112 protein-coding genes and 11 pseudogenes (2 of these 123 only partly in view) are annotated in these 109858 nt (G+C 69.4%); 56 read left to right on the forward strand and 67 right to left on the reverse strand.

Annotated features, from left to right (window positions below; translation table 11 throughout):
- Together AB5J54_RS40400 and AB5J54_RS40405 are read right to left on the reverse strand one after the other, a co-directional pair.
- Nucleotides 1-79, reverse strand: partial view of a DUF5713 family protein gene (locus AB5J54_RS40400; RefSeq protein ID WP_369148995.1) — the 5' end (the start) only. Its footprint begins 263 nt before the window's first position; the window shows 79 of its 342 coding nt (coding positions 1-79); its start codon is at nt 77-79; the stop codon falls past the left edge of the window.
- A 116-nt stretch (nt 80-195) separates the two neighbouring features.
- Nucleotides 196-369 (reverse strand): annotated as a pseudogene (locus AB5J54_RS40405) (IS5/IS1182 family transposase); the annotation flags it as partial.
- 207 nt (nt 370-576) lie between these two features.
- Here AB5J54_RS40405 and AB5J54_RS40410 point away from each other — a divergent pair.
- Complete coding sequence (locus AB5J54_RS40410) at nt 577-3108, forward strand: DUF6185 family protein (RefSeq protein ID WP_369148996.1); 2532 nt, start codon at nt 577-579, stop codon at nt 3106-3108.
- Nucleotides 3109-3232: 124 nt separating this feature from the next.
- Here AB5J54_RS40410 and AB5J54_RS40415 read toward each other — a convergent pair whose 3' ends face one another.
- Nucleotides 3233-3469 (reverse strand): hypothetical protein, encoded by a 237-nt coding sequence (locus AB5J54_RS40415; protein ID WP_369148997.1) that lies wholly within the window; start codon nt 3467-3469, stop codon nt 3233-3235.
- A 439-nt stretch (nt 3470-3908) separates the two neighbouring features.
- Between AB5J54_RS40415 and AB5J54_RS40420 the strand changes: the two genes are divergently transcribed.
- The 4 genes from AB5J54_RS40420 to AB5J54_RS40435 all read left to right on the forward strand — a co-directional run bounded on the left by AB5J54_RS40420 (nt 3909) and on the right by AB5J54_RS40435 (nt 7441).
- Complete coding sequence (locus AB5J54_RS40420; RefSeq protein ID WP_369148998.1) at nt 3909-4190, forward strand: hypothetical protein; 282 nt, start codon at nt 3909-3911, stop codon at nt 4188-4190.
- Nucleotides 4191-4333: 143 nt separating this feature from the next.
- Nucleotides 4334-4801 carry a hypothetical protein gene (locus tag AB5J54_RS40425; protein WP_369148999.1) on the forward strand — a complete coding sequence of 156 codons (468 nt, stop codon included), beginning with the start codon at nt 4334-4336 and terminating at the stop codon, nt 4799-4801.
- Nucleotides 4802-5012: 211 nt separating this feature from the next.
- Complete coding sequence (locus tag AB5J54_RS40430; RefSeq protein WP_369149000.1) at nt 5013-5513, forward strand: NUDIX domain-containing protein; 501 nt, start codon at nt 5013-5015, stop codon at nt 5511-5513.
- A 476-nt stretch (nt 5514-5989) separates the two neighbouring features.
- Complete coding sequence (locus AB5J54_RS40435; RefSeq protein WP_369149001.1) at nt 5990-7441, forward strand: RNB domain-containing ribonuclease; 1452 nt, start codon at nt 5990-5992, stop codon at nt 7439-7441.
- A gap of 166 nt (nt 7442-7607) precedes the next feature.
- Here AB5J54_RS40435 and AB5J54_RS40440 read toward each other — a convergent pair whose 3' ends face one another.
- On the reverse strand, nt 7608-7964 hold the full coding sequence (locus AB5J54_RS40440; protein ID WP_369149002.1) for a DUF805 domain-containing protein: 357 nt from the start codon (nt 7962-7964) through the stop codon (nt 7608-7610).
- A gap of 162 nt (nt 7965-8126) precedes the next feature.
- Here AB5J54_RS40440 and AB5J54_RS40445 point away from each other — a divergent pair.
- From AB5J54_RS40445 to AB5J54_RS40460, 4 genes and pseudogenes are all read left to right on the forward strand, one after another.
- Nucleotides 8127-8924: pseudogene (locus AB5J54_RS40445) on the forward strand (class I SAM-dependent methyltransferase); the annotation flags it as partial.
- Between the two features lie 181 nt (nt 8925-9105).
- Nucleotides 9106-9759 (forward strand): LysE family translocator, encoded by a 654-nt coding sequence (locus AB5J54_RS40450; RefSeq protein ID WP_369149003.1) that lies wholly within the window; start codon nt 9106-9108, stop codon nt 9757-9759.
- Nucleotides 9760-9877: 118 nt separating this feature from the next.
- Nucleotides 9878-10450: a YrhB domain-containing protein gene (locus AB5J54_RS40455; RefSeq protein WP_369149004.1), complete on the forward strand. Its 573-nt coding sequence runs from the start codon at nt 9878-9880 to the stop codon at nt 10448-10450.
- Nucleotides 10451-10879: 429 nt separating this feature from the next.
- The gene (locus tag AB5J54_RS40460; protein WP_369149006.1) at nt 10880-12211 is read left to right on the forward strand and encodes a hypothetical protein; all 1332 of its coding nucleotides are present in this window, start codon (nt 10880-10882) and stop codon (nt 12209-12211) included.
- A 282-nt stretch (nt 12212-12493) separates the two neighbouring features.
- Here the strand turns inward: AB5J54_RS40460 and AB5J54_RS40465 are convergent, their stop codons facing one another.
- Both AB5J54_RS40465 and AB5J54_RS40470 read right to left on the reverse strand, forming a co-directional pair.
- Nucleotides 12494-12940, reverse strand: coding sequence for a VOC family protein (locus AB5J54_RS40465; protein ID WP_369149007.1), 447 nt, complete (start codon nt 12938-12940; stop codon nt 12494-12496).
- 427 nt (nt 12941-13367) lie between these two features.
- Nucleotides 13368-13985, reverse strand: coding sequence for a LysE family translocator (locus AB5J54_RS40470; protein ID WP_369149008.1), 618 nt, complete (start codon nt 13983-13985; stop codon nt 13368-13370).
- A gap of 111 nt (nt 13986-14096) precedes the next feature.
- Between AB5J54_RS40470 and AB5J54_RS40475 the strand changes: the two genes are divergently transcribed.
- The 3 genes from AB5J54_RS40475 (at nt 14097) to AB5J54_RS40485 (ending at nt 16132) form a co-directional block, all read left to right on the forward strand.
- Nucleotides 14097-14549: an Lrp/AsnC family transcriptional regulator gene (locus AB5J54_RS40475; protein ID WP_369149009.1), complete on the forward strand. Its 453-nt coding sequence runs from the start codon at nt 14097-14099 to the stop codon at nt 14547-14549.
- Nucleotides 14550-14837: 288 nt separating this feature from the next.
- Entirely contained in the window at nt 14838-15587 is a 750-nt protein-coding gene (locus AB5J54_RS40480) for a hypothetical protein (protein WP_369149011.1), read from the forward strand.
- Between the two features lie 206 nt (nt 15588-15793).
- Nucleotides 15794-16132 carry a hypothetical protein gene (locus AB5J54_RS40485; protein WP_369149013.1) on the forward strand — a complete coding sequence of 113 codons (339 nt, stop codon included), beginning with the start codon at nt 15794-15796 and terminating at the stop codon, nt 16130-16132.
- 176 nt (nt 16133-16308) lie between these two features.
- On the opposite strand, the gene AB5J54_RS40490 is transcribed toward AB5J54_RS40485, so the two are convergent.
- Nucleotides 16309-17499: an FG-GAP-like repeat-containing protein gene (locus AB5J54_RS40490; RefSeq protein ID WP_369149015.1), complete on the reverse strand. Its 1191-nt coding sequence runs from the start codon at nt 17497-17499 to the stop codon at nt 16309-16311.
- A 487-nt stretch (nt 17500-17986) separates the two neighbouring features.
- Between AB5J54_RS40490 and AB5J54_RS40495 the strand changes: the two genes are divergently transcribed.
- Together AB5J54_RS40495 and AB5J54_RS40500 are read left to right on the forward strand one after the other, a co-directional pair.
- The gene (locus AB5J54_RS40495; protein ID WP_369149016.1) at nt 17987-18538 is read left to right on the forward strand and encodes a hypothetical protein; all 552 of its coding nucleotides are present in this window, start codon (nt 17987-17989) and stop codon (nt 18536-18538) included.
- Nucleotides 18539-18984: 446 nt separating this feature from the next.
- Nucleotides 18985-19860: a hypothetical protein gene (locus AB5J54_RS40500; RefSeq protein WP_369149018.1), complete on the forward strand. Its 876-nt coding sequence runs from the start codon at nt 18985-18987 to the stop codon at nt 19858-19860.
- 56 nt (nt 19861-19916) lie between these two features.
- Here AB5J54_RS40500 and AB5J54_RS40505 read toward each other — a convergent pair whose 3' ends face one another.
- Nucleotides 19917-20378, reverse strand: coding sequence for an NUDIX domain-containing protein (locus AB5J54_RS40505; RefSeq protein WP_369149020.1), 462 nt, complete (start codon nt 20376-20378; stop codon nt 19917-19919).
- A 192-nt stretch (nt 20379-20570) separates the two neighbouring features.
- Nucleotides 20571-21617 carry a phosphotransferase gene (locus AB5J54_RS40510; protein ID WP_369149022.1) on the reverse strand — a complete coding sequence of 349 codons (1047 nt, stop codon included), beginning with the start codon at nt 21615-21617 and terminating at the stop codon, nt 20571-20573.
- Nucleotides 21618-22192: 575 nt separating this feature from the next.
- On the opposite strand from AB5J54_RS40510, the gene AB5J54_RS40515 reads away from it, so the two are divergent.
- The 6 genes from AB5J54_RS40515 (at nt 22193) to AB5J54_RS40540 (ending at nt 28339) form a co-directional block, all read left to right on the forward strand.
- Nucleotides 22193-22690, forward strand: a complete 498-nt coding sequence (locus tag AB5J54_RS40515; protein WP_369149024.1) for an ATP-binding cassette domain-containing protein — start codon at nt 22193-22195, stop codon at nt 22688-22690.
- On the forward strand, nt 22675-22908 hold the full coding sequence (locus AB5J54_RS40520; RefSeq protein WP_369149026.1) for a hypothetical protein: 234 nt from the start codon (nt 22675-22677) through the stop codon (nt 22906-22908). Before AB5J54_RS40515 ends, AB5J54_RS40520 begins: the two co-directional genes overlap by 16 nt.
- Nucleotides 22905-25166 carry an ABC transporter permease gene (locus AB5J54_RS40525; RefSeq protein WP_369149028.1) on the forward strand — a complete coding sequence of 754 codons (2262 nt, stop codon included), beginning with the start codon at nt 22905-22907 and terminating at the stop codon, nt 25164-25166. The genes AB5J54_RS40520 and AB5J54_RS40525 overlap by 4 nt, the downstream gene beginning before the upstream one ends.
- A gap of 185 nt (nt 25167-25351) precedes the next feature.
- Entirely contained in the window at nt 25352-25891 is a 540-nt protein-coding gene (locus AB5J54_RS40530; protein WP_369149030.1) for an ArsR/SmtB family transcription factor, read from the forward strand.
- Nucleotides 25892-25908: 17 nt separating this feature from the next.
- Nucleotides 25909-27171 carry an MFS transporter gene (locus AB5J54_RS40535; protein WP_369149616.1) on the forward strand — a complete coding sequence of 421 codons (1263 nt, stop codon included), beginning with the start codon at nt 25909-25911 and terminating at the stop codon, nt 27169-27171.
- 235 nt (nt 27172-27406) lie between these two features.
- On the forward strand, nt 27407-28339 hold the full coding sequence (locus AB5J54_RS40540; protein ID WP_369149032.1) for a MurR/RpiR family transcriptional regulator: 933 nt from the start codon (nt 27407-27409) through the stop codon (nt 28337-28339).
- Nucleotides 28340-28652: 313 nt separating this feature from the next.
- Here AB5J54_RS40540 and AB5J54_RS40545 read toward each other — a convergent pair whose 3' ends face one another.
- Both AB5J54_RS40545 and AB5J54_RS40550 read right to left on the reverse strand, forming a co-directional pair.
- The gene (locus AB5J54_RS40545) at nt 28653-29024 is read right to left on the reverse strand and encodes a hypothetical protein (RefSeq protein ID WP_369149034.1); all 372 of its coding nucleotides are present in this window, start codon (nt 29022-29024) and stop codon (nt 28653-28655) included.
- A gap of 62 nt (nt 29025-29086) precedes the next feature.
- Entirely contained in the window at nt 29087-29935 is an 849-nt protein-coding gene (locus AB5J54_RS40550) for an SDR family NAD(P)-dependent oxidoreductase (protein WP_369149036.1), read from the reverse strand.
- Nucleotides 29936-30038: 103 nt separating this feature from the next.
- Between AB5J54_RS40550 and AB5J54_RS40555 the strand changes: the two genes are divergently transcribed.
- Nucleotides 30039-30650 (forward strand): CGNR zinc finger domain-containing protein, encoded by a 612-nt coding sequence (locus tag AB5J54_RS40555; protein ID WP_369149038.1) that lies wholly within the window; start codon nt 30039-30041, stop codon nt 30648-30650.
- Nucleotides 30651-30780: 130 nt separating this feature from the next.
- On the opposite strand, the gene AB5J54_RS40560 is transcribed toward AB5J54_RS40555, so the two are convergent.
- Nucleotides 30781-31320 (reverse strand): 2'-5' RNA ligase family protein, encoded by a 540-nt coding sequence (locus AB5J54_RS40560; RefSeq protein ID WP_369149040.1) that lies wholly within the window; start codon nt 31318-31320, stop codon nt 30781-30783.
- Between the two features lie 190 nt (nt 31321-31510).
- On the opposite strand from AB5J54_RS40560, the gene AB5J54_RS40565 reads away from it, so the two are divergent.
- The 4 genes from AB5J54_RS40565 (at nt 31511) to AB5J54_RS40580 (ending at nt 34143) form a co-directional block, all read left to right on the forward strand.
- Nucleotides 31511-32146, forward strand: coding sequence for a hypothetical protein (locus AB5J54_RS40565; protein ID WP_369149042.1), 636 nt, complete (start codon nt 31511-31513; stop codon nt 32144-32146).
- A gap of 302 nt (nt 32147-32448) precedes the next feature.
- Entirely contained in the window at nt 32449-33108 is a 660-nt protein-coding gene (locus AB5J54_RS40570) for a glyoxalase (RefSeq protein ID WP_369149043.1), read from the forward strand.
- A gap of 112 nt (nt 33109-33220) precedes the next feature.
- Nucleotides 33221-33655 (forward strand): YdeI/OmpD-associated family protein, encoded by a 435-nt coding sequence (locus AB5J54_RS40575; protein WP_369149044.1) that lies wholly within the window; start codon nt 33221-33223, stop codon nt 33653-33655.
- Between the two features lie 83 nt (nt 33656-33738).
- Nucleotides 33739-34143, forward strand: coding sequence for a DoxX family protein (locus AB5J54_RS40580; protein WP_369149045.1), 405 nt, complete (start codon nt 33739-33741; stop codon nt 34141-34143).
- 24 nt (nt 34144-34167) lie between these two features.
- On the opposite strand, the gene AB5J54_RS40585 is transcribed toward AB5J54_RS40580, so the two are convergent.
- Nucleotides 34168-35157: an NADP-dependent oxidoreductase gene (locus AB5J54_RS40585; protein WP_369149046.1), complete on the reverse strand. Its 990-nt coding sequence runs from the start codon at nt 35155-35157 to the stop codon at nt 34168-34170.
- A 119-nt stretch (nt 35158-35276) separates the two neighbouring features.
- Here AB5J54_RS40585 and AB5J54_RS40590 point away from each other — a divergent pair, with 119 nt between their 5' ends.
- The 3 genes from AB5J54_RS40590 (at nt 35277) to AB5J54_RS40600 (ending at nt 38706) form a co-directional block, all read left to right on the forward strand.
- Complete coding sequence (locus AB5J54_RS40590; RefSeq protein WP_369149047.1) at nt 35277-35921, forward strand: TetR/AcrR family transcriptional regulator; 645 nt, start codon at nt 35277-35279, stop codon at nt 35919-35921.
- A 200-nt stretch (nt 35922-36121) separates the two neighbouring features.
- A complete protein-coding gene (locus AB5J54_RS40595) occupies nt 36122-37906 on the forward strand; it encodes an aminotransferase class I/II-fold pyridoxal phosphate-dependent enzyme (protein WP_369149048.1) in 1785 nt (594 codons plus the stop codon).
- Nucleotides 37903-38706, forward strand: coding sequence for a phosphatidate cytidylyltransferase (locus AB5J54_RS40600; RefSeq protein ID WP_369149049.1), 804 nt, complete (start codon nt 37903-37905; stop codon nt 38704-38706). The genes AB5J54_RS40595 and AB5J54_RS40600 overlap by 4 nt, the downstream gene beginning before the upstream one ends.
- A gap of 178 nt (nt 38707-38884) precedes the next feature.
- On the opposite strand, the gene AB5J54_RS40605 is transcribed toward AB5J54_RS40600, so the two are convergent.
- The 3 genes from AB5J54_RS40605 to AB5J54_RS40615 form a co-directional block, all read right to left on the reverse strand.
- The gene (locus AB5J54_RS40605; RefSeq protein WP_369149050.1) at nt 38885-40723 is read right to left on the reverse strand and encodes an alpha/beta fold hydrolase; all 1839 of its coding nucleotides are present in this window, start codon (nt 40721-40723) and stop codon (nt 38885-38887) included.
- Nucleotides 40720-41313 (reverse strand): TetR/AcrR family transcriptional regulator, encoded by a 594-nt coding sequence (locus AB5J54_RS40610; protein ID WP_369149051.1) that lies wholly within the window; start codon nt 41311-41313, stop codon nt 40720-40722. Before AB5J54_RS40610 ends, AB5J54_RS40605 begins: the two co-directional genes overlap by 4 nt.
- 339 nt (nt 41314-41652) lie before the next feature.
- The gene (locus AB5J54_RS40615) at nt 41653-42231 is read right to left on the reverse strand and encodes a TetR/AcrR family transcriptional regulator (RefSeq protein ID WP_369149052.1); all 579 of its coding nucleotides are present in this window, start codon (nt 42229-42231) and stop codon (nt 41653-41655) included.
- Between the two features lie 92 nt (nt 42232-42323).
- Between AB5J54_RS40615 and AB5J54_RS40620 the strand changes: the two genes are divergently transcribed.
- On the forward strand, nt 42324-42770 hold the full coding sequence (locus AB5J54_RS40620) for an anthrone oxygenase family protein (RefSeq protein WP_369149053.1): 447 nt from the start codon (nt 42324-42326) through the stop codon (nt 42768-42770).
- Between the two features lie 56 nt (nt 42771-42826).
- Entirely contained in the window at nt 42827-43249 is a 423-nt protein-coding gene (locus AB5J54_RS40625; protein WP_369149054.1) for a DUF4267 domain-containing protein, read from the forward strand.
- 240 nt (nt 43250-43489) lie between these two features.
- Here the strand turns inward: AB5J54_RS40625 and AB5J54_RS40630 are convergent, their stop codons facing one another.
- From AB5J54_RS40630 to AB5J54_RS40655, 6 genes and pseudogenes are all read right to left on the reverse strand, one after another.
- On the reverse strand, nt 43490-44254 hold the full coding sequence (locus tag AB5J54_RS40630; RefSeq protein ID WP_369149617.1) for a GNAT family N-acetyltransferase: 765 nt from the start codon (nt 44252-44254) through the stop codon (nt 43490-43492).
- 448 nt (nt 44255-44702) lie between these two features.
- Nucleotides 44703-45311 (reverse strand): hypothetical protein, encoded by a 609-nt coding sequence (locus AB5J54_RS40635; protein WP_369149055.1) that lies wholly within the window; start codon nt 45309-45311, stop codon nt 44703-44705.
- 268 nt (nt 45312-45579) lie between these two features.
- Nucleotides 45580-45702, reverse strand: a complete 123-nt coding sequence (locus AB5J54_RS40640) for a hypothetical protein (protein WP_369149056.1) — start codon at nt 45700-45702, stop codon at nt 45580-45582.
- Nucleotides 45703-45830: 128 nt separating this feature from the next.
- Nucleotides 45831-46112: pseudogene (locus tag AB5J54_RS40645) on the reverse strand (GNAT family N-acetyltransferase); the annotation flags it as partial.
- A gap of 37 nt (nt 46113-46149) precedes the next feature.
- Nucleotides 46150-46986 (reverse strand): annotated as a pseudogene (locus tag AB5J54_RS40650) (RNA-guided endonuclease InsQ/TnpB family protein); the annotation flags it as partial.
- Nucleotides 46987-47054: 68 nt separating this feature from the next.
- The gene (locus AB5J54_RS40655) at nt 47055-47987 is read right to left on the reverse strand and encodes an NADP-dependent oxidoreductase (RefSeq protein ID WP_369149058.1); all 933 of its coding nucleotides are present in this window, start codon (nt 47985-47987) and stop codon (nt 47055-47057) included.
- Nucleotides 47988-48078: 91 nt separating this feature from the next.
- Here AB5J54_RS40655 and AB5J54_RS40660 point away from each other — a divergent pair, with 91 nt between their 5' ends.
- Nucleotides 48079-49017 (forward strand): AraC family transcriptional regulator, encoded by a 939-nt coding sequence (locus AB5J54_RS40660; protein ID WP_369149059.1) that lies wholly within the window; start codon nt 48079-48081, stop codon nt 49015-49017.
- Nucleotides 49018-49150: 133 nt separating this feature from the next.
- Here AB5J54_RS40660 and AB5J54_RS40665 read toward each other — a convergent pair.
- The 5 genes and pseudogenes from AB5J54_RS40665 to AB5J54_RS40685 form a co-directional block, all read right to left on the reverse strand.
- A pseudogene (locus tag AB5J54_RS40665) lies at nt 49151-49957 on the reverse strand (RNA repair domain-containing protein); the annotation flags it as partial.
- Nucleotides 49958-50352: 395 nt separating this feature from the next.
- Nucleotides 50353-50880: a hypothetical protein gene (locus tag AB5J54_RS40670; RefSeq protein ID WP_369149060.1), complete on the reverse strand. Its 528-nt coding sequence runs from the start codon at nt 50878-50880 to the stop codon at nt 50353-50355.
- A gap of 303 nt (nt 50881-51183) precedes the next feature.
- A complete protein-coding gene (locus AB5J54_RS40675) occupies nt 51184-51339 on the reverse strand; it encodes a hypothetical protein (RefSeq protein WP_369149061.1) in 156 nt (51 codons plus the stop codon).
- A gap of 144 nt (nt 51340-51483) precedes the next feature.
- Nucleotides 51484-51705 carry a hypothetical protein gene (locus tag AB5J54_RS40680; RefSeq protein ID WP_369149062.1) on the reverse strand — a complete coding sequence of 74 codons (222 nt, stop codon included), beginning with the start codon at nt 51703-51705 and terminating at the stop codon, nt 51484-51486.
- Nucleotides 51702-52016 carry a hypothetical protein gene (locus AB5J54_RS40685; protein WP_369149063.1) on the reverse strand — a complete coding sequence of 105 codons (315 nt, stop codon included), beginning with the start codon at nt 52014-52016 and terminating at the stop codon, nt 51702-51704. Before AB5J54_RS40685 ends, AB5J54_RS40680 begins: the two co-directional genes overlap by 4 nt.
- Before the next feature lie 88 nt (nt 52017-52104).
- On the opposite strand from AB5J54_RS40685, the gene AB5J54_RS40690 reads away from it, so the two are divergent.
- From AB5J54_RS40690 to AB5J54_RS40700, 3 genes are all read left to right on the forward strand, one after another.
- Complete coding sequence (locus AB5J54_RS40690) at nt 52105-52332, forward strand: hypothetical protein (protein ID WP_369149065.1); 228 nt, start codon at nt 52105-52107, stop codon at nt 52330-52332.
- A gap of 184 nt (nt 52333-52516) precedes the next feature.
- Nucleotides 52517-52861: a hypothetical protein gene (locus AB5J54_RS40695; protein WP_369149066.1), complete on the forward strand. Its 345-nt coding sequence runs from the start codon at nt 52517-52519 to the stop codon at nt 52859-52861.
- 73 nt (nt 52862-52934) lie between these two features.
- Complete coding sequence (locus AB5J54_RS40700) at nt 52935-53660, forward strand: hypothetical protein (RefSeq protein ID WP_369149067.1); 726 nt, start codon at nt 52935-52937, stop codon at nt 53658-53660.
- 235 nt (nt 53661-53895) lie between these two features.
- Here the strand turns inward: AB5J54_RS40700 and AB5J54_RS40705 are convergent, their stop codons facing one another.
- The 3 genes from AB5J54_RS40705 to AB5J54_RS40715 are packed head-to-tail and all read right to left on the reverse strand — an operon-like array spanning nt 53896 to nt 55056.
- Entirely contained in the window at nt 53896-54171 is a 276-nt protein-coding gene (locus tag AB5J54_RS40705; protein ID WP_369149069.1) for a hypothetical protein, read from the reverse strand.
- Between the two features lie 13 nt (nt 54172-54184).
- Nucleotides 54185-54613, reverse strand: coding sequence for a hypothetical protein (locus AB5J54_RS40710; protein ID WP_369149070.1), 429 nt, complete (start codon nt 54611-54613; stop codon nt 54185-54187).
- Nucleotides 54610-55056, reverse strand: coding sequence for a hypothetical protein (locus AB5J54_RS40715; protein WP_369149071.1), 447 nt, complete (start codon nt 55054-55056; stop codon nt 54610-54612). Before AB5J54_RS40715 ends, AB5J54_RS40710 begins: the two co-directional genes overlap by 4 nt.
- Before the next feature lie 416 nt (nt 55057-55472).
- Here AB5J54_RS40715 and AB5J54_RS40720 point away from each other — a divergent pair, with 416 nt between their 5' ends.
- Nucleotides 55473-55634, forward strand: coding sequence for a hypothetical protein (locus tag AB5J54_RS40720; RefSeq protein ID WP_369149072.1), 162 nt, complete (start codon nt 55473-55475; stop codon nt 55632-55634).
- A gap of 26 nt (nt 55635-55660) precedes the next feature.
- Here AB5J54_RS40720 and AB5J54_RS40725 read toward each other — a convergent pair whose 3' ends face one another.
- Both AB5J54_RS40725 and AB5J54_RS40730 read right to left on the reverse strand, forming a co-directional pair.
- Complete coding sequence (locus tag AB5J54_RS40725) at nt 55661-56185, reverse strand: hypothetical protein (protein WP_369149073.1); 525 nt, start codon at nt 56183-56185, stop codon at nt 55661-55663.
- A 162-nt stretch (nt 56186-56347) separates the two neighbouring features.
- A complete protein-coding gene (locus AB5J54_RS40730) occupies nt 56348-56539 on the reverse strand; it encodes a hypothetical protein (protein ID WP_369149075.1) in 192 nt (63 codons plus the stop codon).
- Nucleotides 56540-56746: 207 nt separating this feature from the next.
- On the opposite strand from AB5J54_RS40730, the gene AB5J54_RS40735 reads away from it, so the two are divergent.
- Nucleotides 56747-57307: an RICIN domain-containing protein gene (locus AB5J54_RS40735; RefSeq protein WP_369149076.1), complete on the forward strand. Its 561-nt coding sequence runs from the start codon at nt 56747-56749 to the stop codon at nt 57305-57307.
- On the opposite strand, the gene AB5J54_RS40740 is transcribed toward AB5J54_RS40735, so the two are convergent.
- Nucleotides 57294-57512 (reverse strand): hypothetical protein, encoded by a 219-nt coding sequence (locus tag AB5J54_RS40740; RefSeq protein ID WP_369149077.1) that lies wholly within the window; start codon nt 57510-57512, stop codon nt 57294-57296. The genes AB5J54_RS40735 and AB5J54_RS40740 overlap by 14 nt on opposite strands.
- Nucleotides 57513-57635: 123 nt before the next feature.
- Nucleotides 57636-57806, reverse strand: coding sequence for a hypothetical protein (locus AB5J54_RS40745; protein ID WP_369149078.1), 171 nt, complete (start codon nt 57804-57806; stop codon nt 57636-57638).
- 289 nt (nt 57807-58095) lie between these two features.
- Between AB5J54_RS40745 and AB5J54_RS40750 the strand changes: the two genes are divergently transcribed.
- The gene (locus AB5J54_RS40750) at nt 58096-58536 is read left to right on the forward strand and encodes a hypothetical protein (RefSeq protein WP_369149079.1); all 441 of its coding nucleotides are present in this window, start codon (nt 58096-58098) and stop codon (nt 58534-58536) included.
- Nucleotides 58537-58738: 202 nt separating this feature from the next.
- On the opposite strand, the gene AB5J54_RS40755 is transcribed toward AB5J54_RS40750, so the two are convergent.
- The 3 genes and pseudogenes from AB5J54_RS40755 to AB5J54_RS40765 all read right to left on the reverse strand — a co-directional run bounded on the left by AB5J54_RS40755 (nt 58739) and on the right by AB5J54_RS40765 (nt 60394).
- Entirely contained in the window at nt 58739-59152 is a 414-nt protein-coding gene (locus AB5J54_RS40755) for a cytidine deaminase (protein ID WP_369149080.1), read from the reverse strand.
- Between the two features lie 470 nt (nt 59153-59622).
- The gene (locus AB5J54_RS40760; protein WP_369149081.1) at nt 59623-60096 is read right to left on the reverse strand and encodes a hypothetical protein; all 474 of its coding nucleotides are present in this window, start codon (nt 60094-60096) and stop codon (nt 59623-59625) included.
- Between the two features lie 29 nt (nt 60097-60125).
- Nucleotides 60126-60394 (reverse strand): annotated as a pseudogene (locus tag AB5J54_RS40765) (hypothetical protein).
- Nucleotides 60395-60876: 482 nt separating this feature from the next.
- Here AB5J54_RS40765 and AB5J54_RS40770 point away from each other — a divergent pair.
- Both AB5J54_RS40770 and AB5J54_RS40775 read left to right on the forward strand, forming a co-directional pair.
- Nucleotides 60877-62544, forward strand: coding sequence for a hypothetical protein (locus tag AB5J54_RS40770; protein WP_369149082.1), 1668 nt, complete (start codon nt 60877-60879; stop codon nt 62542-62544).
- 124 nt (nt 62545-62668) lie between these two features.
- Nucleotides 62669-62986: a hypothetical protein gene (locus AB5J54_RS40775; RefSeq protein WP_369149083.1), complete on the forward strand. Its 318-nt coding sequence runs from the start codon at nt 62669-62671 to the stop codon at nt 62984-62986.
- Between the two features lie 547 nt (nt 62987-63533).
- On the opposite strand, the pseudogene AB5J54_RS40780 reads toward AB5J54_RS40775, so the two are convergent.
- The 3 genes and pseudogenes from AB5J54_RS40780 to AB5J54_RS40790 form a co-directional block, all read right to left on the reverse strand.
- Nucleotides 63534-63818 (reverse strand): annotated as a pseudogene (locus AB5J54_RS40780) (transposase); the annotation flags it as partial.
- Nucleotides 63819-63959: 141 nt separating this feature from the next.
- On the reverse strand, nt 63960-64373 hold the full coding sequence (locus tag AB5J54_RS40785; RefSeq protein ID WP_369149084.1) for a hypothetical protein: 414 nt from the start codon (nt 64371-64373) through the stop codon (nt 63960-63962).
- 298 nt (nt 64374-64671) lie between these two features.
- Nucleotides 64672-64830, reverse strand: coding sequence for a hypothetical protein (locus tag AB5J54_RS40790; RefSeq protein ID WP_369149085.1), 159 nt, complete (start codon nt 64828-64830; stop codon nt 64672-64674).
- 1025 nt (nt 64831-65855) lie between these two features.
- Between AB5J54_RS40790 and AB5J54_RS40795 the strand changes: the two genes are divergently transcribed.
- From AB5J54_RS40795 to AB5J54_RS40805, 3 genes are read left to right on the forward strand one after another with little or no spacing between them, the layout of a single operon-like run.
- Nucleotides 65856-66950: a chemotaxis protein gene (locus AB5J54_RS40795; protein ID WP_369149087.1), complete on the forward strand. Its 1095-nt coding sequence runs from the start codon at nt 65856-65858 to the stop codon at nt 66948-66950.
- Between the two features lie 46 nt (nt 66951-66996).
- A complete protein-coding gene (locus AB5J54_RS40800) occupies nt 66997-67653 on the forward strand; it encodes an FxLYD domain-containing protein (RefSeq protein ID WP_369149088.1) in 657 nt (218 codons plus the stop codon).
- A 14-nt stretch (nt 67654-67667) separates the two neighbouring features.
- Nucleotides 67668-68174, forward strand: coding sequence for a DUF1269 domain-containing protein (locus AB5J54_RS40805; protein WP_369149090.1), 507 nt, complete (start codon nt 67668-67670; stop codon nt 68172-68174).
- A 175-nt stretch (nt 68175-68349) separates the two neighbouring features.
- Here the strand turns inward: AB5J54_RS40805 and AB5J54_RS40810 are convergent, their stop codons facing one another.
- The 6 genes from AB5J54_RS40810 to AB5J54_RS40835 all read right to left on the reverse strand — a co-directional run bounded on the left by AB5J54_RS40810 (nt 68350) and on the right by AB5J54_RS40835 (nt 76045).
- Nucleotides 68350-69615 (reverse strand): arginine deiminase, encoded by a 1266-nt coding sequence (locus AB5J54_RS40810; RefSeq protein ID WP_369149091.1) that lies wholly within the window; start codon nt 69613-69615, stop codon nt 68350-68352.
- 91 nt (nt 69616-69706) lie between these two features.
- Nucleotides 69707-71167, reverse strand: coding sequence for a basic amino acid/polyamine antiporter (locus AB5J54_RS40815; protein ID WP_369149092.1), 1461 nt, complete (start codon nt 71165-71167; stop codon nt 69707-69709).
- Between the two features lie 613 nt (nt 71168-71780).
- Nucleotides 71781-71990: a hypothetical protein gene (locus tag AB5J54_RS40820; RefSeq protein WP_369149093.1), complete on the reverse strand. Its 210-nt coding sequence runs from the start codon at nt 71988-71990 to the stop codon at nt 71781-71783.
- 579 nt (nt 71991-72569) lie between these two features.
- Nucleotides 72570-73100: a hypothetical protein gene (locus AB5J54_RS40825; RefSeq protein ID WP_369149094.1), complete on the reverse strand. Its 531-nt coding sequence runs from the start codon at nt 73098-73100 to the stop codon at nt 72570-72572.
- 267 nt (nt 73101-73367) lie between these two features.
- Nucleotides 73368-74846, reverse strand: a complete 1479-nt coding sequence (locus AB5J54_RS40830) for an MFS transporter (RefSeq protein ID WP_369149095.1) — start codon at nt 74844-74846, stop codon at nt 73368-73370.
- On the reverse strand, nt 74843-76045 hold the full coding sequence (locus AB5J54_RS40835) for a M20 family metallopeptidase (protein WP_369149097.1): 1203 nt from the start codon (nt 76043-76045) through the stop codon (nt 74843-74845). The genes AB5J54_RS40830 and AB5J54_RS40835 overlap by 4 nt, the downstream gene beginning before the upstream one ends.
- A 104-nt stretch (nt 76046-76149) precedes the next feature.
- On the opposite strand from AB5J54_RS40835, the gene AB5J54_RS40840 reads away from it, so the two are divergent.
- The 4 genes from AB5J54_RS40840 (at nt 76150) to AB5J54_RS40855 (ending at nt 80050) form a co-directional block, all read left to right on the forward strand.
- Nucleotides 76150-77211: an Lrp/AsnC family transcriptional regulator gene (locus AB5J54_RS40840; protein ID WP_369149098.1), complete on the forward strand. Its 1062-nt coding sequence runs from the start codon at nt 76150-76152 to the stop codon at nt 77209-77211.
- 359 nt (nt 77212-77570) lie between these two features.
- Entirely contained in the window at nt 77571-78200 is a 630-nt protein-coding gene (locus AB5J54_RS40845) for a YoaK family protein (protein ID WP_369149099.1), read from the forward strand.
- A 719-nt stretch (nt 78201-78919) separates the two neighbouring features.
- Nucleotides 78920-79303 (forward strand): nuclear transport factor 2 family protein, encoded by a 384-nt coding sequence (locus tag AB5J54_RS40850; protein ID WP_369149100.1) that lies wholly within the window; start codon nt 78920-78922, stop codon nt 79301-79303.
- 357 nt (nt 79304-79660) lie between these two features.
- A complete protein-coding gene (locus tag AB5J54_RS40855) occupies nt 79661-80050 on the forward strand; it encodes a hypothetical protein (RefSeq protein ID WP_369149101.1) in 390 nt (129 codons plus the stop codon).
- Between the two features lie 305 nt (nt 80051-80355).
- Here AB5J54_RS40855 and AB5J54_RS40860 read toward each other — a convergent pair whose 3' ends face one another.
- The gene (locus AB5J54_RS40860; RefSeq protein ID WP_369149618.1) at nt 80356-81066 is read right to left on the reverse strand and encodes an ETEC_3214 domain-containing protein; all 711 of its coding nucleotides are present in this window, start codon (nt 81064-81066) and stop codon (nt 80356-80358) included.
- A gap of 833 nt (nt 81067-81899) precedes the next feature.
- Between AB5J54_RS40860 and AB5J54_RS40865 the strand changes: the two genes are divergently transcribed.
- Nucleotides 81900-82259, forward strand: a complete 360-nt coding sequence (locus AB5J54_RS40865; RefSeq protein WP_369149102.1) for a hypothetical protein — start codon at nt 81900-81902, stop codon at nt 82257-82259.
- Between the two features lie 504 nt (nt 82260-82763).
- Here AB5J54_RS40865 and AB5J54_RS40870 read toward each other — a convergent pair.
- Nucleotides 82764-84269 carry a multicopper oxidase family protein gene (locus AB5J54_RS40870; RefSeq protein ID WP_369149103.1) on the reverse strand — a complete coding sequence of 502 codons (1506 nt, stop codon included), beginning with the start codon at nt 84267-84269 and terminating at the stop codon, nt 82764-82766.
- Between the two features lie 319 nt (nt 84270-84588).
- Between AB5J54_RS40870 and AB5J54_RS40875 the strand changes: the two are divergent.
- Nucleotides 84589-84817: pseudogene (locus AB5J54_RS40875) on the forward strand (transporter); the annotation flags it as partial.
- 181 nt (nt 84818-84998) lie between these two features.
- Here the strand turns inward: AB5J54_RS40875 and AB5J54_RS40880 are convergent.
- Genes AB5J54_RS40880 through AB5J54_RS40890 form a run of 3 tightly spaced genes read right to left on the reverse strand, consistent with a single transcriptional unit; the run spans nt 84999 to nt 87995 of the window.
- On the reverse strand, nt 84999-86573 hold the full coding sequence (locus tag AB5J54_RS40880; RefSeq protein WP_369149619.1) for a phytoene desaturase family protein: 1575 nt from the start codon (nt 86571-86573) through the stop codon (nt 84999-85001).
- Entirely contained in the window at nt 86566-87018 is a 453-nt protein-coding gene (locus AB5J54_RS40885; RefSeq protein ID WP_369149104.1) for an SRPBCC family protein, read from the reverse strand. Before AB5J54_RS40885 ends, AB5J54_RS40880 begins: the two co-directional genes overlap by 8 nt.
- 11 nt (nt 87019-87029) lie before the next feature.
- A complete protein-coding gene (locus AB5J54_RS40890; RefSeq protein ID WP_369149105.1) occupies nt 87030-87995 on the reverse strand; it encodes an SDR family NAD(P)-dependent oxidoreductase in 966 nt (321 codons plus the stop codon).
- A 227-nt stretch (nt 87996-88222) separates the two neighbouring features.
- Between AB5J54_RS40890 and AB5J54_RS40895 the strand changes: the two genes are divergently transcribed.
- From AB5J54_RS40895 to AB5J54_RS40905, 3 genes are read left to right on the forward strand one after another with little or no spacing between them, the layout of a single operon-like run.
- Nucleotides 88223-88636 carry a CBS domain-containing protein gene (locus tag AB5J54_RS40895; RefSeq protein ID WP_369149106.1) on the forward strand — a complete coding sequence of 138 codons (414 nt, stop codon included), beginning with the start codon at nt 88223-88225 and terminating at the stop codon, nt 88634-88636.
- Between the two features lie 44 nt (nt 88637-88680).
- On the forward strand, nt 88681-89886 hold the full coding sequence (locus AB5J54_RS40900; RefSeq protein WP_369149107.1) for an alcohol dehydrogenase catalytic domain-containing protein: 1206 nt from the start codon (nt 88681-88683) through the stop codon (nt 89884-89886).
- A gap of 41 nt (nt 89887-89927) precedes the next feature.
- Nucleotides 89928-91397, forward strand: coding sequence for an aminotransferase class I/II-fold pyridoxal phosphate-dependent enzyme (locus AB5J54_RS40905; RefSeq protein WP_369149108.1), 1470 nt, complete (start codon nt 89928-89930; stop codon nt 91395-91397).
- 38 nt (nt 91398-91435) lie between these two features.
- Here the strand turns inward: AB5J54_RS40905 and AB5J54_RS40910 are convergent, their stop codons facing one another.
- The 4 genes from AB5J54_RS40910 to AB5J54_RS40925 form a co-directional block, all read right to left on the reverse strand.
- Entirely contained in the window at nt 91436-92431 is a 996-nt protein-coding gene (locus tag AB5J54_RS40910) for a PHP domain-containing protein (RefSeq protein WP_369149109.1), read from the reverse strand.
- Nucleotides 92428-93321, reverse strand: a complete 894-nt coding sequence (locus tag AB5J54_RS40915) for an SDR family oxidoreductase (RefSeq protein WP_369149110.1) — start codon at nt 93319-93321, stop codon at nt 92428-92430. The genes AB5J54_RS40910 and AB5J54_RS40915 overlap by 4 nt, the downstream gene beginning before the upstream one ends.
- Before the next feature lie 37 nt (nt 93322-93358).
- Complete coding sequence (locus AB5J54_RS40920) at nt 93359-93988, reverse strand: flavodoxin family protein (RefSeq protein ID WP_369149111.1); 630 nt, start codon at nt 93986-93988, stop codon at nt 93359-93361.
- Nucleotides 93989-94577: 589 nt separating this feature from the next.
- The gene (locus AB5J54_RS40925) at nt 94578-94871 is read right to left on the reverse strand and encodes a DUF2188 domain-containing protein (RefSeq protein ID WP_369149112.1); all 294 of its coding nucleotides are present in this window, start codon (nt 94869-94871) and stop codon (nt 94578-94580) included.
- A gap of 132 nt (nt 94872-95003) precedes the next feature.
- Between AB5J54_RS40925 and AB5J54_RS40930 the strand changes: the two are divergent.
- Nucleotides 95004-95186: pseudogene (locus tag AB5J54_RS40930) on the forward strand (IS110 family transposase); the annotation flags it as partial.
- A gap of 20 nt (nt 95187-95206) precedes the next feature.
- Here AB5J54_RS40930 and AB5J54_RS40935 read toward each other — a convergent pair.
- Complete coding sequence (locus tag AB5J54_RS40935; protein ID WP_369149113.1) at nt 95207-95407, reverse strand: DUF3027 domain-containing protein; 201 nt, start codon at nt 95405-95407, stop codon at nt 95207-95209.
- Nucleotides 95408-95568: 161 nt separating this feature from the next.
- On the opposite strand from AB5J54_RS40935, the gene AB5J54_RS40940 reads away from it, so the two are divergent.
- The gene (locus tag AB5J54_RS40940) at nt 95569-95937 is read left to right on the forward strand and encodes a hypothetical protein (protein WP_369149115.1); all 369 of its coding nucleotides are present in this window, start codon (nt 95569-95571) and stop codon (nt 95935-95937) included.
- An 857-nt stretch (nt 95938-96794) separates the two neighbouring features.
- Here AB5J54_RS40940 and AB5J54_RS40945 read toward each other — a convergent pair.
- The 3 genes and pseudogenes from AB5J54_RS40945 to AB5J54_RS40955 form a co-directional block, all read right to left on the reverse strand.
- Nucleotides 96795-98009 carry a PP2C family protein-serine/threonine phosphatase gene (locus AB5J54_RS40945; RefSeq protein ID WP_369149620.1) on the reverse strand — a complete coding sequence of 405 codons (1215 nt, stop codon included), beginning with the start codon at nt 98007-98009 and terminating at the stop codon, nt 96795-96797.
- Nucleotides 98010-98075: 66 nt separating this feature from the next.
- A pseudogene (locus AB5J54_RS40950) lies at nt 98076-98435 on the reverse strand (STAS domain-containing protein); the annotation flags it as partial.
- Nucleotides 98436-98525: 90 nt separating this feature from the next.
- Nucleotides 98526-98888: a helix-turn-helix transcriptional regulator gene (locus AB5J54_RS40955; protein ID WP_369149116.1), complete on the reverse strand. Its 363-nt coding sequence runs from the start codon at nt 98886-98888 to the stop codon at nt 98526-98528.
- Nucleotides 98889-99097: 209 nt separating this feature from the next.
- Here AB5J54_RS40955 and AB5J54_RS40960 point away from each other — a divergent pair, with 209 nt between their 5' ends.
- Nucleotides 99098-99409 (forward strand): hypothetical protein, encoded by a 312-nt coding sequence (locus AB5J54_RS40960; RefSeq protein WP_369149117.1) that lies wholly within the window; start codon nt 99098-99100, stop codon nt 99407-99409.
- Here the strand turns inward: AB5J54_RS40960 and AB5J54_RS40965 are convergent.
- The 7 genes and pseudogenes from AB5J54_RS40965 to AB5J54_RS40995 all read right to left on the reverse strand — a co-directional run.
- Nucleotides 99403-99534 (reverse strand): annotated as a pseudogene (locus AB5J54_RS40965) (IS5/IS1182 family transposase); the annotation flags it as partial. The gene AB5J54_RS40960 and the pseudogene AB5J54_RS40965 overlap by 7 nt on opposite strands.
- A gap of 291 nt (nt 99535-99825) precedes the next feature.
- Entirely contained in the window at nt 99826-101625 is a 1800-nt protein-coding gene (locus tag AB5J54_RS40970; RefSeq protein WP_369149118.1) for a protein kinase, read from the reverse strand.
- A gap of 706 nt (nt 101626-102331) precedes the next feature.
- Complete coding sequence (locus AB5J54_RS40975) at nt 102332-103375, reverse strand: phosphotransferase enzyme family protein (RefSeq protein WP_369149119.1); 1044 nt, start codon at nt 103373-103375, stop codon at nt 102332-102334.
- 20 nt (nt 103376-103395) lie between these two features.
- Complete coding sequence (locus AB5J54_RS40980) at nt 103396-104157, reverse strand: ABC transporter ATP-binding protein (protein WP_369149120.1); 762 nt, start codon at nt 104155-104157, stop codon at nt 103396-103398.
- A complete protein-coding gene (locus AB5J54_RS40985; RefSeq protein WP_369149121.1) occupies nt 104154-104924 on the reverse strand; it encodes an ABC transporter permease in 771 nt (256 codons plus the stop codon). Before AB5J54_RS40985 ends, AB5J54_RS40980 begins: the two co-directional genes overlap by 4 nt.
- Entirely contained in the window at nt 104921-105964 is a 1044-nt protein-coding gene (locus AB5J54_RS40990) for an ABC transporter substrate-binding protein (protein WP_369149122.1), read from the reverse strand. The genes AB5J54_RS40985 and AB5J54_RS40990 overlap by 4 nt, the downstream gene beginning before the upstream one ends.
- 135 nt (nt 105965-106099) lie before the next feature.
- Nucleotides 106100-107020: an ABC transporter substrate-binding protein gene (locus AB5J54_RS40995; protein ID WP_369149124.1), complete on the reverse strand. Its 921-nt coding sequence runs from the start codon at nt 107018-107020 to the stop codon at nt 106100-106102.
- 398 nt (nt 107021-107418) lie between these two features.
- On the opposite strand from AB5J54_RS40995, the gene AB5J54_RS41000 reads away from it, so the two are divergent.
- Both AB5J54_RS41000 and AB5J54_RS41005 read left to right on the forward strand, forming a co-directional pair.
- Nucleotides 107419-108309 carry a sulfurtransferase gene (locus tag AB5J54_RS41000; RefSeq protein ID WP_369149126.1) on the forward strand — a complete coding sequence of 297 codons (891 nt, stop codon included), beginning with the start codon at nt 107419-107421 and terminating at the stop codon, nt 108307-108309.
- A gap of 183 nt (nt 108310-108492) precedes the next feature.
- Nucleotides 108493-109248 (forward strand): sulfite exporter TauE/SafE family protein, encoded by a 756-nt coding sequence (locus AB5J54_RS41005; RefSeq protein WP_369149621.1) that lies wholly within the window; start codon nt 108493-108495, stop codon nt 109246-109248.
- A gap of 287 nt (nt 109249-109535) precedes the next feature.
- Here the strand turns inward: AB5J54_RS41005 and AB5J54_RS41010 are convergent, their stop codons facing one another.
- A protein-coding gene (locus tag AB5J54_RS41010; RefSeq protein ID WP_369149128.1) for a restriction endonuclease crosses the window boundary here: on the reverse strand, nt 109536-109858 show its 3' portion. The gene runs 355 nt beyond the window's last position; only the last 323 of its 678 coding nucleotides appear in the window; the start codon falls outside the window, past its right edge; the stop codon is at nt 109536-109538.

Consider the following 109858-nt stretch of genomic DNA (forward strand, 5'->3'; position numbering starts at 1 on the left):
CGTGATCAGGAAAGTACGAGTCGTCGTACATCTGCCGCAGAACCGCGTGTCCCGCGACCTGCTGGTTTGTGATCGGCATGGCACTTCCCTACCTCCGCGAAAAGCTGACGCGCCGATCATGCACAGCCCCACTGACAACGCCCCCTAATGGACGCCGAACCTCACGCGACCAGGACTTTCACAACAGGCCCTAGGCCGACCGCCCCGGCCCGCGGTGGGCTTGCGGACCTGGACCTCGGTGGCGTCCAGCCGCAACCGGGCCCCTTCGGCCTGGGCGTAGGCGAAGACGTCTTCCAGGGTCCGCAGTCGCAGCCTGGGCCGCTTGGGGACGGCAAATCCTCTCCCGGCCAGCAGACGACGCACCTCACCCTGACACAGTCCCATCCATTCTCGGAAGGTGTGGTGTCCCTGACGTCAGTAGCCAGGGTTGCGCACGCCAGTCCGTGATGAGCCATCATGAGACCTCACTCATGGGGGGGTAGGTCGTTGAGCGCACGCGGCTTCACAAGGTTCGTGTTGGCGGTGTTGTGTTGCCTGCTCGCTGTATCGCTCGGAAGCACACCCGCTTATGCGGCCGTGACCTCTTCCGCATCGACTGACGAGTGCCGGTCGGCCTACCTGGCGAAAGCACGGGTGAGTACATGGGTCCGGCTGGAGCATCGCGTCCGCACGTACAGCACTGTCAGCAGCGAGCTGCGCATCGAGGTGCCCGCGGAATGGCCATTGGCCAAAGACCTTCTGCTCAGTGAGGAAAGCCGCCCGTACATACTGGCGATGTCTTGCCTCACCAGGCCGGAGCCCGGCCAACACCGCCGGTGGGCCGAGGTTCGCGACGCCCTGCCGACGGTGACCTCCGCAGCGAACGGGAACGGCGGTGTGACGGTTATCGACCGCACGCACTCATGGGTCAATGTGTACCGGAACCCCATCGATGTGGGCGTCTGGCGTATCAGGTCCGGCGCCGAGCGCTGGAGCATACAGCTACTCGCGCCATCCGCGCTGAAGAACTCCCGCTGGGACGAGATCAGCGTGGACCCGGGCGAACCAGGAGCTGACTCGGCGACCCCTCGACCGGACCGAGGAAGCGGCACTTCAGAACTCGTCTGGCTCTCCCCCACACTGGAGAAGAAGAAGCCTGGGGGCGAAAATGCGGCAGCCAGGAACCCGGCGAGAGACATGGCCCCCGATGTGCGTGTTTCGCTCAAGCCCTCCTGGCAGCGTTCCTTGGCCGCTCAGAGCGACCGACTCATCGCTGTGGGGTTGGACCGCGCAGGAACGCTCCTCGCGACCGCGGTGACCACGACCCTCCTGCTGTACTCCGCCCGCCTGTACCGACGGCGATCCGCCTCTCCCGCTCCAGACCAGCAGCGCACTCTGGCCAATCTCGTCGCGTGGGCTGTGGCTCTGATGGGACTGGCCGCGTTGACGACCACGGACGACGTGATCAATCGGTATGTGGAACGTCGAGGCGAAGGGCTATGGCAGGACGTGCAGATCGTGCGCAGTCACGCGTTCGCACTGGGGGCTGCCGCGGTTCTGTTCGGTGTGGCTCGACCAGCAAGGCGGTTCTGGGTGACAGCCGTCCTGCTCGCAGTTCCGCCCGTGGTGGTGGCCGCGCAGCCGCAGTGGTTCGGCCTGTACCCATCTCGGTACGCGCCGTACGAGGCTTCAGAAGTCGCGCTGGGCGCCCAGGGTCTGGCTTCCGGCTGCGTACTGGCCCTGACCACGCTCGGCCTGGTAACCGCGACCTGGCGTCTGGCCACTGAGGGCGGGCTTCTCCCCCTGAGCCGCCGCTTTCCTGGGAACACTCGAGTTCTGCGGCTTCGCTTCATTGGACCCGTGACCGCAGTGTGGACAGTCGCCGTGGCTGCGTGCTGGGCGATCACCCGAGAGTCCTACTGGCAGCAGTCCTCCTGGCTGAGCGACCAGGCTGCCGTCGTTTACGGGACGGATCACTGGAACGATCTCGTATGGTGGGCGATGTGGTCCGTTGCCAACGGCCAGGATTGGCTTGCGGGGTTGGCGTGGATGATCACAGGTGTGGCCATACTGGCTGTCTTGCGCGCCTGGCGCTCCTCTCCCCAGGTCTCTCCGCTCGATGACCCGGCGGACCGCTTCTTGCTACTCGCCTTCTTCGCCATCATGGTCTCCTTTCCGGGCGGCAATTACTTGGATAGCGGGATAGGCGTCGGCCTGTTTTTGCTCCTCAATGTGCTGGCCGTCTTCTGGGCGACAGCTCCGTTTAGCGGCCGCTCGATACTCGCCCAGGCATTTGAGCGTTCGGGCAGGCCTCTTGGGGCTTCGGCGTCGGCCGCCGCACGTACCACGCTCTTGGACAAGGCACGTACCTACCGCGAGATCCACGCCGAGCTGCGGCGCCTAGACCAAGGTCTGTTCGGGGACGTCCCGCCGAAGCGGAGCGTGCTGGAGCAGCAGTTGAACGATCTGCATGACTGGCCGGTGGCTGGAGGCCCCGACCGGCTGCCGGCCAAGGTCTCCGTGGTGGATGGAGCTCTGGCGCTGGGGCCGCGGGACACGTGGTGGGCCAATGGCAGCCGCGCAGCCCGCCTGGCCTTGGTGCCGGCCGTCCCAGCGTCAGTGCTTTTGACCTGGGCCTGGAGGATCAAGGGGCAGGCGTGGCAGTTGACGCTCCGGGACGAGTGGGGTCTGCCCACCCTCGCCACGGCGTTCGTCGAATGGCTGGCGATCCTGGTCAGCGCAGCGTTCGTCCTGGGCGCTCTCTGGCGTCATCTGCCCGGACAGCGTGGCGCGGCCAAGGCCCTGCCCGTGGCGGTTGCATTCTCCTTGCCCATCGGCGTGGACGCCCTGGTCCTGCAGTTCACCAATGAGAGCACCGGTAATTTCGCCCTGGTGGCATCAGCGATGCTGTTCGTTCTGACTGTCACCGGTATCGCACTCGACTTCGATACGTTCCGTGGCGAGCGACGCTACTGGCAGAGCCGTCTGGGCCTGCTCCTGTCGATCTACCAGATGCGCTACTACTCACTGCAAGTCGCCTACCTGATCGCTCAGATCATTGCCATGATCGCGATCTGGGAGTTTTTCGCGGACACCGTTGCAGCGCCCAAGCTCTCGGAATCGAGGTGACTGCCCGTCACACGTGTTCCCCGTATACTATCCGTGCTCGGTGATAGTGGAGCGAGAGGTGCGACGACGGGCTTCCGCCCGCAGGGACAGCTCCTTTCGGGCGCTGCTACGAGCATGCGACTTCTCATCCGACCTGCGGGAAGTATGGAGGGGCCCAACTGAGGTACTGGGCGCCCCAGACGGTTTCGATGTCGGTGGCGTGGATGATGTCGATATAGCCCTTGCGCCTGATGTCGTTGGAGGCGATCTTTCCGTCTCCGAGGCAGAGCCCGACGTGACCGGCTCGCTGGCTGGTGTCCCAGTACATCAGTGCGCCGGGCGGGGGCGTGCGGTCGCGGTCGTGGCGCATGGTGGCGGGCATCTGACGATAGTGGTCGAGGGCGTACTGGACGCCGGAGTAGGACCAGCCGTAGGCGCGGGCGACGAACGCGAGACAGGCCCGTTACCAGTTCTGGCCCCCGCCAGCGGCCTCCTGACGCGCCCAGTTGATTGCTACAGCTATTTTCGACGGTTGCTGGAATCCGCCTCTGCGCCGCCGCATGATCCGCTGCACCAACCCGGACAAGGCCGACCAGGCACGCAACCGCCAAAAGCTCGGACCCCGCGGTGACCGGCCACCGCATTTCGCCCCGGCCGACTACCGCCAACGCCATGCGGTCGAGTGCGGGATCAACCGCCTCAAGAGACATCGCGCTGTCGCCACGCGCTATGACTAGCTCGCCGTCCGCTTCGAGGCGACCGTACTGGTCGCGGTCCTTAACGAGTGGCTGTGACGGGCGCCCTGCTGGGACCATGCCCAGGTGAACTCAGGACTCTCCGCCGGATGGACGATCGAGCGCGTGCGCGCTCTTTCCGGAGACCCCAGCGCCGCCCCGCTCTCCTTCGATCGACTCGTAGTCGTCGAGACAGCCCGTCAGGGCGACTACGAACCGCTCCGGCCCGATGTGATTCTTGCGTTCCACGAGTTGTGCCTCGTGAGGGACGACGGCGAGTGGTTCATGGGGCAGCTCGACGATGACGGCTCGGTGATCTGCTGGGCCTCCTACGGATCCGACCTGGCCGCGGCTATCCGCAGCCTCTGAGCGACACGCCGCACCTTCAGCCACTTTCGCAACACGCCCTAGGCCCGCCGGCGAGCGATAACCGGAGCCCACCTGGTGTCTCTGGTCCCCGCGGACGCCCGATGCGAGAACGGTGTCCTGGTCGAGCGCGAGGAGCAGGCCGCATGAACCTCAACGACATCTTGCAGAACCTGGACGAGCATGTCCGCTTCGCTGCCTACCTCGACAGGCTGCAGCAGGTCGCCGACACGGACGAGGTCGACCTCGTCAGCCGCGTGCTCACCGATCCGGACCCGACGATGGCCCAGTCCGCGGTGCTGCGGCACCTGGACCGTCGAGCCGCCGTCCTCTACCCCGGTCCCGCGTACGAAGGGTGGGCGCAGGCGATGACCCGGGCGACGATCGACCACCCCTTCCTGGCTCAGCGCCTGCGGGAGTGGTCACTGTTCCGCGCCGTCACGCTCAAGCTGCCCTGGCAGCCGGACGACCTGCTCGCGTCATCCAACCGGCTCCAGCTCATGGCGGCCGCCGGGACGAACACGGAGGCCATCGGGATCCTCGCCGAAGCCGGTCGCACCAAGCGGATCCGCAACGCCGCGAAGGCCACCCTCAGCCACCGCAGCGAGAGCTGAAATCAGCTCACCCACAACTCCTGACTCTTGCTCTCCAGCGTGTCGCAGCTTCGAGAGTTCGCGTGGAGTGGCTTCGTTGGTGTAGCGCAGGAACGGTTGATGCCGAGTTCGGGCAACAGATGTTGATCAAGCGGGTCCAGAATGTTGTCGAGTTCCGAGAACGGTTCGCCGGGAAGCGGCGTTGTCAGTGGGTTCTGCCAGAGTATGTTTCGTGGATGAACTGGTGGAGCGTGTCGACCGTCAAGATCGTGTCCTGGGGGTGGTCACCCGTCGACAGGCGATCCGGGAGGGCTGGCTGCATCGAATCGCCTCGACGGTGTGTCGTGATGAGCGTGGCCGGTTCCTCGTCCACCGGCGGTCGGAGCAGCTGTCGCGCTTCCCTGGGCTCTATGAGGTCATGGTCGGTGGCGCCGTGGGTGTCGGTGAATCCTATGAGCAGGCTGCCGGGCGGGAGCTGGCCGAAGAGCTGGGCATTCGTGGCCTGCCGCGCTTGCTGTTCACGTTCATCAACCGCAGCGGCCTGAGCCCTCACTGGCTCGGCGTGCATGAAGCCGTGGTTCCGGACGCTGTGACCCGCGATCCCGACGAGGTCGCCTGGCATGGCTGGCTGACCGAGCCAGAGCTTCACTCGGCCCTGTTGGAGTGGCGCTTCACTCCCGACAGCCACGAGGCCTTCAACCGGTATCTCGTGTTCCGGACCGCGCAGTCCTGACCTTTCTCGCCTCTTCGATCGGTCCCCTCAGCCCAGGGACTGTCGTTCGGCTCGAGCGCGAGTGGTGGCGAGGCGGTAGGAGTCGGTGCCGACACAACCATGGTCCCGAAGCAAGCACCGAGGTGTTCCCAGAACTCGGCAACGGCACTCTCCCGTGGAACCGGGCGTTCCCGCCGCTGAGCATCAGACGTTCCTGAAACTCCTCACCTACAGAGCCACGTGGAGCGTGCTGAGCGGCTGATGACAGATGAGCCGGGGGCGCTGTTCCCGAAGGAGTACCGGCGGGCCGTCGTTCCCGACGCCCGGAATAACACCGGCGGCTATCGCGTGCAGCCGACATAGCCTCGAGACCTCGTCGCCCTCACCTTGCCGCGCCCCCGCCCCCTCGCCCGCCAGCCTGTGACGCCCGTCGTCCCGTCCCTCGCCCGGACCCGCTCACCGCGCCGCTCCGTGGCCGTCCCCCTACGCTCGAAAACATGCGACGCCGCCAGATGTCCATGTCCCGCGAGGCCCAGGACGCCCTGCTCCAGGCCCTGCAGCAGCTTCGGGCCGAGCTGAAGGCCACCACGGAGTTTCCCGCGCACGTACTCAAAGCAGCGGAGACCGCCAAAGCCGAGGTCCAGCTGCCCGACAAGGACGCCACTCACCTGCCGTTGTTCACGATCGACCCGCCGGCCTCGATGGACCTCGACCAGGCCATGCACCTGGAGCGGAGGCTCGGCGGCGGGTACCGCGTGTACTACGCCATCGCCGACGTGGCGGCGTTCGTCAGGCCCGGCGGCCCGCTGGACGCCGAGGCCCACGACCGGATCGAGACGCTGTACTTTCCCGATCTCAAGGTGCCCCTGTACCCGCCCACGATCTCCGAGGGACCGGCCAGCCTGCTCCCGAACCAGATCGTCCCCGCCCTGCTGTGGCAGCACGACCTCGACGCCGACGGCAACGTGACCGACTCGACCGTGAGCCGGGCCAAGGTCCGCAGCCTGGCCAAACTCAACTACGAGGGCGTCCAGCAGGACATCGACGCCGGCACCGCCGAGGAGTCCGTCGCCCTGCTTCGTGAGATCGGCAAGCTGCGGGAAGCCGTGGAGGCCGTGCGCGGCGGGATCTCGGTGAATCTGCCGAACCAGGAAGTCACCCTGAAGGACGGGGAGTTCCGGCTGCGCTACGTGGCTCCACTGCCCGTGGAGGGCTGGAACGAGCAGATCTCCCTCATGACCGGCATGGCCGCGGCCCAGATCATGCTGGACAGCGGTACCGGGATCCTGCGGACCCAGAAGGAACAGCCCGACCAGCACGTGGTCGAGCGCGTGCACGGCATCGCGAAGTGCCTGCACATCGACTGGGGGCCCGGCGTCTCGTACGCCAAGCTGGTCAACTCCCTGGACCCGGCCAACCAGAAGCACATGGCCTTCCTCAGCGAGGCCACCGCCATGCTGCTCAAGGCGGAGTACACCACCTTCCGCGACAACCAGCTCCCGGAGCACAAGCTCCACGCAGCGATCGCGGCCCCGTACACCTCCGCCACGGCCCCGCTGCGGCGCCTGGTCGACCGGTACACCGGTGCGCTGTGCGTGGCCGCCTGCGCCGACAAGCCCCCACCGAAGTGGGTGCTCGACGCCCTGTACTGCCTGCCGTGCGACATGGCGCGGGGGAAGGGAAAGGTCGCGGAGCGGCGCGCGGTGGACCTGGTGGAGGCCGCGGTGCTCAAGAACCGGGTCGGGGAGGTCTTCGACGGCCTGATCATCAACACCGACGAGGAGGACAACAGGCCGAAGGAGGGCACGTTGCACCTGGCGGAACCCGCCGTGAGGGGCAAGATCACGTCCGACGACGAGCTCACGCTGGGCGCGACCGTCCAGGCCAAGCTCATGCTGGCCGACCCCCTCGGCCCCGACAAGGAGAAGATCCTCTTCAAGACGGTGTAGCGGCCTGCCGCCTCACGGATAAGGGCACGGCGGGCTCGCCGCCACTGACGCTCGACGGCGGGCCCGCGGGCCGGCGCTCATCGCTGGCTCTCTCCCTGTGCCGAAACCCCTGGAGGGGACCTCCGAGGTTCCGGCACAGGCGCAGGCACAGGGCCCGTCAGGACCGTCAGTAGGCCGTGACCGACTTCGGGTTCGGGCCGTAGGCGTTCTGGCGCTGCTCGCCCTCGGTGGCAAGGAAGACGATCAGGATGATGCAGCCGACCAGGGGAATCAGGCCGAAGAGGATGAACCAGCCGGAGCGGCCGGTGTCGTGCAGGCGGCGGACGATCACGCCGAGGTGCGGCAGGAGCACGGCCAGGAAGTAGATCGGGTACAGCAGCGGGAAGGTGCCGATCGCAAGGTCGACGGTCACGACGACGATCACAGCGATGATGTTGACCAGTAAGAACATCCAGTGTTCCTTGCGGCGCGCACGTCCGCTGAACACCACGTACTTCTTGAGAACTTCGAGGTACCAGTTCACTTTTCCCCCAAGAGTCAGGATTGCGAGGGGAAGCCTGCCCCCCCCGTGGAGCAAGCTTTGCGCAGGACCGATCGGATTGCTTTCGCTTCTGGGAATCCTGGTCAGGTCGTCTTCCGTACCCGTGGGTGTGTGCACCCTGCGGGGAGTTGGTTGACTGTGGCGGTGAAGATCTTGTCGCCACGTGTCCTGCAGGCTCTTGACCGGTTCAATTCCACCTATCCCTGGGATCACAACGCCCACTACCATCGCTGGATCCTGCGGCAGTTGCCCCCGCGTTTCCACACGGCTCTGGACATCGGCTCCGGCAGCGGTGATCTTGCGAGGCTCTTGGCCGTACGGGCTGACGCCGTACGGGCTGACGCCGTACGGGCTGACGCCGTACGGGCTGACGCCGTACGGGCTGACGCCGTACGGGCTGACGCCGTACGGGCTGACGCCGTACGGGCTGACGCCGTACGGGCTGACGCCGTACGGGCTGACGCCGTACGGGCTGACGCCGTACAAGCCGTCGATGCCGATCCGGTGATCACCGCACAGGCCCGGAAGCTGACTCCTCCGGCGCTTCCCGTCACTTTCACCGTCGCGGATGTGATGGCCGAGTTTCCCGCCGGCTCCTACGACGTGATCACGTGCGTCGCCACGATCCACCACCTGCCGTTCGCCCAGACGCTGGCCCGCTGCCGCCGCCATCTGGCGCCGGGAGGGACCTTGGTGATCGTCGGCCTGTCCCGCGCCCAGACGCCGACGGACCACCTGCTCGGCGCCCTCGCGATCCCAGCCAACGCCGTCATGGGTTGGCTGAAGAACAGGGGCCGACCCTCGCGCCGGCCCGTTTCCATGACGGCTGCCACGCGCGCAGCGGACATGACCTACAGCGACATCGTCCGTGAAGCCGAAGAGGTGCTCCCTGGGGTACGGCTGCGGCGACGGCTCTTCTGGCGCTACACGCTCGTGTGGCGCCGGGATGGCATGGCGGGCAGGCGACCGCGTCGTACGCTCCGCGCAACCGAGGGAGAGGCCATGGTGCGGCGGCCGACCTCCAAGGGCAAAGCCCCGGGCGAGCACGAGCATCAGGAGCCCTGATGCACTGTGCAGCAGACCGCGTTGGACGTGATGGCGGCGGCGACTTCAGGATGGCCGCATGACCGTTTCCTCTGCCATCGCCTCCTTCGCCGTAGTGGCCGCCATGCTGACCATCATGCCGGGGCTGGACACCGCCCTGGTGCTGCGCTCCGCCATCACCCTGGGTCGACGCCAGGCCTTCGCGACGGCGCTGGGGATCCTGTCCGGCGTGCTCGTGTGGGGCGTCGCCGCCGCCGTCGGCGCCTCGGCGGTGCTCACGGCATCCCACCTCCTGTACGACGCGCTGCGTGTGGCCGGTGCCGGATATCTGGCATGGCTGGGGATCGGCATGCTTCGCCGGACGCTCAAGGAGCGCGGCCGGCGCGCGTCGGAGGACCCGGCAGAGGGAGCAGGAGCCAGTGCGGCGCACCCGACGTGGGCACGGTCCTGGGCTCGCGGACTGGGCACCAGCCTCCTGAACCCGAAGAACGGCGTCTTCTACATGGCGATGCTGCCGCAGTTCATCCCCAGCGACTCCCCGCATCTGCTGATGGGAGTCGTCCTGGCGACGGTGCACGACCTGGAGGGACTGGTCTGGTTCAGCGCGCTGATCTTCGGCACGCAGCTCGTCCGCCGGTGGCTGAACCGCGCGTCGGTGCAGCGGGTCATCGACGCGATCACCGGCACGCTGCTCGTCGGCTTCGGGATCAAGCTGGCACTCGGGGACAACTGACCACCGAGCCCGAGCGGCGGGAACGGTCGAAAGCCGCCGAGTGCGACCTCGCCGCTCAGCCAGGGACAGCACAAGAAAGGTCCTCCTCATGTCCTCGGCATGCGAGATGCTGCCGGACATGATCGACCGTGATTTCGCGACCCGGGTGGCGCAGGAAGACCTGGACCGCAGGTACTCGGGGTGGCTGGCGGTGAGCGGGGTGGAGGAGCACGAACTCGTCTGGATCGTCTACTACCAGGCCGTGGAATACCTACGCACGAGAGACCCGGGTCTCCTCTTGGGCGGCAACGGCCCGTACCTTGTGGATCGCCTCGACGGGAGTCTTCACCAGATCGGACCGGTAGCCGCGGTCACCGGCGAGTGGGAGCCGGACTACCGGATCCGCATCAGGAAGATGACCATACGTACCGCAGTGGATGAGCTGCACGAGGAAATCTGCCGGACCTCGGCGGCCGATGGGCGCATCACCGCCATGCGCGTGCTGCGCCGGCGCGTCCAGGAACTCACGCACGCGCAAGTCGTCGAGTACGTCACCGCTCTGCAGGCCGGTACCGCACCGCCCCACCTGGTGGAGATCGCTACAAGGGTCCTCGTTCCTCCCCTCGATCCCGTCCTCAGCGTCCACACGATCCGCCCCACGAGCTCCCCGCAGCCGCCTGTGGAGTCAACAGAGGGCGATCCCATGTCCTGAAGCGAACTCGCTCGCGGGTCCCTTAGCGAGAACCGGGGCGGTCGACCCCTGGATCGCCATGAGGAACTTTCAGTTTCAGCGGAAGGCATTCCGTGGTCGCCCGGTCGTGCGAGCTGCGCAGCTCGATGCGACGGTGCGGCGCGCGCATGCTCCGAAGGCGGCTGCCTCACCACCCCTGATCTGGGCCGCGTCGTCGACACTCGCCAGATCCTGCACGACACGCTCAGCCTCCGCCTGTGCTCGGCGTCATCGCCGACGACAACCAGCACCCCGGTGCAGAGGGCGTACGTGTGCGGGGTGGTTGAGCAGGCGGGCGCGACCGGCCAGGTGACGTCGGGCGCAGTGGGCGCGTGTCGGGGGTGAGACGTCGGAACGCCAGGTCATGCTCGTGGGCCGGGGGGCCGTGACACCCACACACGAGGACAGTCCATGCGATTCCCACGCCCCAGTACCTCTGCACTCAGACGCGCCGCGACCGTCTGCGGCGCCGCGCTCCTGATGACCACCGGCCTGGCGGCGGACGCCCAGGCCGCCATCATCCCCGGCCCAGTCGTCGGCTGGGGCGCCAACAACACCGGGCAGTTGGGCAACGGGAACACCACCGACAGCCCCTTCCCCGTCCGGACCGCGCGCATCCGGCGGATCATCGACATCGACGGCGGGGTCAACCACAGCGTGGCGCTGCGCGCGGACGGCACCGTGTGGACGTGGGGACTGAACAGCCACGGCCAGCTCGGGGACGGCACGAACACCGGCAGCACCCGGCCTGTCCAGGTCTGCGCACCGGGCCGGACCGCCCCCTGCGGCTCCTTCCTCACCGACGTCGTCGCCGTCGCCTCCGGCGCGTTCCACAACCTGGCGCTGCGGGCCGACGGCAGCGTCGTCGCCTGGGGCGACAACGAATACGGCCAGCTCGGCGACGGCACCACGACCAACCGGAAGGCACCCGTTCAGGTGTGCGCCCGGGCCCAGACCGCGCCCTGTTCCAGTTTCCTCACCGGCGTCACCAGCCTCGACGGCGGCTCCTGGCACAGCCTGGCCGTGCACTCCGACGGGACCGTCAGCAGCTGGGGCCTCAACTCCTCCGGCCAGCTCGGCGACGGCAGCGAGGACTTCCAGAAGCCGATCCCCGTCCAGGTCGCCCTCACCGGCACGGCCGGCAGCGTGGCGGGCGGCGGCAGCCACAGCCTCGCGCTGCTGACCGACGGAACGGTTCGCGGCTGGGGCCACAACTTCTTCGGTCAGCTCGGCGACGGAACGGCGACCGCCACCAACACGCCCGTAAAGGTCTGCGCACCGGGCCAGACGGCCCCCTGCGGCACCTTCCTCACCGGCGTGAACCAGATCTCCGCGGGGGGCGACCACAGCGTCGCGCGCCTGTCGCTCCAGAGCGGGGAAGGGGTCGTCGGCTGGGGCGACAACCGCAAGGGCCAGCTCGGCGACGGCACCTTCAACCACCAGCAGAACCCGATCCCCGTACGGGCCTGTGCCCTCGGCCAGACCGCACCCTGCACCAGCTTCCTCACCGGCACCTTCGACATCGCCGCCGGCAGCGATCACACCCTCGCCGTGGCATCGGACCTCACCGCCCTCGGCTGGGGCTCCAACGCCAGCGGGCAGGTCGGCGACGGTACGACTGTCGACCGCAGCATCCCGTCCCAGGTCTGTTCGGGCCGCCGGCCCAACCCCTGCGCGGAGCCACTGACCGACGTGATCTCGGTCGCCGCGGGCATCGCACACAGTCTGGCCACCCACCACTGACGAGGGACTGAAACGCGCGCGAACGGCCGGACGCCGCCCTCGTGGACTCCGGCCGGTCCGCTGTACGGAGCACGGGTCACCCGTCGCCATCCGGGGCACGCCCCCCCACGACGCAGCTGCGGAACGGAACGCAATCCGGAGGGAGCCGACGAGAACCACCCGTAGGGGGCCACGCCTCGAGGCGCGCGCACCGCTCCAGCTCGCCCCGCCGTCTGTGGGGGATGGACCCGACGTGGTGGCGCACGTCGAGGTCGTCGACAACTGCCCTCTTCGGCCTGAGCGTCAGCCCGTCTGCCCGGGTGGCGTGGGTTCCTCCCCGAAGACCCATGGCGCCAGGACGACGAGCCAGCCGTCGGGGTCTTCGAAGAGGACGGCGCCGCGCTCCGGCCAGTAAGGGTTGGCCGCGGGGACGGGACGGTGCCCGTGTTCGGTGAGCCGCCGGGACGCGGTGGCGACGGCTTCCGGACCGCGCAGGTAGAGGACCAGCTGGTTCTCCGGATCCGGCTCGGGGATGCGGGGCCGTTCGCTGTGCTGCAGCAGTTCCATGTGCACCGGGGTACCCGGCAGGCCGAGGACGACGCCGTCGTAGCCGCTGTGGCCACGCCACTGGGCAAGCACCGGCAGACCGAGGACGTCGCGGTAGAAGACCACGACATCGTCGTAGTTCGCCGTCGGCCGGGCGAAGCGCACGGCGCCGACATCGAGGTGAGAGGGCCAGGAGTGGGTCATGAGCCGATCGTGACACGCGTTGCGGGGGCGCAGTATCAGACTTTGGGTGTACGACCACCAGACCAGACCTGGTGCCCCGTCAGCACGGCATCGCGAGTACGCCGCGCTCTCCCGGCGCCCCAGTCGTCGAGCTTGGTCTCGCCGGGATGGCCCTGTTCACGTACGTGCTGGATGGTGTGGACCGTACTCCTTCCCGACCGACTCCTGGGAGGCTGCGATCTCCTCGGCGGTCGATGCGGTGACGCCACCATCGACCACCCACTCGAACCCGGACAGGAGATCACCGGCCGCCGCGGGAACCGCGCTTCAGATGATGTGGGCCCGGGGTGACCGCCTCTTGCGGCTGCGGGGATGGCCCGGCGCCCTCGGCCTGGTTGTGCCGCGACGTTTCTGCTCCCGTACTGGGGGTGTTGCCGGGGGCGGCGGCTCAGCCGGCCAGGCGTTCCACGAGCAGGAATCCGCCGATCGCGATCATCATGGCACCGCTGGTGCGCGTGACGGCTCGGGCGGCCGCGGGGCGGGTGGTCAGGACCGTGCGGGCCAGAACGCCGACGGCGAGGTAGACAACGGTGCACGCGGTCAGGTGCATCGTGCTGAGCAGCCCGGTCTGCGCGCTGACCGGCCAGCCCGTGGCAGGGTCGATGAACTGCGGGAACACGGAGAAGTACAGCAGCAGCGCCTTGGGGTTCATGCCGCTGATCCCGAACCCCTTGAGCATGACCCCCAGCCGGGAAGTGGCCGCACTCTCTCCTCCGGCCGCGGGAGCGGCCGGCTGGCGCAGGACACCCCAGCCCAGCCACAGCAGGTAGCCGGCGCCGGCCACGGTCAGGGCGGTGAGCGCGGCCGGGTAGCTCGCCACGATCACCGCCAGGCCCGCGACGGCCACCAACGCGTACGCCATGTGCCCGGCGATGAGACCGGCGACGGCCGGGACGACCGACCGTTCCCGCAGCCCGGCGGATATCGCGTATGCCCAGTCCGCGCCGGGGGTGAAGACCAGCAGCAGGTCCACTGCCAGGAACGCCGCCAGCGTCGTGGTGTCCATCGATCGTGCCCTCTCGCGCTTTGTGCTCTGGAGGGAAGGCTAGGTCGGATGCGCCCGAAGGTGTTTGCGTCTTTACCCCGTGATCGCGCCCTGTGGGGGAGAATCTTCTCCATGGACGCCCTTGACCGGAAGATTCTTACCGAGCTGCAGCTCGACGGCCGCCTGACGATCACCGAACTGGCCGCCCGAGTGCAGCTCAGCGTCTCCCCCTGCCACCGCCGGCTGCGCGATCTCGAACGCGAAGGAGCGATCCGCGGCTACCGCGCCGTCGTCGACCCCGCTGCCGTCGGCCTGAACTTCGAGGCCATCGTCTTCGCCACCCTGCGCTGGGAGGACCCCAACACCGTCACGACCTTCGAAGAGGCCCTGGGAGCCATCCCGCACGTGCTGCAGGCGCAGCGCCTGTTCGGCGAGCCCGACTACCTCCTGCGCGTCGCGACTGTGGATCTGGCGGCGTTCCAGGAGCTGTACGACCAGAAGCTCGCCCGGCTGCCCGGTATCCAGCGTCTGACCTCCACCCTCGTCATGAAGAACGTGATCGACGACCGACCTCTGCCCGAGTAGCCGAGAGGAGTCCGGCACGGCTGCTCTGGCTCCTGGCTCTCGGCTCTCGGCTCTCGGCTCTCGGCTCTCGGCTCCCGGCTCCCGGCTCCTGGCTCCGCAAGGCGCGGGGGCTGCGGAGTGCCGGCCGGATGGCGGGCGCGCGGCAGGCTGTGGATCCCACCGTGTATCCGCCGGCATCGGCGGAACAGATCGTCGGCCCAGCCCCCACGGCCAGTCAGTGGCCGAGCCACGACCACGGGAACCCGAGGATCAGCATCAATGTCAGTGGTCGGGGCTAGCGTGCGGGGCATGGGAGCAAAGACGGCGCTACTGGCGTACGCGGACGGAGACGTGGCCTCCTCGCTGCGGGAGGCAGGCGAGCCGGAGGGTGCGGGAACAGCGGCGTTGGTCGCCCAGGTCTTCCCGGGCTGGGGGATGGAGCTGACGGAGGGCGATGTCCTGGGGGAGGCGACGTACCCGCCGGAGGGACTCACCTATGCGGCGAGCTTCCCGGGTGTGGACCTGGTCTGTGATCGGCGTCTGATGTTCGACCGTCCGTCGGAACTCCCGACGCACCTCCTGGAGGCCGCAGCGGGCCGTCGCGTGATCTTGCACGCGATGCACAGCGTCTCGGATTGGCTTGCCTTCGCGGTCTGGGAGGAGGGCTGCCTCCGCCGCTCGCTGAGCCTCTCGCCGGACGGCGGCATCGTGGAGAACATCGGCGACCCGTTCCCCTTCGAGATGCCCTACTGGGCAGGTGACCGTCCTGTGGAGTCTCACCTGGGGTGGGGCGAGGAGCCGTACGCACTTCCTTTCCACCCTCTGGACCTGGGCAACGAAGCCCTTCGAGCCCTCTTCGGGTTCCTCCTGGAAGGCCGACCCCTGCCCGAGGACGTCGACTCGGACGAGGTCCCGCTGCTCGGCTTCGCGCTCACGGACCCGGATGCGCCCCGGCGAGCCCAGGAACGGGCAGCACGTGAAGCGGCGGCCCGACGGATGCAGCGCAGGAGTCTCCGCCTCGGCCCGGACGGGAGCTGGCGCGAAGCGGTCGGTGGGTAACTGGCGCACGCACCGCTCACCCCGGCTTGGTTGCCCGCCACGCGTCGGTGTCACAGCCGTCTTCCACGTCGTGCCACTCCTGGGCCACGCCGTGATCGAGGAGCCGCTGGACCGTCGCGAGGTCCACCCTCCGGTGGTATGTCGAGAGCGACCATGCCGGCGCCGCGCTCCCGTATCTTCGGGATATCGCCCGCTCCGACGAAACCGTGGCGGTGGACCGGGCGCTGGAACCGGCCGGGGCGATCGTCGCGGGAGTCCACCAGGACCATGGCGGCGACGAGCTCATCAGGACCATGGCTCCGGTGATCACCGAACTGAAACAGATGGTCTCTCAGCGCCTCAACAACAGCGACCTTTCAGCGGCAACCGCCATGGCCCTCTTCCGTGCTCATCTTGCATTCGCAGGAGCGACGGTGTGGAGCCTGGCCGAATACGAGTTCGAAGACGGCTTCTACCGGGTCGACTGCCCTCATTGCAGCCTCGGCATCACCATCGCGATCGGGAGCTACGTCAGTGGACGGGCCTATACCAGCCGGAGGGGGTAAGAAGACGCGCACCTCAGGTGCAGCAGTGGCGGCTCGGGGCCACCCGACCACAGCAGCGGCTCCGTGAGGGTCGTGCCCGGGCAGACTGCGGGTGCGGTCTGCCCGGGCACATGTCCCATGAGAGCCAGGCTGGTCCCGAGCAGTCGCACGGGGCGGCCAAGCCGTTCACGGGTGGATCAGAAGGAGGTGGCGCCTTCCAGCGCCCACCAGGAACCGTTGGAGCTCTCCACCTTGCGCAGCCCGCCGGTGGCCAGTCCCTGGTACTGGTAGAGCCAGATGCCGTCGGACGCCTCCAGGTCGGGCCGTCCGTCACCGGACGTGTCGCCGACACCGAGGATGTGGTTCATCGAGTTCCAGCCGCCGGAACCGATGAGCTTGCGAGCGCCGAGAGTGCGGGTCGAGGTGCCGGGGTACAGCCACAGCTTGCCGGTGGCCTTCTCCCGGGCCACGAGGTCAGCCCGGCCGTCGCCGGTCATGTCACCGGCGCCGATGAGGGCGTTCATGCCGTTCCAGCCGCCGGCGCCGATCAGCTTGCGCGTGCCGAGGCCCCCGCTGCTGGTGCCCGGGTACAGCCACAGCTTGCCGGTGGCCTTCTCCACACCGAGAAGGTCGGAGCGGCCGTCGCCGGACAGGTCGCCGAGCGCAGCGAGCCGGCCCATGGAGTTCCAGCCGCCGCTGCCGATGAGCTTGCGCGTCCCGAGGCTCCCGCTGCCGGTGCCGGGGTACAGCCACAGCTTGCCGGTGGACTTCTCACGGGCGAGCACGTCCTCGCGGCCGTCACGACTGAAGTCACCGTGCCGGGTGAGGGCGTCGAACGCCTTCCAGCCACCGGAGCCGATCATGCGCCCGCTGCCGTCGCCGGGCATGAACCACAGGCGCCCGGCCTCGTCGCGCAGCACGACGTCCGCCCGCCGGTCGCCGTTCATGTCGCCGAACCCGCCCACGTTCGGCGATGTCGCCGTCTCCCAGTAGGGATACGGCTTCGCCTCACACTCGCGCAGCGTGGGCACGAGCTTGATGGAGCTGATGTCAGGGTCGCCGCCGCTGGTCGGGTAGGACTGGTTGGGGGTATCCCACGAGTACCCGCCTGCGAGTCCGTAGTTCGGCTGGTCGTACATGCAGACGTTCAAGCCCGTGCGGTTGAATCGCGTCTGGATCTTGTTGTCCCAGCTCCCCAGCGTGGACAGGCTCGTCCTCGTCTTGAACATCGAGCCCGTGCCGTCGCTTGCCCAGCCACAGAAGTAGCCCGCGGGGCAGTCACTGGTCGCCGCCTGCGCGGGCGCGGCACCGCCCCCGAGCAGCCCCAGCGATGTGAGCCCCAGCGTCGTGGCCAACGCGGCCGCGCGCTGAAGCAGAGTGTTGTGCATGGATCCACTCCCTCATTCGGCACGGTGGAGAGTCTCGACGTGCCGCGCCAGGAAGATATCCCAGCCTACGGACAGCTGATCAAGCGCCCCTGAAGCGGTCACCGGCTCTGTGACCGCGTCGTCCACCGGTCGGCTACCGGGCGCGGCCTGGGGCGGGCATCAGCCGACCGTACGGGCCGGATCCGCGCCGCGCCGTTCCCGCCGGGTCCGCCCCACTGCGCGGGTCGGTGCTCGGCACTGGTCAGCGCCGCCACCTTGAGCCCTCCACGGAGGACACCTGGTCGCGGCTGCTGAACAGCACCCGCGGATCCCGTCACGCCACACCACCCCCTACCTGCCGAGCTCGGGCCTTCGAGGCAGGGATCCCCCCCCCGATCGGGATCGGGGACGCAGCGCGCCTTCACGCCCGCCGGCCGCCGCCGGGCGGATCGGGTGCTCGTACGGATGCCGCCTTCCCCGGCTTGCTCCTCATGGCCAGACTCGCGGCATGACAAGTACCTGGGTACTGATCGCGACGACAGCGGGGACTGCCCTCACCACCCTGCTCGGCGTTGTCGCCGGAACGATCCTGACCAGCAGAAGCCAGCGCAGTCACTGGGCCCGCGACCGACAGGCGGACGCATGCGCCACGGTCCTGCGCGAGTCCTCTGCTCTCCTGATCGCTCTCTCCGGCTCCACCCACGGCGCGCTGCAGCGGCCACCCGCGCCGGCCGCCGTGGACTGGAAGCCGTGGAACGAGGCGCTCGCCGGCCTCGCCCTGATCGCCGACCGCGAGATCGTCGAAGCCGCCCACGCCATCGACGAGGAGTTCTGGAACAGCCACATCAAACTCCGCCACGGCCTCGCCGCTCCGGAGGAGTGGTTCGCCCTGCGTGACGCGGTCGACCGCCGGCGGCACGCCTTCACCACCGTGGCCCGCCGACGCATCACCCGGTCCCGTGCCGAACTGCAGCGCCTCACCGGGCGCCCCGCTCCCAGCGACCCGATATGGAATGCACCCCCCACGTCGCCGCTGCCTGGACAGCGGAATCGAGAATGACGAGCCCTTCACGATCGACAGAAAGGCGCTCGACGTGAGCGACGATGGCAAACCGGACTTATCGGGCCTGGAGGTCGTCGAAGCGCATGGCGGAGCAGGGCCTGTCCGTTGTGGCGATTCACGGTGACGGTCGCGATCTGAGGGCGCCGCTCGGTTGCCGCGACGGTCTCGGCAAGGCGCGGATTCGTGTGTCGTGGCCGGAGGGCTTGGTGAACCGGCCGGTGTCACCGAGCTGCAGGGCGCCCGGCCGCCCGCGCTCGGGGGCTGCGGGCGGCCGGTCCTTCGGAATCCTGTCGGATGCCGTTCTCCGACCGTACGCCCCGGCGGGCCGGAGAGCCCGCAGAGACGGGCTGTTCGGGCCGGCCGGGTGACCTGGCCCAGGCATCTGGCGGAACCACTGCAGGCGCGGCCGCGTCAGCCCTGCGCGGGCGGCGCACAGTGGGGACGTGGATGTCGAGCAGATCGCCGAGGAGCTGTACGGGCTGAGGCCGGGCGAGTTCACCACGGCGCGGGACGCGTACGTCGCGGAGGCGCGGCGGGCGAAGGACGCGGCGTCGGCCAGGGCGATCGCGGCACTGCGGCGCCCGGCGCTCGCTGCGTGGGCGGCGAACCTGCTCGCCCGCCGGCAGCCGGAAGAGGCGGCGAGGTTCCTGGCGCTGGGCGAGACGCTGCGTGAGGCGCACCGGACACTCGATGGCGAGCAGCTGCGCGTCGCGGGGCGGCGGCAGCACCAGCTTGTCGGCGCGCTCGCCCGGACGGCCGCCGCCTTGGCCCGGGAAGCCGGTCAGCCGGTGAGTGGGACGGTGCTCCACGAGGTCGAGCAGACCCTCCAGGGTGTCCTGGCCCGCGCCGACGTCGCCGAGCAGTGGTTGAAGGGCCGGCTGGTGAAGGTACCCGAGGCCGCGGTCGACTTCGCTGCCGTCGCACCCGATGGGGTGCCCGCCCACCCGGCCCGTGCCGAAGAGGCCGTGCGGACGAAGGAGAGGGAACGCAGAGGAGAGCGTCGGCTGCGTGATCTCGAGCGTGCTCGTGCGGCGGCGAAGGACGCCGAAGCGGTGGTCGGCCGATGCGAGCGGGAACTCGGCGAGGCCCGTGACGCGCGTGAGGCTGCCGCAGCGGAGGTCGAGGCGGCAGCCGGCCGGGTTCGCGGGCTTGAGCGCGAATTGCAGGAGGCCAGGTCGACCAAGTCTGCGGCCGAGGCGATCGCGCAGGAGGCCCGCACGACGACGAAGACGGCGGAGCGTGCCCTGCGGGAGGCACGCAAGGCTGCTGAACAGGCTGTTCACGATGTTCATCGCCTGGAGCAGCAGACTGAACCGTAGACGGACCGGGGAGCGTCAGGAGCGTTCGACCTAAGCCCGACCACAAGCCCTCAGCGTCAACTCCAAGACCACGAGCGTCTCCTTCTTCGGCGCGCCGTATTTCTTGCGCGGCGGTTCTCGGCGAGACGCTCAGCAGATGGCGAGTCGGATCGTCGTCTCGCCGGTCCCGCAGTCGGAGTCCAGGACCCGTACGGCTGCCTGGGGGAGGGCGGGATGCCGGTCTGCTCGGCGAGCTCGCGCAGCGCGGCCGCGAGCAGCGTCTCGTCCCCCGTTTCGACGTGGCCACCCGGACTGAGGAGCAGCCCGGAGGCCTTGTGCTCGATGTGCAGGACGCGTCCGTCGGCGTCGATGACGACGCCGCTGCAGGTGATGTGCCCGGGAAGCGAGGCGCGGCTCGTCGGGTCCTCTTCCCCGGCCAGTGCCGTGAGGAGGCCGGAGAGCGTGTCGCGCTCGCCGGGGTGCCGGGCGAGGTACTCCCCGACGGTGGAGTACAGGTGGTCACGGGACGGGCGGCGCATGTCAGTACCTCGCAGAGGTCGAGATGACCGCCAGAAGCGGGGGAGTGGGGCAGGAAGCGCGGCAGGGCACGTGCACGTAGGAACCTCACAGTGGTGGTCATGGGACGGGGCGACAAGGCCGTCGAGGCATCGGCCGTGCGTCGGCTTCGGCTGTCCTGGAGACTGGCTGGTACGGCCCGGTGGAGACGACGGCTAACGGAGGTGTTCCCTCAGTACCTCCTCCGCCTCGTCAAGCCGTTCACGGAGAACGACCGCGGCCTCCACGCGGTTTCGGGCGTACGACTCCAGCGACTCGGTGACGGGTCCGAGGCCGTCCACGACCGCGTTGAGCGGATAGACGGTGCAGCCCAGGTACGCGACCGTCAGTCGTACCACGCTCACCAACTCCTCCACCGGTACTGTCGGATGGCGTCGGCGGTAGACGGCGGCGAGCCGGCCCAGCCCCTCCGGCCAGTCCGGATGCGCGAGGACGGTACGAGGGTCGAGTGCCAGCCGTCCGAGCTCCCACATGATGCTGCGCCGACCCGGCGCGGCGAAGTCGATGACCGCCGCGACGTCGTCCCCGCGCAGCAGCACGTTCGGGCCCGACAGGTCCCCGTGCACCAGCTGCGAGATCGTCCGCTCCGGAGCACCCTCCAGCAGCCGCTCCACCGTCGGCAGCCCGGCCAGTCGTTCGCGTGCGGTCTCCAGCGCCCACCGCTCGAAGTCCGTACGAGGAGGGTCCGTCTCGTACCGGTGAACGAGCCTTTCGAGCCGGGTCCGGCTGCGTACGGGATCGACCGCCCTGTCGCGTGCATCGAGCCGGGGTGGCCCGAACCGGTGGCGGGCCAGGCCACGGTGCAAGCGGCCGATCGCCTCACCGACGGCCTCCCACCGGGGTCCGTGGAGCCGGCCGTCGGCGGTGACCGTGCCGTGCAGGTATCGGCTGACCGACATGGTCACCGTCCCGACCGAGGCGACCAGTTGCTTCTGGTCGACCGTGTAGCGGGCGCGGGCGACCGGAACACGGCACAGCCGGGCGTACTCGCTCAGCGCGGCGGCACTCTCGGCCGCCGCTCGGCCTGTGCCGGCCGGGTAGGTCTTGACGAACCAGGCGGTGCCGTCCTCCGTGGTGGCCACGTAGTTACGGGTCGCGGTCCCGGACGGCCCGGGAGTCACCGACGCCGGAACGATGCCGAACTCGGAGGCGAGCATCAGCGTCACGAGCGAGATCCGGTCTCGGGGGGTCGCGGTGGTCACGACGGGGCTCCTTCACGTGCGGGTCTCGCGCCGGGACGCGAAGCGGACAGGAATGGGCCGCGGCCATCGGCAGCGGTGAGGGACGGGAGCGCGAGTGCTTCGTGGTTCTGTCCGTACGGAATGGCGGGGCGGAATTGACTCAGCGGTCCCGGGACAGCTCCAGCAGCTCGGCGAAGGTTCCGCCGCCGGCCCTCGGATTTGTCCTGGGGACTGTAGCGGCGTACGGCTGTGCGACCCGTCCGGGTACCCGCCCATCGGCTTGATTTCGCACCGATGGCTGTTTCTGGAGCTCCTGGGAGCGTCGACGGGAGATCTTCTGTCGAACTGCATCAGTTTTGAGTCGATCTCCGGCCGGTGCGGCACTCCGCAGCCCGGTCTGGGGGTTCCAAAAGGGAGAGGCTCCGGACACCCGCCTTCGCACCCTTCGTCTGCCTGAACGTCCGGCTCGACCCGGACCAGCGCGGGGCGGATGGTCGCCCGAACGACGCACGTGAGAACTCACCGCGGTGACGCAGTCCGGACCGCCCCACCGCAGCACGTGATGCCCGAGCAGCCGGCACAGGGAGGACAGCGAAATGGGTGCGGCACACAAGGTGGAGATGGGGCAACCCGTCCTGGAGATCGAGGGGCTGACGCACTCTCTCGGTGCGCGGGCGCTGTTCACCGGCCTTTCCCTGACACTGCGGGCCGGCGAATCGGTCGCGGTGACCGGCCCGAGCGGATCGGGCAAGAGCACCCTGCTGTCGTGCGTCCTGGGCCTGATCAGACCGACGGCGGGGTCGGTGAAGGTGACGGGCACCGACGTCGTCGGGCTGCGACCCAGACGCCTCGCCGCACTGCGCGCCCAAGCAATCGGCATGGTCTTCCAATTCGGCGAACACCTGCCGGAGTTGAGCCCGTTGGACAACACGATGCTCGCGGCCCTCCTGGCCCGAACCAAACATCACGACGCGAGAGAGAGGGCCCAGAAGCTCCTCGACGGCCTCTCGACGGCCTCGGCGTACCGCCGGCGGAGACGAGCGATGAGCTGTCCGGCGGAGAGCGCCAGCGGGCCGCGGTGGCCCGTGCCCTGATCAATGAACCCGCTCTGCTGCTCGCCGACGAACCGACCGGCGCGCTGGACACGGAAACGCGCGATCGAACGGCCCAGCTGCTCTTTGCGCTGCCTCGACGCCACGCGTGCGGGTTGCTCGTGGTCACCCATGATCCGGGCATCGCCGCACGAGCCGACCGCACACTGCGACTCGAGGCAGGCACGCTCAAGACGATCAGCTCCGGTGCGTCCGCGTGACGACCATGCCCCCGAGCGGGGACACCCTGAAGCTCGCGCGTCGGCTCCTCACCGTCGGACGCGTGGCGGGTCGGCGCGCCGAGGCAGGAGGCGTACGCTACGCCGCTCTGCTCCTCGCGACCCTGGTCCTCGCGCTCAGCCTGGGCAGCCTCGTCGCCGTCCATGCCGTGTACGCGGGCAAGGAGGAGCGCCGAACGGCCAGGACTCCCGTGGCTCCCGAGGACGCCCAGGCCCGTGCCACCGACGCGACGACATGGCTCGTGGGATCCGACTCGCTCGACGGCGAACGCCGGTTCAGCGTGGTGTACCTGGCTCCCTACAAGGGGGACGCTCCGCTGCCGCCCGGGCTGGACGACTGGCCGGAGCCAGGCCGGGTCGTCCTGTCGCCGGCGTTGAGGAGGGCGGGCGCCGCCGAGGACATCGATCACCGCTACGGCCGATTGGCCGGCACGATCGGTGAGGAAGGGCTGGACGAGCCGTCCGAATGGCTCGTCTATGTCCGTCCGCGCGACGGCCTGAGTCCTGAGCGGCCCCACGCTGTCATCACCGGATTCGGCCCGACGGCCGGACAGGTGTCTGCTTCTCTGGAGCCGGGCTCGGGCCGGATGGACGAGAAGCCCGAATGGATGTTCCAGGCCGCGGTCATCGGCATGCTCGTCCTGCCGGCCGTCGCGCTGCTGGTCGTGGCGGCGCGTACCGGTGCACACGCCCGAGATCGTAGGACTGCGCTCGTTGCCGCACTCGGCGGACGCCGGCCGGATCGTGCCCTGATCGCCACCGGCGAGGCCGTGTCTCCGGCCGCCCTCGGCGCGGTCGTCGCAGCCGCAGCGGTTGCCACAGCCGTACTGGGCGACATCCGCATCCCGTACACCGATTACCTCCTTTCGTCCTCCCACCTCCGCCCCTACGGCTGGGCTGCCGCACTGGCGCCCCTTGCGGCCTTCCTGATCATCCTGGCGACCGTGGTCCTCATGGACTTCGCGCCCCGCCGGGACGCGTCCGGCACCCGGCCACGCAGCACGTCCCGCAACACCTGGATGTTCCGCCTGGCCGTGCTGTGCCCCGTCGCGATCATCCTGGCGGTGCGCGGTCCCGACCTCTTCGCCGCGGATACCGCCCTGCGCACGCTCACCAGCTGGGCAGGCATCGCCGTCACGATCCTGACCCTTCCGGCGGCCATCGCGACGGTCACCGGCAAGGCCGGAAAGCTGCTCACCCGCCTCGGACGATCGCACGGCCTGCCCGGAACGCTCGTAGCGGGCCGGCGTACGAGCACACATCCCGGCGGAACGGCCCGACTCGTCACCGGTGTCTCGATCGCACTCATCGTGCTCATGCAGGCCATCGCGTGGCAGGGGCTGTTCGGGGCACAGACCGTCGAGGCACGACACACCCTCGACCACATCGGCCGCAGCCTCGTCACCGTGGGCGCACGTGGCGACGTGTCGGCGTCAGCCATGGCCGACTTCCTTGCCGGAGCGCCGGCGACCGAGGCCGTCCTGCTGACCCCTCCGGACGGGAACAAGGAGAAGTCCGGGACTCTGTACGGCAGTTGCGCCGCCTTGACCGCCCTCCATGTGCCCTGCCCCGCAGGGGAGACACGCATCGACAAGTTCCCGGCGGACCCGAGGCTTCGCGAGCTGATCCGCTGGAGCCCCCACAAGGATCCGAAGCTACTGATCCGCCGCACCGATGACCGGACACTGGCGGAACTCGCCGCGCCCACCGGCACGGGCGCGACCCTCGCCGTTCTGCGCCCGGACGGGAAACCGCTGTCCGTGCCCGCACTCAAACGGCTGTCTCACCAGGTGTTCCCGCGCGGCGCAGCCGTCAGGACGCCGGGCGAGAGCGAGCTCACGGCAGGCGTCCCCAACCGTGACCAGGGGCGCTGGAGCGCACTGTTCGGCATGGTCGGCATCGCGGTACTCGCCACGACCGCCGGCCTCGGCGCCATGGCGGAGTTCCTGCGCCAGGGCCGCGCACTCGCACCACTGTCCGCACTCACCGGCCGTCTACGCGTCTTCCGTACCAGCGCGGCGTGGTCGGTTCTCGCCCCGCTGGCGCTCGCCGGAACCGCAGGCACCGCAGTCGCGGCCGCACTGGCAGCGCCGGTGTCCGCCGGCGGTGAGTCCTCCCTCACCGGCGGGCTGCTGGTGTGGACTGCCGGCGTCGTACTCGCAGTCAGCGTGCTCCTGTGGGTCTGGGCGTCCCGCGTCGCCATCCGGCAGGCACAGACCTGGCGGCCCAGCGGAGAGTGACCCCTGCTTCGACGGGGTGGCCGGCAGTGGAGGCACCACAACCGGCACACCCCGCGGCTCCCACCGAACCCACGGACGCGCCCAGTTGAGGAACGGGGCCCCCGCGGGTCCCCGCTGGACTGCCGATTCAGGGCACCGAGCGAAACCCCTTGCCAAATGGTCAAGAAGTGTTGACCATTAGAGCCATGCCTAGCGATGATGTTCCCGAGACGTTCCACGTCACCACTGACGAGCAGTTGCGCGCCGTTTCCAATCTCACGCGCCACCGGATCATGGCCATGCTCCGCTTCGAGCCCGCGACGATCACGCAGATCGCCGAGCGAGTGGGCCTCGCGAAGGGGAGTTCCAGCTACCACGTACGGCTCCTTGAGCGGGCGGGCCTCGTCAAGGTGGTACGAACGCGGAAGGTCCGCGGGGTCACCGAGCGGTACTACGCCATGGCCGCCCGGTCGATCGTCCTGCCGGATCCGGGCGAGGGAGGCCCGGATGTGCTGATGCGGCACGCGGTGGCGGACCTGGAGGCATCGCCGGCGGACGGAGAGCGGCACGTGGGGATGGCGCATCTGCGGCTCACCGACGAGCAGTTCGCGGAGCTGGGGGCGCGGCTGCAGGCATTGGCGCAGGAGTACCGGAAGCTGTCCGATCCGTCGCTGCCGGACGCGTCGTTCGTCTTCGCACTGTTCCATCCGGCACCGCGTCAGCAGGCGGAAGGAGAGGCCAAGTGACCTCCGACATACGGAAGATGCCGAGCGGATTCGGACGGCTGTGGACCGCACAGACGGTGTCCTCGCTCGGCGACGGGGTGACGCACGGCGCGCTGCCGCTGCTCGCCTTGACATTGACGCGGGATCCGATGGCGCTCGCCGTCGTCGCGGCCGCCGGAACGCTGCCGTGGCTCCTCTTCGGCGTGCTCGGCGGTGCGCTGGTGGACCGCTGGGACCGTCGGCGCACGATGTGGGTCGCGGACGCGGCGCGTGCGGTGCTGCTCGCGATACCGGCCGCAGCGGCCGCCCTCGACGCCTTGACCATTCCCCTGCTCGCGGCCGTCGCCTTCTTCCTCGGCCTCGGTGGACTCTTCTTCGACACGGCCGCAACGGCCTATCTGCCGGATCTGCTCGGCCGCGACCCCGCGCTCCTGGAGCGCGCCAACTCCCGCCTGCGCGGCACCCAGACCGCCGCGTCCGGCTTCGCGGGACCCCCCGCGGGCAGTGCCCTGCTCACGCTCGGAAGGGCGGTTCCGCTACTCGCCGACGCGCTGTCGTTCGCGTTCTCCGCGCTGCTCGTACGGTCGCTGCCTGCCGCACCACGGCCCGTACCGCAGGCCCGTGAGTCGCTGCTGCGGCAGGCGCGGGCCGGCGCCTCGTACGTCTTCGGGGATCGACTGTTGCTCGGGCTCGCGCTGCGTCCGGCCGTCGGGAACATCGCCTTCCTCGCCGTGGAGACCGTACTCGCCCTCTTCGCCCACGACCGTCTCGACATCGACACCTTCGGCTTCGGCCTGCTCCTCACGGCAGAGGCCGCCGGCGGTCTGCTCGGCGCGGGCATCGCCTCCTTCCTCGGCCGACGACTCGGCACCGGCACCGCGCTCACCTGCACGGCCGCAGTCGAGGGGCTCGCCATCCTCGGCCTGGCCGCCGCCCCGAACCCGTACGTCGCCGGCCTCGCGCTCGCCGTCTGCGGAGCGGGCATGGGCGCCACGATGGTGATCGCGCCCTCCCTCCGACAGGCGATCGTCCCCTCCCACCTGATGGGCCGGGTCGCCTCCACCTCCCGCATGCTCGCCATGTGCGCAGCCCCCTTCGGCGCCTTCCTCGGCGGCTGGCTGGCCACCACCTACGACGTACGCACCCCGCTCTACACCGCCGCCGGCCTCCTCCTGGCCATGACCGCCGTCACGGCGACCATGACCAGCAACCGCCGGGTCGAGGCGGCGCTGCGTGCCGCCCGGGCCGACGACACGGATCACCCGGAATCCGAGGACCGCGTACCGGAGCGCGCCCGTTAGGGCTTCGCCGGGTCGTCGAGCCAGGGTGAGACCCGACCCGGTCAGCTCGCCGGCCCTCCGAGGACGGCTCTCCCGGTGCCGGGTACGGCCCCTCGCGTTGATGCGCAGTCAGACAGGTCTGCGCCTGCATGGTGGTGTCACGACACGGTGGCGGAAGGCCGGTGCCTCGGGCTCGTGGGAGGTCGGGCGCGGGTGAACTATCTTGGGCGGCAGCGAGACGAGAAGGAGAGATCCCGTGGCATCCGGGCAGCAGGCGCGCGCACAGGCGGCCGCGATCACGCCGGGCAGGCGCTCGTCCGAGGCGGAGGCGGACGCGGCCTCTCCGGCGGAGCGGGTGCGGGCGCTCTTCGGCGGGCACCGGCTGTCTCCCGCGCAGCGGCGTATCGCGCAGTTCCTGACCGATCACCTCACCGAGGCGGCGTTCCTGTCCATCACCGAGCTCGCGGAGCGGGTGGGGGTCAGCCAGCCGTCCGTGACCCGGTTCGCCTCGTCGCTGGGATTCAGCGGCTACCCCGGGCTCCGGGAGGCGCTGCAGCCCATCGCGCTCAGCGCGGTCGCCGGTGCGCCCGGCGAGGGGGAGGAGCGGCACCGCAACGAGCTGCAGTCGGCGATCGACGCCGAGATCGAGAACCTGACGTCCCTGCGGCGCTCCCTGGCCGACCCCGACCGGATCGTCGGCATCGGCCGCGAGCTGGCCCGCTCCGTCCCCCTGACGGTCGTCGGCCTGCGGATCTCGGTCTCCCTCGCCGAGTACTTCGCGTACGCGGCGCGCCGCATCCACCCCGATGTCCGGGTGGTGACGCGGGGTGGCAGCGTCGCGTTCGACGGACTGCTCCAGGCGCGCGAGGCGGGCGGCACGTGGGTGCTGGCCTTCGCGATGCCGCGCCACGCCAAGGAGACCCTCGCCGTCGTCCGTGCCGCCCGCGGGGTCGGACTGCGCGTCGCGCTGATCACGGACCTCGCGCTCGGACCGCTGGCCGACGAGGCTGATGAGGTGTTCAGCGCGGGCACGGGCTCGCGGCTCGTCTTCGACTCGTACGCGGCGCCGGGGGTGCTGTCCGCGGGCATCCTCCAGGCCATGGCGGACGCGGACCCGGAGCGTACGCAGACTCGGCTCGAGAAGTACGAGCACGCGGCGGAGCAGCACGACTTCTTCCTGGACGACTGAGACTCAGACGGGCTGAAACCACCTGAAACCGACCGGGGTGGCTTGGCCGGGTTCAGGTCCGCGCATGATCATTTGGAATGAAAGTTTTCATGCCCTTGCCTACTTGACGGTATATATATTTACTAAAGGGGCCCCCACGGGCCCGAACGGAACATCGAAGGCCGCCCCCTCCTCCTCAGACGGCCCCGATGCTCCGGCGGCCCGCACCGCGTTATCGCGGATGCTCTGTGGCGGCTCCGGTCAACCCCTGGGTCGGAGCCGCCGCACAGAGCCGCACCCGGCCATCCCGTGGTGCCCCAAGGTGGTGCGGCCCTCATCGACCGCCGCTGAGGCTTCCGAAGACACGAGTGACCCACTGATCCATCCGGGTCGCGAAGTCTGACGCCGAGGTGATCCCCGGGGCCGGCAGGCACCCGGCGTCGTCAAGATCGGCGATGAAGTCCACATCGGCCCAGCCGCCACGGAACAGCACAACCGACAGCATGGTCTCCGCCGGACCGGACATGACCACGCCGACCGAGTCCGGATCAAGCACCCGAGCCCTGTCGGTCTCCAGTGGCTGAGGCCAGGGGGCCCTCGCGTCCCTCCATGTCGGCCGGCCCACTTCAAGGCCGGCCGACGTCCAGCCCGTGGTCCGCTCAGCCAGAACCGCAGCCACCTCGTCGAGATCAACAACTCTGTCCACGGGGGGATCATCCCGCAGGGACGATCCCCGGCGGGACCCAGGAACCAGAAGCTCGTGGCTCGCTATCTGTCGACGCCGTTGGTCACATGCTCCCAGTCGTCCAGGTCTGCGATGCGAGCCTCCCACGCGGCGCGCATGCCCGTGGCGCTGGAGGTGCCGAGGGCCAGACGCCGCGGAGGGGTGGGGCTGTCGACCGCGGTCCTGATGCCTGCGGCGATGCGCGCCGCGGCGGAGAATGTGGACGCCGGGAGCTCTGCGATGTCCTTCTGGACCGTTCGTACGCTCTGGTCGTAGTCGGCCAGGCCGGCTGCGACGTCGAGGTTGGCCAGGAAGGGAGTCGCGGTCAGCCCGGGCTCGATGATCGTGACGTTGATGCCGAGCGGTGCGACCTCGGCCGCCAGTGCGTCCGACAGTCCCTCGACGGCGTGCTTGGTGGCCGCCAGCAGGCCCACGCCGGGATGGGCGGACTGCCCGTAGACGGACGAGCCCTGGAGGATGTGCCCGGACCGCTGTGCGCGGAGTGCGGGCAGCGTTGCGCGGAGCACGTTGAGCACTCCGAAGACGTTGGTGTCGAACACGGCGCGGACCTGCGTGTCGGAGGCCTCCTCGACGGCTCCGAAGAGTCCGTATCCCGCGTTGTTGGCCACCACGTCGATGCGGCCGAAGCGTGCGAGAGTGCGCTCCACCGCGTCCCGGACGGCTTGCTCGTCACGTACGTCCGCGCGGACGAGAAGCAGGCGCTCACCGTGCGCTGTGGCCAGTTCATCCAGGGAGGAGGTGTCGCGGGCGAGCGCTGAGACGGCGTCGCCGTTCTCCAGCGCCTGGAGCGTCAGTTCGCGGCCGATGCCGGACGTCGCGCCGGTGATCAGCCAAGTGCGCGGACGGGTCTGCTGGTTGGAAGTTCTCTTCATGTTGTGACCGTAAGCCGTTAGCTCGCAACGCGTCAACTGATCCGGTCGCCATGGTTGCCCTCTAGCTGGAATAGCTCCGTTGATGCAGGTGTAGGGTGGACGCATGAGCAGTGCGACAGCCGGATCTCCCAAACTCAGCCCGGGCACCGTCCCGCCGACGGTGGAGACCGTCCTCGCGTTCGTGAACACACGCGCGGACGGATCGGGGCGCCGGGAGTTGTTCGAAGACGGGGACTCGTTCGCTGCATGGCTGGCGGAGCGCGAGGAGTTCGCCGGCGAAACCGTGGTGACCGACGCTGACGCGGCGGTCGCGCGCGAGCTGCGTGACGCCCTCGTGACCGTGCTGCTCGCGCACTCGGGCGACGAGGAGACTCTGGGTGAGCCGCTGCGGCGTGCCGAACGGCACCTGCGGCGCGTGGGCTCGCTCTACCCGCTGGCGACGGTGGTCACGGCCGACGGGGTCGAGCTGGCGTCACCGCAGGCGGGCGTGCCGCGCGTGTTCGGAACCGTACTGGCCGCGGTGACGACGTTCGCGCAGAGCAGCGACTGGGGGCGCGTCAAGGCGTGCCGCAACCCGCCGTGCCACCTCGGATTCTTCGACCGCACCCGCAATGGGGGAGGGCTGTACTGCAGCACTGGCTGCGGCTCTCAGGTGTCGATGCGCAAACACCGCCAGCGGCAGCGCCAGGGCAGTGGAGCGCCGTCCGAGGGGTGACACGGGCCTTCAACGGAGGCGGGTGACCTGCCGACGCGCCCGGGCTGGGGTGAGGTGAGCCCGGGCGCGTCGCTCACGCATTGCATGGCCACCGCCGGTCGCAAACGTTGCCCTCCCCGATCCGTCTGCGTCATTCACCGAGTGCGAACGACGCCCGTTCCTGCCACTTCGTGCCGTCGTGCACGATGAGTTCAACCGATGCGACGCGACACGTGAACGGGAGCCTGCCGGCGAGGTCGGCCTCGATCTCCTCCAGGACGGCGTCTTCCTGACCTTGGGCGATGGTCAGGTGCGGCACGATCTCGGCGAACCGACCGCCATACGGCGGAGCCTCAGGCCAACGATCAGCGATCGCCTCCGTGAGCTGCCGCAGCCGCGTGTCGGGCTCGGGGGCGAGATACAGCACTGCGGGGAGTCGTCCGCATCTCTCGAACCGCAGGTCGAAGGCCTGATGGCGGCCAAGCAGGTCAGCGAGAGCGGACTCGACGCGCACATCGATCCGGCTCTCGTCGAGGAACGGGAAGAGCACGGTGACATGGGCCGGAACGCCGGCCTCGGCTGAGGGATCGAACCGTTCACGCCACCCACGGACGGACGGCTCAGCCTCTGGGATGCGGACGATGAGCCCCGTCTGGCCCGCCTGAAACGCACTGCTGCTGTCATCTGCCATGACACCGCATGGTGTCACCACTGCCCGGGGCAGCACGTCTCCTTTTCCGCTCAACGATCACGTCGATCTGCTGCGACGCCCGGCATGTGGGCGAGCCCAGGCCAAGCGTTCACCGTGCGGGCGGATGCGTGCGTAGGGCGGGGCTGAAAATGCGATGACCTGCGGTGACGGACCGTGGCACAGTCTCTTCATGTCCAACGACATTGCCTATCCCGTCTTCCGTAGCTCCGACCCCGTACTCGCCCTGAGCAAGGCGCGCCGCCTCGTGGAGTTCGGGCGTTGCGAGGGCGTCGACGTCTCCCTCTACGCAGAGTTCCGCTCGGTCGACGAGGCGCTGCGGGGGGCCAAGGAGCTGCCCGAGGGGTGGTTCCGGGCGCAGGAACACGACGGGGAGTTCGACGACCGGGTGCCGTTCGAGGACCGCCCCGCATGGCTCGTGGGCGTCCGGGGGGAGGGCTTGCCGACCGAACCGATGGTGTACGAAGGGCGGCTACCCGTGGACTACGAGTTGCTCTACCAGGCGGTCGACAGCGTCGAGGGCGACTTCGCTGCCGCGATCGGTTCGAGCGCGGGCGAGATCAACTGGCAGCATCTGTGCTGGCCGGACGCGCCCGAGGTGGGATTCCACGGCGAGTCCAACCATGCAGAGGTGACGCTCCTTCTCAACAGCAGCCACCGGGCGTACGTCGAGCCTGCCGACGACCACACCGTCCTCGTCCACGTGCGCAGCGTCGACGTCGACGGCCGTCAGATGAGGGAGCCGTACGCGCACTGGCTCGCCGGGCAGGTGGGACTCACGGTCATCGGACCGGGACAGCGGTGCTGAAGCCTGGGGGCCGTCACGATCCGTCGCGGGGCAGACGGGTGGCGTAGTTCTGCAGAGGCGTGAAACCGGGGAGTGGCTCGACGGAAGGTGGGTGCTTCACCGAGATGGCCGGAGTGCCGCCCGGGCATTTCGGCGCCAGGCGGTGAACGCGGCGGCCGGCCATGCCGATGCTGCGGGTACGGCCCGCGATGCGGCGTCGGCGGTCACGGTGGAGGGGTGCCGGCATGCGCGGCGAAGGAGGTCTCAGGACCGGTCAGGAATCGAGAAGCCCCGACCGCCGCGCAGCCCCTAGCGTGAGGGTCATGGAAACCACCGCTTCCACCACAGCCCACACGTCCCTCGCGTCCGTCACCCTTGAGGTGGCCGACCTGGAGGCCGCTCGCCGCTTCTACAGCGCCTTCGGCGTGGACACGTACATACACCTGCGGGAGTCCGAGGCGCACTCCAGCGGATTCCGCGGTTTCACCCTTGCGCTCACGGTGTCCGGTCCGGCGACCGTCGACAGCTTCGTCGGCGCTGCCGTTCAGGGCGGCGCCACCGTGCTGAAGCCCGCCGCGAAGTCGCTGTGGGGGTACGGCGGCGTCGTGCAGGCCCCGGACGGGACGATCTGGAAGATCGCGACCTCGGCGAAGAAGGACACCGGGCCCGCCACCCGTGAGATCGACGAGGTCGTCCTGCTGATCGGCGTCGAGGACGTGAAGGCCACCAAGGAGTTCTACGTGGGCCGGGGCCTGACCGTGGCCAAGAGCTTCGGCGGCAAGTACGCCGAGTTCGCTCCCGGTCAGTCCAGCCCCGTCAAGCTCGCGCTGTACAAGCGCCGTGCGCTGGCCAAGGACCTCGGCGTCGGCGCCGACGGCACCGGCTCGCACCGCGTCGTCCTCGGCAGCACCGCCCACGCCTTCACCGACCTGGACGGGTTCGCCTGGGAGGCGGCCGCGCCGCTCGCCCCCACGGCGTCCTGACTCCGGGCCCTGACGCATCGATCGACCGGCGATCACGCGCCGATGCGGCCAGCCGGGCCCCGGCGGACGAGCCGCATCCGCGGTGAGCCGACACAACAAGAAGAGGAAGATCATGAAGTTTTGGTCCCAGGTCGAGCCGCCCGAGCCCATGCGGGGCTTGGAAGTTCCGCCCGAGGTGGTAGCCGCGCTCGGCGGGGGCGCGCGGCCGCCGGTGAAGATCACGGTCAACGGGCATTCCTGGAAGAGCCGGGTCGCCATCCTGCGCGGCCGTCACCTGCTCGGCCTCAGCAACGCCAACCGGCAGGCCGCGGAGGTCGAGATCGGCGAGAAGGTCGAGGTCGAGCTGGAGCTCGACACCGAGCCGCGCGTCGTCGTCGAGCCCCCGGACTTCGCCCGGGCCCTGGACGACGACCCCGTCGCCCGCGCCGCCTACGACAACCTGACGTACAGCCGTAAGCACGAGCACGTGCGCGCCATCGAGAGCGCGAAGAAGCCCGAGACGCGCCGACGGCGCATCGAGAAGGCCATCGCCACCCTGCGGGGCTGAGCCCCGAAAGCCAAAGACTCCGGCGGCACGTCCATCGCCGTGCGGAGGCCTGACCCTGCCCCGATCTTCTGGAGGAGACATGTATGTCGAAGCGGCTGATGACCGGTGTGTACTGGTTCCTGGCCTTCGAGTTCGCACTGGGTGCCGTGACCAAGTACTGGCCGGGCGACACGGTATTCAGCTCGGCGTACTCCGTGAAGTTCGTCGATTGGGGTTACCCGTCCTGGATGCGCTTCGTGGTCGGCGCCCTGGAAGGTGTCGCCGCCGTGCTGCTCGTGCTACCCGACCGGAGAGCACGCTTCCTGGGCGCCACGACGCTGATGTTCGTGCTCACGGGCGCGGCCACCACGCACATCGTCCACCACGATCCGGCGGGTCAGAGCTGGGCCGCGCCGACCCACCTCCTCATCATGGGCATCCTCGCGCTCGCCAATTGGCCTGCCGACTGGCGAGACCTCCTGCGGGCTCCTGCCGCGCCGACAGCCTGAACACCACGTCCATCCAGCGCAAGCTCACTGCCCCGAACGACCGTGGCTCTCGACGTTCAGGACGATCTTGCCTTGGAGGTGGCCCCGTTCGGCGCGGGTGTGGGCCGCGGCCGCGTCCTCCAGAGGAAAGACGCTGTCGATGGCGACACGTACCTTTCCGGCGTCGATGAGGGTGGCCAACTCCGCGAGGTCCGAGCCGCTGGAACGGACCTGCCGTATGGCCTCGATGCTGATCCCGAGTTCGGCGGCACGCTCGGGGCGGTAGTCGCCCAGGAAGACGGGCGTGATCCGGCCGCCGCGCCGCACGGTGGGCAGCAGGCGGTGCGCGTCGGGACCGCCGACCGTGTCGATCAGCAGGTCGACATCGCGGACGGTCTCCTCGGCGGGCGTCCGGGTGTAGTCGACGAACCGGTCCACGCCCAGGCCCAGCAGGAACTCCTCGTGCCGGCCGGAGGCGACGCCGATCACCTGCTTCGCGCCGGCCACCCGGACCAGTTGCGTGAGGAAGTGGCCGACTCCGCCCGCAGCTCCGTTGACCAGGACGGTGGAGTCGATGTGGCCGCGCAGTTGGGTGAAGACGTACTGGTGGGCCGTGAGTGCGGCCATCGGTACGGCGGCGGCCTGCGTGTGCTCGAGGGTTGCGGGCTTGGGGGCCAGGTGGGCGGCGGGTGAGACCACGTACTCGGCGTACCCGGACGCGCGGCCCGGGAAGTTGACCAGGCCGAAGACCTCGTCGCCGGGCCGCCACTCGGTGACACCGGGGCCGAGGGCCGCGACCACGCCCGAGATGTCGCTCCCCAGGATGAGCGGCGGCGTCCAGTTCGGCCGGAGCGCGGCCGGGACGTTCTCGAAGCCGCGCCGCGCGTACCAGTCCGGCGGGTTGACGCCCGCCGCGTGGACCCGTACCAGAACCTCACCCGGTCCGGGTTCGGGCCGGGGCACCTCCTCGTAGACCAGCTGCTCCGGCTCGCCGAAGGCGTGCAGTCGGACAGCTCGCATCGTTGCCGTTTGCATCGTTGCCGTACCCATGACCCTCCCCAAGTCCCGCTGCGGGCGCCCCGGTTAGGATCCGGAGCACTGCTCCGGATAGGGAAGCGGAGCAGTGCTCCGTTTGTCAACGGTAAGGTTCCGTCATGTCCATCGAGTCCCACCCCGGCAAGCCAGGTACGGCAAGCACCGACGCACAGAGCAACTCCCACCCCGGCAAGCCGCGTGCGGCACGCACCGACGCGCAGCGCAACCGTGAACGCATCCTGGAAGTGGCAGCGCAGGTCGTCGCTGAGCAGGGAACCCCGGCCTCCCTGCGGGACATCGCCCGGCGCGCCGACGTCGGCCTCGGCACGCTCTACCGGCACTTCGCGAACCGGGACGCCCTGCTGGAAGCCCTGCTGCACCAGCGCTTCACGCACCTTGCCGAACGGGCGGACGCACTGGCCGCGGCCGCCTCACCCGAGCGGGCACTGACGGAGTGGCTGTACGAGTTCACCGTCGGCGCCGGCGCCTACCAGGGCCTGCCGGCAACGCTGATGGCCACGCTGAACGACCCGCAATCACCCCTGCACGGCAGCTGTCTGACCATGCGTCAGGCCGGTGGCCGCTTGCTGCAGGCGGCCCAGGAATCAGGAAGGATCCGGCCGGACGTGGCCCCCATCGACCTGTTCGCACTGGCCAACGCCCTCAGCTGGATCGCCGACCAGGCCCCCACCCTCACGGAGCGCCGGGAGCACCTCTTCCGCCTGGTGGTGGACGGGTTGAGGCCGCGGTCCGAACAGGGCTGATCCACCACCGCGGCCGGTATACGTGCCGAAACTCCAGGCCGCGGACCCAAAGTCGAACGCGGCCGCACCCCCTCAGACGGCCGCGCCCCCCTCAGACGGCCCCCACTGGCAGTGATCGAATTGAGTACACGTACTCAGGTGTCGACGGTCGGGCTTGTCCATGCTGGGCGGCGAACGCAGGATCGCCTCGAGGGAGACTCATGGACCACGCCATACAGCTGCGCGCAGCCACGCCCAGTGATCACGACTGGATCCACGAGCTGCGGCATCGGGTGTACGCGGAAGAGCTCGGCCAGCATCCGGTGCATCCGTCCGGGCGATTGAGCGACGGACTCGACGGCGACAACGTGTATCTCGTGGCCACGCGCGGCGAGACGCGGATCGGCTTCGTCAGCCTCACCCCGCCGTGGGTCGGCCGCTACTCCCTCGACAAGTACCTGACGCGCGAGGAGCTGCCGGTCCTGACCGAGGAGGCTCCGTTCGAGATCCGTGTTCTGACCGTCGAGGAGCGCTGGCGGTCCACCGTGGCGGCGCCGCTCCTCATGTACGCGGCGCTGCGCTGGGTTGCGGCGCGGGGCGGCCGCGAAGTGGTGGCGATGGGGCGCACCGAACTGCTGGACATGTACCTCGCCGCAGGGTTGCGGCCGGTCGGGCGGACGATCCACTCGGGCGCGGTGTCGTTCGAAGTCCTCAGCGGCTCCGTGACCGAGCTGACGAGGACGGTCCGGGACCGTCATGGCCGGACCCTGGAGCGGCTGCGGACAGGCCTCGACTGGCGGCTCGACGTGCCCTTCGCACCGCGCGCGGACGGCTGCGAGCACGGCGGTGCCTTCTTCTCCGCGATCGGTACGGACTTCCGGACGCTGGCCCGCCGGCACGAGGTGGTCGGGGCCGATGTGCTGGACGCCTGGTTCCCGCCCTCCCCAGGGGTCCGCGCGGTCCTGTCGGAGGACCCCGGGTGGGCGGCCCGGACCTCGCCGCCGACGGGCGCGGAGGGGCTGCTCGCGGAGATCGCCCGCGTCCGTGGGCTGCCGGCGGACTCGCTCGTCGTCGGGGCGGGTTCGTCCGATCTGATCTTCCGGGCATTCGGTCGGTGGCTGACGCCCGAGAGCCGGGTACTGCTCCTGGATCCGAGCTACGGCGAGTACGCCCATGTCACCGAGCGGGTGATCGGCTGCCAGGTGGACCGGCTCAGGCTGCGCCGGGAGGACGGCTGGCTGCTCGATCCGGCCCGGCTCGCCGCCGCGACCGCGAGCGGGCGGTACGACCTCGTGGTGGTGGTCAACCCGAACAACCCGACCGGCCGCCACGCTCCCGCCGACGCGCTGCGCGCGGTGATCGAGGCCTCTCCCGCGCGGACCCGGTGGTGGATCGACGAGGCGTATCTGGGCTATGCCGATCCGGCGGAGTCACTGGCCGGGCTCGCCTCGGTCGATCCCCGGGTCGTGGTGTGCACGTCGCTTTCGAAGATGTACGCGCTGTCGGGAATGCGGGCCGCGTATCTGGTGGCCGACCCGGACACGGCCGGGGAGCTGCGCCGCTGGACGCCGCCGTGGCCCGTGAGCCTGCCGGCCCAGCTGGCCGCCGTGGCGGCGCTGCGCGACCCCGGGTACTACGCGGAACGCTGGGCGCACACCGCGGTGCTGCGGCGGGAGCTCGCCGCCGGACTCTCGGAGCTCGACGGCTTCTCCTCGGTCGACGAGTCGGTGGCGAACTTCCTCACCGTGACCCTGCCACCGGGTGGACCGAGCGCGGCCCGGCTGGTGCGTGAGTGCCGGCGCCACGACGTCTACCTGCGCGACCTGTCGCCGATGTCACCGGCGTACGAGGGGAGGACCGTCCGGATCGCCGTCCGCGACACGGCGGAGAACGCTCGGATCGTGGCGGCCTGCCGCAGCGCCCTGGACGTGCTGCGCGCGGAGACGACGGTGGCCACGCCGGTCAGGGCCGCGGCTTCTGTGCCGGCCGCCGGGGCCTCCCGGTGACGACGGTACCCGGTCTCGTCCCGTACCTCGGCGGGGCACTGGCGATCGGCGGGCTCGCGGTCGCGGCGACCCGGCGGCGTGAGCTGATGGTCCGCTGGTGCGTGTGGGCGCTCGGCGTCCCCCTGGTCACGGGCGCGTTCTGGCTCGGGGCGCCAGGGATCGCGGTGCTCGCAGCCGTGGTCGGGGTGGTCGCGGTGGTGGAGTTCGGCGGGCTGCTGCAGTCGGGCCCGCTGGACCGGACGGTGCTCGGTGCAGCGGTCGTCGGGCTCGTGCTGACCGCCTGGCTGGCCCCGGGGGAGATGCTTCGGGCCGCGGGGGTCGGGGCGCTCGCGATCGCCGGGGTGCCCCTGCTGTCGGGCGACGCCGAGCACGGGCTCCGCCGCCTGGGGGCCGGACTCCTCGGGCTCGTGTGGCTGGGCGTCCTGGCAGGCCTCGTCCCCTTGGGTGCGATGGGCCTCGTCCTGTTCGTGGCCGTGTCGATCGCCGACATCGTGGCGTACGCGGCTGGTCGCCGTCTCGGCGGCCCCCGGCTCTCCGCGCTGTCGCCCGCCAAACGGTGGAGCGGCACGCTGGCCGGGGCGGCCGCCGGTCTCCTGGCGCTCGCCGTGCTGTCGTCCCTGACGTGGCAGACGGCGGTGGCCGTGGCGGTCGGCGGGCCGCTCGGGGACCTGCTGGAGTCGATGGTCAAGCGGGGCGCCCGTGCGAAGGACGCCGGCCGTTGGCTTCCCGGCTCCGGCGGTCTGCTGGACCGCGTCGACTCCCTCCTCGTGGCCCTGGCGGTGCTGCTGGTGCTGGGGTAGGACCGCGTCCCCTGCGTGGTGAGGCGGAGGAGTCGCTTGAAGCACAGCAGATGGCTGCGAACTCGTCTCGGTTGCCGCCCCTGCCGCCCTTGCGGCTTCTGCCGCCCCTGCTGCCGAACGGGACGAGCACGCGGCGGCGGCGCCGGGGAACGGAGCGCGTCCCACGGACGGTTCACGGTCACCGACTGGCCTGCGGTTCGTGCAGGGCCGTGACGCTCCCGTCTTCCCGGGGGCTCGGGGGCGCGGTCTGTTCGCGGATGGCCTGAGCGAGGTCGTGCGGGTGTGTGAGCTGGGGGTGGTGCCCCGCGCCGTCGATCACTGTCACGGTGGCGTGGGGGAGTGCGTCCAGCAGGGACTGCCCGTCAGGGGTGAGGGGATCGCCGGAGCCGATGACGATGTGGACGCGCCCTGGGTACTGCCGCAGCTTGTCCCGGAGGTCCGCACGCCACGCCGAGCTCGTGGTGGCGGCCAGGAGCCGGGCGGTGGTGGCCGCGACGGTGCCGCGGCGAAGATCTGCGACGGCCGATTCGAGCGCGTACGCGTGGTCGGGGGTGCCGGTCAGCCGCTTGGCCAACGTGCTGGGAGTGATCCGGCGCAGGAGGCGGCGGGTCAGAGGCGTCCATGTCGCGCTGCGGGGCGGGGCAGCCTGGAGGAAGAACGGTGATACGAGCGTGAGCCGGTCCACCGCGTCGGGGTGGGCGGACGCGGCCTCGACGGCGGCCGCGGCGCCGATGGAGTGGCCCACCAGGTGACGGGCACCCGTCTCCGTCACCAGCGCGCTCGACCAGGATGCCCAGTCGTCGCGACGCCCGCTGCTCATGCCGAGGCCCGGGAGGTCGACAGCACGGGCGTCGTCGAGGGCTGTGACGACCGGCGCCCAGGTGTCGGCGTTGACCGGCAGGCCGGGCAGCACCACCGAAGGCGCGCCCTCCCCACCCAGTTCGAAGGTCCGCACTCCGCCCGTGGTGGTGAACCGCCTGTCACCTGCCGGGGCGTCGCCGAAACGGTGGGCTGCCATGTGGTCGGCCCAGCGACGGATCGTCGTGAGGGTGTCCGGCATCGTCAGCCCGTGCCGGGCGGCCAAGGCATCGGCCGAAGCGGTCGGGTAGCGGTCGGCCGACAGGAACGTCAGGGTCTCCGGATCGGACTGCGTGAGCCTGCGGGGAAGCCGCTTGAGCAGGGACACCGGAATCCGCGTCCGCGGCGCCCGGACGCCGTAGTGCTCGGCCACGAGCGTCAGCAGGTCGGGCAGCGCGGGCGTGTCGTCGTCCAGGACCCAGTAAGCGGTGTGCTCGGTGGCCGCGTCCGTCGGCAGCAGGGTCATGAACCGCGCGAGGTGGTCGGCCGCGACGACGGGAACGAACGTCCTTCCATCGCCCGGGAGAGCGGGGAGCGATCCCTGCCAGAGGTCCTTCATGGTCGAGGCGAGCCCGAGGTACTGGTCGGATTCCCCGGTGGCGCTGTCGCCGATGACGCTGGCCGGGTTGACGATGGACCACGGCACGCCCGACCGTGCTGCCGAGTCCTGGAAAACGGCGTCCGCCTCTGCTCTGGACGCCTCGTAGGCGCCCAGCGCCCGGTAGGTCTCACGTCGGTGTTCCTCGCTCCAGGGCGAGGGGTCCTGCCCGCCCACGCGGTACCCGGAGACCTGGACCAGGCGGCGCAGGTTCGGCAGCCGCGCCGCGAACTCGACGACCGCGCGCACGCTGTCGACGTTCGCGTGACGTGCCTCGTCCACCGACATCCCGAACCGGAAGGCACCGGCGCAGTTGTAGATCTCGGTGATGTCGTCGCAATCGCCGTCGATCAGTGCCGCCGTGGCGAAGTCCACCCGCAGGTCTGCCGGGGCCTGGTCGTGCCCGCGCCCGGCCAGCCACTGGGCGAGCCGCTGGTGGGACTCGTGGCTCCGCGCGGCCGCACTCACTCGTACGCCGGCCCGGCCGAGCGCGAGCACCACGTGGCGCCCGATGAAACCGCTCGCGCCCAGCACCAGTGCGTGCCGTTCCTCCGGGCTCATGCCGAGGCCCCCGTACCCTCTGCCAGGAGTACGGCGATCGCCTGGGCGGCGCATGTCAGCGGCTCGGTGGACCGCTGGGCACGCGACATGATGACCGCCCCCTCCACCATGCTGACCACGGCAGTCGCCAGAGCACGGGCGACGGTACGAGGCCGGCCGTGCGCGATGAGCAGTTCACTGAGCGGCGCGACCCACGACTCGAAGGCATCGGCGCAGGCGTCGCGCAGGCGCTCGCTCTGCGCGCCCATCTCCAGCGTCACCACGGAGACCGGGCATCCCAGCTGGAAGTCGCTGCCGTCGAGCATCCCGGCCAGTTCGTCGATCACACGGCCCAGCACTTCACCCACCGTGGCCGGACCCGTCGCCGAGCCGGCCACGAGAGAGCTGAACTGCGCGGCCGCAAGCTCGATGGCCTTCTCTCCCAATGCCTCCTTCCCCTGGGGGTAGTGGAAGTACAGCGACCCCTTCGGGGCGCCGGCGTGCTCCACCACCGCGTTGAGCCCCGTACCGCTGTATCCGTGCCGCTGGATCAACTCCAGCATCGACTCCGCGAGCCGCGAGCTGGTCTCGGCTCCCTTGGTTCCCACCATGATTGAAGAATAGACCGGTCTATATATTTTGCAAGAGTGTCGGTCAGACCGAGAGCACGGCAAGGTGGGTGCCGGAGCCGCAAGGGTGAATCGGCGAGATGTCCGCGGGCGCACCGGATTTGCTGCGCTCGTCGCGTCCTACGAGTGCCGGTAGCGCGGGCCGCCCAGCGGCGCACGGCCTGGCTCGCCGCCCCGCCGGTAGAACATCCCGTCGGGGCAGGCGGGGCCCGTGACCGGTGTGGTGTCTGGGTGCGGGCGACCGGAAGCGTCACCGCAGCCGAGCGGGTACGCAGCGGCGGAGCCCGAGGGCCCCGGCCGCGTACCCGCCAGGATGGCGTGTCAGATCTCGGCGAGCCGGTCCACCAGCAGGTCGAGCCTCGGCTGGGCGTCCTCGGGCAGCAGGCGGCCGGTTCGGGTCAGGGTGGCCAGGCCGTGCAGGGAGGCCCAGAACACCTCGGTGAACAGGCCCGGGTGGACGCCGTCGCCGGCGACCTCGGCCAGGGTCTCCATCAGCGCGGCGAAGGCGTCCTTCAGTGGTTCGGGGGTGTCCTCCCGCGCGTACGGCAGGCCGCCGTCGAGCAGGAACAGGGCGTCGTAGACGGCCGGGTGGCGCTCGGCGAAGTCGAGGTAGGCGCGGGCCAGGGCGGCGACCCGCCCGCGCGGGCTGTCCGCCGCGGAGGCCGCGGCCCGTATTGCCGCGGCCATCTCGGTGGCGCCCTCCAGAGCGACGGCGCCGATGATCTCCCGCTTGCCGCGGAAGTGGCTGTAGAGGACGGGCTGGCTGTATTCGATGCGCTCGGCGAGCCGGCGGGTGGTGACGGCGTCCCAGCCCTGCTGCTCGGCGAGTTCGCGGGCCATCGTCACGATGAGGCGCTCGCGCTCCGCCCGTTCGCGCTCTTTGCGTTCCTTTACCGACATACAGCGATCCTAGCACCGCTAGACAATCGAGCGGGAGTAGCGCTAGCGTTGCCTCGTCAGCTAGCAATGCTAGTTCCTCGGGAGGGATCGTCATGCTCAACGCACTCGAGATCGTCACCACCGTGATCGTCGGCCTGATGGTGGGGGTGGAGTTCTCCGTCGCCTTCATCATGAACCGGATCCTGGACGCGCTCCCCGAGGACGCCGGCCAGCTCGGCCACGCCCACGGCGGCCGGATGCTGGGCGCCCTGATGCCGTTCTGGTACATCGGCTCGCTGGTCCTCGCCGCGGTCTGGGCCGTCGCCGGATGGCAGCACGACGGCGCCGGACTCGTCGTCACCGCCGCCGGCCTGCTGATCGTCAGCGTGGTCATGTCGGTGCTGCTGCTGGTCCCGATCAACAACCGGAACAAGACCTGGACCCCCGAGACCCGTCCGGCCGACTGGAAGCAGCAGCTGCAGCGCTGGAACCGCTACCACTACCTCCGGGTCGCCGTCATCATCGCCGCCTTCACCCTGCTGGTCACCGCCCTCGCCTGACACCAATGCCGCCCGGGTTCACCAAGCCGACGAAGACTCGCAGGGAGAGAACAACGTTGCTGAAGAAGATCAACACCGTCCTGGCCGCCGCCTTCATCCTCTTCATCCTCTGGTTCGGGACGGAGTACATCCTGAGCCCGGAGACGACGGCGCCGGGCTACGGCCTGCCGAGCTGGCCGTCCGGCGACGGCGACGGCTTCCTGGTCATCAAGGGAATCCGCGACGTCGTCATGGCCCTCGTCCTGGGGGCCCTGCTGGTGACGGGCCACCGCCGGGCGCTGGGCTTGGCGCTGCTGGTGGAGGCCCTCGCCGCGTACGGCGACATGGCCAACGTGCTGGCTCATCACGGCTCCATTGCCACCGCGCTCGGCGTGCACTGCCTTACCGCGACACTGATGGTGGTCAACGGCCTGCTGATCCTGCACGAGACCCGAAACGCCGCGGCCGCCGCGAAAACCCCCACCCCGCAGCGCGCCTAGCGCGGATCGGGCCGCGATCAATCCGGGGGCTGGCGGGCAGTGGCGGGAGAGTCACAGCGAGTCCGGTGCTTGGTCAACCGCCTCCCACCGCTTCCGCCAGTGGCGCGGAACGCCTCAAAAGGAACCGCGCTGTGGCGGCGAGAAGGGACAGACTCGCGGCCCTCGACGGATCCATGCTCCTCACAGCAGCGACCAGCACCGCCAGAAAGGGTGGGTGCAGGGCCAAGGGAGTGGGGCGGTTCAGGGGCTGATGGCGTGTTCGGTGAACTGGCCACAGGAATGGAACCCCAGGCGACGGTAGACCGGCTCGCCGGCGGCCGACGCCTGCAGGACCGCGATGCGGTGGTCCAGCTCGCGGGCCGTGCGGAGTGCGGCGAGCGTGATGGCGCCGCCGTAGCCGCGTCGGCGGTGGGCGGCCAGGGTCGAGATGTTGTAGATACCGGCGACTCCCGCGTGGCGAAACACTTCAGCGGAGCAGACCGGACGGCCGTCCACGTAGCCGACGAGATACCGGGCCGGGCAGTTCGAGGCCAGTGCCTGCGGGGCGGCCTGGGCGAAGAAGCGGCTGACGGTGTCTGCGGGCGGGTCCCAGTTCGCGGCGAGTACCGCGGCGTAGTCGGCGAGTTGTCCGGGCGTGGCCACGCGCTGGATGTCCAGTCCCTCGGCGGCGGGCGGTGGCAGGGTGTCGTCCAGTTCGGCCCACATCGCCGTCTCGCGTTCGGACGCCGGCAGACCGGCCGCCGTCAGGCGGGTGCTGAGGTCCACTGGTGTCGAGGCGGGCCCCACCCACCAGGAGAAGCGGCGGCCGGTGCGAGCCAGCGTCCCAGCGGTCTCGGTGATACGTGCCGTGGCATCGGCGGAGGTGAAGCGGGCCGCAGCAACGATGTTGAACGTGTCGTCGTCCAGGCCGCTGTCCGCGACCACGAGGTCACCAGCATCTGTGACGCTCGCACCAGTCATGCTCCGGTGCAGGTGGCAGGCGTGTTCCGCCAGGTTCCGTTCCATCCTGTCCATCAAGTCGGCTTCATCGGGGAAAAGATCATTCATAGTGATTGATCCCAGCACGACTGGACGTGGATCGCATGCGATTTCGGGTCGCCGCCGCCGGTGGCGTGGGAGCATTTCGTCATGCGCCTGGTAGCTGACGGAGCCACGCCTACCTCGCGGTTGGTACTGGTGAAGGACTTCGAGACCGATGACGGATACGCCTTCGAACTGGCGGGCCCGATCTTCCTGGCTGCCAGTGATCGAATCGCTTTCGAAGGCGGCAGGCTTGTCGTCGTGCGGGCCGTTGGAGAGCGACTGTCGCCGGTCGGCGACTGGTCCACTCGCTGCGGGCCCGGATCTCTACGCCGCCGGTAGAAGCCGCTCCTCGAACGGTACGTGGCGAACGGTACGTAGCGAGCGGTACACACGAACTGGCTGTCCGCCGGTAGCACTTTAACGAAAGACCCTAGGTGTACGGCGGGCCGATGACCGCCTGGCCGATCTGCTCGGCCAGCCAGGCGGCGTACTGCTGCGCGCCAGGGGTCCGGTGGACACTCACGTACACAGTGTGTGTGCTGACTTCCCGGTTGGCTTCAGTGGCGTCGCAGTTGAACACCAAGGTGACCCCGTCGTGTTCGACCCGACCGCCGTACCCGCGCTCCGGTACCTCCGGCCAGATCACCTGGTCCCAGCGGATCGAGCCGTAGTTCGCGTCCACCAAGGTGGTGAACCTGTCTTCGACGCTACCGACGGGCCGGTCCAGCATTGAGGCCCAGAGCGGGAGTAGGGAAACGAGGTCATCCGTATCCTCGGAGAGTTCGGACGCATGAAATTCGAAACGCAGTTCCGCCCGCTCGGCAGGCTCCCTTGCCCAGAAGTCGTCGTTCTCCGTGCGGAACCAAGCGTCCGGAAGCGCCCGGCGTATCCGCAGTACCTCAGCGATCGTGCAGAGCTCCGCGTCCACCGACACCTGGGCGTACTCCCGCTCGCCCAGCGCGAGGAGCCGACGCGCCGTGCCAAGGGCCGCTGCCGGGTCGGACGTGCGGAAGACGGGATAGGAGACGCTGTTGGACATGTTGGCACCCTGTCACACGCTGACGTCGGCCGACATCCGCGTTTCGGCGGCACCCGGTTTCACTCCTTGCCGTCCGCTACGAAGCGACTGTGCTGGTCGCAGCCATCAGCGAATGGCTGCGACCAGCACTTTCACAACATCCCTAGGCCCCGGTCGCATCGGTGGCTTCTTCCTTACGTGGGATGCGTCAACAGGCCCTGGTGTCGGCAGGCCCTCCCATCGAAGGTCAGTGGTCTTCGACGGGAGGGCGGTGCGGATGAGACGAGGGCTACGCCTCAAGCTCCTGCGAGTCGCCCGACTCGTCGGTCCCACTGGGCGTGTCCACGGCGTCGACGCCGACCTCGCTCTCATCGATCGGCGCGATCCGGTCTCCCGGGCGGGCTCCGTCCATGCTGTCCTCCTCCTGTGATCGCGCGTGGGTGCGCTCGGTGGTCGCCGCTGGAACCCTGCTGGTTCATGAGGGGCGGCGCAGCTGCTCGGCCGACATCCGGAACAGCAGGACGTCGGCGCGGACGCCGCGTTCCGGGCGTCGCAGGTGGCCACGATCCGTTTCACCCCTGTGGCGAAGAGATGGTCCGCCACAGCGGCCATCGCCTCGGTGGCGTAGCCCCGGTGTCGCATGTCCGGCGCCAGCGTGATGCCCACCCTTGCCCCGTGACGGCCGGACTCGGTCTCGACATGGAGATCACCGATCAAGCCGGGCCGCTGGTTCTGCTCGATGGCGTACTGGAAGAAGCCGGGCCCGTCGGGATGCTCCGCGCGGAATCCGGCAACGATCGCCTCTGCCTCCGCTTGGTCGATCGGCGAGCGCCAGGTCTGTTGACTTCCGCTCCCCGCCCTAAAGGGCGGGGATTCCTACCACGGTCGTCTGACCGTCTCGGTGGGTTCCTGTTTCTCCGCGCTGTGCCGGGACGAGTCCCGGTCTTACCCGCGCTCCGCAGGCTGATACCGCCAGTCCGGCGGCCTTGGCGACGTTGACCGCCGCGTTGATGTCCCGGTCAAGGACGGTTCCGCAGGACCCGCACGTCCACACACGGACACTGAGGGGCTTGGGGCCGTCCTTGACGCCGCAGGCCGAGCAGACCTGTGACGTGGGCTCGAACCGGCCGACGCGCACGAATGTACGCCCGTACCGGGTGGCCTTGTACTCCAGCATGGTTGTGAACGCCGACCATCCGGCGTCGTGCACGGACTTCGCGAGGCGGGTGCGGGCGAGTCCCTTGACCGCCAGGTTTTCCACTGCAACCGCTTGATTCTCGCGGATGATCTTCGTGGAGAGCTGGTGGTGGAACTCGCGCCGCGCATCGGCGGTCCGTGCGTGGGCGCGGGCGGCCTTGATGCGGGCCTTAGCCCGGTTCGCCGATCCCTTCGTCTTACGGCTGAGGTTCTGCTGCGCCTTCTTCAGCTTCTTCTCGGCCCGGCGCAGGAAGCGCGGGGACTCGATCTTCGTTCCGTCCGAGAGGATCGCGAAGTGCGTCAGGCCCAGGTCGATGCCGACCACGCTGTCCGTGACGGGCAGCGACTCGGGTTCGGTCTCGACTACGAACGAACAGAAGTACCGTCCGGCCGCGTCCTTGACCACGGTCACCGTGGACGGCGTGGAGGGAAGGGCTCGGGACCACTTCACCCGCACCTCCCCGATCTTCGGGAGCCGCAGGTCACCCCCGGTCGTGATCGTGTGAAGCTCGAGGCGGGTGACACCTGTCAGCCGGGACGACAGCGCAGCCCCCAGACGCCATGGGGTCAAGGAACGATGAGGACCTTCCCTCGGATCTGGCCGGCCTCGCTGAGGCGATGGACGTCGGCGAGGTCGGCCAGTGGACGTGAGTCGCTGATGTCGATGCCGAGCGTGGCCGCGTCGACGAGTTCCGCGAGGGCCGCGAGATGCGCGACATCGTTGCGTGCGACGATGTGCTTCGCGTTCACCCCAGTGCCGTAAGCCGGCTCGATCGGGGTCGCGATGGAGATGATCCTCCCGCCCGGGCGTACCAGGGGCGCCAGAGCTGCGGCGTCCAGCGGGCTCAGCGGGACCAGATTGAGCAGAGTGTCCACCTGGCCGTCCAGAGCGACACCCACCGGCCCGGCGGTGTAGTCGATCACTTGGTCCGCCCCCTGCCGCAGAACCGCCGCAGTGCTGCGCGTACTGGCCGTGGCGATCACCTCAGCCCCCGCGTGCGCGGCCAGCTGCGTCACGAAACCTCCGACGCCGCCGCCCGCACCGTTGACCAGCACGCGATGACCAGCGGCCACCTTCCCGTGCTCGAACACTGCCTGCCAGGCCGTCAGGCCCGCCACGGGAAGGGCCGCAGCGCTGGCGAGAGGGACGGACGCCGGCGCCGCGACAAGTAGGGCGGCGGGCGCCCGGACGTACTCGGCAGCCGCACCCCCGCTGTCGAGCCGCCCGATGACCCGGTCGCCGACAGCGAAGCCATCGGCTCCCGCACCGATCTCGACCACCGTGCCGGCGACGTCCCAGCCGAGGGTGAAGGGCAAGTCCACGGGGAGGAACGCCTGCAGCATTCCGGCTCGCAGAGCGGCCTCGGTCGGATTGAACGACGTCGCGGCGACACGGACGAGTACTTCACCGAAGCCGGGCCGCGGACGGGGAACGGAGTCGTAGCGGATCACGGAGGTATCGCCGTACTCGTGGATACGCGCGGTCTTCATCATCGTCATGCCGCGAATCTACGGACCGCACAGGGAGACGATCCATGCGTCAGAGTGCCCAGTTGATGCGCGTGCGTCTCGCGCCCGTACTCTCGGTCCCATGGATGTGCTCAGCGACGTGGTCGCGGTGACGCGGACCGGCCGGCCCCGATCGGCGCAGGTGCGGTGGCATGCGCCGTGGGGACAGGAGTTCGCCTCCGTCCCCGGGTCGGCGGGCTTCCAGGTGATCCTTCAGGGTTCCTGTTGGCTCCTGCGCGCGGATGCACAGCCCATCCAACTGGACGCGGGCGACGTCGTGTTCCTTCCCCACGGCAGCGGGCACACGCTGGCCGACAGCCCCGGAACCGCGCTGACAGCCCCTGCCTGCGGGCCGCCCGACGACCACGAGCCGGACAACGCCTACGCCTCGGACAGCGTCGACCGGAGCGGAGAAGGCGGCCCGGTCACCGTCGTGCTCTGCGGGGCCTACCAGCTCGACCCGTCCCGCACGCACCCGCTGCTGCTGACACTCCCGGACCTGATCCACTTGCCCGCACACGAGGACCGCCACCCCGAGTTGCGCTCGGCCGTGGGGCTTCTGGCCGCCGAGCTGGAGAACCCGCGCCTGGGCACGAGCGCCATCGTCCCCGCGCTCCTGGACACTCTTCTGCTGTACATCCTGCGCGTCTGGTTCAAGGAACAGCCCTCCCGAGGAGACACCACGGGATGGGCTGCCGCGCTGAACGACCCGCCGGTCACCGCCGCCCTCCACGCCATCCACCGTGACCCGGCGGCTCCCTGGACCGTGGCGACACTCGCCGCGGAAGCCGGGCTCTCGCGAGCACCCTTCGCGAGACGCTTCGCCATGCTGATCGGCCGACCGCCCCTCGGCTACCTGACCTGGTGGCGGATGACCACGGCCGCGCGCTTGCTCCGCACATCAGACGCACCGTTGAGATCCGTCGCCACCCAGGTGGGCTACGCATCCGAGTTCGCCTTCGCCAACGCGTTCAAACGCACGCACGGGACCGCACCCGGCGCCTACCGGCGGAAGAACTGATCCGGAGCGGCAGCACCGGGCACCCTCGGCCGTACGTGACCGGGGGAGAGGGACTTCGAGTGAAGGATCAACGTTCTGGAGGGGGTGGCGGCGGCGGAGGGTTTCCTGGAGAAGTCGAGTTCTCCGGGTGACGGACGTCGCCGCTGCCGAGCATGACGTGGGCCCGCACCCGCATCGGCTCGTCGTCGCGCCGGGAGAGCACGACCAGCTCGTCGACCCGGGCCGCCATGGGCCCGAGGAGTTCCTCCACCTTGCGAGCGAGGAGATGCGGGTCCTGGGTACGGCCGAGGGACAGGTGCGGGGTGAAGCCGTGAGAGCGGGATCCGCACAGCGGGAAGCGGAGCTCCAGGGACTCCCGCATCCGTGACCAGGGCTCTTGGTCGGCGGCGGCAGGGTCGAGCCAGACGGTGGCGTCCTCGCGGTGGCCGAACCAGTGGACGCCCGCCAGGCGGGCGGTGAACGGCGGCGTCTCGGCGAGCGCCGCGGCGACCAGTGGCAGGGCCCGGGCGAACTCGGCCTCGGGGACGAAACCGAAGAGCACGTTGACGTGCGGCGGCCAGCGGCGGATCTGCCGGTCGTGTTCGCGGCGAATGTGCTGGATCGGCGGCCACAGCTGCTCCGGGGGCAGCCAGGCGACGGCGCTGCGGTTCGTCGGCGGGACGACGAGGATGTCGCTGGGCGCCGGGGCCGGCACGTGACCGACCTGCCCGGCGAGGGTCTCATCGAGCCGGTCGACGCCGGAGACGCGGTCCCAGACGACCTTGCCGTCCGCCTCGAAGAACACCACCCGGTGCCAGGGGATCTCCCCGCCGGGTACGAAGTCGCCGAGCAGGACGCGCTTCGGCGGGGCGCCGCGCTCCGCGATCCCCATCACGAACCGCTCGGGATCGAATCGCGGATCCCAGAGCACACGGTGGTAGATCTCGTCGCTGGTGTGCACGTCAGCACCTGCTCTCGACTCTCAGGGTGCCGCGCGCCGCGCCGACCCTGCAAGCCGGCCGGCACGTGGCCCTGCCGACGGGGTCTCGTTGGTCTGCGTGGACCGGATCGAGTGAGACGGCTGGGGCCGGCGGCTTCCTGCGTACGAGAGGGCCGGGCTCTTCTTCGACGGCGTGACTCCCGCTGGGTCACGTGTCACAGCGCCAATCTCATGCATGGAAGGCCATGCAATATTCGTCTGCATGACGATAAACGTCGGGGGTGCGCAGGCCGCCACAAACGCCATGGCTGCCAAGCTCGACTCCCCGCCTCCGCCGGGATGCCCCCGCATGGCCTCGCCGCCTCTCCCACATGGCGTCCTCCCCGGTGACGCATGGGCAGTGGCCCGCACCCAGCTCACGGGCGAACCGCGCGAACGTGGTCGGCCGAGAGATGCAGTTCGTACGGCAGGCAGCAGTCGGAGCAGAGGGTAGCGACGAGGGTTCCGCAGGCGCACTGTTGGTTCATTCCGCCGGTCGGGGTCGCTCCGCAGCAGGCGGGGGATGCGTGCCGCAGCTCCAGGCCACGTGCATCGTCCGGGTTGATGACGATGTTGCCTCGTGGGCCCTGCGACACCAACGGCTTCCCGTCCACGTTCCAGTGCTCCCCATGGCGCGGCATCACAGGCCCGGGCACCGCAGCGACGACCAAGGGCGCACCGTACGGCTCCGTCTCGACCGCATAGCAGCCCGACGGCACAGTCGCCGGCGACGGGCCCGGCTCATCCGCTTCCCACCACGCGTAGTACGGAGCCTCGGGAACAGCAGGCAGCCGTATGAGCGGCCCCGTCAGCGCGACTCCACATGTCGCGCACACGAACACCACCGCTTCGGCCTCCATCGCCTCGGAGATGCTGCCGTGATCTTGATCTTGCTGATCGTGCATGCGCTGACGGTACGCGGCAAGCTGTCAGCCTGCACGACCCGCCCTTATGGGGCAGCGCATGACCCCCTCGGCGGGCGGGAGACCGCCCCCACCTGCTCAGGCTGACGACGCGGACTTCGTCATCCATTCAGCCACCACACGACTCAAGACCCGCGCGCTGCACCACTGCTTGCCCTGGCACAACCGGAACGCACGCCGTCCAGGACTTCCGGCCGCGCGTTTTCTCAACCGGCGGTCTCAACTGCCGACCCCGTGATCGTCTCCGCGGTCCAGCCGAGCGGCCTCATCCCGGGCAACGGCCCGTCAGGGTGTTTCGGGCTTGCGGGCCAGCAGGCAGGCGTGCGGTCTGTTCGCCAGCCCGCCGGGCTCCTGCTCCAGCCTCGCGGTGACGACGAGCCCGGCCTGTTCCAGCAGGTCGACCAAGCGGTCGAGGGGCAGGAGGTACGACTCGTAGGACACCGGGCGACCGTAGCCGTGGGTCGGCTGCAGCCGCTCATCGCCGACGTAGTCTCCCCAGAGTAGGTAGCCGCCGGGCGCGGGTGACGGCGTCGGCGTGGGTGGCGATGGCGCTCTCGGTGACGGTGATCTTCACTTCGTAGGGCATCAGTCGGCCTCCAGCTCCTCGATTAGGCACCCGGTCTCGAAGGCGATGGAGTCGTCCTCGGATGCCAGGTCGGACTCCCAGGCGGTGCCGATGTAGACGCCGGGGCCGCTGACGTGGTACTGGTCGATGGTCGGGTATTCGGCGGTCGTGAACGGGCCGGCCAGGATCTTCAGGCGGTTGTCGTCGTAGTAGACGACGTCGCCCTCTTTGAAGTGGCTCACGACTCGATCGCCCGCTTCAGGATGAGCTTCACGTCCTCGACGGTGCGCTCGGGGGCGTCGTTCCATATCCAGGGAGCGGCATCTCCGCACTCCTGCTCGACGGTGCGGCAAAGCGTTTCCCACGCCCCGCCGGTCGGGGTGGACGCCCAGTAGGGGTACTCCTCCTCGGTGTCTCCGTATCCGCAGGCGGCGCGGAACGCGCCTTCGAGGCAGACCTTGCCGTCGGCCTGCTGCATCGTTCCCTGGCACCAGCCGCGCGCTTCGAGGATGTTGTAGGTGTCTTCGAGGATCTTCTTCGCTTCGGGGTCCATAACTGATCAATTCCTTCGCGGGTTAGGGTGCGCGGGTGAGAGTGGAACTGCGCCGCGAGTCGTACGCGATCTCGTACGGGGCCCTGGAGTGGCTGATCGTCGCCGATGCCTGGAGGACTGGGGCCTGTGCGAGGCGTGGCCGGAGGGGCACGACAACGAGCGCCGGGCGGTGGCCGCCTGGGCGCGGGGCGTCTACGGCGCCGCGATCTCGGCCCGGCAGAAGTTCACGCTGCCCATGCCTCGCGACTGGACGGTGTGGCTGTGGCGGGTCCTCGCCGAGGCCCGGCGCCGGGACGACCAGTTCCCGTGGCGATGACGCCGTCACTGACGGGGCAGATCAGGTCGCAGAATCGGCGTCGATGACGAGGGCGTCGCGTGGGTCAGCGGAGTAGGCCGAGTAAGGGCGGGTGGTGGGCGGTCAGCCGGTTCCTCTGGTCGGGTGGCGGTTTAGATCGGGAGGGCGCATGGTGTTGCGGGGGCCTACTGCACAGGTGGTCGGCATGAACTACCGAAGCCTCGAAGAGATCGCTGACGAGATGCGCACGGCAGAGGAAGGCATCCAGCTAAAGAATGGAATCGTCGAGCGCGTCGTCGAAGAGGAGCAGCGGCGACGGAAGCTCCTCACGCAGAGGGAAGATATTCGAGGCCCTGGCGTCTTTGTCCCGCTGCCGATATGGCACTGGATGGGCTATTATCGCGATCCGCGTGACGTTGCCAGGATCGCCACGAACTATCCCTCCGCTGGGCCTGGCGAACTCGTAGTGAGCACACATCACTTCGACGACCACGGCATCGTAGTTGGCCTGTACGCCACATGGATGTACTACGCCCCCCGCTCGTTGTAGCCGGGAGGACCGCGATCAGGCGACGAGCGGTGTAACCCAGACACGCCCCACGTGTGTTCGGCATGATGTGCCGGTGGGTGGACTGTGGAAGTACTTCGAAGAGAACAACGAGATCTTCGCCGCGCTGGTGGCCTTCCTCGCCATCGGCGGCGGCCTCCTCGGCAGCGTCATCGGCGCGAAGATCCAGGCGAACGGTGGTCGGGACCAGGCGGCGGCGGCCAGGGAGGCGGCGCAGATCGCTGCCGAGGCGCAGCGTGTGGCTGCCCTATGGACGGTGCGGCAGGTCTTGGCGGCGGATTACATTCATCAGACTCGTGTAGTCGTTGAGGCAACGAAGAAACTGTTCAAGGAAGACGATGAGGATGGCCATCTGCGTAGCCAACTGGACGAAGATTGGCTCACGTTGATGCAGAAGCGGGCTGGGTTGGAATTGACTGCGACGCTCCCAGTGGTCGACGTTCTAAAGGAGGTGAATGAGACCATGGCGGCGTTCGTGAAGGTTGGCCTTGAGCATGGGCAGGAGGTCTATGCGCAAACCTATCTGACACGCCTTCGTGGTGATCGAGTTTCGCAAGGCGCCACATCGGCCATAGTCGCGTTGCTTGGCTATCAGGGATCCTCAAGCGCTGGCCGGGTTGACGCTATGCGTGCCGCTGCGACACGGCTTCAGGCAGTCACACCCACGCTTTCGGATGCGCGCATAAATGCGCTCCTGTCCTACTACGCGCGTCCTGAAGATTGTGCTCCGATGAATATAGGGAGGCGCATCTCCGCGTCCAACACGCGAGTGGTGAACTGATCGTGGCCACGCGCGAGATGCTGAGGGCCAACGACGACGTCGCCCCGACGGTGCCGCAGCAGCGCCGGCGGCTGTGGCGGCGGGTGGCGTAGGTCGCGAACGAACCTGTGGTGCGCGCCCGTGCGGCCCCAGTAGGGTGGCGTCAGCCCACGCCGATATGGCGTGCGTGGGCGAGGCCCGGCGCCCAGGGGTATCCCGGGGGCAGTACCGTCGGGCCGCCCTTCTTCTCCGCGGTTCACACCCGCCCCCCGGGCAGGGCGGCGGGTGGGCGGGTGTCGGGGTCGGACACTTCGACACGACAGTTACGTCCCGGCCGGCCCTTGAAGGTGACGGTGACGGTGTTGTCGTCCTCGGCCCATACGGTGGACCGGAACGGCTGGCCGTCGTCCTCGGCCCACACGGTGACGGTGATGTCCTGCCTGCCCAGGTTGTGACGGATCGTCATTGCCTCGTCGGCGACCGCAGTCCGCCGTTCTGTCGCATGCTTTCGCCGGTTGTCGCTGTCGGGCACCGGTACCTCCTCGTTAGTCCCAGAAAGAGCCGAACTTGTCGGCGAAGCGGTGCATGGCGGCGACGGCGTCGGTGTAGGCGGCGGCGTCCTCGTCATAGGTGGCGTCGGGGTCGCCGTCGCCGTACCGGTGGAGGGGGCCGGCGACACTGTCGAGGTAGGCGTCCCACTCGGCCTCGGTCATGTCGACGGGGCGGCCGTGCCTGACCTTCCTCAGGTGGTCGCAGGCGTCGGCGATGACGCCGGCGATGTAGAGGTCGAAACCCCAGGCGTCCATGTAGCTGAAGCCGCGCCGCGCCCTCTCCCAGCGGTGCCGGGGCTGCCGCTTCAGCCAGCGCCAGGCCTTCCCGGTACGGCGCCGGAGTCCGTACCAGCGGGACAGCCACGGATGGTCGCGCCGCCACTGCTCGGCCTCGGCCACGAGCTTGTTGAGGTGTTCGGTCACGTCGGAACCTCCTCCCCGCCGGCGCGGTTCGCGAGGCTCCCGGACCAGGTGTGGTCCATCCCCGAGGGGTAGGCCTCCCGTATCCAGCCGTGGGCGTAGGGGATGCCTGTGACGGGGTGGGTGTCGACGTGGGTGACGGTGAAGGTCTTGGCGACGCCGACGCGCCGGTACGTCTTCCCCTCCTCGAAGAATGTCGGCTTCGGCGGCTTCAGCAGGAAGGTGTAGCCGACGCCTCCGCTGTCGAATTTGGTACGACGCTGGGACTTCACTTCCTCCTCCGGGATCACTCGCCCGTCGACGACGAGGACGGTGCCGGTGGCGGGGACGGTGACGGTGTCGGCGACGGGTTCGCAGGGGGTGCCGAGGCGGCAGTCGAGGGTTTCATTGTGTTCGCCGGCGTGTACTCCAGCGGGGTAGTAGCCCTTCATGCGGCGGCGGGGCACGTGCTTCTCCTCGACGGGTTCGCAGTCGGACCGGTTACTGGCACATGGCGGCCTCGTCATGCTCCTCGCGGTGGTAGCTGTTCATGCGACTGGGGTTGGCCTGCATACGTCTGGACACGGGGGCTCCTTCGGAGCGGTAGGCGAATGCCTCGTCCGGCGCATCAGCTGGGAAGGGCTATGCGGATAGGCATCGTGATCGAGTAGTCGCGGGTATCCGGTCGTCACCTGAGCTGCACGTTTGCCGAGACGTGCTCAGGACCAGTGCATTGGTGCTCCTACAAGCACGAGTCGCTGACCAGGGGCATGCGCCCCCCTGTGCTCCGGCACACCGATCGATGTCCTGGTGCGGATAGCTACGATCGGCGGCACTGGCTCTGAACGGCCACCTCATCCCACCTCAGAGAGAGGGCATTTCCATGCCCAAGCGCACTGCCACGCCCGAGGTCAGCACGCAGCCGCTCATCGAACTCCGCATGGGTGGAGTGCACTTGACGGTACAGCGCGTCCCCGGATGGCTCATCAGCCTGATCACCATGGTCGGCGGAGCCGCCGGGGTCTCGTTGTGGTCGCAGCGGTAGGCCCTCCTCCCAGGGGGCGACCTCGGTCACGACTGCTCCGTCCAGTCCTCGTTCGTCCACTCGTACTTGTGCAGCGGGTACCAGAGGCCAATTCCGGTGTCGTTCCGGCCGCCCTTGGTGCTGGTAATGCGCCCGAACGCGACCAGGTTGCCGTCGCCATCCTTCTCGACCGCGGTGCAGTCGAAGCGCTCCATGACCGTGTAGGCCTGGGCGCGGATACTCCAGTCGGCGAACCGCTCGTACGTCTTGCCCGGCTCGAAGAACGTCGGCTTCGGCGGCTCGATCGTGAACTTGTACTCCACCGTCCAGTGCGTGTCGCTCGGCTTCTGCCTGTACTGCTGCCGGACCGGCTTCACTTCCTGCACGACGCCGTCGACGACGAGGACGGTGCCGGTGGCGGGGACGGTGACGGTGTTGGCGATGGGGGTGCAGGCTGGCCTCTGTTTACAGCCGGGCGTCTCGTCGTGTTCTTCGAAGTGGAGGCGTGAGAACGAGGTTGGGTACTTGCATTCGCGCCGGTATTGTTCGTTGGCTTGCATGCGTCGGGTCATGGGTGTGCTCGTATCTTCTGTCGGTGGCAGGTGAGTTGGTGGTCGCGGATGGCGGCGCACTCGTAGCCGAGGTATTCCGCGGGGATGTCGTGGGACCAGCCGCAGGGGCACTCGGCCGGTACCGCCAGTACCGGACGCCCCGGTATCCCTGGACGCGGATCTTCACCGTGCCGCCCCTGTCGGGTGGGCGACGTTCTGGATCCAGGCGTGGGCCTCGGCCGTGGTCATCGCCATCGACCAGGTGATGTCCTGGTTGAAGCCGTACGCCCAATCGCACTGGTGGCAGGCGGCGACGTAGAACCAGCGCCGGCGGACCTTGTCCCACAGGCCGAAGACGTGGGGCTTGTCTGCCATCGAGGTTCTCCCTTCGAAACGGACTCGACACCGCGGGCGGTTCAGCCTCAGACGGAGGCGGGAAGATGCGCCCGATCCGGTGGAACGTACGACCAGTCTTGGTTCAAGTAGGTCTTGTCGACGATGAGTTACAGCCCTCTACCTATGCGATCATGATCATCGATTTCCGGCCGCTCGCCGGATCTCTCTCATCGATCGCAGGGGACCATGAAACTCACCGCGTTTGCCCGGGCCAGGCACGGGCTGCTTGTTCTTACCGCCTCTTTGGGTCTCATCCTCGGCCTCTCGGCCACGCCGGCCCAGGCCGCATCTCCGTCTTGGTACTACCTCGCCACCGTCACGATCCGCCCTGACCACAACCCCGACCATGACAAGTGCCTTGAGGTGGCGGACTGGAGCACGGCGAACGGCGCCGCTGTGCGTCAGTGGACCTGCACCGGCGGAGCCAACCAGCAGTGGCAGCGGTGGTGGTGGTCGGGCAACCCCGAAGGCTCGTACTACTACGTGAACGTGCACAGCGGAAAGTGTCTGGAGATCGGCGGTTGGGCGACCAATGACGGTGCCACGGCCAATCAGTGGGACTGTCACTACGGCCTTAACCAGCTCTTCTATAGCGGGCTTTATGGCAATCGTCTCGCCACGGAGGCTGCATACGTCCCGAACAAGTGCCTGGAGATAGCCGACTGGAGCCGTGAGAACGGCGCTCCCGCGCGTCTGTGGACGTGCCACTATGGCGACAACCAGGGCTACAGCATCACCGCCGTCTGACAGGCATCCTGGCGGACGCCGAGCCCCATGGCCGGCGTCCGCCCGCTCCAGCTCCTGATTCATCAGCGCTGGTCTTGAGCAGCTCGCGGAGCTTCTCATCCGTCTCGTCGCGCCCATGACCCTCAACGAGGGCCTTCCGGGTCTTCCCGTCGCGGACGATGATCTCGGCGGCCTTCCGATACACCTCGGCCTTGTTGATGGTCATGGGATATCCCCTTCCTCTACAGGGAGTTGCCGATTACCGGCGTCGGTGTCGTCGTCCTCGCAGAGGCCGCACTTGCGGCAGACGCATCAGCACCAGGAGTCGTCTTCGGGGTCGCCACACAGCTCACTCGCCCCGGACATGGGCATCGCACTCGGCGGCCCTGAAATGCAGGGCCATCTTCTCTTCCCAGTCAGCCGAGAGATTCCAGGCGAGCTTGACGCTCGTCCACTCGCGCACGTACTGGCAGCGGTTCACGGACGGCATCCAGTCGAAGGGGTCCTTGTCGGACTTCACCCCCTGATCGAGCCTGTCGTTCCCGGCCGTGCTCGCACACTCCGGATCGACGACGGCGTCCTTGGCCGGGCCGGGCCGGGCCGGTGTCGCCGAGCCCGCGCACGAGTACGGCGACGGCTCCTGCCCCCGCAAGCTGCACGCTGGCTGTCGCTGCTGGCCGCGGGTAGCGGCCGGCAGCCACGGAAGGCGGAAGGGAACGCCGGATTAGGCAAGTTGAGGTGTGGTCAGGCATGATCAGATTCGACCTAGAGCATGCAATTTGTGCCAGTATATTTACCCTGGGGGATCCTTGCGTTTCAAGAGCAGTCTCGTCGCCAGCGCCGCGGCTCTGGCCGCCGTCGTCACTCCGCTCCTCGCCAGCCCCGCGGCCGCGGCGTCCGGCACCGAGCAAACGGTCTCGACCAACTGGTACTACGGGCGGATGGTCATCGGCTGGCGGATCAACCCCTACCGTCTCGACCCGATCCAGATCACCGCCGAGGACCGCGCGACCGACGGCTACGTCATCGGCATCCGCCTCATCACCAACGGCGAAGCCGGCCACAAGGTCTGGAAGATGCGGACCGTGCCCACCGGCCAGACGAGCGCCTCCTGGAGCACGTACTTGGAGGCCGGCTGGATCGACAACGCCTACTTCGAGGTCTGCAAGATCGGCGCCAGCAGCGGCGCGATCGCGAGCTGCGAGGCCTCAGGCGTGATGAACAACCCGTTCGACGACTCCTCCATGTAGGACGCACGAAGAGGGGGTGTCACCCGCACGTGGGTGACACCCCTTTCGTCTGTCTCAGGCCGTCGGCCCCGGGGGCCGGTCAGTCCGTCTTGAAGGAGACGATCAGGTGGTCCTTCCCCGCAGCGTCGCACGACCAGTGCCGCATCAGGCATCGTTTGCCCTGTTGTCGGCCTACCTTGCCGACGTGTGCTGAGTAGCGCGGTTACTCGACGTCGAGCTGGTGGTCAGCCCAGACGTAGCTTTCGGGCAGCAGGTCGGTGATGAGGACGGTTCGGATGCGATCGCCTTCGCCGACGATGACCTTGAGGGCAGGGAAGTAGTCGAGGAGGACCTGGCGACACCGGCCGCACGGGGGAACAACCCCTCGGTCACGGTCGCCCACCGCGACGATCGTGTCCAGCTCGTTAACGCCCCGGGCGGCTGCCGTGCCGATGAGGACCAACTCGGCGCAGGGCCCTCCCGTGAAGTGGTAGGCGTTCACGGCGGTGACGATGCGGCCGTCCCGGGCGCGGGCCGCGGCTGCCATGGTGTGGTTGTCGCCCCGGCAGCGAGTACGAGCGACGTGCGCCGCTGCCTGGATGAGCTCGTGGTCGACGGGATGGGTCCGCGTGGTCATTCTCTCTGCCTTCGTCAGGTGTCACGCGACGTTGACCTGAGTGACGAGGGAGCGCAAGTGAATATCGGCAGTGTGCCCGTTCCGCCAGATGATGTAGTGGCGGCTCACGCTGCCCTGTTCCTTGTGGCTGGCGTGATGGGTGCCGTCGACTTCTACGTGGTCAGGTGCGGGCGGAAGTCCCGAGCACGATCAGACATGAGGACTTCGGGCAGGTCGAGGCTGCGCAGGTAGCCGCAGGTCGTGTTCGGTCGGCTTGGGCTTCGCGATCTTCGCGATCTCGCGCCGCTCGGGCAGGGTGAAGGTCTTCCACCGGCCGCCTTGAACTTCGGATGCAGAGAGCCGAAGAGCCGAAGAGCCTCGCCTCGGGCAGGACGGCGCCCCGGACCACGAGCAGATCGATCCGCTCAACCTGTTCGGGAACGGTCCCTCCATGGGCACCGTTGGTGCGGGGGTGCGCCGGTCGCAGTCGGTCAGAGCTTCAGCAGGCTGGGCCGCCATGTCCACCCGGCGCCGAGAACCGCCTCGCGGAGGACGTTACTCATGTCCCGGGTGTCGAACGTCTTGACCCTGCGGCGGCGACCGTCGGGGCCCCGCTCGTATGTCCAGTCCACCGAGAACCCGGCCCCCCGTCCGTACTCACGCGACGCCGACAGCCGGCCCCGGGTACTCGACCGCTGCTCCTGGAAGGCCCGCACCTCACGCCGGTGAGGGTCCAGCCGCATACGGATGCTCAGATGCAGGTCCACATCCTCGCCGAAGGAACGGTGCTGGATCCGCCAGTCCGCTATCAGGTCGGCCTTCTCCGAAGGGCTGGCGAGGCGCACCCGGTAGGGCGACTCCGGACCGCTCACCGCGAGGATGACATCGCGGACACCGGCTGCGGTGAGCGGTGTCACGCCGCCTGCCGGTCGCCGGGTGCCGTTCAGTCGTTCGAAGAAACCCATGAGGTCAGCCTACGGCGGTCAGTCCAGGGTCAGGGGGAGTGCCCCTCCCCTTCGAAGTACCGCGCCTGACCAGCTCTCCGGCCGTACGGGGCGCGCCCTCCGGTTCCGTAGTGTCCGCTCTCGGTGATGAGCGCGGTGCCCTCGGCGAGGTCGTCCGGGCCCCGGCCGGTGACGCCGAACAGCAGGCCGTCAACTGACCGCCTACCCGTCCTTTCACGTAGCTGGGCCTGGGCTGGGCGCCGGGTTCCGGGGCATCGTGATCGGCTTCGTACATCAGGCAGCTTCGCGGCTGTGCCATCCACGCTGACGGCCAGTCCGACACTCGGTGGCCGGTTGAGTGCGCGTCGCACGGACGTGATCGTCGAAGCCGTGGCAGACCGATCCAGGGCCTCTCGTCGACGATGCAGGGTCCGCCGGCGATGGTCCTTGAGGCGTCCAGGGATGTGTTTGAGCGAGGGCTGCGTCCACCGGGTGGTTCGTGGCGGGGCCCGTAGGTCTCCACGGTGTCGTTGAAGCCGTCGTCAACGGCGTGCCCGCACGCGCCTCGCGGTCGCTCGACGGATGACAGGGGGCAGCCAAATGACTCGTGCGGGTGCGGGCAGGGATCTTCGCCCCAAGGATTCGTCCTTAGGGCGCCCCCAGGAGAGCTCGCCCAGGACCGTTCGCGATCCGCACGAGAGGATGATCATGAGATTTGCCTTCCATGGCCGGTCTCCGGCGAGACGTGCCCTGACCGCCGGCGTGGTCGCATTGCTGTGCAGCGGGCTATACCCCGGGGCGTTGCAGAGCGCCCAGGCGAGTGATGGTCAGCGTGGGGACCCGGGGACAGAGTTCTCCTGGGGGAGCAACCGCGAAGGCCAGCTCGGTGACGACGCCACGATCGATTACAGCCGCACACCGGTCCGGGTGTGCGGTGCCTCGCCCTGTTCCTCGCCCCTGGATCGCGTCGTGGCCGTGGCTGCTGGAGACCGGCACACCACGGCATTGCGCGCCGACGGCACGGTGTGGACCTGGGGGGCGAACTTTCACGGTGAGCTCGGTGACGGCACGAAGGTCCAGAGAAGCGCCCCCGTGCAGGTCTGCGCCGTCGGACAAACGGCGCCCTGCAATTCCTTCCTCAGCGGCGTGATCGCCGTCGCAGCAGGCGACGGTCACAACCTGGCCGTACGGGCCGACGGCACGGTGGTGGCCTGGGGCCTGAACGCCGTCGGCCAGCTGGGTGATGGCACGAGCGACAATGAACGGCTCACGCCCGTGCAGGTCTGCGCGCCCGACCAGTCCGACTGCGCCGCCAACCCCCTCACCGGGGTCACCGCCATTGCCGCCGGAGGTAGCCACAGCCTGGCGCTGCAATCCAACTCCCGTGCCCTTGGATGGGGTTACAACACGTTCGGACAGGTAGGCGACGGCACGCAAATCCCGAGAAGCACACCCGTCGGTGTACTGAGCCGTGTGACCGACATTGCCGCGGGCGATCTCCACAGCCTGGCCGTGCTGTCCGACGGCACTGCCCGAAGCTGGGGGGACAACATCTTCGGCCAGCTGGGCGACGGCACGACGGACCGGAGACTGAGGCCCGTTCCGGTCTGCGCCGTCGGTCAGACCAGCTGTGCCACCAACCCCCTCACCGGAGTCACTGCCATCGCCGCCGGCAACGAACACAGCCTGGCCGTGCTGTCCGACCGCACCGCCCGCAGCTGGGGGTCCAATGACGCAGGTCAGCTGGGTGACGGTACGACGGACCGGAGACTGACGCCCGTTCCGGTCTGCGCCGTCGGTCAGACCAGCTGTGCCGCCAACCCCCTCACCGGAGTCACTGCCATCGCCGCCAGTGCCGGCGATGCCGGAACCGGGCTCGGCCACAGCCTGGCCGTCGTCAATGGCACCGTCCACAGCTGGGGAGCCAACTTGTCCGGCCAGCTCGGCGACGGCTCGACCGTCGGTCAAAGGAACACGCCGGTGAAGGCTTGCGCGTCCGGGCTGACCGCACCGTGCCGCTACTCCCTCAGTGGTGTGACGGCCATCGCCGCGGGCGATCAATACAGCCTCGCCCTCACCCGGCCGACCGCCGATCTGGCCCTCGCGCTCAGTGGCGTCCCGGACAGCGTGGTCAGCGGAGCCAATCTGACCTACACGGTCACCGTGACCAACCACGGGCCGACCGATGCCGAGAACGTCCAGTTCAACAACACGCTGCCTCCCGACGCCCGGTTCGTCAGCGCCAGCTCCGGACAGGGCAGCTGCAAGGTGCCTCCGGTGGGCTCCTCGGACACGGTGACCTGCTCGCTGGGATCCCTCGAGGGCGGCGCACAGGCCACGGCCCAGATCGTGGTCAGGGTCGTCGCGGCGAGAGGCGGGGTGGTGACCGACTCAGCGAAGGTGAGCAGCACCACGCCCGACCCGAACGAGGTGAACAACACCGCGACCATCGTGACGCCGGTCAGGTGATCTCACCTCAGGGCCGGTCCAGCGCGCCTAGAACTCCTCCGCCCCAGGCCTCCCGTTCGTCTGTGTGGGGATGTTTCGCAGCCCATGTCCGGGGCTTACGGCCCTGCCGGTGTTGGATGTCTGCGTGGTGACACGACAGAAGAAGAAGCGGCCTCCCTTCGGTCTGCCCGGGGGGATCGTCCTGCTGGCGACGCCGGAGGGCTGGCGCCACAGCATCCTCACCGTCGACGGCGGGATGGTCTGCGGGCGTCTCAGCGAGGTGTTGCTCGATCCCGAAGTGGCGCTGGCCGCCGCTGCCACGATGCTGAAGAACCTTGCGCGCGACTTCCACGACACCACCGTTGAGGTGACGTGGGAACCACGCCAGGAACCCTGGACATGGAGGGGCGAAGTCACTGCTGTTTCTGGCGGTGAGACCGTCGAGGCTGGCAGCGGAGGTTGAAAGGCAAGTGGACCCGGCCCTTCGACGAGGACGACATCCTCGTCGAACTGCGGCATCACAGGCCCGGGCACCTCGGGCACGACCAAGGGCGCACCGTACGGCTCCGTCTCGGCCGCATCGCAGCCTGACCGCGCAGTCGCCGACGACGGGCCCGGCTCATCCGCATCCCACCACGCGCAGTACGGAGCCTCGGGAACAGTGGGCAGCCGCCTGAACGGCCCGCAGCGCGAATCCGCATGTCACGCAAGCGAACACCACGGCTTCGGCAGCCGTAGCCCCGGAGGCGATGTCCTGATCCTGGTACTGCTGATCGTGCATGGGCTGACGGTACGCAGCACGCCGCCCGGCCGCCGTCACCGAACAGTGCGTGACACCGTTCCCGCAGCCGGTCGACACCCCGGGCACGCCGTGCACTCCAGGCAGGGAGCACTCCCCGGGTGTGGGAGCACCGATCGCCGTTCATTCATCCCCCTCTCCAACCGGGGGCCGCCGCGTCACCGCGCGGGGCGAGATCCACGGTCTCGTCTACGACGACCGCGAGCTCATCCGACGCCGTGCCGCACCTGGGGAACGACACATAGTCGATCCACACCTCAGGCCGGGGCGCCTCACACAACCGCTCGCTGATCCGCCGCCGTACCGGCAGCGGATCCCACGGCGACTGGTTCACGAACTGCTGCGGGGCCCGCATTTCCCGTCCGCCAGCAGCTCGGCCATCGGCTGGATCGATTTCCGCCGACCGTCCAGCATGAGACCCCGCAGACAACCCCCACAACTCACCCCGGAGCCGTTCCACTCCCTGAGCCTCATGACCGAAGGAGCCCACCACCAGGCGTGATCCCTCGACGTAGTGGAGCACTACTAGTGCGCTGATCCAGTGACAACCGCCATGCTTGATCGCGCACCTTCACCTACGTCGATCGGCACGCCGGGTGACAGGTATCGAGCTTCGACTCAGCTGTGACTGAGCGTTTCAGTTGGCGGAAGGCCGCCTCAGCCGACGAGTCGGTGCGCCGGATGCCAGCCACCGCCAGCGTCGGCGCTCCGTGACGAGGGTGGCGGCGGCCAGCAGGGTCACGGGGCCCGCCGCCCACGCGGGCCAGGCCAGCCACGAGGAGGCCACGGCTGCGGCGAGCTGGAGAAGCACCAGAAGGATCGTGACCCAGCCCGGCACTGCGATGATCACGTTCGCCTTGTCACCCGGGGTGGAGAAGCACGTGGGAAGGCCGATCAGGAGCACCACGGACAGGGCGGCGAGCAGCCATGAGTGGCTGGCCAGCGCCCAGGGCGTCGCCACCCAGGCGACGAGTTCCACCGCAAAGCGCAGAACGGACGGGGTACGGTCGTCCGGTCGTGCCGAAATCGTTTCCCCAGCAGCGTCGCTCACCTGCGGACGATCTCACGGCCCGCGCCCAACAGCCAAGAGTCGGGGCGCTGTTGTCTGCACCACAAGCTTCCTCCCGTGTCCCCGTACGGCCTTGGGCGGACAGGCCACCGCGAGAGCCGCTTACCGCACTCGCGCCGTCGGACGTCTGCATGGTGACGGGCCAGTGGTCGGGGTCTCCGTCGTCGATACGCGAGCAGTACAGGTTCTCGTGCTCGGTGTCTGCCCAGACAAGCAGGCCGTCCTCCTCCAAGTCGGTCCACGGTTCCTGGTTCAGATGGAGGTACGCGTCGAAGGAGCCCTACCCGAACGTCTCCACCATGCGCTTGTAGTCGCCGGGAAGGCGCGTGCCCCTGCGCGCCTCGATCTGCGCCCAGTCGGGGTCTGGTCGCTGCGGCGGCTGGATCCAGCCGGTGATGCCGATGAGCCGTTCGACCCACTCCTCGTCCTGCCCGGCCACTCTCGCAGGCAGCGTTGTACCTGCCGCTAAACGAACAGCCTGTGCGCCGCACAGCTGCCCACGCACCACAGCGCTCGACCGCGAGCCTCTGTCCCCCTCGCAGGACATCGACCCCCATGTGCTGGTCGAGAAGCCGGCTTCCCTCCACGGGCACCACGGACCCTGGTCCTGGAGGGCATCACGGACCCAGGCGTCAGCGAGGTGCATGGCGCAGGTCTCCTAGAGCTTCTCGAAGGCCGGGGCGAGACGGTAATGGCAGTGGGCGGCGACGGACCGGGCTCGTCGGCGTCCCACCACTCGTAGCACGGCGCTTCGGGAACTGCGGGCAGTCGAGTGAGTGGTCCCGTCAGAGGGACTGTCAGCAGGGGGAGTCGGGCAGAGCCGAGGGTGCCCGCTGCTTTCGCTTCCGCCGGTTTCCGCGCCCGGGCGTGCGGGGTGTTCGGTGTGCGGTCCGGGGCGTGATGCCACGGTCACGAGCCATCGCCGCTGGTGCCGCTTCGCCGACTCGCGAATGGGTCTCTTTCGGGCAATGATGACGAATTGTGGATCGGGCTTCGGTGCGCCGAGACCCCGTGTGCCCCAGCTCGCGCCGGCAGCCGGTTGCGGGACTCTCTGGAGGGTGTGGATGTCCGAGCTCACCGTCGTCAGATGCGACGCTCACGCCGTGGCCGAAAAGGCCTGCTGCACGATGCAGGCGCTGCAGCGCGGCCACGCCGTGGGTTTGAACGGGTACGCGGTCGTCTCGTTCGACGCCCTGACCGGCCCTGTGCCGACGACACGGGCGTCATCTCGTCCTTGTCGCTGAGGAGAGGTTCCACCACGCCGCCATGAAGCCATGAAGCCATGAAGCCATGAAGTCATGGTCCGTGATGTTCGAGGTCATCGGCACGACCGCCGCAGAGCCGGCATCAGCAGGGCGCCCACCGCTCTCGGACCCGGTCGCCGACGGTGACGTGGCAAGCCCGGCATCGGAGCGCCGGCCCTTTGCATCGCCGCGGTCCTTCCTGTCCATCGAAAGGTGTTTCATGTACCCGGAGCTCAGTACCGAAGCGCTTGGCAAGCTGCGCCAGCCTCGTCCGTACCCCGCGGTGTCGCTCTTGATGCCGACCCACCGTCGCGCGCCGGACAACGCTCAGGATCCCGTACGGCTGCGCAACCTCCTGGCCCGGGCCGAGAAGGACCTCGAGAATGACCCCGGCGTGACGCGCGAGCGGCGTGCGGACGTGCTGAGCCAGCTGGAGCGGGCGGTCGCCGAGGTCGACCTCGTCCACGCGGAGGACGGCCTGGTGATCTACGTGGCGCCGGGCGAGCACCACGTGTGGACGGTGGCGCGGACGGTCCCGGAGCGGGTGGTCATCGCCGACACCTTCCTCACACGCAATCTCGTCGCCGCCCGCTCCGCCGAGCGTCCCTACTGGGCCCTGACGGTGGCGGCGGACCGGATCTCGCTGTGGAACGGCTCACCCGAGCGGGCCGTCGAGCACACGGGTGACGGATTCCCGCTGACGCGGAGCCTGGACGACCCGGACGCCGAACGCAAGGAACGCATCGGGGACCTGCCGAGCACCTTCCGCGACGAGGACACGCGCACCTTCTTCCGGGATGCGCACGAGGCGTTGCGGACCGTCCTCGCCTCCGAGCGCCGACAGCTGTACGTGATCGGCGAGCCGCCGGCGGTCGCTCTCTTCGAAGAGACGGGATCGCTGCCGCAGGGCACGGACACCCTCCATCAGGGCGGTCTCGGACACGGGCCCGAGGAAGCCGTGCGGAAGGCCGTGGCGCCGCTGCTCGCCGCCCACGAGGAGGCGGTGACGGCCACCGTGCTGGCCGAGCTGGACGCGGCACGGGGGCGACGTGAGTACGCCGGCGGTCTCGACGAGGTGCACGAGGCGGCGAAGGAAGGCCGGATCCGTCTGCTCGGCGTCGAGGAGCACTACCGGACCGTCGTACGTGACTACGGCGATCATCTCGAACCCGCGGATCCGTCCGACCTCGACTCCCGCGACGACATCGTGGACGAGATCGTCGAACAGGCGCTGGAGACGGGCGCCGAGGTGCGGTTCGTCCACGACGACGCCCTGGCGGACGTGAATCGCATCGCCGCGGCACTGCGCTACTGACGGCGACGACGGTCATCGCCCACGACCGCACGCCACGGGAGGAACCGTGAACACCTCATCGCCCCACGGGAGCCGGCCGGTCCGCGCCCGGCCGGTCCGCGCCCGGGCGGCCGGCGCCGCCGTCGCCGTCGTCGCGACCGCGCTCGCGGCGGCAGGCCTCGTGTCCTGCGACTCGGGCGGGGACGGCGCAGGGAGACCCGCGTTCAGTGACCGTCCCACGGCGCCCGACACCGCCTCGTTCTCCGGCGAACACCCCTCCTCCGTCGCCTCGGCGGCGGAGTCGCGGATCGCCTCCGCGCAGGCCTCGGCATCGTCCGCGGCGGCTTCGGCCTCCGCCCGGGAGGCGTCGCGCCAGGCGTCGATCGGCGCCGAGGTCGAACGATCCCGGCAGGCGGCGGAGGACGCCCTGAAGGGTGTCGAGGGCAGGGGGAACGCCCTGAACGAGGTCGGTATGACCGGCAAGCCCCGGGCCGACACGAACGGCCTGCTCACCGTCGTCGTCACCATCACCAACAAGACGAGCGCGAAGGCCTCCTACGCCGTCCGGGTCGACTTCCTCGACCCGTCGGGAAAGGTCGTCGAGACCCAGTTCGTCGGCGCCGAGGACCTCGCGCCCGGCGAGCGGAAGCAGCCCCTGGTCATCAGCAGACAGCCCCCGGAGCCGGTGCTCACGCCGCGCCTCACCCAAGCACAGAGGTACTGAGAGAGGAACACCGTATGTCCGAGCTCATCGTCATCGGCTACGACGATCACAAGGTTGCGACCAAGGCCTTCAAAGAGGTCCAGAAGCTCCGCGACGACCATGTCGTCGACCTGAACGGTCTCGCTGTCGTCAGGGTCGACGAGGACGGTGAGACACATGTGGACACCCCCGCCAAGAAGGAGGAGATCGCCCTCTCCGCCACGGCCGGCGCGCTGTGGGGCATGGTCTTCGGCATCCTGATCCTCACCCCGGCCATGGGGGTGGTGGGCGCGGCTCTCGGAGGTCTCATCGGCAAGCTGACCCAGATGGGTGTCGACAACGGGTTCCGGAAGAAGGTGAGTGAACTTCTCGAGCCCGGCTCGGCAGCCGTCGTGATCATGGCCTCCAAGGTCACCGAGGACCGGTTCGCCGCCGCCATGGAGCCCTTCGGTGGAACGGTCCTCAAGACCTCCCTCCCGCAGGAGAGCGAGCGGGAGCTCGCCGAGCAGCTCGCTGGTCCCGATCCCGAGACGGCGGGCTGACTCCAGGGCCGAACTGTCCTCGGGAACGCACGCGAGCCACGGGGCTGCCGACTCCCTCACAAGGGAGTCGGCAGCCCCGTGGGCGTCTGGACGCGCGTGGGGCGGTTCAGAAGTCGACCGCGTCGCGGTTCAGAAGTCGACCGCGTCGTGGATCAGAAGTCGACCGCGTCGCGGATCAGAAGTCGACCGCGTCGCGGATCAGCGGGCAGGTCATGCAATGGCCGCCGCCCCGGCCGCGGCCGAGTTCGGCGCCGATGATGGTGATGACCTCCACCCCAGCCTTGCGCAGCAAGGTGTTGGTCTGGGTGTTGCGGTCGTAGGTGAAGACGACACCGGGTTCGAGCGCCACGGCGTTGTTTCCGCTGTCCCACTGCTGGCGTTCGGAGGCGTAGACGTCTCCGCCGGTCTCGATCACCTGGAGCTCGGGCAGACCGAGGCCCTTGGCGACGACGTCGACGAACGGGGTGGTGCCCTCGTCGGTGATCTCGACGCCCGGCGCCTTGTCGGTCGGCCGCAGCGAGAAGGTGTGGACGGCGTCCATGATCGTCGGGTAGAGCGTGACGATGTCGCGGTCGGCGAAGGTGAACACGGTGTCGAGGTGCATGGCCGCGCGCAGCTTCGGCATGCCGGCCACGATCACATGCTCGGCGGCGCCGTTCCTGAACAGAGCGGCGGCGACCTGGGTGATGGCCTGGCGTGAGGTGCGCTCGCTCATGCCCATGAGGACGACTCCGTTGCCGACCGGCATGATGTCACCGCCCTCGAAGGTGGCCTGGCCCCAGTCCTGTTCGGGGTCGCCCCACCAGACGTTCGAACCCTTGAAGTCGGGGTGGAAGGTGTAGACGGCCTTCATGAGAAGCGTCTCGCCGTGACGGGCAGGCCAGTACAGCGGGTTCAGGGTGACGCCGCCGTACAGCCAGCAGGTGGTGTCGCGGGTGTAGAGCGTGTTCGGCAGGGGCGGCATGAGGTACTCGCGTGCCCCGATTCCCTCCCTAGCGAGGGACACGTACCCGGAGCGGAAATCATCGGGCAGGTCGGCCGTGGACAGTCCGCCGATGAGGAACTCCGCAAGCTCGCGCGGGGCGAGGGAGTCGAGGAACGCGCGGGTGTCGTCGACCAGCCCGAGGCCGACCTCGTTGGGCACGATCTTCCGGTCGAGGAGCCAGGCCTTCGCCTCGGAGATCGCCATGGTCTCGGCGAGCAGCTGGTGCAGTTCGACGACGTCGACACCGCGCTGCGTGAGTTTGTTGACGAAGTCGGCGTGGTCGCGCTGGGCGTTCTCCACCCACATGACGTCGTCGAAGAGCAGATCGTCGGAGTTGGTCGGGGTCAGCCTCCGGTGCGCGAGGCCGGGGGCGCAGACCAGGACCTTGCGCAGCCGTCCGACCTCGGAGTGGACGCCGAGCGCGGACGGGACGGAGCCGGTCTGGGTGCTATTCATGGTCAGCCTTTCCGAGGGAAGTCGGATACGTGTCGAGCCGGATGCGTGTCGAGCCGGATACGTGTCCAGCCGGATACGTATCCCGACAGGTTCAGAGCTCGATCCAGCCGGCGGCGAGGGCAATGACTCCGATGACGGCCCCGACGACGGAGACCGCACAGATGACGGCTTCGGCTGGGGAGAACAGGCGCCGGTTCTGCTCCCGCCTGGCCTTGACGAACAGGAAGGTGGCGGGGGCGTAGAGGATGAAGGAGACGAGGACGAACTTGAGCCCGGCCGCGTACAGGAGGAAGGCTGTGTAGAGGGTGGCGACGGCGGCGACGACCAGCTCGCGCCGGGTGCCGCCCCCGACCGCCCGCTCCGCCTGCGGCCGCAGCGCGATCTTCACGGCAAAGGCGGCGGCCAGGAGGAACGGGATGAGACTCAGGGCGCTCGTCAGGTCCAGGGCGAAGTTGAACGCGTCGTCGGAGAAAGCCGTGACGACCAGGACGACCTGGCTGAGGAACGTCGTCAAGAGCAGGGCCGGGACCGGAACGTCGTCACCGCTGGAGCGCCCGAGGAAGCGGGGCATGTCCTTGTCCTTGGCCGCGACGAACAGCACTTCTGCGGCCATCAGTGTCCAGGCGAGATAGGCGCCGAGCACGGAGACGATCAGGCCGACGCTGACGAAGGCCTTGCCCCAGGTACCGACGGCGGCCTCCAGAACGCCCGCCATGGAGGGCTGCCGCAGCTCGGCGATCTCGCTCATCGGCAGGATGCCGTACGACACGATGGTCACCGAGGCGAAGATCGCGAAGACGCTGAGGAAGCCCAGGATCGTGGCCCGTCCGACGTCCTCCCGGCGCTTGGCGTGCCGGGAGTAGACGCTCGCGCCCTCGACGCCGAGGAAGACGAAGACGGTGGCGAGCATCGTGCCGCTGACCTGGTTGAACAGCGATCCCGCGTAGTCGGCGCCTCCGAAGTTGTCCGCGAAGACGGACGGCTCGAAGTAGAAGAGCGCCAGGATGATGAAGACGATGATGGGGACGATCTTGGCGACGGTGACGATCCGGTTGATCGCAGCCGCCTCCTTCACCCCCCGGCGGATGAGGAGGAAGAAGCACCAGAGCCCGACGGAGGACAGGACGATCGCAAGGGCGGTGTCGCCGTCGCCGAGTGCCGGGGCGATGGCGCCGATCGTCGACATGATGAGGACCCAGTAGGTCACGTTGCCGACGCAGGCGCTGGCCCAGTAGCCGAAGGCGGAGAAGAAGCCGAGGTACTCGCCGAAGCCGGCCTTGGCGTACGCGTAGACGCCGGCGTCCAGGTCCGGGCGCCGGACCGCGAGCGTCTGGAAGACGAAGGCGAGCATCAGCATGCCGACGCCGGCGACCGCCCAGGCGATCAGCGCGCCCGCGACGCCCGTCTCCTGGGCGAACCGCCGAGGCAGGGAGAAGACGCCGGCTCCGACCATGGAGCCGACGACCATGGCGGTGAGCGTCAGCAGCGTCAGCTTGGCCGTGGGCGGCGACCCGGCGGAAGGAACCTCGGTACTGGTTTCCGGATGGGTCATGGCGTACCTCGTAGACGGGAGCGTTCCGTTGGGGCAGCGACCACCGGCCGGCCGCAGCCTGAGGGCACGCGCAGCGCAGACCGGGTCGGCCCGCCTTGCTCCTCGGTCTCCACCGGTGCCCCCTGCGCGAGGAAGTGACGGACGACCATGCTCGACCGCCCACTGAAAGGGGAATCTAGCCCCCGAGGGGTTGATTTGTCCTGATTTGCCAACCCTTTCACTCTGGAAGATCGCTCCAGTGGCGAAGGCGAGACAGTCAACGCAGCCTGGCCCCGCGGCGGCCCCCGGCCCAGCCGCCCATCAGAGTGCGCTGGGCGGACGCCCTTCGGCGCGCCGGGGCGGTGACGCCGGAGTGCTCCCGCCGAGCACTACGGTGACCGGGTCCGTGGCATCCCGGCACCGCAGTGCGCTATGGCGGGTGTTCGTACTTGTGGGGGCCCAGGCCACGTACATCTCCACGGCGATGAGGCTGAGGGTGGCCGGCAGGCGATGGCCGCGTCGGTTAGAGCCGGCGCGGGTTTCGTGGCGGCGCTCGAACCTTCGACCGCTCTCACTGGACCGATCGAGACGCCGGAGCAGGCGGCGAGGATGTGGCGCCCCGCTGCGCAGGTCGCTACCCCTTGGCCACGACCGGGCCGGCGGTGACCTGTGGACCGTGCGGGAGCAGGGGTGCGAGGTTGTCCCTGACGAAGGCGGCCGCCTGCTTGATCGATTCCTCGGCCCCGGCTTGGTCTTCGAAGACGCTGGTGGAGACCATCACTCCGTCTCCAGCGTCCACCCAGTAGTAGGCGACGAAACCGGGGACTCTGCGAAGGATGGGCACGAATCCCTCGTCCACTCGGCGTCCTGCCTCGGCAGAGTCGGTCACTCCTTCGTAACGCCGGATTACCGCGTACATGGGCGATCTCCTTATGGTTTTCAGGGGTCCCTGGCGCGAAACGACATACCCCTGCCGGGCGTCTCTCCACCGGAGGACGCCCAGAGTGACCTGGATAGACGCACCGGTGAGTACGGCGACCGGCACCTGCCCGGACTCGGGCGGCTCAGATCTGCCGGGTCTGCGGGGTGAGGGGCTGAGGGATTTCCGGTCCGACTGCGGGTTCGAACCACCGCACTGCGAGTCGCCCGCCCTCGAAGAGGTAGCCCCGCTGCTCCGTCCTGAGTCGTGAACGTGACAGCTGGCGAACTGCCGCTGCCCGTGGTCCGACAGGTGTGAGGACACCGGCAGCCGGAATGATCCCCGGGTGGCAGGGAAACGCCTGCCGGGAGGCTGAGAAACACCTGCGTGTCATCGCGGCCCGCCGGGGCGTCGATCGAAACATGCAAGGCACCTGATGCAGGCCAGGAGGTCTGGGTGACTGCAGCGCCACCCGGCCCACTCCGGAACCGATACCCCGCCCTGCTATCGGCGTGCCGCTCGGCGTTTGGTCTTTGCTCGTACGCGTTCTCGCAGCAGCGCCTGGTAGTGCGCCGACTTCTGACCACCGAGGTCGTAGTACTCGCAGAGCTCGGCCATCGTCGCGGCGTCCTGCGCACTACCGGTGAGACCGGCCTGCATGAGCAGCCAGAAGCCCTCCTGGAACATCGCACGGTACTCGTCATTCGCACGCGCCGCCGGCGAGGCATCGTCGTAACCCGTGCCGTAGGCCGCGCACATCAGCGTCTCCAGGAAGTCACTGCGGACCTCCGGCGAAACCTCACCGGCCAGTGCTGCGAGGATGACGCCGATCGCCGGGCCGGTGCACTCGGCGATGAAGCAGCTGTCCTCGACATGTCCGGCGAGGTCGTAGCCGAACGAGTCCTGGGGACTCTCGGCATTCAACAGCGTCTCGAACAACAGCGGCACATGCTCTGCCGAGTCGCCGCAGGCGCAACTCAGCGCGGTCCAGTCGTGCCGCGCCAGCTCGGCGCGCACCAGTTCGCTGACGCCCATTCCCACCCCAGTCGTCGAATCTCCGCTCGATCGAGTAGCCATGATCCCGTATCCGGGTCTGTGGGGCTGGCTTACCACCGGGCTTACCACGCCGCTCACCGGCGACTTCACCATGCGGAGTCGTGGCCTTGCAGGTCTGCCGCCTGGCTTGAAGCAGACCCCCGACGACGGCGCCGGGGCACGGTCGCCGTCGTCGTCAATCCCGCCGCCGACATCGACCCGGCAGCTGTTCGTCCAGGCGCTGGGAGGGATCTCCGGTATCGCCCGCTACGCTCCGGCTGACGTGCCCGCGTCGCTGTGCGGACGAGTATCTGAGCGGCGATTCTTTGCCGCACCCGGGGCATCGGTCTCACGGTTGGTCAGGACTTGGAGTGCGAGCGCACCCACGCACAGCAGCGCGTTCAGCGCCCAGATCGTCAGATAGGCGGAGAGCGCTGGGACGTCCGTGTCCCTGACGACCAGGGAGCCGAGGACGACGGCCGAGCCCGCGCCCGCGAGGCTGCCGCCCAGGGTCTTGAGGTTGTTGTAGACGGCGGTCGCACTCGCTGTGCGGTCCGGGGTACTGCGCTCCGCGATCAGTGTGGGCAGGCCGCCCAAGGCCAGGCCCATGCCGAAACCGGAAACGGCGGAAGCCAGGGCGAACAGCGGCAGCGTGGCGTGGCCGGTGATCAGCCCCACGTTGCCGGCGGCCATCAGCGTGAAGGCGAGCAGCAGGACGCGACGGTAGCCGGTGCGGGCCGCCACCCGGGCCACGAGGCTCGCCCCGGCGAAGGCCAGGACGTGGGGCACCGCGCCCCACGCGCTGATCTCCCAGGACGTGAGCCCGAAGCCGTACCCCTCGTCGGCCGTCGACGCGGCAAGGTACGAGATGCCGACTGCCTGTCCGCCCAGCATCACGGCGCCGAAGAGGAAACCGGAGACGTAATACGTCGCGGAGCGGGGGTGGGCCACTGCCCGGACGTCGACCAGGGCGTGCGGCCGGTCCCGTTCGAGCCGGACCCACCAGGCGAGCAGCGACAGGGAGAGAACGAGGCCGCCCAGGGTGCGCGGCGAGGTCCAGCCCCACGCCTGGCCGCGCGCCATCGTGCCGAGGAACAGCAGCAGCGCCAGGCCGAGCAGAAGTGCTCCTGCCCAGTCCATCCGACCGGGAGCGCGCGTCCGGGACTCGGGGATAGCGCAGTACGAGAGGGCCACACAGGCGCACGCGATGGCGGCGAGGACGCAGAGCGTCGCCTGGACGCCACCGGTGAGTTCGAGCAGGGGGCCGGCCAGGCCGTGGCCGAGGACCGAGCCGAAGGTGAGAGCGCCGACGAGAAGCGCTACCGCCCGCCGCGCGCCCTCGAGGTCGAGCCGGTCCCGTACGAGACCGATCTCCAACGGCAGCAGCGCCGCCAGGGGGCCCATGAGAGCACGGCCCACCAGCAGTACCGTCAGATTCGGTGCGAGGGCCACCAGTACGGTGCCCGCCGCGATACAGACCAGCGCGATCCGGACCAGTCGACGGTGCCCGTACAGATCGCCGAGGCGCCCGAACACCGGCACCCCCACCGCGGCGGCCAGGAACTGGACCGCCATGTACCACTGCGCCTGCGACGCGCTGATGGACTGCCAGTCCTGCACGGCGGGCACCAGCGCCGGGCCCGACCCCTGAAGGAGGCCACTGACCAGCTCGAAGACGACCAGCAGACCGACGACGGCGGTGACCCGGGGCGCCGCCACCTTCTCCGTACCGCCAGGCGCTGTCATGCGGACGCCCCTGCGGCGAGCCGCCGCTCCGCCAGCTCGGCGAGCAGCGCCGCCTGGCGGTGGAGCACCCGGTCGTCGAACATGGCCCGCGGGGAGTGGTTCTGCGGCGCCTTCTCCACGTCCACATCCTCGGGCGCCGCGCCGACCATCAGCATCGCGCCGGGCACCTGGTTCAGCACCAGGGAGAAGTCCTCCGAACCGTTGGCGGGCTGCGGGGCGTGCCACACCTCGCCCGCGCCGAACAGGTCGCGTGCCGTCTCCAGGGCGAACTCCGTCGCGGCCGGTTCGTTGACCGTGACCGGGTAGAGCATCTGGTACTCCACGTCCGCCTCCAGGCCGTGCGCGGCCGCGATCCCGCGCACCAGACGCGGCAGCCCCTGGGCCAGCCGCTCGTGGTTGGCCTCCGAGTAGCTGCGTACGGTCGCCTCGAACTCGGCCGTGTCCGGGATGACGTTCTGCTGCGTACCGGCGTGCAACCGTCCGACGGTCACCACCACCGGGTCGAAGACGTCGAAGGTACGCGTCACCCAGTTCTGCAGCGCGGTCACCATCTCGCAGACCGCGGGCACCGGGTCCTTGGCATGGTGCGGAGCCGAACCGTGCCCTCCCTCACCCCGCACCGTCACCCGCAGGACGTCGGACGCCGTCATGACGGTGCCGGGCCGGGACGCGACCCAGCCGCCCGGCAGCCGGTTGGCCGACACATGGAGTGCGAAGGCCGCGTCGAGCGGCTTGCCCGCCGCGTCCAGGACACCCTCGGCGATCATCGCACCCGCGCCGTTGTGTCCCTCCTCGCCCGGCTGGAACATGAACACCACGTCGCCCTGGAGGCTCTCCCTGCGGTCCGCGAGCAGCGTCGCCGCGCCGACGAGGCCGGCGGTGTGCAGATCGTGCCCGCAGCCGTGCATCCGGCCCGGCACCTCGGAGGCGTACTCCACCCCGGTGAGTTCATCCACCGGCAGTGCGTCCATGTCGCCCCGCAGCAGGACCGCCCCGCCGGGACGGCCACCCCGCAGCACGGCTGTGACGGACGTCAGCTCCCGGCCGAGCGTGATGTCGAGCGGGAGACCGTCGAGCGCGGCAAGGACTTTCTCCTGCGTACGCGGCAGCCGCAGACCGAGCTCAGGCTCGCGGTGGAGCGAGCGGCGCAGCCGCACGAGATCGGGCTGGAGCTCCCTGGCGCGTTCCAGTACAGACATGCTGCGTCAACCTCCTGGTACGGTTCCGGCTTTCGGTGGGGCAAGACTGAAGTACTCACCACCCCGTCGGCTCTGAATCGCAGGAAACACGCAAGGGGCATCGAATGACGCAGCATTCCGCACGCGGTGCGGTTCGGGCGCTCGACGACGTCGACCAGGCCCTGGTGCACGCACTGCAGATCGCCCCACGGGCCGGGTGGAACGAGATCGGCGCCGTACTCGGCCTCGACGCCGTGACCGTGGCACGACGCTGGCAACGGCTCACCGAAGCAGGCGCCGCCTGGATCAGCTGCTCCCCGTCGCCCGCCCTCGCCTCGGCTGGACAGGGAGTCCTCGCCTTCGTCGAAGTGGACTGCGCCGGCGGCAGCCTGCTGACCGTGGCCCAGGCCCTCGCCCGGCTGCCCCACGTCACTGCCGTCGAACACGTCAGCGGAGACCGCGACCTGCTGCTCACCGTGATGGCACCGGACCTCGCGGCACTCGCCCACTGGATGACCCGCGGCATCGGAGCCATGCCCGGCGTCATCGCCAGCCGCACCCACCTCGCGAGCACCGTCTACACAGAGGGAAGCCGCTGGCGGCTGCGCGCCCTCGACCGCACCCAGATCGCCCGCCTCTCCGACACCGAAACCGCCCGCACCGGGGCACCCGTCTTCCCGCTCACCGACCTGGACCACGCCCTCGTCGCCGCCCTTTCCATGAACGGCCGCGCCACCTACCGCGCGCTCGCCGACGCCTGCGGGGCGAGCCCGGACACGGTCCGCCGACGACTCGGCCGGCTCTTCGCCGCCGGCATGCTCCAGACCCGCTGCGAGGTCGCACGCCCCCTGTCGGAGTGGCCGGTCACGGTGATCCAATGGGGGCGCGCGGCCGCGGGGGAGCTGGAACGCGTCTCGCGCGGAGTCACCGGGGCCCGGGAGGTACGGCTGTGCGCCGGCGTCACCGGCCGGAACAACGTCCTCATCATCGCCTGGGTGAAGTCCCTCACCGACGTGCAGCGCTTCGAGGTACGACTCGCCCAGCGCGTCCCCGGCCTGGAGATCACCGACCGGGCCGTGGCCCTGTGGCCGCTGAAGCTCAGCGGCCATCTCCTCGACGAACAGGGCTACCGCATGGGCGGCGTCCCTCTGGACGTTCGCACGGCCGGGGGGACGACCCCGGCCTAGGCCGATTCCCTCGGATCCACCAAGGGTGCCCACAACCGGCCACGGAAGCGGGCCGCCGACGGCCCCGGGGGGAGCTCAGTCGCTGACTGTCTGTCGCCCGCGTCTGGCGGGGTTCTGCCGTCGCTGCAGCTGGGTCCCAGATGAGTGCGTCATCTGGTCGGTGGATGGCGGGCCGGCGACGGCGGTGTTGTGGTCCGACCGCGGAGATGCCGAGGGGACGGAGGGGGCGATGGGTCGTGTGAGGGCGTGCTCACGTTGGTTGTGGGTCGTTCGCGGGCTGTGGTGGGTTCTGTTCCACTGTGATCGTGAAGTGGGTGAGGACGGCTGGGGGCGGGAGGGGAGGGGCAACAGGGCGGTGGATGTTTCCCGAAGGCCACCGCTATGCGAGGTTTGCCCCGCTGCTTCTCGCGTTGACGTTCGTCAGTGGCTTGGTCGACGCGGCGAGTTTCCTCGGGATCGGCCGGGTGTTCGTGGCCAACATGACCGGCAACGTGGTCTTTCTCGGGTTTGCGCTGTCCGGCGTCGCCCAGCTGTCGGCCCTGGCTGCGGCCGTGGCGTTGACGGGTTTCGTGTCCGGGGTGCTGGTGGGTGGTGCGTGGCGTCGGGACGTGGAGGCGGGAAGGCTTCTCGTACCACTGGTGGCGGTGCAGACGTTCTTGGTCGCGATCGCGCTTGCCGCGGAGGTGGCGGGGTGGGGACGCTACGCCGTGCTGATCCCTCTGGCCTGCGGCATGGGCCTGCAGAATGCTGTTGTGCACCGTTTGGGCGTGCCTGATCTGACCACCACTGTCATGACCCGGACCTTGACGGGGCTGGCGGCGGACCGCCCTGGGCCTGCGACTGTGCGACGCGGGGTGTCGGTGGCGGTCCTTGCCGCAGGTGCCCTGTCCGGCGGGCTTCTGCATGCACGCACCGGAGTGGAAGGGGTGCTCGTCGCGGTCCTGGTGCTGTTGATCGTTGTCGTACTCGCCGCAGGCCGGTGGCGTTAGAGCTGGATGCTGGTCGTGCCGGCCTGTCCGGCGCTGTCGCGTTGGTCTGCCGGTAGAACGGCGTCGTCCGGTGGCGGCGCTTCCCGCGTCGACGAGTTGGCCGAACTCCGGAGGAAGGAGGGCTCAGGCTGATTGACTGAGCGGCAGGGGACACATGCCGTGGCCCTGTGGGCGACCCGCGTCGTCCGTATCGGACGAGGTAGTTCCATCGATGCCGGTGATACCGCTGTGACTCACAGGTAAGCGTTCACCTCTTGATACCCGTCATTGATCGGTAGCCGGTCCCGACCTGCTCCCCGCGCCGACGGGGGGTGGCCATACCAACGTTTCGAAGGTGGCCCGAGGCGGCCTGTTCCTCGCCGCCTGCGACTGGGCCACCGGCGCCGTCATCACCCCCGCGCGCCCTGCCGCGCTGCCGGACGTGCGGCGGTGAGAGCGGGGTCAGCATCCCGCGGCGGGCCCGGGTTCGTCGACGCCGCTACCTTCCCGCGGGGCACGGCCGGCAACGACACCCGCCTCCTGGCCCTGGAATCCGGCCCCGGATCCAGACACCTCGTCCTCCCCCTCTTGCTTCCGCACGGCTCGTACGCGTCGGCCTGACCCAGACCCGCCGCGTCGCCGACCTCGCGGACCGGGTCGTGCCCGTTCCAGCACCCCGCCCACCACCTGCTCGACGTACTGACCGCGCTGTATCCAGCTGCCGGGCCTACGGTGGCGGCATGAGCGACCCGGAGAAGAACAAGGCCACCGCCAAGGCGTTCTACGACCTGATGTTCAACCAGTGCCGACCCGCCGAGGCGATCGACCAGTACGCCGGCGACACCTACATCCAGCACAACCCGCACGTCGGTGACGGCAAGCAGGCGTTCATCGATTACTTCGAGCGTATGGCGGCCGAGTACCCCGGCAAGCACGTCGAGTACAAACGAGCCTTCGCCGACGGCGACCACGTCATCCTGCACTGCCACCAGACCTGGCCCGGCGACGAGGACTATGCGGGCATCGACATCTTCCGCTTCGACGCCGACGGCAAGATCGTCGAACACTGGGACGTCCTCCAGGCAATCCCGCCCACCTCCGAGAACGAAAACACCATGTTCTGACTGGTTCCCCGGAATCACCGACTCGGGAAGCCAAGGCGCGGCCAGGCGCCGAGTCAGGCCGGCCACCCACCCTCGGCGCCCCGCTCAACAGCTCGGTGAACGGGACGGGGCAGCGGACGAGCTCGTGCTCGTCCACGCGCACGACCACGCTGCGCGAACTGCTCGACGCCAGCGGCAACCCCCGCCTGTTGGCCACCGGAAGGCGCAACTGGGTGGGCACGTTCGCCACCCTGGTGACCCCCACTACCTTCATCGGCGCCTTGCTGCTCGACTTCGGCTACGCCTACACCCGAGGCCCCTCTACGCGTACTTCGGCGTCGCCGCCGCCACCCCCCCAGCTTCTCCACCCAGGAGTACGTGCTGTGCAGCGCTGGTGCGCTTTATGCGCCCGCCGGAACGGCGCTCGTCGTCGCCCTGGTCTGCGTCCCGGTCCCCTACGCGGAGCGCCGCCTGGGGAACCACACGCCGCCGCGGCCCGCGTGGCTGCGCCTGACGCCGTATCTGCTCTCGGCCTGCGGCGTGGTCCTCTTCGTCATCGGCATGCTGGGCGGCTTCCGCGCATGGGAGGCCGGAGCGAAGGACACCCCTCTCCTCCTCGGCAGCGTCCCGGTGCTGATGGTGTCCGGCCGGCTCCTGGCCTTCAAGGTCGCTGACGCCGCCATCCGGTGGCCGCGAGCGGCTGGCGCTCGCCCTCGTCATCGCGCTGGTCGGCCTGTGTTCCTTCCTGAGCGGCCCACGCCTACGTGAAGGAGCACGGCGGCGACGACGCCCGCTACTGGGCCCACCCCCTGTGGCTGCGTCCAGCCGTGACCTCGACACCGCAGAACGCCTCTACTTCCCGCCCGAACAGGTCCACCAGGCCCGCCTCCCTCCGCCCGGCATGCCCAGCGTTTCCGCTTCCGCTACGAGGGCCTGCGCCTCCTCGGTGAAGCGAACGGCCGGATGTTCCTGCTCCCGGAGGACTGGGGGCGACGGGCGGCAGCGTCCTCATCGTCCCGGCGAACGACGCGGCCCGCGTCGCCTTCCGCCCCGGCTGAGCCGGATGAGGGGCGCTACCGAACGACGAGCCGATCCACGCCGATCTGAGTCGGATAGTAGGTAAGGAGCGTCTCACCGGCCGCACACTCGGCGTAGGTGTTGACGACGGACTCGGCCATGATGGGCCTCGCTCCCTCGTTCAGCTCCTCGGCAAGGAAGGAGTGCCCCGGAGGGGGCTCCTTCAGCCCCTGGTGCTTCCCATACCAACTGGCCCATGAAGCTTGGGGGTCGTACCCCGGGGTCTTCGAGTGCCATGTCGGGCAGACCTCGTTGAGGCCCCATGCGAACTGACGGTAGGAGCTTCCAGCGCCCCGGTCGTACACCTGGAACACCGCACCGGGACTGCCCGCCGTGTAGCCGAAGAAGATCTTGAGCGATTCCTCGCGCTGCTCCGCCGCAGGAAGCACGTCCGACAGCGTGTTCTCGTTCAGGACCACCCCGCCCTTTTGGACGTGGCCTCCGTAGAAGAACTCGGGGCGAAAGGCGGGATCGCAGGTCGTCACTGCGTACGTCATGGCAGCGTTGTTCTTGTCGGAGATCACCTCGACCCAGTACTGCTCCCTGGGTCGATAGACGTTCCTCACGTACGGGCCACCGCTTTCGAGAGAGGTGCGGAAGACGGGCGGACCCAGCTCTTTCTGGATTTTCTCCAGCGTGTAGCCCGCTCGGAGCTGGCTGAGCTTGCGGTACTCCGCGGCATGCCAGTCCGTTCGAGCCTCTCTCAGGACGGTGACAGCCGTGCGTCGCCGTCCGACGACTCCTCACCGTGTCGCGCCGGCCCGGCAGGACCGGCGACCGCAGGGGCGCCACGCGCAGTCCGTCCTCCTCGAACGGGCTGATGTCCCAGCTGGTCATCCCGGTGATGCGAAGACCAGTTCGATACCGGTGAGAGGGGGGCCGGGCGAATTGCTCCGGCCACGCCCCGGGTTTATCCGGCGGTGTCTGCGGCGGCCGTGCCACAGAGACCGGCGGGCCATGGTTTCGGCGGTCATACCGTGCAGAACAGCGCTGAACACAACCAAGCACGGGTGAAACGCCAGCAGCCCGGGCAGTGGCTCCTCCCGGGTATCCGGCCGGGAGCCCACCGCTCCCGAGGCCCCTCACGAAGTGATGTGCGGAGGACGGCAGTCCGTCAGGGCGGGGATGGGAGCGGAGCGGAGCAAAGAAGGCGCTATCGAAGGACGTTGCCTTCTCCGGTGTCGCCATCAGCAACGTAGGCCGGCGTGTGCCGCTCCGGCAGCAGCCTCTGTCGCTTCCGCGTCAGCAGATGAAGGGCTCGTTTTACAGCGAATCCTCCACGGCGCCTTGGACCGGTGATGTCGGGCCGACCCGCGTGGCCGGGACTCCGAAGGGGTGTCGTGACAGACCTACCGGATCCACGGCATGATTCACGCCGGTAGCAGTACGTCGGGGTGGAAAGCGGGGGCTGTTCATGGGTGGGGGCTCACGCGCGGGGACATCGGGCAGGATCGAATACGGACCGCTGCCGCCGCGCTCAGTCTGGGGGCTGAGATGCCAGTTCTATCTGCAGTGGATCTATCTTCCCGTAGGTCTCGCCGTGGCCATGGTCGCCTCGCTCTTCGCCGGTGGCGGCGGGACACCGCTGTTCGGCAGCACACCGAAGGGGGTTCCGAAGGACCCGTACGGTGACAGCGTGTTGCTGTCCCGGCGCCAGTACCAGCTGGAACGGAACGGCACACCCGCGCAGTGGCGGGAGCGTGCAGGCTTCGCCCTGCGGCGGGCGATCGCACAAGGTTCCCAGGGCCCTGACGAGACGATCTCGCTTCCCGTCAGTGCTTACCGCGGACTGGGGCTTGAGGGTCTCGATGAGCTGGCCGGTGCTCTGGGGTGGCGTCTCGATAGGGAACGTCTACGGTTCGGGTCGGTGGCCGTCAAGCCGGTGCCTATTCCTCATTGATACTCGGCGACACCAACTGACCACCCAGAGCCGGTCGTGTGCCGCAGAGTTGCCGGACGCAGGGCGTGCCGGTCAGAACGGCTCGTAAGCTTCTTCAGCCACTCGGCGGTGCTCGCTTCCAGACGCGGAGCAACGCGTAGGCGTGTGGGGGGCCTCTTCCAGCGTGGATTCTGACTGGCCGGCATCGCTGGTGGCGCCGTCTCCGCGCTGTCGAACCGTCAGAACACCGACCCGGACCCGCGTGAATGGATGCCGCCTGCTCCCAAGGCCCACCCGTCAGAGAGCCGTCGAGGGGCTGGAGGCCCGGTGCGAAGCCTCAGGCGAGCGTCGGCGTGGGGGCAGGCAGGTAGGGGTGGTGTTGCGCCAGGCACGTTCGATGCACTTCTCCTTCTCGCCGACCGGGGCGAGACGCCCGCTCAGCCGTTCTTTCGGGGCTGACCGGCAACTGGCACGAGCTGGCGGCACTCGTTCTATCGCCATTCGATTCAGTGACCGCTATAGCGCTTAATGCCGTGAGGCGAGGCCCGTTCGTGCAGGGCTCTGACGGTCGACGTAGTCGACGGTTTGCATCATTCCGAGGTCTTCATGGTGGAGCTGGTGGCAATGGGCGATGGTGCGGCCGGTGAAGTCCTCGTACTTGACCAGGAAGGTGGCCGATTCACCTGGTTTGCCCCCAGCCAGGCCGATGGTGTCGTGCCAGACCGGCGGGTCGAGCCGTGCGCCGTTGCGGTGGGTGAGGAGGACCTGGTTGGTGTGCAGGTGGAAGGGGTGCTGGTGCGCCGGCAGGGTTTCGTCGGTGCGGACGGTCCATCGCTCGACGGAGCCGAGGCGCAGGGTGTGGTTGGTGTGCTCGGGGTCGAACAGGCCGTAGGCCGGGTCATGGGTGAGATCGCCGTTCGGATCGGCTGCGGGGGTGGCGCCGGTACCCAGGACGCGGAAGGCATTCGGGAACGCCCCGGGGAAGACGCCCGCATCGGAGTGGAAGATCACCTCCCGGTCCGCGTCGGGGTTGACGATGTCCCGCTCGTCGAGAAACGGCCTGCCCCGCGGCAGTGAGGTCGGCAGCTTCATCCGCGGTTCGACAGGCTCTCCAGCGACCTCGATCGTCATCAGCGGTACGGGCACCCCGTCGGCCCGCAGTTCGTACCGGCCGGAGGTATCGCCCTGGACCAGCACGTCAGCGCGGTTGCCCATGGCCAGGTCCAGCAGCTTCAGGGCGACGGGTCTGGCGAAGGAGACTCCGTCCTGCGCGATCTGGTGCATCGTCGGACCTTCTCGGTCTCCGACGACCCGGAGCCTCAGGGCGGTGAACGCGGTCGCGGCGACCAGCCGCCACCGCTGCACCTCGCCGGGGCGCAGGCGGACGGTGGGGTTGACCGCGCCGTTGACAGTGAAGGTGGAGGGGACGCCGATCATCCAGCCGCCCGAGGTGAAGGCGGGGATCTTGCCGTCCTTGACCTTGAGTTCGTTGATGCACACGACGAGGTCGGCGGCCGCGCTGATCTCGGGGACGTCGTCGACGTCGCCCTCGACGATGATCACTCCGGTCATGCCGCCGACGATCTGCTCTGCGATGGCACCGTGCAGATGCGGGTGGTACCAGTAGGTGCCGGCGGGGTGGTTGGCCGACACGTCGACGATCGTCACGTACCGCGGCTCCGGGGCACCGGCGGCGGCCTCGTCCGGGGTGCGCGGCGCGAACTCGCGCAGGACGTTGTCGGCGAGCCCGGACGGGGAGACGTGCATTCCGTGGGTGTGCAGGTTGAAGCTGTTGGGGTGGTGCGGCGTGTTGTGGCCGCCGACGTGGGGCGGGTTGGGCGGAAGGCCGTTGACATGCGTCAGCCGCAGGGTCTCCCCGCCCCGTACGCGCAGGGTCGGTCCCGGGATCGTTCCGTTGTACGTACGGGTGGTGATCCGGCCGTAGCCCGGCACCGAAACGTCCGTGAACCGGACGTCGAGCGTCTCTTCCATCACCGCCGACGCCGAACCGGGCACCAGTCGCGAGGTCAACACGGGAGGCTGCGGGAAGGGCGTCGACGCCGCAACCGCGCGCCGCCGGCCCAGGAATCCACCGGACGCCACCGCCAGACCTGCGACGTGGAAGGCCTTCACCACTGACCGACGGGTGATTCTGCCGCTTTCTTCCACAACGGGGCAATCTATATCAAGTGGATCATAGGATGCCGGTAACGCACCGTAGGCACCGCCGGCTGCCGCAAACGGCCAACCCCAGGCGTTCGGCCAGGGCTCGGCCGGAGGGCTGCCGGCACGGCTGCGACGCTCCGGCGGCATGCATCGCGGGCTGGGCGAACGACGTCGCCTCACCAGCGTGAAGAGGGTCGAGCCCAAGCAGTACGACGCCTACCAGCGCCCTCGGAACTTCGCTTGCGGCATACCGGAGACGGGACAAGCTGCTGGCTCACCTCGAGGTCGTGCCGGTGGAGATCGAGCTCGTGCCGGGATTCACTCGGGACGTGACGGGGTGGGGACACCACGGCACGGGCGACCTGGAGCTCCAGTTGCGCTCACAGGAGGACGGGGAGCGAGCGATGGAGCTCCTCCCGCTGTGGTACGCGGCTCCTGCTGTCGAACGAGGCTCCTGCTGTCGAACGAGGCTCCTGCTGTCGTACGCGGCGGCGCAGTGCCGAGATCCTGGTGCGGCTGGGCGGTGGCTTCGGACGAAGGTGCAGGACCTCCAGCGCTGTGGAGAAGGTCGTCTTCGCGTGCGCCGGATGTCGTTCACCGGCAGCGGCGCGGAAGGTGTGGCACTCGTAGTGCGGCTCGGGCCGCGTTGGCGCCGGGGGCACCGTGGACGCCTCCGCCGGGGTGCGCCGTGGCGGAGCAGAGGTAGAGCCCGCGGATCGGGGTGCCTGGTCGCCCGGTGCCGGGGAGCGGGCGGAACATCAATTGCTGGTGAAGGCTGGTCGTCCCCTGGTTGACGGCACCCCCCACCAAGGCGGGGTTGAGCCGCTCCAGGTCGGGAGGAGCCAGCACGCGCCGGGCCAGGATGGCGGCGCGGAATCCGGGTGCCAGACGTTCGACGATCGACTCGACGCGGGCGGCGATCGCCTCCTTCTCGGGAGTGTCCCAGCGGCCGGCGATGCCCTCTTCCCCCGCGTCGGAGCGGATGCGCTGGGGGACGTGGGTGTAGGCCCACGCCGATTCGGTACCGGCCGGAGAACGGCTGGGATCGGCCGTGGTCATCTGCCCGAGCACCAAGAACGGCACGTCCGGCACCTGGTTCATCGCGAGCTGCCCGGCGAAGCGGGTCAGCGCGTCGACGCCCTCGGCGAGATGCACCGTCCCCGCCCGCCGCGCGCCCGCGGACGCCCAGGGGATCGGTCGTGACAGGGCCCAGTCCACCTTGACGGTGGCGAAGTCCCACTGGAAGCGGCGGAGATCGGCGCGGAGTGGCGTCGGCAGGTGCTCCTCACCGAGGAGCCGTTCGTACAGCAGGGGAGCGGGGACGTCGGCGAGAACCGCACGGCGCGCCGCGATCTCCGTACCGTCGCCGACGCGTACGCCGACCGCCCGGCCGTTGCGGACGATGACGCGGGAGACCGTACGGCCGCAGAGCACCCTGCCTCCGTGGTCGCGCAGGCGCGCGACGAGGGCATCGGTGAGCCGGCCGGCGCCGCCGACCGGCACGGGGAAGCCATGATCCTGGCCGAGCATGCACATCAGCCAGCCGAAGCCCCCTCCCAGGGCAGATTCAGGACCTAGGTCGGCATGGAGGGCGTTGCCGGCGATGAGCAGGCGGCCCCCGTCGCCGGCGAAGTGCTCCTCGCCGAACCGGCGGGCGGGCAGCAGCATCATGCGCAGCAGGCGCAGACACTCGTCGGCTCCGGTACGAGCGGCCAGCCGAAGTGCCGCCCGAACGGGCGGGAACGGGGTGAAGAGGCACCCCACGAGATCCTCGCCGACGCGGCCCCACAGACGGTGCAGGCGTTCCCAGGCGGGGCCGTCGGTGGCGGCGAAGCCCGCCAACGAGGCAGCGGTGCGCCCGAGGTCCCGACTGAGGACCGGGCATCGGCCGTCCGCGAGCGGGTGGGCGACGACCTCGGGGGCGTGACTCCAGCGCAGGCCGTACCGGTCGAGCGCCAGGTCATGGATGGCGGGCGACGCCGCCGCCAGCGGGTAGAACGCGCTGAACACGTCGTGCACGTAGTCGGGGTGGACACCGCGGTCGCTGCGCACGGCGCCCCCGGGCCTGTCGCTGGCCTCCACGACGACGACGTGCCAGCCGGCGTCGGCCAGGATGTTCGCCGCCACCAGACCGTTGGGGCCCGAGCCGATGACAACGGCGTCAGGCACGGTCACGGTTCCGCTCCTGCTCAGACTCGGCGATCTCGCCCAGACGGACGAGCATCCGCCGGTTCCGCCAGCGGGTGAGCGCGTCGAGGGCGGAATTGTGCCAACGTGCCGTCGGCCCGCGCAGGGGGTGTTCGTCGACGATGACGAGGGTGTCGTCGCCCCACGGTTCGACGAGGAAGGCGATGCGGGCGGTGCCCAGGTCGGTGTGAGCCTCCAGTTCGAGCCGGCGGACCGGTTCGCAGAGGCGCGAGATCGTCCGGCCGCGGTAGGGCCACGGTCCGATGCGGAGTGTGTAGCCCAACGCCGAGCCCGGGGCGGGCCACTTCCCCTCCTGCTCCCAGGAGTCGTGGGTTCCCACCACGAACCGCGAGTAGGCCTCGCCGTTGCTCAGTACCGACCAGACGGCGTCGGGCGGGGCTTCGATGAGTCGGTTCCACTGTGCCACGGCAGATCTCCTCACAAGGGCCGGGTACGGATACGGGTACCGAGGGCGCCCGCGGCACCGGCCAGCAGCGCCAGCGCCGCGACGCGGCGGGCCGCCGTGCGCGCCCGTCCGTGGTGGCCACCGCTCACGGCCGCGGTGTCGCCTGACGGTGTGTGGAGCGCGCCGGGCGTGACCGCCGCCGTGCCGGGAGCGCCGAGATAGCCGTGCTCGGTGCGGTGCCGGATCAGGGCGCGTACGAGCCCTGGGGCGACAGCGTGGGACCAGGGCAGAAGCCGGGCGCCGGGGCCGACGAGCACGCGTCGTCGGGGGTGGGCCGCGGCGCGCACCACGGCCCGTGCCACTCGTTCGGGAGTGGCGAGGGCGGGCATGGACCGCACGCGGCGGCCGGTGTGATTGGCGGCGTGCGCGAAGAACGGTGTGTCGACGCCGGCGGGCAGGACCGTGCACACATGGACGCCGTGGTCACCCGTGAGCGCCAGTTCCTGACGCAGCACGTCGTCCAGGGTGGCAAGAGCGGCCTTCGAGACGGCATAGGCGCCCATGTACGGCGCTTCGACCGCGCCCCCGAGGACGGAGGACAGGTCGATGAGGACCCCGTGCCCCTGACGCCGCATCACGGTGAGCGCGGCGTGCGCCCCGTGGAGGGTGCCCAGCACGTTGACCTCCCAGAGACGGCGCACCTCCTCCGGGGGCACTTGGTCGAGCCGGCCGAGGATCCCGACACCGGCGGCGTTCACCCAGACGTCGATGCGGCCGTACCGGTCGAGTGCGGTCTGGGCGACACGGGCCACCGCCTGCGCGTCGCCGACGTCCGCGCTCACGGCGACCGCCTCGGCCAGGGGATGGGCGGCCGCGCATTCCCGCACGACCTCGTTCAGCACGTCCGCGCTGCGGGCGGTGACGACGGTCCGGGCACCGCGGGCGGCGAACGCACGGGCGACGGCGCGCCCGATCCCGCTCGACGCGCCCGTGACCACGGCGACGATTCCAGGTCCGATTCGGATTCCGGGTGCGGGTGCGGGTGCGGGTGCGGGTGGGGGTGGGGGGTCGCGTCTCCTCATGTCCCGCGAGTCACCCGTATCGGCGGAATCATTCGGAGGGTGAATGAACCGAGGGCTGCTTGAGGCGTCCGGTCGGGGGCAGGCGCGCTGATACCAGGCCGCCTGCCCGGTGGCCCGACCGACCGAATCCCGGGAGATGGATCGTGACCACAGCACGCGAGATCATGACGCCGGACGCCACCTGCATCGGCGCCGGCGACAGCATCCTGAACGCGGCGAAGAAGATGACCGACCTCGGGGTGGGCGCGCTGCCCATCTGCGGACGCGACGAACGTCTCAAGGGCATGCTCACGGACCGCGACATCGTCGTGAAGGTCCTCGGCGCCGGAAAGGACCCCGCCACGTGTACGGCCGGCGAGTTCGCCCAGGGTGAGGCGGTCACCATCGGTGCCGACGACGACGCCGCCGAGGTCCTTCGGACGATGACCGAGCACAAGGTCCGCCGCCTGCCCGTGATCGACGGCCACACCCTCGTCGGCATCGTCGCCCAGGCAGACGTCGCACGCGCCCTGCCCGACCCGCAGGTCGGCGAACTCCTCGAAGCACTCTCCAGCTGACCCGGCGGGGGGAAGCAGTTCGCATACGTGACCGAGGAGGCGTGATGAAAGCCGTGACATGGCAGGGCCGCCGGAAGATCGAGGTGGTGACCGTTCCGGATCCGCGGATCGTCGATCCCACGGACGCCGTGATCCAGGTGACGACGACGGGCCTGTGCGGATCGGACCTGCATCTGTACGAGGTGCTCGGACCGTTCCTGGACGCGGGGGACATCCTCGGCCACGAGCCGATGGGAGTCGTCGCCGAGGTGGGGCGCGAGGCGCGGGAGCTGAAGGCCGGCGACCGGGTCGTCGTGCCGTTCAACGTGTCCTGCGGTACCTGCTTCATGTGCGAGCGCGGCCTTCACTCCCAGTGCGAGACGACCCAGGTCCGTGAGCACGGCAGCGGCGCGAGCCTCTTCGGGTACACGAAGCTCTACGGGCAGGTGCCGGGTGGACAGGCCGAGTACCTGCGCGTCCCCTTCGCCGACACGCTCCCGATCCGAGTTCCCGAGGGGCCACCGGACGAACGGTTCGTGTACCTCTCGGACGTCCTGCCGACCGCCTGGCAGGCGGTCGTCTACGCCGACGTCCCGCCCGGCGGCAGCGTCGCCGTTCTGGGGCTCGGGCCCATCGGCGACATGTGCACCCGCGTCGCCGCCCATCGCGGGGCCGGACAGGTGATCGGCATCGACCTGGTGCCCGAACGGCTGGCCCGCGCGGCCGCCCACGGCGTACAGATCTACGACCTGTCCCAGTACGGAGATCATCTCGTCGACGCGGTCCGCGACGCGACGGACGGCCGCGGCCCGGACGCCGTGATCGACGCCGTCGGCATGGAGGCGCACGGCAGTGTCGGAACCCAGGCCGCGCAGACCGTGACCGGCCTGCTCCCGGACGCCCTGGCCTCTGCCGTGATGAAGAAGGCCGGGGTGGACAAGCTGGGCGCACTGAAGCTCGCCATCGAACTCGTACGCCGCGGCGGCACCATCTCCCTCTCCGGTGTCTACGGCGGTGCCGCGGACCCGTTGCCGCTGCTCACGATGTTCGACAAGCAGATCCAGCTGCGCATGGGGCAGGCCAACGTCCACCGGTGGGTCGACGACCTGCTGCCTCTGCTGACCGACGGGGATCCCCTCGGGGTTGAGGGCTTCGCCACCCACCACCTGCCCCTGGACGAGGCCCCACGGGCGTACGCCGACTTCCAGAAGAAGCGGGACAACATGGTGAAGGTCCTCTTCCATCCCGACGACCGAGCCACGGCGGCCTGAGCCCGGCGTTTCCGCGACCCTGCGGGGGGCAGGCGGCAGGTATGGATCAGTCGAAAACGCCCGTACTGGACGCATTGGCCTCCTACCACGCATCCGGCCAGACACCGTTCACCCCGCCCGGACACAAGCAGGGACGCGGGGCGGACCCCCGGGTGCGCGCCGTACTCGGCGACGCGGTCTTCCGTTCGGACGTCCTGGCCACCAGCGGTCTGGACGACCGCACCTCCTCCCACGGGATCATCGAGGAAGCACAGGCGCTCATGGCCGAGGCCGTCGGCGCCGAGCACGCCTTCTTCTCCACCTGCGGCAGCTCGCTGTCCGTGAAGTCCGCCATGCTCTCGGTCGCCGGCCCGCACGAGGAGCTGGTGATCGGCCGCGACGCGCACAAGTCGGTGGTGTCGGGTCTCGTCCTGTCCGGCATCCGTCCCGTCTGGGTCGATCCGCAGTGGGACGCCGACCGCCACCTGGCCCACCCCCCGGCCGCCGACGCGTTCGAGGAAGCGCTGGCCGGGCACCCCGACGCACGGGGAGCACTGGTCACCACCCCCACCCCCTACGGAACCTGCTCGGACCTCTCCGCCATCGCCGAGGTCTGCCACCGCCGCGGCGTCCCCCTCATCGTCGACGAGGCGTGGGGTGCCCATCTGCCCTTCCACCCCGAGCTGCCGACCTGGGCGATGGACGCCGGAGCGGACGTGTGCGTCACCTCGGTGCACAAGATGGGCTCCGCTCTCGAACAGAGCTCGGTCTTCCACCTCCAGGGCGACCTGGTGGCCCCCGAAGTGCTGAAAGGCCGTGAGGATCTGCTGGGGACCACCAGCCCCTCCGTCCTCGTGTACGCGGCCCTCGACGGCTGGCGGCGCCAGATGGTCGAGCACGGCAAGGCCCTCTACGACGACGCGCTCGCCCTCGCCGAGCGGGTCCGTGACCTGATCTCCCGTATCGACGGCCTCCACGTCCACGGCCGCGCCGACTTCTGCGGCCCCGGCAAAGCCCTTGATCTGGACCCCCTCCAGATCATCATCGACATCAGCGCCTGTGACGTCACCGGATACCGGGCGGCCGACTGGCTTCGCCGGAACCACCGCATCAACCTCCACGTCTCCGACCACCGTCGGATCAGCGCCCAGCTCACCCACGCCGACGACGACCACACGGCGGACATCCTGCTCACCGCGCTCACCGACTTCGCCACGCACGCGCCCCGGCTGCGCACGGGGCAGCCCGTCGATGTCCCCTCGCCCGCCGAACTCCGCCTGGAGCAGGCGGCTCTGCCGCGCGACGCGTTCTTCGGACGCACGGAGCAGGTCCCTTGGGAGCGGGCCGAAGGACGCATCGCCGCCGAGATGCTCACGCCGTACCCGCCCGGCATCCCCGCCGCCATGCCCGGTGAACGGCTGACGATGGACGTGCTGCGCTACCTCCGCACCGGCGTCGAGGCCGGCATGGTCGTGCCCGATGCCGTCGACACCGACGCGAGGAGTGTCAGGGTTCTGCGCGAAGAAGTCTGAACCTCACCGAGAGGGTGAGATTCGGGGCTGGTGCACGCTCAGCCGCTTCTGCCGGCCAGCAGCCGTTCGAGCGGCCAGGTCGTGACCAGCCGGTCCGAACCGAGGCCGATCCGCGCCGCGCGTGCGTAGCCCGAGCTCTGCCAGCGCAGCTGATCGGGGGCGTGGGCGTCGGTGTCCACGGCGAACCGGCAGCCCGCGGCGGCGGCCTGCACGAGCAGGTCGTCCGGCGGGTCGCGTCGCTCCGGCCGGCAGTTGATCTCCACCGCGGTGCCGGCCTCCGCGCAGGCGGCGAACACGGCCTCGGCGTCGAAACGGGACTGCGGTCGCCCCCGGCCGGTGATGATCCGTCCCGTGCAGTGTCCCAGCACGTCCACGCGCGGGTTGCGCACCGCGGCCAGCAGGCGGGCGGTCATCGGTCCGGGTTCCGAGCGGAGCTTGGAGTGCACGGAGGCCACCACGATGTCGAGCCGGCCCAGCAAGTCCTCTTCCTGGTCGAGTGAGCCGTCCTCCAAGATGTCGCACTCGATTCCGGTCAGCAGCCGGAAACCGGGGCCCAGCTCGGAGTTCACGGCCGCGACGGCCCGTAGTTGCCTTCTGAGCCGGTCCGGACTCAGCCCGTGGGCGATCGTCAGCCGCGGTGAGTGATCGGTCAGAACGGCCCACCGGTGGCCCAGAGCACGGGCGGCTTCGGCCATGTCCTCGAGCGGGCTCCCGCCGTCCGACCAGTCGGAGTGCAGATGGCAGTCCCCGGTGCTCGCGGCCGCGAGGGCCCACCCGGCTCCGGCGTCCGTATCGGCTTCGGCCTGCAGGCGGGCCAGGTAGCGCGGTACGGATCCGGTCGACGCCTGCGAGATCACCTCGGCGGTGACCGGGCCCACCCCGCGCAGCCGTCGCACCTGCTCGGTGTCCACGGGGCCCGGGGGCAGGTCCCGGACGGCCTCGGCCGCCGTGTGGAAGGCCCGCACCCGGTACGGGGAGGCCCCGCGCCATTCGAGGAGGAAGGCGATCCGGCGCAGAGCCTCGTCCGGGGTCATGGCAGGGGGGTCCCGCCGGTGGCGTTGACGATCTCACCGGTGATGTACGAGGCCTGGTCGGAGGCGAGGAAGACGTACGCGGGTGCCATCTCGGCCGGCTGAGCGGGCCGCCCCCACAGCGACCGTTCGCCGAACCTCGTCGGGTCGGGCATCGTCGCGGGGATGAGCGGGGTCCAGACCGGTCCGGGGGCCACGGCGTTGACGCGGATACCGCGCTCGGCCAGCATCTGGGCCAGGCTGTGGGTGAAGGAGATGATCGCGGACTTGGTCATGGCGTAGTCGAGGAGGTGCGGGCTGGGCTGGTAGCCCTGCACGGAAGCGGTGTTGATCACGCAGGCGCCGCGCGGCATGTGGGCCAGCGCGGCCTTGGTCAGCCAGAACATCCCGTACAGATTGGTCTTCATCACCCGGTCGAACTGCTCGGTGGTGATCGCCTCGATCCCGTCCGGCTGCGCCATCTGATAGGCGGCGTTGTTGACGAGCACGTCGATGCCGCCCAGTTCGCCCGCCGTCCTGTCGGCGAGGGCGGTGCACTCACCTTCGTGCCGAAGATCGCAGGCGACGGCCACCGCCGTGCGACCGGCCTGGCGGATGAGGCGGGAGGTCTCCTCGGCCTCCTCCGTCTCCTCGGCGAGGTGGGTGAAGACGACGTCGGCTCCCTCGCGTGCGAAGGCCAGACAGACGGCCCGGCCGATCCCGGAGTCTCCGCCGGTGACCAGCGTCCTGCGGCCGTGCAGCAGGGCGTGGCCCCGGTAGGTGTCTTCGCCGTGGTCGGGGCGGGGGTCCATCGCCTCGGTCGAGCCGGGGTGGTCCTGATCCTGCTCGGGAAACGGGGGCCGGGGGTACAGCTGCGCCGGATCGATGAGCTGGGGCTGCTCGGGGGAGGACATCGCTGTCTCCTTCCGGCACGGTCGGCCGGGGCGACGGTCAGGAAGAGGGCGGGTAGGGGGCGGCCTTGAGGCGGCGCGCGAGGTGCGCGGTGTTCGCGGCGAGGGTCCGGGTCGTCGCGGCGGTCTTCTCGGGAGTCTTGTCGAGGTCCTGGTAGTCGGTGCCCTGCATGGCTTCGCCGACCCAGTAGGTGACCGCGTTCGGCGCGAGGGAGAACCCCACATCGTTGAGGCCCTGGAAGAGTTCGGCGCTGACATGGTGGGCGCCGTCCTCATTGCCGACGACGCACACGGCCGCGGCCTTCCCGTAGGTGAGCATGCGGCCCTCGTCGTCGCTCTCGCCCAGTTCGGCGTCGAGGCGCTCCAGGACGCGCTGGGCGATGCTGGAAGGGTGGCCGAGCCAGATGGGCGTGGACAGGACCAGGATGTCGCAGCCCAGGATCGTGTCGCGGATCTCCGGCCAGGCGTCACCGCTTCCCATGTCGACCTCGACACCCGGTCTGACGTCGTGGTCGGCGATCCGGATCACCTTCCCGGTGACACCGTGCTCGGCGAGGGCCTCCATGGTCTGCTCGGCCAGCAACTGGGAGCTGGACTGCTTCGGCGACGGGGACAGGGTGCAGACCAGCGCGACGGCGCGCAGCGGCGTGGTCTCGGTCGTGGTGTCCATGTGGTCCGGCTACCCCGATGTCTCTCCCGTATCCCGACGTTCGTGCTGGTAGCCCCCGGCGCAGCGTGCGATCGGCCGAACGCCGGCCCCCGGAGGCGGCCGTCAGGGGCGCGACGAGGGGGCGGGTCCCAGGGGGAGGATGAGGGTGGGGCGGCGGCGGCCGACTCCCCGCCGGCGTTCTGGTCGCCGTGCGTGACGACCACGTCGGCGGCGCAGATCCGCAGCCAGGGGTCCAAGAGGCCGTTGACCCTCAGCTCGGTGAGGAGGATCTCGTGCAGGCGGAGCCAGATCGCCGCCGGAGAAGCCAGGGCAGTCCTGCCATTAAAGTCCGATGATGATCTCCAGGGCGCCCGCCAGGTCGTCGGCGATCAGCCCGCCAGCCCCTTCAGATCTCGCGGACACCACTGCGCGCCGACCGCCGTCGTCGGCGCACAGGCAGTACCCCCCGCGAGCAGGTGATCACTCGAAGCCATGACGTCGACGACAGCCAGGGCCGCTGACGTGTTGGGACCAGGGCAGATCTTCAGACGACTGCAGCCGACACCCGCTCGGCGGCCACCGCCGCATCAAGTCATTCTGAAACGATCAGTTAGAAGACGCCTCCGCGCTGTCCTGGTCTGCGGCCACGCCCGTCAGGGGACGCCAGGGTGTCGCCGTAGATGTACGCGGTGCGGATGTGCCCGTCGCGGGCGTGGACGACAACCTGTGCCGGGGTGTGCTCCTTGGCGCGCTGGCGGGCGGCGGCGATCGCCTCCTGCTGAGTGCGGTGCGGCTCGTGCAGCAGCCGACGTCCCTCTCTGGCCTCGACCTGCCACTTCACGCCTGCTGCCGCCGCCCGCTCGCCGGACGGTTCGACGTGGTAGACGGTCCGTTTCGCTGCCATGATCCTGCTCCTCGCCTAAGCCGTATTTGAGGACGGCTTGGCCGATTGCGAAGGGGCCGAGCTGTTAGAGAGCGCCAGCGCTGTGACATCTGACTTCATCCGGTCCGGTGACGCCTTCCCGTGGATCGGTGGGCAGTTCCTGGTGCCAAGGCCCACTACCGGCGCCGCCGTGACCAGGGCGACTGGCACGCGTCAGCCCAGCGGAACCTGTTCCATCGCATGATCGGCCAGTTCTATCACTGCCTCCGGCACGGCCACCGCTTCGATGAGGCCGCGGCCATTCCACCAGCGTCTGCCCTGACGGTGGCCGACTAGCCGCTTCGCTACTGCTCCCGTCAGCCGAACGAGCCGTCTTCGCGGACCGTGAAGAAGGCACAGCCGTCGTGCTCGAAGCGCACCTGCCCATCGGACGTCGACGCGGCGTGGGTGCAGGCTCCCCAGTCACCACCCAGCTCGCCGCTCAGCGCGACCCAGAACCGGCGCCCGCCGCACTGCTCGTCAAACCACTCATCCCGATAATCGGGACCTCGGCCCATGACCCACCAGACACCATCCGCCCCGTTCGCTCTCGAACGGACCCGATCGACGAGAGCCGACTTTTCAAGGAGGATCCCATCGGCATGTACCGATGACGCTGAGGAGCCCTGTGATCACGCAAGGAGTACAGGTCACAGGCCGGTGTGATGCCTGCGGAGGCGTGACGACCTGCGATGTCGGCCAGTTCTTCGACCACGGCATGCTCTGCTGGGGCACCGAAGGACGCTGCGCGGACTGCCCGAATACGTGGTGCGAGCAAGACAGCGGACCCGTCACACCCGAGAACATCCGACAAGCTCTGCTACAGACGCATGGGACGGCGCGGCTTCGCCTGTCCGAAGACATGCCGAACATCGTTCCCGTGCTGCAGGCCCTCCGAGACGCACGGGGACGATGCCTTGGCGATGTACGAGCTCAGGCCAAGCAACTCGCCGAGAACGGTCTCACCGGCACACTCGTCGAGATGGAGGTCCTGGCGATTCACCTTCGGGTAAGGGCCGTCGAGGTGATCGTGGCACCAGCTGAGTGATCTCATCCGGACCGCACCTGATGCGGCTGGACAACGGCATTGAGAAGTCTGTCAGGCGGACTTCCGGCGCCGGGGCACTGCCGCCTTCGTCGGAGCCTCCTCGCCTACGGGTCCGGCGGGCGCGCGATGTTCTGCCCTGGCGCTGACCACCGCATGGAGGTCTTCGGTGTAGTCGTCGGTGAGGGTGTCGCAGAGGTCGGCCAATTACTCAACGGCCATGAAGGCCTTGAAGGCAATGAGGGCCATAAGGGTCATGAGTGCGAGGGCGCCTTCGATCCCCTCCTCGCTCACTTCGACCTCGGGCGAGGCAAGCTCTACATCGACGCCAGCAGCGTCGACCCCGTCTTTGGCGCCGCACTCTCAAAACCTCCTCACTCTGTTGCGAATCGGAGTGACTGGGGCGAGCAGTAGTCGGTCCGCTCGTTTCCAAGAATCCCCATCACGAAGCCCACTGGCGCCGTCGACCGATGGAGGCACTGCGCGCCGGCGTCGAGCAGGCTCGCAGTCCGAAGGCCACCGGCGAGAAGGCCGGCGCCGCCCATACCGGGCGCGGGTAGAAGCCTGCCGCGAAGAAGCGCACCGGCACTTCGGGCGCCGGGTCGCTTCAGTCGCTGACCAAGGCCGAGCTGTACAAGAAGGCCACCAAGGCCGGCGTCAGAGGGCGCTCCAGCACGACCCAAGAACCAGCTCGCCGACAACGCCCTCGCCAAGTCCCGCGAAGGCCGTCGCAGCCGGCCCTGGCGTGTCGTCCGCGCGCGATCCGGACCGGGGCCCAGCTGGTCGACTGCCCGCACCGGCGCCCCCACGACGCGCTGTCACTGCTGGCGCTCAGCCGCGATCGTCCGGCGCGCGGCGTTCTAGGCGTCTGCGGGGGTGGACCGTTCACCTGCTGTGTGCGTGGGGGCCGGCCCGTGCCAGTCCAGGCACAGGACGGTGGCGTCGTCCTTCGGCGGGTGGCCCCCGTAGGCGTCGGTGACAGCGCCGACCAGGGTGCGCACGACCTCGCGGGGGTGTTCGGCTTCGGTCTTGCGCAGGAGAGCGGGCAGGTCCACCACGTCGGCGTCGCGTTCCTGCATGCCGTCGGTGTGGAGCAGGAGGCGGTCACCAGGGCGCAGGTCGAGGTCTTGGACCTGGTAGGCGCCTTGGGAGGGGATCCCGAACGGCAGGTTCACGGCCAGGGCCAGCTCGGTGACCGCACCGTCGCGCAACAGGTAGGGCCGCGGGTGGCCGGCGTTGACGAGCTGGGAGCGGGTGCCGTCGAGCGCGATGCGCAGCAACTGTCCGGTGGCGAGGCTCTGGTGGCCGTGGTCGAGGAGGGCCTGGTGGATCTGGCGGGCCTGTTCCGCGAGGCCGGCGCCGGCGCGACGGGCGCCGCGGGAGGCGTTGACGAGCAGGGTGGCCATGAGTGAGGCGCTGACGTCGTGGCCCATGGCGTCGGTGATCGACAGGTGCAGGGTGCGGGTGTCCAGGCTGTAGTCGTAGGTGTCGCCCGCGATGTCGGAGGCCGGGACCAGGGCGCCCGCCAGGGTGAACTCGGGGGCCTCGCAGCAGGAGGCGGAGGGCAGGAGCTGGCGTTGGATCTCTGCGGAGAGGCTGACCGGCCCGGTGCGGTTGCCCCAGTGGTAGAGGTCGGTGAAGCGGCGGTCGGTGACGATGATGTACGCGAGCGCATGCGCGGCTTCATGAACCTGAGTGCGTACCTCTGGTGTGGTGGCCCGGGGGAGGAAGAGCTCCAGGACGCCGATGGTGTCACCGCGGTTGGTGACCGGGGCCAGCACCCGATGCCCGTCCTGGCCGTCTGCGGTCACCACTAGATCCTGGCTGCGCAGCACGTCGTCGTAGATGCTGCTGCCCGCGAGGGGGACTTGTTCTGCAGGCGGTTGCCCGGGCTCGGCGGCTGTGTCGTGGACGCGCAGGAGGCGTCGGCCGACGATGTCTAGGAACAGGAACGATACGAATCGGGCGTCGAAGCGGTCGCGGAGATCGCGTGCCACGACATCGAGGGAGTGCACGGGTGCGGCGTTCTCGGCTGCCTCCAGCACGTAGCTCAGGCCGGTCCGATCACGTGCCACAGCAGTCTCTCCGAGTACAGGCTTCCTTCCCCGGCGGGGAGGCGTGGGCCGCGCGCGGATGGTCAGCACACGCTCCACGCCGCTCAGGCGTAGCAGGCGGGCGACCGGGTGGCTGAGGGCGGCCAGCACGAGGGATTTATCGGCCGCCAGGGCCAGCTGATCCAGGTCCAGCAGGATGTGCAGTCCGGTGGTGTCGCAGAAGGTGACGGCAGACAGGTCCAGGTCGAGGCCGTCGCGGCTGGAGTTCAGAGCTGAGATGAGGTCCCCGCGCAGTCCGTCGCCGTCGTCCATGTCGATCTCGCCGCGTACGCGGGCCAGGACCCGATCCCGCCCGTGCTCGAAGACCACACTGACGAGGGATGGGCGCACGGTGCGGCTGATGTGCTCCGCCGCAATGACGGGCAGCCGGTCGGGAAGAGAGATCATGGTCTTTTCCCTTCACGCTCCGAGACCGCGGGAAGAAGGCCTGGCGGGAGGCGGCGGCATGCTGGACCCGGGGCCGCGCCGGTGCACGGGTCAGCCGGGAGGTTCGAGCTCACGGTAGGCACCGTCCGTGGGAGGGTGGCCGGCCGCTCCGGCCCGTGGGTCGAGGTCGACCAGCAGGTGTAGGAGGTCCGCTACCTCGTGGCGCCCCTCGGCCGGGTGGCGGAAGAGGGTCCCGGGTGCGACCTCGTAGTGGTTGCGGCGGCCCTGGCGTACCCGGGTGAGGTACCCCGCGTTCTCCAGGTCGCGGACGATGGCTCCGGCCGCCCGTTCCGTGAGCCCGCAGCTGTCAGCCAGGTCACGCTGCCGGATCTCCGGATCGCGAAGGATCATGGCGAGGATCCGGGCGTGGTTGGTGACGAACGTCCAGCTGGTCCGAGGCTCGACCTGCTCCATGCCTGAAATTATACGATTTGCGATTCCGGTTTCGCCAGACCGGAACCCAGAATCCTGCAATGCACCTCAACCGGGCGCTGCGTCCTTCGGTACACCGCGCAGAAGCGCTCAGGGCCCCGCCTTACCGATCGTTTCAGGGTGAAGTGTTTGGCCAGGCTGTTGTGCACTGCGAGGATGCGATGTCGACTCGGCGGTGATGGGCAGGACGCATGATGACGCAGTGGCATCTCTTGCGAGGGGACATCCTGATCGGCGAGCTCAGTGAGTACGGCTGCGATCAGCCGTTCTTCCTGGCGCGCTTCACTCCGGGGCCAGGCTGGGAGAGTGTGAGGGCCTTGTGCGAGGCATCGGCGGCCCTTAGCGGGCCGGACCCGGACGGGTCTCGGACCACGGCTGTGCTCAAGCCGTTGCAGGACCTGGAGCTCAGACTGGTTCCTGTTGACGGCCGGCAGCCTTCGTTGCAGGTTCTCAAGAACTGCATGCTGCGCATCGACGGATCCGAGGCTCGCCTCCGCTACTGACGCGGTGGTGGGCGCGCGTGCAGGAGCCGCCGTAGACAGATGAGTCCGCAAGCCAGTTCGAGCAGTCCGCGATGGAGGTCGGCGCGTCGTTCGTACCGGGTGCGGAGCCGTTTGAGCCGATGCAGCGTAACCGCCTGGGGATAAAAGCGCCGGCGCGGGGGAGCGGGCGACGGCAGCGCGGCCACCCGCTCCCACAGGTCGTCAGGAGCAAGATCAGCACATACTCCGGACTCTCTGCCGATCAAGATCGCCAAGTGCAAGTGCTGAGCTCAACTCATTCTGAAACCAGATCCGATGCTCGTGAGGGTGCCAGCAAGCCTCCGGTGTGAGCGGATTCTGTCGACGCCTTCCGCGCTGGCCGGCCCGCTGGAGGTGTCGGGCGGCTGTCCCCCGTGGCGCTGTGAGTCGGGGCCGGGTCAGTCTTTTGCGTCGTTGGGCATGACTTTGGTGACTTTGCCGGTGGGGTCGGTTTCGATGCGGCCGCTCTGGTTGTAGTTGTTCGAGACGTAGATCGACATGTGCTTGGGGTCGCCGAAGGTCGGGTCGTCGCCTGTGACGAGCAGGTACCGCGTCGAGATGTCTTTGACGTTGAGTTCCTTGTCTGCTCGCTTCAGCAGGGCGGGGAGGGCATCCCAGTTGAAGTCGTCCATGCTGAAGGGGCTGTCCATGGGGCCGACGCTGCCGCTGATGATTCCTTTTTCGGGGCCGGTTTCGGGGCGGTAGGTCCAGTTGTCGTAGCGGCTCTTGCTGCCCTTGACCATGACCTGGGCCGAGACGTATTCCGGGTAGACGGTGAGGTCGCATACCTGGTTGGTGCCCGTGGCCTCTTTCAGCGCCTTGAGCGCCGTGCGGATGCCATCCGGGGTCAGCAGGTTGCGCACGGCCGGCTTCCCCTCGTCGTCGCCCGTGTTCGCAGGTACGTCTGCCGCGTTGGAGGCGCTGGGTGCGGGAGTGCGGGAGCCGGACGTGGTCGGGCCGGAGGGCTGGGCGTTCTGGTCCTTGGAGCCGCCGAGGCCGGGGATGAGAGTCCACGCGAGGAGCCCTGCCAGCACCGTCGCGGCCACGGTGGAACCGACGGCGATTCCGCGGGCACGACGCCGGGCCTGTTCGGCGTGCCCTGGCTCGTGCGACCCGTGCGGAGCGATTGGCGGCACGCTGTCCCACGGGGTTGGGCCCGGTGTGGGGTGGGCGGTGGGGCCGGCCGGATAGGACGTCGGCCTGACGGACGGGTGGGACGTCCCTTCGGGTGGCCACGGTGTCGCCGGGCCGAAGCCGGTCGCGGGCGGGGTCGCCGGCGCAGGTGCGGTGGCCGTCGCGGGCGGGAGGAGGTGGTAGGAGGTGGACGTGGCGGCGTCCGAGACTGTGCCGGGGGGCGTGCCCGCGGCGGCTGCGGCGAGGAGTGCGTCCAGAGCGGCGGCGTCGGGCCGCGCCGTGGGGTCCTTGACGAGGACGGCGGACAGTGTTGTTGCGAGCGCCCCTGCCCGACGCGGCGGCGGCAGTGGCTCGCTGAGGACGGCTGCCAGTGTGGCCAGCGTGGATCCCCTGCGCAGCGGGTGCGCGCCTTCCACGGCGACGTACAGCAGCATCGCGAGTGACCACAGGTCGGACGCGGGGCCGCCCTCGTCGCCGGAGATGCGCTCAGGTGCCATGTAGTCGGGGGTCCCGATGATGGAGCCGGTGGCGGTCAGCGCGGTCGATTCCCGGATGGCGGCGATGCCGAAGTCGGTGAGCACGGGACGGCCGTCGGGCCGCAGCAGTACGTTGGCCGGCTTCACGTCCCGGTGCTGGATGCCGGCGTCGTGCGCGGCCCGCAGCGCGGTGAGCAGTTCGCGTCCGAGTCTGGCCGCCGCTACGGGTTCCATGGGCCCGATTGCCAACTGGTCCGCGAGCGAGCCGCCGGTCACCAGTTCCATGACGAGCCAGGGGTAGGTGTCTTCGCCGCCGTCCACGATGTGGTGGATGGTCACGACACCAGGGTGCTGGACCCGAGCGAGCGCCTGTGCCTCGCGCAGCACGCGCTCGCGCAGCATGCGAGCCGCCTGCGGGTCGTACTCGGCGAGCCCCGGGTCGGGTGGGCGCACCTCTTTGAGGGCGACGGCCCGGTCGAGCACGATGTCCCTCGCACGCCACACCGTGCCCATCCCGCCGCCGCCGAGCCGCGTCTGGAGCTCGAAGCGGCCATCGATCACCCGTCTGCCGGGCTCCGAGTCGTTCATGGGCGGGAGCCTACGGTGCGTCGGTGACACGCTGCAGAGCGGGTGGCGGATCGTGCCCCCGGTTCTCTCCTTGACGCCCTTGACAAGGGGCCGGTCACCGGGGGGTCTGTTGGTCGCCCTATTACGGGTGTGATCCGCAGCGGCCTTGACCAGCGGTGACAAGTCCCGGCGATTTCTCACCATGCCCCGCCAGGAGGCAACGCTTCCCGGCTGCGGAACTTAGCGCCCAGCGGCGCTTTCCTGCCCCGGTCAGGACCAAGATTGGAGCGGTTGCCATTCGCGCGGCCAGAGTCTCACCCACGGGATGATCCGAGCCCTCGACGAGTGACCTCCTCTGGTCCAGGGCCTCGCCTCGTTCTTTCAGAACGACTGGGACGTGACTCCGTGCGTGAGAACGGGTTCTGGCTCGCTTTCCGTGATGCGCACGCTGAGTGAAGGCTGACCCTCCGGTCAGGTTCCGGGAGGTTACCCAGGGCTCCGCGGCGGCCGACGCCGGGGCTGCAGGTGCGGGTTGCTCAGCCCCGTGAGCGTCGCGTCGGTCGTGCCGTGGCGGCGTCGGGCGGCCCTGTCCGGCTGGTTGACCTCGGGCGGCTGTCGAGGGCGACGCCGAGCACGTGGACCAGCCGATCTCCGCCCTGAGTCGGGCGGAGACCGGCCACGGGACCGTGACGGCGGGCGCGCGCCGCGGCACCGTGGACGGAGATGGTCACCCTTCCGCCAGTCGCCGCAGCAGCCGTCTGCCGGCGGACCCGGTGAACCACTCCGCATGGCCGACGTAGTAGTCGTACGCCAGGCGGGTGTTCTCCGCCGAGCGTGTGATGCCGTGGAAGTAGCCGAGCTCGGAGAGCGCGAACTCCGCGTGCACCAGCGGCAGGAGCACGGGGAGCGCTGCCGACTCCTGGGCGGTCAGTGGCCGCACGGACCGGTAGCCGTCGAGGAGGGCCACGGCGTCCTCCTCGCGCACGGGGCAGCCCGTCTGCAGCCACTGGACGGCGTTGCGCTCGATGGCCGTGGCCAGGTCGTGAACGGCCGTCGTCCGGTCGCTCATGCCGAAGTCCAGGACGGTGGACACCTCGCCGTCGGCGTCCCACAGCAGGTTCGAGGCGTGCCAGTCGTTGTGGGTCCACAGCGGGACGAGGCCGGGGAGGAGCGGACCCAGCCGCTCGTGCAGCGGCAGCAGGATGCGCTCCGTGTCCTCGCGCCAAGGGAAGATCTTCAGCCCCTCCTCCAGGGCGGGCCGCTCGGCCACGTGACGTTCCAGCGCCTGCAGCGGCTCGTCCGAGGCGAACACCGTGAACGACGCCACCAGCGGCTGCGCCCGACGGCGCGGTGCGTCGAAGCCCTCCGCCGCCAGGTGCAGCCGGGCCAGCGCCATACCGGCCGCCCGCGCGTGGGCGGGGGAGCGGAACGGCGACCAGGACAGCGCGTCCCGGTACAGATCCATGCCGACGCCGGCCGAGTGAACCTCGTACGTCCACTCACCGCGAACGGCCGTGTCCAGCACCTCCACCACCGGGGTGCCGCGGTTCCGCAGGTGACGCAGGAACGCGTGTTCCTCGGCGAGCCCCTCTGCCGTCCGTACGGAGACATGGTGCCGTTTCACGAACAGGCGTCGACCATCCCGCTCCACGACGGCCGCCGCGGACAAGGGGCGCGGGCTGCGCCACACCACGCGCGAGGGCCCGGCCACATCCGTCACCTCCGCGTCGGTGAGCGGCGCCCAGTCCGGCTCCACAGCCTTGGTGCCCATGCCGTGCGCCATGTGTGAACTCACGGTGCACCCACTGCCGTTGTGCCGCGCAGCGCGTCCAGGACCCGGCGCTCGGCCGCCCCGAACCCAGGTGTCGTGACATCCTCCGCGCCCCGCGGGCGGGACAGCGGCACCTCGAACCGCTCGACCACCGTGGCCGGACGCGGCGACAGGACGTGCACGGTGTCCGCGAGCAGCACGGCCTCACGGATGTCATGGGTGACAAGGACCACCGTCCAGCGGTACTTCTGCCACATCCCGGCCAGCCAGATCTGCATGTCGCTCCTGGTCAGCGAGTCGAGTGCGCCGAACGGCTCGTCGAGCAGGAGCACCGGCCGCTCAAGGACGACCGTCCGCAGCAGTGCGGCCCGCTGTCGCATCCCGCCGCTGAGCTGCGACGGGTACGCCTTCTGGAAGCCGTCGAGCCCGAAGTCCGCGAAGAGCGCGTCGGCCCGCGCCCTCGCCTCCTTCCTCCGCACTCCCTGCGCCTCAAGGCCCAGGGCAGTGTTGTCCAGCACGGTCCGCCAGGGGAACAGCAGGTCCTTCTGCGGCATGTACGCGACCTTGCCGGACCTCCCACCGGGTGGCTCACCCTCCACCCGTACCTGTCCCGAGGTGGGCCGGTCGAGGCCGGAGACGAGGTTGAACAGCGTGCTCTTGCCGCTGCCGCTGGGTCCGATGACGGCCGCGAACTCGCCCGGTTCCACGAACAGATCCAGGTCCCGCAGCACCTCCAGCGATCCGAAGGTCTTGCCGACCCCCTCGACGCGCAGACCGCTCACGACGTCACCTTCCTCTGCGCCCGCTCCCAGGGCAGGACCAGCCGCTGCAGCAGGTAGGTGGCCCCGAACAGCGCGATGCTCAGCGCCGCCGTCACTCCGACCGCCGCGAACACCAGGTCCGTACGGAACGCGCTCTTCTGCGCCTGCATGTAGATGCCGAGGCCGGCCTCGGCGCCCGCGTACTCGGCGAAGACCGCCCCGACGACCGCGTACGTGACGCTCACCCGCAGCCCCGCGAAGAAGTACGGCATCGCACTGGGCACGCGGACCAGCCGGAAGGCCCGCCATCGGCCCGCGCCGAGTGTGCGCAGCAGCCGCATCGCCTCCCGGTCGGTCGAGGCGAACCCGGCGGCGAGGTTCGCCGCGAGCGGGAAGAACGTCGTCAGCGTCACCACCAGCATCTTCGGCAGCAGCCCGAAGCCGAACCAGATGATGAGCAGGGGTGCCACCGCCACGATCGGGATCGTCTGCGTGGCGACGAGGAGCGGATACAGGCCCCGGCGGGCCGCCGCCGAGAAGTCCAGCAGGACGGCGATCAGCCAGGCGGCCACGAAGGAGAGGGCGAAGCCGAGCAGCGTCTCCTGGAGCGTGGGCAGCGTCTGCGTCCACAACTCCGCCCGGTTCTCCCAGCCCTGCTCCACCACTCGCGCGGGACTCGGCAGGGCCGTCGGGTCGACCCCGGTAGCCGTCACGTACACCTGCCAGCCGCCCACGACGACGGCGAGGACCAGCAAGGGCGGCCACAGCGACCGCAGCACCCGACTCACTTGGCGACCGGGAGGTAGGCGTTGGTGAAGAACTCCGAGGCGTCCGGGGTCTTCGTCTGCTTCTTGCCGTTCGCGTCGACGAGCAGCCCCGCCTTGTACTCGAAGTCGGCGAAGGCCTGCCAGCGCTCGGCACTCTGCGTACCGATGGCCCCGTCGGCGCCCTTGTAGTACTCCTTCGCCAGCAGCCGCTCGCTCTTCTTCACCAGTTCGGTGTTGGTGAGGATGCTCTTGTTCGCGGAGATCAGCAGGTCGGCCGCCTCGTCCGGCCGGTCGACGGCGTAGCGGTAGCCCTTGTCGAGGGCCGCCAGGAACTTCTTCGCGGTCTCCGGGTTCTTCTTCAGGTACTGGTCGGAGGAAGCCACCAGCGTCGAGTAGATCGCCGGGAAGCCGTACTCCGACAGCTGGAAGTTCTTCAGCGGCTTCCCGCTCAGCTCGGCCTCCAGCCCCTCCCACGTCGGCATCGGCATCGCGAAGTCGGCCTTGCCCGCGTAGAGCGCCGCGTACGCGGAGGTGCTGAGAGTGACCTGCTTGAAGTCGCCCTTGCCGCCGGCGTTCCGGACCACCTCTTGGAGCAGCGGCTTCTCGTAGGGGGCGCCGAAACCGGCGTATGTCGCGCCGTCCAGATCCTTCGGGGAGCCGATGTCGGCGCGGTCGGCGCGCACGGCGACGGTCACGTTCGTCTTCTGCGTGACCGCGTAGACGGAGGTGATGTCCTGGCCGGCCGCACGCGCAGTGGTGACGCCTTCCTGGTAGGAGATGCCGAAGTCGGCCTTGTGGGCCGCGACGAGGGTCTCGGGCGCGGTCGCGCCGTAGGGGACGATCTTCAGGTCGATGCCCGCGGCCTTGAACCAGCCCTTGGCCTGGGCGACGTAGATGCCGGTGTGGTTGGTGTTGGGGGTCCAGTCGAGGGCGAGCGTGACGGTGGTCGTGCCGTCCTTCGCGGTGGTCGAGGCACCGGCGTCGGTGTCGGCGGAGCAGGCGGTGGTGACGGCGAGCAGGGAGATCGCGGCCATGGCGGGGATGAGGGGGCGGTGGTGCATGCCGGGGTCCTTCGTACAGGAGGGGAGTCGGGTGGTGTCGGAGTGGTGGTCACGGCCGACACAGCGCCCCGTCCATCCGCATGAAGTCGACGGCGAGACGCCGGGTGAGCGATCGCGCCTGGCAGGTCAGGACCTTCACGCCGGCACGTCCAGGAGGCTGTTGGTGAAGGACCGGTCCCAGTCGCGGGCGTGCCCGACGGCGCCGTGTTCCGCGAGCCAGTGCGCGTACGGCCCCATACGGTCCTCGTCGATCACGCCCCAGCGGCCGTGCGCGTCTGTCCAGGTGGGGGCGACCAGGGAGAGGGAGCGTGCGATCAGCGAACGCGGGAAGTACGGGATCACTCGCTCCAACAGCTCCAGCGTGGCGTCGGGCTCCTGGGCAGCGGCCGCGTAACCGCGAGCTGTGACGGCGAGGAAGTTCCGTACCAGGGAGGGCTGTCGGTCCAGCAGTCGTTCGCTCGTGCCGAGCAGATAGCTGTGGTAGCGCGGCGCGCCGATCTCGTCTACGGGCCAGGTCAGCCGCTGCTCCTCGGGCAGGTCGCCGCGCAGCGCGTCCCACGACCAGTAGTTGCCGAAAGTGGCGTCCGCCTCGCCCGCGGCTATGTCGTCCACGGTCAGCTCGCGGGCGCCCGCGTCGATGATCGCCACGGCATCCGGATCGCCGCCGTCGGCCGCCACCAGATGACGGACCATGGCCAGGCCGCGCGGGGTCGGGTTGAGGGCGATGCGGCGGCCGGCGAGGTCGCGAGGACGTTTGATGCCGGTCGACGTCGTGGTCTGGATTGCCTCCAGGCCCCGGTGGTTGACGGCCGCGACCGCGATCAGCGGCTGACCCTGCGCGGCACGGCGGGCGAGCAGTCGGTTGGGCGGGAAGACGCCGAAGTCCACCTCGCCCTGAGCGAGGTACTCCAGTGTGTCGCCGCGCCCGGGATCCTGTACGACCAGTTCGACGTCCAGGCCCGCCTCGGCGAACCAGCGGCGGGCGCGGGCGACATAGAAACCGGCAGAATTCGGCCAGGGGTGGAAATAGTCGAGCATGACCCGAATGTGTGACATGAGGGTACTCCGGAAGCGGCGCGCGGCAGCGCAAGGCGATGGGGAGGGAGGGAAGGCGAGGCGGAACGGTCAGTGGGACCGACGACAGCACGCGCGACAACAACAGGAGGCGGACGCCGGGGCGTTGGTCGCCAGGGGCGTCGACTCGACTGCTGCGAACACGTGAACTCCTACGCGGGACGCCAGAAGGCGCGATTGGTGCGGTCGGCGTCCCCATGGGGATCGCGCTCGACGAACGGATCCCAGACGCCCTCTCAGCCCAGCCGGGTAGGGGCTCCCGCGTAGATGGCCGAAACCATAGCCGCAGGCCCCCGATGCCGCGCAAGCGGGGTCCGAAATATGGGATCAAGTGGCTCGACCAGTAAGACGCCCAGTTCAGAGGCGTACGATCGGCCGCCATGACCTCCCTGCTGCCCGGCCCGCTGGTCGACTCCACCTGGCTCGCCGACCGTCTGGACGACCCCCGCCTGATCGTGCTCGACGCCACCACCCTGCTGCCCTCGCCCCGGCACGACGGCGACCACCGTTGCGCGAGCGGACGCGAGGGCTGGGCCGAGCGACACATCCCCGGCTCCCGACACGCAGATCTGACAGGAGACTTCTCGGACCACGACGCGCCGTACCACTTCGCCGTCCCGGGTCCTGAGGCGCTGGCCGCCGCACTCGCCCGGCTGGGCGTCGGCGCGGGTCACTCGGTCGTCGCCTACGACAGCGGGGGCGGCATCTGGGCCGCCCGCCTGTGGTGGATGCTGCGGGCGATCTCCGTTCCCGCGGCCGTCCTCGACGGCGGCCTCGAAGCATGGACGGCGGCCGGACATCCGCTCGCCTCCGGCGAGAACACCGGGCGGGCGACAGCCGTCACCCCCGTCGTCCCGGTCCCGCGTCCAGAACTGTGGACGGACATCGAGACCGTGACCGCCCTCAGCCGTGGTGAACTCCCCGGCACCCTGGTGTGCGCCCTGCCGGCCGGGGGCTTCGACGGTTCGGCGCCCACGCGCTACAGCCGTCGCGGCCACATCCCCGGCAGCAGCAGCCTGCCCGGCCGCGAACTGCTCGACTCCGCCGGCCGGGTACTGCCCGCCACCGAACTCGCCGCCAGGGTCGGCGCGGTGCTCGGCGCCGCTGATTCACCGGTCGTCCTGTACTGCGGCGGCGGCATCTCGGCCGCGGGCGCGGCGCTGGCCCTCACCCTGCTCGGCCGAGAGGACGTCTCGCTGTACGACGGCTCCCTGGAGGAGTGGTCGGGGGATCCGGCACGACCCCTGGAAATCGGGGGCGCTGCCGACTGAGAGCGCGGCGGGGCGGCCGGAGCGCATGCCGGGCAGGCCGGCCTGTCCGTGCCCGAGGCACCCTGCCGTACGCACCGGGAACTGATCGCGGCATGGCGCGCGCGAGATGGGGCCGGAAGCCGAACGCGACACGAGGGGGAACGGGTGGAGTGGGAACTGGGGGCGGCCGGTCTGGTGGCCGGGATGCTGATCGCGGTGGTGACCGCGCCGGTGGGGGTGTCGGGAGCCGTGTTCCTGCTCCCGCTCCAGCTCAGCGTGTTCGGCGTCCCCAACCCGGCCGTCACGCCCACGAACCTGCTCTACAACGTCGTGGCAGGACCCGGGGCCCTGTTGCGTCACCACCGGAGCGGTGCGCTGAGAGCTCCGCTCGTACGGCTGCTGGTTCTGGGCACCCTGCCCGGCGTGGTCATCGGTGCCGTCCTGCGCGTCTTCGTCCTGCCCGGCCCGCATGTCTTCCGGCTGCTGGTCGCCGCCCTGATGCTGCCCCTGGGTATCTGGCTCGTTGTTCGCACCCTTCGCCCCCGGGAGCCGAAGGCCGGTCGACCCGAACCCGCACCGCGGACCATCACCTGCCTGGCGCTCGCCGTCGGCGTCGTGGGAGGGATCTACGGCATCGGTGGAGGGTCGATCCTCGGCCCGATCCTCGTGGGCCGCGGAATCTCCGTCGCCAAGGCCGCACCCGCCGCCCTCGCCTCCACCTTCGCCACCTCCCTTGTCGGCGCCACCACTTATGCCCTGCTCTCCCTCACCCCGACCGGCAATATCGCCCCAGACTGGTCCCTCGGTCTCGCTTGCGGCCTCGGCGGACTCATCGGCGGCTACATCGGCGCGCGCCTCCAACCCCATCTCCCCGAAACCCTCCTGCGCCTGCTCCTCGGCACCCTCGCCACGGCACTCGGGGCCCTGTACGGAGCCGAGACCGCAGCGACCGTCGTGTAGCAGGGAGGGCCAACGCGTGGGATCGTCCTCGACGTCTCTCACGCGTTCAGGACCGAGCCAACAGCCACAAGACGCCGCGTCGAGTTTGGCATCATGCCTGTGGACGAGAGCGCCGCGGCTTTCTCACCGGGAAGGCCCTTACGGGGCGACTCACCCGGCGGGCGGTTTCACCGCATCGGCCTGTTCGCAAGCCCGGGCCAAGACGAGGCCGAGCCTGCGCTCCCACCTCGCCCGCGACGGACGGGGACGCCCTTATGTTCGTCCGGGTTTCTTCGTACAGAATCCAGTCATCCAGAGAGAGGTCGACGGGGCGGTGGCACTGCCCGCAGCAGTTCCCACAGGGGGCGTGAGCCGCTTGCCCACTCGCCCAGCATGGTGCGGTCCACCAGGTGCAGCCGTTGGGAGCGGGCGAAGTCGATTGCCGGTTTGGAGAATCTGCCGTTGGTGACGAGCACGACGACGTCGCCCTTGTGGACGGGCCGGCCCGTGCCATTGAGGACCTGCAGGTCCGGGGTGCCTACCGCGGCTCCGGACAGACCGGCCCGCCGGTGCTTGCACTGGATCACCCAGCGCCGCCCGTAGGGGTCGGTGGCCTTCACGTCCGCGCCGT

This window comes from Streptomyces sp. R44 (genome assembly GCF_041053105.1).
In the GTDB taxonomy this organism is placed as follows: Bacteria; Actinomycetota; Actinomycetes; order Streptomycetales; family Streptomycetaceae; genus Streptomyces.

Coding starts and splice junctions, on each gene's coding strand:
- AB5J54_RS40585 (WP_369149046.1), bottom strand. CDS start 35,157: ATGCAAACGGCAACGATGCGAGCTGTCCGACTGCACGCCTTCGGCGAG.
- AB5J54_RS40840 (WP_369149098.1), top strand. CDS start 76,150: ATGACGCAGCATTCCGCACGCGGTGCGGTTCGGGCGCTCGACGACGTC.
- AB5J54_RS40730 (WP_369149075.1), bottom strand. CDS start 56,539: ATGGCAGACAAGCCCCACGTCTTCGGCCTGTGGGACAAGGTCCGCCGG.
- AB5J54_RS40610 (WP_369149051.1), bottom strand. CDS start 41,313: ATGGTGGGAACCAAGGGAGCCGAGACCAGCTCGCGGCTCGCGGAGTCG.
- AB5J54_RS40425 (WP_369148999.1), top strand. CDS start 4,334: ATGAACCTCAACGACATCTTGCAGAACCTGGACGAGCATGTCCGCTTC.
- AB5J54_RS40735 (WP_369149076.1), top strand. CDS start 56,747: ATGAAACTCACCGCGTTTGCCCGGGCCAGGCACGGGCTGCTTGTTCTT.
- AB5J54_RS40760 (WP_369149081.1), bottom strand. CDS start 60,096: ATGGGTTTCTTCGAACGACTGAACGGCACCCGGCGACCGGCAGGCGGC.
- AB5J54_RS40590 (WP_369149047.1), top strand. CDS start 35,277: ATGTCCATCGAGTCCCACCCCGGCAAGCCAGGTACGGCAAGCACCGAC.
- AB5J54_RS40900 (WP_369149107.1), top strand. CDS start 88,681: ATGAAAGCCGTGACATGGCAGGGCCGCCGGAAGATCGAGGTGGTGACC.
- AB5J54_RS40470 (WP_369149008.1), bottom strand. CDS start 13,985: ATGGACACCACGACGCTGGCGGCGTTCCTGGCAGTGGACCTGCTGCTG.
- AB5J54_RS40825 (WP_369149094.1), bottom strand. CDS start 73,100: ATGGGCGTCAGCGAACTGGTGCGCGCCGAGCTGGCGCGGCACGACTGG.
- AB5J54_RS40815 (WP_369149092.1), bottom strand. CDS start 71,167: ATGACCCATCCGGAAACCAGTACCGAGGTTCCTTCCGCCGGGTCGCCG.
- AB5J54_RS40975 (WP_369149119.1), bottom strand. CDS start 103,375: ATGGGCACCAAGGCTGTGGAGCCGGACTGGGCGCCGCTCACCGACGCG.
- AB5J54_RS40970 (WP_369149118.1), bottom strand. CDS start 101,625: ATGAACGACTCGGAGCCCGGCAGACGGGTGATCGATGGCCGCTTCGAG.
- AB5J54_RS40575 (WP_369149044.1), top strand. CDS start 33,221: ATGAAGTTTTGGTCCCAGGTCGAGCCGCCCGAGCCCATGCGGGGCTTG.
- AB5J54_RS40835 (WP_369149097.1), bottom strand. CDS start 76,045: ATGTCTGTACTGGAACGCGCCAGGGAGCTCCAGCCCGATCTCGTGCGG.
- AB5J54_RS40960 (WP_369149117.1), top strand. CDS start 99,098: ATGATGACGCAGTGGCATCTCTTGCGAGGGGACATCCTGATCGGCGAG.
- AB5J54_RS40955 (WP_369149116.1), bottom strand. CDS start 98,888: ATGGAGCAGGTCGAGCCTCGGACCAGCTGGACGTTCGTCACCAACCAC.
- AB5J54_RS40515 (WP_369149024.1), top strand. CDS start 22,193: ATGGGTGCGGCACACAAGGTGGAGATGGGGCAACCCGTCCTGGAGATC.
- AB5J54_RS40635 (WP_369149055.1), bottom strand. CDS start 45,311: ATGTCCAACAGCGTCTCCTATCCCGTCTTCCGCACGTCCGACCCGGCA.
- AB5J54_RS40450 (WP_369149003.1), top strand. CDS start 9,106: ATGACCGTTTCCTCTGCCATCGCCTCCTTCGCCGTAGTGGCCGCCATG.
- AB5J54_RS40755 (WP_369149080.1), bottom strand. CDS start 59,152: ATGACCACGCGGACCCATCCCGTCGACCACGAGCTCATCCAGGCAGCG.
- AB5J54_RS40630 (WP_369149617.1), bottom strand. CDS start 44,254: ATGGAACGGAACCTGGCGGAACACGCCTGCCACCTGCACCGGAGCATG.
- AB5J54_RS40845 (WP_369149099.1), top strand. CDS start 77,571: ATGTTTCCCGAAGGCCACCGCTATGCGAGGTTTGCCCCGCTGCTTCTC.
- AB5J54_RS40490 (WP_369149015.1), bottom strand. CDS start 17,499: ATGCACAACACTCTGCTTCAGCGCGCGGCCGCGTTGGCCACGACGCTG.
- AB5J54_RS40805 (WP_369149090.1), top strand. CDS start 67,668: ATGTCCGAGCTCATCGTCATCGGCTACGACGATCACAAGGTTGCGACC.
- AB5J54_RS40535 (WP_369149616.1), top strand. CDS start 25,909: ATGCCGAGCGGATTCGGACGGCTGTGGACCGCACAGACGGTGTCCTCG.
- AB5J54_RS40580 (WP_369149045.1), top strand. CDS start 33,739: ATGTCGAAGCGGCTGATGACCGGTGTGTACTGGTTCCTGGCCTTCGAG.
- AB5J54_RS41000 (WP_369149126.1), top strand. CDS start 107,419: ATGACCTCCCTGCTGCCCGGCCCGCTGGTCGACTCCACCTGGCTCGCC.
- AB5J54_RS40605 (WP_369149050.1), bottom strand. CDS start 40,723: ATGAGCCCGGAGGAACGGCACGCACTGGTGCTGGGCGCGAGCGGTTTC.
- AB5J54_RS40435 (WP_369149001.1), top strand. CDS start 5,990: ATGCGACGCCGCCAGATGTCCATGTCCCGCGAGGCCCAGGACGCCCTG.
- AB5J54_RS40620 (WP_369149053.1), top strand. CDS start 42,324: ATGCTCAACGCACTCGAGATCGTCACCACCGTGATCGTCGGCCTGATG.
- AB5J54_RS40495 (WP_369149016.1), top strand. CDS start 17,987: ATGACAAGTACCTGGGTACTGATCGCGACGACAGCGGGGACTGCCCTC.
- AB5J54_RS40530 (WP_369149030.1), top strand. CDS start 25,352: ATGCCTAGCGATGATGTTCCCGAGACGTTCCACGTCACCACTGACGAG.
- AB5J54_RS40720 (WP_369149072.1), top strand. CDS start 55,473: ATGCCCAAGCGCACTGCCACGCCCGAGGTCAGCACGCAGCCGCTCATC.
- AB5J54_RS40925 (WP_369149112.1), bottom strand. CDS start 94,871: ATGGCAGCGAAACGGACCGTCTACCACGTCGAACCGTCCGGCGAGCGG.
- AB5J54_RS40850 (WP_369149100.1), top strand. CDS start 78,920: ATGAGCGACCCGGAGAAGAACAAGGCCACCGCCAAGGCGTTCTACGAC.
- AB5J54_RS40455 (WP_369149004.1), top strand. CDS start 9,878: ATGATCGACCGTGATTTCGCGACCCGGGTGGCGCAGGAAGACCTGGAC.
- AB5J54_RS40695 (WP_369149066.1), top strand. CDS start 52,517: ATGAACTACCGAAGCCTCGAAGAGATCGCTGACGAGATGCGCACGGCA.
- AB5J54_RS40550 (WP_369149036.1), bottom strand. CDS start 29,935: ATGAAGAGAACTTCCAACCAGCAGACCCGTCCGCGCACTTGGCTGATC.
- AB5J54_RS40565 (WP_369149042.1), top strand. CDS start 31,511: ATGTCCAACGACATTGCCTATCCCGTCTTCCGTAGCTCCGACCCCGTA.
- AB5J54_RS40830 (WP_369149095.1), bottom strand. CDS start 74,846: ATGACAGCGCCTGGCGGTACGGAGAAGGTGGCGGCGCCCCGGGTCACC.
- AB5J54_RS40505 (WP_369149020.1), bottom strand. CDS start 20,378: ATGCGCCGCCCGTCCCGTGACCACCTGTACTCCACCGTCGGGGAGTAC.
- AB5J54_RS40655 (WP_369149058.1), bottom strand. CDS start 47,987: ATGACGATGATGAAGACCGCGCGTATCCACGAGTACGGCGATACCTCC.
- AB5J54_RS40685 (WP_369149063.1), bottom strand. CDS start 52,016: ATGGACCCCGAAGCGAAGAAGATCCTCGAAGACACCTACAACATCCTC.
- AB5J54_RS40480 (WP_369149011.1), top strand. CDS start 14,838: ATGGGAGCAAAGACGGCGCTACTGGCGTACGCGGACGGAGACGTGGCC.
- AB5J54_RS40795 (WP_369149087.1), top strand. CDS start 65,856: ATGTACCCGGAGCTCAGTACCGAAGCGCTTGGCAAGCTGCGCCAGCCT.
- AB5J54_RS40935 (WP_369149113.1), bottom strand. CDS start 95,407: ATGGGCCGAGGTCCCGATTATCGGGATGAGTGGTTTGACGAGCAGTGC.
- AB5J54_RS40640 (WP_369149056.1), bottom strand. CDS start 45,702: ATGGACGGAGCCCGCCCGGGAGACCGGATCGCGCCGATCGATGAGAGC.
- AB5J54_RS40465 (WP_369149007.1), bottom strand. CDS start 12,940: ATGACCCACTCCTGGCCCTCTCACCTCGATGTCGGCGCCGTGCGCTTC.
- AB5J54_RS40725 (WP_369149073.1), bottom strand. CDS start 56,185: ATGACCCGACGCATGCAAGCCAACGAACAATACCGGCGCGAATGCAAG.
- AB5J54_RS40615 (WP_369149052.1), bottom strand. CDS start 42,231: ATGTCGGTAAAGGAACGCAAAGAGCGCGAACGGGCGGAGCGCGAGCGC.
- AB5J54_RS40810 (WP_369149091.1), bottom strand. CDS start 69,615: ATGAATAGCACCCAGACCGGCTCCGTCCCGTCCGCGCTCGGCGTCCAC.
- AB5J54_RS40560 (WP_369149040.1), bottom strand. CDS start 31,320: ATGGCAGATGACAGCAGCAGTGCGTTTCAGGCGGGCCAGACGGGGCTC.
- AB5J54_RS40415 (WP_369148997.1), bottom strand. CDS start 3,469: ATGCCCGCCACCATGCGCCACGACCGCGACCGCACGCCCCCGCCCGGC.
- AB5J54_RS40995 (WP_369149124.1), bottom strand. CDS start 107,020: ATGTCACACATTCGGGTCATGCTCGACTATTTCCACCCCTGGCCGAAT.
- AB5J54_RS40740 (WP_369149077.1), bottom strand. CDS start 57,512: ATGACCATCAACAAGGCCGAGGTGTATCGGAAGGCCGCCGAGATCATC.
- AB5J54_RS40905 (WP_369149108.1), top strand. CDS start 89,928: ATGGATCAGTCGAAAACGCCCGTACTGGACGCATTGGCCTCCTACCAC.
- AB5J54_RS41005 (WP_369149621.1), top strand. CDS start 108,493: ATGCTGATCGCGGTGGTGACCGCGCCGGTGGGGGTGTCGGGAGCCGTG.
- AB5J54_RS40660 (WP_369149059.1), top strand. CDS start 48,079: ATGGATGTGCTCAGCGACGTGGTCGCGGTGACGCGGACCGGCCGGCCC.
- AB5J54_RS40460 (WP_369149006.1), top strand. CDS start 10,880: ATGCGATTCCCACGCCCCAGTACCTCTGCACTCAGACGCGCCGCGACC.
- AB5J54_RS40920 (WP_369149111.1), bottom strand. CDS start 93,988: ATGGACACCACGACCGAGACCACGCCGCTGCGCGCCGTCGCGCTGGTC.
- AB5J54_RS40570 (WP_369149043.1), top strand. CDS start 32,449: ATGGAAACCACCGCTTCCACCACAGCCCACACGTCCCTCGCGTCCGTC.
- AB5J54_RS40555 (WP_369149038.1), top strand. CDS start 30,039: ATGAGCAGTGCGACAGCCGGATCTCCCAAACTCAGCCCGGGCACCGTC.
- AB5J54_RS40670 (WP_369149060.1), bottom strand. CDS start 50,880: ATGCACGATCAGCAAGATCAAGATCACGGCAGCATCTCCGAGGCGATG.
- AB5J54_RS40595 (WP_369149048.1), top strand. CDS start 36,122: ATGGACCACGCCATACAGCTGCGCGCAGCCACGCCCAGTGATCACGAC.
- AB5J54_RS40910 (WP_369149109.1), bottom strand. CDS start 92,431: ATGACCCCGGACGAGGCTCTGCGCCGGATCGCCTTCCTCCTCGAATGG.
- AB5J54_RS40475 (WP_369149009.1), top strand. CDS start 14,097: ATGGACGCCCTTGACCGGAAGATTCTTACCGAGCTGCAGCTCGACGGC.
- AB5J54_RS40990 (WP_369149122.1), bottom strand. CDS start 105,964: ATGCACCACCGCCCCCTCATCCCCGCCATGGCCGCGATCTCCCTGCTC.
- AB5J54_RS40915 (WP_369149110.1), bottom strand. CDS start 93,321: ATGTCCTCCCCCGAGCAGCCCCAGCTCATCGATCCGGCGCAGCTGTAC.